The organism is Streptomyces bluensis (genome assembly GCF_014650715.1).
Taxonomy (GTDB): Bacteria; Actinomycetota; Actinomycetes; order Streptomycetales; family Streptomycetaceae; genus Streptomyces; species Streptomyces bluensis.
Map to the genome: position 1 here is coordinate 1 of NZ_BMVM01000013.1, position 114,409 is coordinate 114,409.

Below are 114,409 nucleotides of genomic sequence, written 5' to 3' on the forward strand. Positions count from 1 at the left end.
ACCAGCGCGAGGTCTTCCAGCGGGCCGGCATGTGGCTCACCGCCGGCGAGTGGGGCGGACCCAAGGACGGCGAGACCGTCCAGAAGCGCCTCATCCGCTACCGGACCGTGGGCGACATGTCCTGCACGGGCGCCGTCGACTCCGACGCGACCACGCTGGACGCCGTGATCGCCGAGATCGCCGCCTCCCGGCTCACCGAGCGGGGCGCGACCCGCGCCGACGACAAGCTGTCCGAGGCCGCGATGGAAGACCGCAAGCGCGAGGGGTACTTCTAGTCATGACCAGCACGATCAGCGCGATCGACCCGACCGGCCCGGTCGGTGCCACCATCGACACGCTGCGGTTCGCCACCGCCGGGTCGGTCGACGACGGCAAGTCCACCCTCGTCGGGCGGCTGCTGTACGACTCCAAGTCGGTCCTCGCCGACCAGTTGGAGGCCGTCGAGCACGCCTCCCGCAACCGCGGCCAGGACGCCCCGGACCTGGCCCTCCTCACCGACGGTCTGCGGGCCGAGCGGGAGCAGGGCATCACCATCGACGTGGCGTACCGCTACTTCGCCACGCCCCGCCGCCGGTTCATCCTCGCCGACACCCCCGGCCACGTGCAGTACACCCGCAACATGGTCACCGGCGCCTCCACCGCCGAACTCACAGTCATCCTCGTCGACGCCCGCAACGGCGTCGTCGAGCAGACCCGCCGCCACGCCGCCATCGCCGCACTCCTGCGCGTCCCCCACGTGGTCCTGGCCGTCAACAAGATGGACCTCGTCGGGTACGAGGAGCGGGAGTTCGACCGTATCGTCCAGGACTTCGCGGGTTACGCGGAGGAGCTGGGCCTGCCCGGCTTCACTCCGATCCCGGTGTCGGCGCTCGTGGGTGACAACGTGGTGGAACCGTCGGCGCACATGGACTGGTACGCGGGTCCGGCGCTGCTGGAGTTCCTGGAGAGCGTCCCGGTGGGCGCGGAGAGCGCCGACGCCCCGGCGCGCTTCCCCGTCCAGTATGTGATCCGGCACGACGACGTCAGGTACTACGCGGGCCAGTTGGTGTCCGGCTCGCTGCGGGTGGGCGACCGGGTGACGGTCCAGCCGTCGGGCGAGACCTCGGAGATCACCGGCATCGACGTGCTCGGCACCGAGGTGGAGACGGCGTACGCGCCGCAGTCCATCACCGTGCGCCTGGCCGACCAGCGGGACGTCTCGCGCGGCGACATGATCACAGCCGGCGCGGACGCGCCCACGCTGACGCAGGATGTGCGGGCCGCCGCCTGCCACCTGGCCGAACGGCCGCTGCGGGTCGGCGACCGGGTGCTGGTCCGGCACACCACACGGACCGTGAAGGCGATCGTGAAGGACCTGGGTGGCGCGACGGAGCTGTCCGCGAACGACCTGGGCCGGATCACCCTGCGCACGGCCGAGCCGCTGGCGCTGGACGACTACGCGGACGTACGCCGCACGGGCGCGTTCATCCTCGTCGACCCGGCGGACGGCGCGACGCTGACGGCGGGGATGGCCGACCTGTCGTAGGCCTCACCTCGCACCTTGGGTGCCCTCAACTCCCTAGTTGCAGCCGGGGTTTGGGGGCATCCGTACGTCCCGTCCGAGGTGGCCTGCTGCCGGCGCGGTAGGGCGCGGGCCAGCTCACCCCCGGCCCCTGGTAACCCTGCTCGGCGGCGGCGTGGAGGGTCCAGTTCGGGTCGTAGAGGTGGGGGCGTGCCAGGGCGCACAGGTCCGTACGCCCGGCGAGGATCAGGGAGTTGACGTCGTCCCAGGAGGAGATCGCGCCCACGGCGATCACCGGGACGCCCACCTCGTGGCGGATGCGGTCGGCGAACGGCGTCTGGTACGAGCGGCCGTACTCGGGGTGTTCGTCCGCGACCACCTGCCCGGTGGACACATCGACGGCGTCGGCGCCGTGCGCGGCGAAGGCCCGCGCGATCTCCACGGCGTCCTCGGCGGTCGTGCCGCCGTCGGCCCAGTCCGTCGCGGAGATACGGACGGTCATCGGCCGTTCCTCCGGCCACACCGACCGCACCGCGTCGAACACCTCCAGCGGGAAGCGGAGCCTGCGGTCGAGGGAGCCGCCGTAGCGGTCGGTGCGGCGGTTGGTCAGGGGCGAGAGGAAGCCCGACAGCAGGTAGCCGTGGGCGCAGTGGAGTTCGAGCAGATCGAATCCGCAGCGGGCGGCGCGCCCGGCAGCCGATGAGAACTCCTCACGGATGTCGGTGAGTTGGGCGCGCGTCAGCTCGCGCGGGGTCTGGTTCCGCGGTGTGTACGGGAGCGGGGAGGCGGCCACGAGGGGCCAGTTGCCCGCCTCCAGGGGCTCGTCGATGCCCTCCCACATCAGTTTGGTCGAGCCCTTGCGGCCGGAGTGGCCGAGCTGGACGCCGATGGCGGTGCCCGGTGCCTGGGCGTGCACGAACCGTACGACGCGGCGCCATGCCTCGGCCTGCCGGGGCGTCCACAGCCCGGCGCAGCCCGGAGTGATCCGCCCCCGCGGACTCACGCACACCATCTCCGTCATCAGCAGGCCCGCCCCGCCGAGGGCCCGCGCGCCGAGGTGGACGAGGTGGAAGTCACCGGGGACGCCGTCCACCGCCGAGTACATGTCCATGGGCGAGACGACGACGCGGTTGCGCAGGGTGAGGCCGCGCAGCCGGAACGGGGTGAACATGGGGGGTGTGCCGGGCGGGCAGCCGAACGCGCGCTCCACGTTCCCGGTGAAGCGGGGGTCGCGCAGCCGGAGGTTGTCGTGGGTGACGCGGCGGCTGCGGGTGAGGAGGTTGAAGGCGAACTGGCGGGAGGGCTGGTCGAGGTAGAGCCCGAGGTTCTCGAACCACTCCAGGCTGGCCCGCGCCGCGCGCTGGGTGGAGGCGACGACGGGGCGCCGTTCGGCCTCGTAGGCGGTGAGGGCGTCGGCCAGGGAGGGCTGTTCCTCCAGGCAGGCGGCGAGGGCGAGGGCGTCCTCGACGGCGAGCTTGGTGCCGGAGCCGATGGAGAAGTGCGCGGTGTGCGCGGCGTCGCCCAGCAGGACCAGGTTGCCGTGCGACCAGTGCTCGTTGACGACGGTGCGGAAGGTGGTCCACGTGGACTTGTTGGACCTGAGCGGCCGTCCGCCGAGCGCGTCCGCGAAGATCTTCGCGCAGCGCTCGACCGACTCCCGCTCGTCCGCGTCCGCGAACCCGGCCGCGCGCCACACCTCCTCGCGCATCTCGACGATGACGGTGGAGGCGTCGGCCTCGTACGGGTAGGCGTGGAGCTGCATCACGCCGTGCTCGGTCTCGGCGATCTCGAAGCGGAAGGAGTCGAAGGCGAAGTCGGCGGCGAGCCAGATGTAGCGGCAGCGGTGTTCGGTGACGGCGGGCCGGAAGGCTTCCGCGTACGCCTCGCGGGTGGCGCTGTGGACGCCGTCGGCGGCGATGACCAGGTCGTACGTCTCCGCGAGCCTGGCCGGACAGGGCGCCTCGGTGGTGAAGCGCAGGTCGACGCCGAGCGAGTGGCAGCGTTCGTGCAGGATCTCCAGGAGCCGCTTCCGGCCGAGGGCGGCGAAGCCGTGGCCGCCGGAGGTGTGCCGTATGCCCCGGTGAACGATGTCGATGTCGTCCCAGCGTACGAACTCGGCCCGCATCGCCTCGTGGACGGCCGGGTCGGCGTGCTCGATCCCGCCGAGCGTCTCGTCGGAGAGGACCACGCCGAAGCCGAAGGTGTCGTCGGGCGCGTTGCGCTCCCAGACGGTGATCTCGCGGGACGGGTCGAGGCGTTTCAGCAGTGCCGCCGCGTACAGACCTCCGGGACCGCCTCCGGTGACCGCGACCCTCATGCCGTCACCGCCCCCGCCACTTCGGCGGGCGCTTCTCGGTGAACGCGGCGTGGAACTCCGCGTAGTCCTCGCCGTGCATCAGCAGGGCCTGGGTCGAGGCGTCCAGTTCGACGGAGGCGGCGAGCGGCATGTCGAGTTCGGCGGTGAGCAGCGCCTTCGTCTGGGCGTAGGCGAGGGCCGGGCCCTCGGCCAGGCGGCGGGCCAGCGCGTGGGCGGCCTCGTCGGCGCGGCCCTCTTCGGTCAGCTCGCTGATCAGCCCGATCCGCTCGGCCTCGGGCGCCCGTACCGGCTCGCCGAGCATCAGCAGCCGGGTCGCGTGCCCGAGCCCGACGACGCGGGGCAGCAGATACGCGGCGCCCATGTCACCGCCGGACAGCCCCACGCGCGTGAACAGGAAGGCGAACCGGGCCGTGGGATCCGCCACCCGGAAGTCGGCGGCCAGCGCCAGCACGGCTCCGGCGCCCGCGGCCACCCCGTGCACGGCGGCGATCACCGGGAAGGGGCACTCCCGTAGGGCGCGTACGACCTGCCCGGTCATCCGGTTGAAGTCGAGGAGCCGGGCCGTGTCCATGGAGAGGGTCGCGCCGATGATCTCGTCGACGTCGCCGCCGGAGCAGAATCCGCGGCCCTGCCCGGCCAGTACCAGGGCGCGTACCGACCTCTCGCGGGACAGTTCGGCGAGCAGGTCGCGCAGGTCGGCGTAGGCGCCGAAGGTGAGCGCGTTGAGTTTCTCGGGGCGGGCGAGGGTGATCGTGGCGACGCCGTCGGCGACCGTGCACCGCAGATGGTGCCAGTCGGAGGTGCGGGCGACGGAGCCGGTGAAGGGACTCATGAGGGGCGGCCTCCTCCGACGGGAACGGGCCTACGCCTCGAAGTTATCACCGTTGCGTGACTGTCGTCACGATAGCGCGATACACACGGGACACCCGGGCGGTCACGAACGGGTACAGATCCTCCGTAACTCGGTCACGATTCCTCGACAGGCCGGTAACGGCGGGCGTACTCGGGCGCGCCGGGGCGTTGACGGGGGTAGGCCGCCCGGCAACGGGGCCGGCGGCCCCGTACGGCGCCCGCCGGGGGACGCTGCCGGAGCGCGCCGTAGCATGCAGCAAGTTGAAAGCAGGACTTCCTGCTCCATGAACGGACCCGCCTTGTACGAACGCCCTGCTCCCGCCTCGTGGCGCGTCGCGCTGCCGCACACCGTCGCGGCCGTGCCCGTCGCCCGGGCGCTCGTCCGCACGGCGCTGGCCGGGCTAGAACACACGGCCGACAGCGACACCGCGGAGCTGCTCACCGCGGAGCTGGTCGCGAACGCCGTGGAGCACGCGGCGGGGAACGGGCCGATAGAGCTGGTCGTGGAGCTGTTGCCGACCGGCTGCCGGGTCGAGGTCCACGACCCGGACCCGGCACCGCCGGGCGATCTCACCCACCCGCACCGCGCCGTGCCCGACCCCTGGCAGGAGCACGGGCGCGGACTGCTCCTCATCCGCACCCTCAGCTCGTCCTGCGGCCACCGCCCCACCGAGTCGGGCAAGGCGGTGTGGTTCCGCCTGCCGCTGACACCCCACCGGCGGCTGGTCTAGTACCCCGGCAGGCATGGGGACCGCGCTAGGCCCTGTCGGCAAACTCCCGCCTGCCGCCGCGAGGCCCGCCCTTCGGGCGGACGACGGGAGTGTGACGACAGGACCTAGCGGGCGAGTGTCGCCACGAGGACCGCCTTGATCGTGTGGAGGCGGTTCTCCGCCTCGTCGAAGACGACGGAGTGGGACGACTCGAAGACCTCGTCCGTGACCTCCAGGGACTCCAGGCCGTACGCCTCATGGATCTCGCGGCCGACCTTGGTGCCGAGGTCGTGGAAGGCGGGCAGGCAGTGGAGGAACCTGACGTCGGGGTTGCCGGTCGCGCGGAGCACGTCCATGGTCACGGCGTACGGGGCGAGCGCGCCGATCCGCTCGCTCCACACCTCCTTGGGCTCCCCCATGGACACCCACACGTCGGTCGCCACGAAGTCCGCCCCCAGCACGCCCTCGGCGATGTCCTCGGTGAGCGTGATGCGGGCGCCGCTCGCCTCGGCGAGCTTGCGGGCGTCGCGGACGACGTCCTCGGCGGGCCAGTAGGCCTCGGGCGCGACGATCCGGACGTCCATGCCGAGGAGCGCCCCGGTGACCAGGTAGGAGTTGCCCATGTTGAAGCGGGCGTCGCCGAGGTAGGCGAACGCGATCTCCGTCAGCGGCTTGTCGCAGTGCTCGACCATGGTCAGCACGTCGGCGAGCATCTGGGTGGGGTGCCAGTCGTCGGTGAGGCCGTTGTAGACGGGCACGCCCGCGTATGCGGCCAGCTCCTCCACGGCGGCCTGGCTGTCGCCGCGGAACTCGATGGCGTCGAACATCCGGCCGAGCACCCGGGCGGTGTCGCGCACGGACTCCTTGTGGCCGATCTGCGAGCCGGACGGGTCGAGGTACGTCGTCGACGCACCCTGGTCCGCGGCCGCGACCTCGAACGCGCACCGCGTACGCGTCGACGTCTTCTCAAAGATCAGCGCGATGTTCCGTCCCCTCAGGTACTGCACCTCGGTCCCGGCCTTCTTGGCCGCCTTGAGCTCGGCGGCCAGCTCGATCAGCCCACGGAACTCCACCTCGGTGAAGTCGAGCTCCTTGAGGAAGTGCCGCCCGGCGAGGGCGGTCGGGACGGTCGCCATGAGGGCTCCTGGGTACGGGGACTTGCTGCTGGACAGCGGACGGATCTGGAAGTCTATACGACAACCCACATTTCTATACAGAACCAGAGTGCGCCCTGCTCACACCGCCCCTCTCTCCACAGGACAGCTCATACACCGAGGCCCGCCCCGCCCCCGCCCCAGCTCGCTCCCGGGAATCTCGATCACCTCGATCCCCTGCTTCCGCAGATGTGTGTTCGTCGTCGCGTTCCGTTCGTACGCCACGACCACCCCCGGCTCCACCGCGAGGACATTGCACCCGTCGTCCCACTGTTCCCGCTCAGCCGCGTGCACATCCTGCGTCGCGGTCAGCACCCGGATCTCGCTCAGCCCGAGCGCCGCGGCGATCGCACGGTGCATGTGCTCCGGAGGATGGTCCGTGACCTTGAGTTCCTTGTCACCGACGCCCGGTTCGATGGTGTACGAGCGGAGCATGCCGAGCCCCGCGTACTGCGTGAAGACGTCACCGTCGACCATGGTCATCACGGTGTCGAGGTGCATGAGGGCGCGCCGCTTGGGCATGTCGAGCGCCACGATCGTCTCCGCCGAGCCCGCGGCGAACAGCTTGTGCGCGAGCATCTCGACGGCCTGGGGCGTCGTCCGCTCGCTCATACCGATGAGCACGGCACCGTTGCCGATGACAAGGACGTCCCCGCCCTCGATGGTGGACGGGTAGTCGGCCTGTCCCTCCGACCAGAGGTGGAACGTCTCGTCACGGAAGAGGGGGTGGTGCCGGTAGATCGCCTCGAAGTGCACGGTCTCGCGCTGGCGCGCGGGCCAGCGCATGGCGTTGATGGAGACCCCGTCGTAGATCCAGGCGGAGGTGTCGCGCGTGAAGAGGTGGTTGGGGAGCGGGCCGAGCAGGAAGTCGTCGAGGTCCATGACGTGGAAGCGCACGGAGGCCGGCTCCGCGTGCGCCTCCAGGAACTCCCGCTTGGTCATCCCGCCGACCAGGGCCTCGGCCAGCTCGGGCGTGGGCAGGGAGTCGAACGCGGCCCGCAGGTGGTCCGTGGCGAGCGGCCCGTACTCCTTCTCGTCGAAGACCCGGTCCAGGACGAGCGCCCGCGCCTCCGGGATCCCCAGGGCGTCGGTGAGCAGGTCGCCGAAGAGGTGGACGATGACCCCACGGTCACGGAGCACGTCCGCGAACCCGTCGTGCTCGGCACGCGCCCGGCGCACCCACAGGACGTCGTCGAAGAGGAGGGCGTCCTTGTTGCTCGGGGTGAGCCTTTTGAGCTCTAGGTCCGGCCGGTGCAGGATGACGCGGCGCAGCCGCCCGGCCTCGGAGTCGACATGGAATCCCATGTCTCCATCCTGACCATTCGGGCGAGTGTTCACCCGCCCGAATGGCCGGATCGCGCCGTTACGGCTCTCAACGACCACGGGGGCACCCCTCACAGCCGTGGGTCCACCGGCTCCGACTCCAGCGCCAGCACCCCGAACACCGCCTCGTGCACACGCCACAGCGGCTCGCCCTCCGCCAGCCGGTCCAGGGCCTCCAGGCCCAGCGCGTACTCACGGACGGCCAGGGACCGCTTGTGGCCCAGGAAGCGGTGGCGGAGACGGGCCAGGTTGTCGGGGCGGGTGTACTCGGGGCCGTAGATGATCCGCAGGTACTCGCGGCCACGGCACTTGATGCCCGGCTGGACGAGACGGCCCCGCGCGTCGCGCACCACCGCCCCGGCGGGCTTGACCACCATGCCCTCGCCCCCGCGCCCGGTCATCTCCAGCCACCAGTCGATCCCGGCCCGTACCGACTCCGCGTCACCCGTGTCCACGAAGAGACGCCGGGTCGTCTGCAGCAGGCCGCTGCCGTCGTGCTCGACGAGACGGTCGATCAGGGACAGCTGCTCGTCGTGGGGCAGGGCCGTGAGGCTGCGGCCCCGGACCGCGAGGATCTGGAAGGGCGCCAGGCGCACGCCCTCCAGGCCCTCGGTCGGCCAGCAGTAGCGCCGGTATGCCTCGGTGAACGCCGCCGCGTCCGCGGCCCGGTCCCGCTGCCTCGACAGCAGGTCGCCCACGTCCACACCCCGCGCCGCCGCACCCTCCAGCGCGGCCAGGGCACCCGGGAACGCCGCCCCGGAGGCGGCGCCGACCGCGGCGTACTGCGTCCGCAGCAACCCGGACGCCTTCAGCGACCACGGCATCAGTTCGGCGTCGAGCAGGAGCCAGTCCGTCTCCAGTTCGTCCCAGAGGCCGGCCTCGTCCGCGGACCGCCGCACCCGGGCGAGGACCTCCTCCGTCATCGCCTCGTCGTCGAAGAAGGGGCGCCCGGTGCGCGTGTACAGCGAGCCCGTGGGGCCGCCGGTCACACCGAAGCGCTCATCCGCGGCCGCCGCGTCCCGGCACACCAGCGCCACCGCCCGCGAACCCATGTGCTTCTCCTCGCACACGACCCGCGCGACCCCGTCCGCCGCGTACTGCGCGAAGGCCTCGGCCGGGTGCTCCAAGTAGCCCTCGATGCGGGAGGTGGCCGTGGGGGCCATCGTCGGGGGCAGGTATGGGAGCAGGCGCGGGTCCACGGCGAAACGGCTCATGACCTCCAGGGCCGCCGCCGCGTTCTCCTCGCGGACCGTGATCCGTCCCGCGTGACGGGTCTCCACGGTCCTGCGGCCGTGCACGTCCGCCAGGTCCAGCGGTCGTCCCTCGTGCCCGCCGGGCGCCTCGCTGGCGAGCGGCTTCGTGGGCTCGTACCAGACGCGTTCGGCCGGTACGTCGACGAGTTCCCGCTCCGGCCAGCGCAGTGCGGTGAGTTTGCCACCGAAGACGGCGCCCGTGTCGAGGCAGATGGTGTTGTTGAGCCAGGTGGCCTGCGGAACCGGTGTGTGGCCGTACACGACCGCGGCGCGGCCCCGGTAGTCCTCCGCCCACGGGTAGCGCACCGGCAGGCCGAACTCGTCGGTCTCACCGGTCGTGTCGCCGTACAGGGCGTGCGAGCGCACCCGGCCCGAGGTGCGGCCGTGGTACTTCTCGGGCAGGCCCGCGTGGCAGACGACGAGCCGGCCGCCGTCGAGGACGTAGTGGCTGACCAGGCCGTCGACGAACTCCCGTACCTGTGTGCGGAACGCGTCGTCCTCCCTCTCCAGCTGCTCGACGGTCTCGGCGAGTCCGTGGGTGTGCTGGACCTTGCGGCCCTTCAGCCAGCGGCCCAGCTTGTTCTCGTGGTTGCCGGGTACGCAGAGCGCGTCGCCCGACGCGACCATGGACATCACGCGCCGCAGGACACCCGGGGTGTCCGGGCCGCGGTCGACGAGGTCGCCGACGAAGACCGCGGTACGGCCGTCCGGATGCGCGCCGTCGACGTAGCCCAGCTTTCCCAGCAGCGCCTCCAGTTCGGACGAGCAGCCGTGGATGTCGCCGATGATGTCGAACGGGCCGGTGAGGTGGGTGAGGTCGTTGAAGCGCTTCTCCGTGACGACGGTCGCGTTCTCCACCGCCTCCACGCCCCGCAGGACGTGCACCTTGCGGAAGCCCTCGCGCTCCAGATGCCGCAGGGAGCGGCGGAGTTCGCGGGTGTGGCGCTGGATCACCCGGCGTGGCATGTCCGCCCGGTCGGTGCGGCCCGCGTTGCGCTCGGCGCACACCTCCTCGGGGACGTCGAGGACGATCGCGATGGGCAGGACGTCGTACTTCTTGGCGAGGTCGACGAGCTGACGGCGGCTCTCCTGCTGCACGCTCGTCGCGTCGACGACCGTGCGCCGGCCGGCCGCGAGCCGCTTGCCGGCGATGTAGTGGAGTACGTCGAACGCGTCCCGGCTGGCGCTCTGGTCGTTCTCGTCGTCGGCGACGAGGCCGCGGCAGAAGTCCGACGAGATCACCTCGGTCGGCTGGAAGTGCCTGCGGGCGAAGGTCGACTTGCCGGACCCGGACGCGCCGATCAGCACCACGAGAGAGAGGTCGGTGACGGGCAGGGTGCGCCCCTGCACGTCTTCGGTCCGCTCCTGGGTCTGTGTCATGCCGCTTTCGCCTCCTTCTCGTTCGTGGTCCTCGTCGTGGCTGTGTCCGTGGCCGTGTCCGTGGCTGTGTTCAGGGAGAACACGGCCATCTGGGTGGGTGGGCCCACCTCGGGGTCGTCGGGGCCGACGGGTACGAACTCCACGGCGTACCCGTGCCGTTCGGCCACCGCGTCCGCCCACCCCCGGAACTCGGCGCGCGTCCACTCGAAGCGGTGATCGCCGTGGCGGACGTGCCCGGCCGGGAGGCTCTCCCAGCGGACGTTGTACTCGACGTTCGGCGTGGTCACGAGCACGGTGCGGGGTCGTGCGGAGCCGAACACCGCGTATTCCAGGGCAGGCAGCCGCGGGGGGTCGAGGTGCTCGACGACCTCGCTGAGCACGGCGGCGTCGTATCCCCGCAGCCGCTTGTCGGTGTACGCGAGCGAGCCCTGGAAGAGCCTGACGCGCGAGGCCTGCCGCTCCCCCATGCGGTCCAGCTTCAGCCGGCGCGAGGCGATGGTGAGGGCGCGCACGGACACGTCGACGCCGACGATCTCGGTGAACCGCGGGTCCTTGAGCAGCGCCTGTACCAACTGGCCCTGTCCACAGCCGAGATCGAGCACGCGCGCGGCCCCGGCGGACCGCAGCGCCGCGATGATCGCGTCCCTGCGCTGCACGGCGAGCGGAGTCGGTTTCTCCTCCGTCTCGTGCTCCGCCTCGACCGCGTTGTCGATCTCCTCGACCTCGCTGTCGTCCGTCTCGGCCAGGCGTACGAGCTCCAGCCGCTCCATCGCCTGGCGCGTCAGCGACCAGCGGCGCGAGAGGTAGCGGCTGGTGATCAGCTTGTGCTCCGGGTGGCCGGGCAGCCAGCCCTCACCGGCCCGCAGCAGCTTGTCCACCTCGTCGGGCGCCACCCAGTAGTGCTTGGCGTCGTCGAGGACGGGGAGGAGGACGTACAGGTGACGGAGGGCCTCGGCCAGGGTCCGCTCCTCCGACTCCAGCACGAGGCGTACGTAGCGGGAGTCGCCCCACTCGGGGAACCCGGTGTCCAGCGGCACCGCGTCCACGGTCACCGTCCAGCCGAGCGGCTCGAAGAGCCCACGGACCAGGTCGGGTCCGCCCCGGGCGGGCAGCGCCGGTATCTCGATACGCAACGGGCGGACGGCGCCCGGGAGTTCGGGCCGGGCGCGGCAGGTGCCCTTCATCGCGCTGGAGAACACGCTACTCAGCGCGACGGCGAGCAGGGAGGAGGCCGCGTAGGGGCGGTCGTTCACGTACTGGGCCAGCGCCGCGTCGGGGGCGCCGCCCCGGCCCTTGCCCTTGCCGCGCCGGACCAGTGCCACGGCATCGACCTCCAGCAGCAGTGCGACCGTGCAGCGCTCGGCGCTCGCCTCGGGGTAGAGGACGTGGGCCGTGCCGTAGGAGGTGGAGAACGCCTGCGCGTTGTCGGGGTGCTTGTGCAGCAGGAAACCGAGATCGGTCGCCGGGCGCTCCGGTGTGCCGGTGGTGCTGATCGTCAGGAACACTGTGGTGACACCTCGAAATACCTTCTGAGCCGCGAATCGTCATCGTGCCCTGCGACGCCATGCACAACGGGTGCACATCTACGGAGGGTTGACAGATCTGGCCACGGGAGCGCCGCTTCTTCGGCGCGCCCGGACAACGTACAGCGAGCGACCACCGATGCTCTCAAGATTTTTTACTCACCCGCGCTCACTCGGCGGCGCCTCCGCCGGCCGTCCCGCGCGGGTGCGCGGGACGGCCGGCGTGGTCACGTGGTGGCGGGTGCCGGGCCGACCAGTTCCGTCAGGACGTCCTCCATCGTCACGAAGCCGAGGACCGCGCCGGTCTGGCCGGTGACCGCGGCGAGATGGCTGCCGTCGGCGCGCAGGGTGGTGAGGGTGTCGTCCAGCGGGGTGTCGATGCGGACCCGGGTGACCGGGTGGAACGCGCCGCGCGGGAACGGCTGGTCGCGTTCGGTGACGCCGAGGGTGTCCTTGATGTGCAGGTAGCCCATCAGGGTTCCGTCGGGGCCGGTGACGGGGAAGCGGGAGTAGCCCGCCTCGGCCGCGATCCGTTCCAGTTCGGCCGGGGTGACCGTGTGCCCGACGGTGCGCATCGTGCCGGCGGGGACGAGGATCTCGCCGACCGGGCGTGTGCCCAGTTCCAGCGCGTCCCGCAGCCGTTCGCCGTCGGCGGGTGACAGCAGTCCGGCCTCGCTGGAGTCCACGACCATGCGCGCCAGCTGGTCGTCGGTGAAGACCGCCTCGACCTCGTCCTTCGGCTCCACCCGCAGCAGCCTCAGCAGCGCGTTGGCGAAGGCGTTGATGCCGAACACGACCGGCCTGAGCGCCTGGGTGAGGGCGATCAGGGGCGGGCCGAGCAGCAGTGCGGTGGGCACGGGGGCGGCGAGGGCGATGTTCTTCGGGATCATCTCGCCGATCAGCATGTGCAGGTACGTCGCCGCGGTGAGCGCGATGACGAACGCGATCGGGTGCACCAGCCCGTCCGGGACACGGGCCGCCTCGAAGGCGGGCTCCAGCAGGTGCGCGATGGCCGGTTCGGCGACCGCGCCGAGCACCAGCGAGGAGACGGTGATGCCGAGCTGGGCGGTGGCCATGACCGCGGAGAGGTGTTCCAGGCCCCACAGGGTCATGCGGGCCCGTTTGTCGCCCTCCTTCGCCCGCGGCTCGATCTGGCTGCGCCGCACGGAGATCAGGGCGAACTCGCCGCCCACGAAGAACGCGTTCGTGAGCAGGGTCAGGGCACCGATGGCAAGCTGCAGAACGGTCATCGGGCCACCTCCGGCTGCCGCTCCCGGCTCTGCGGGGAAGCGGGTGCGGTGATCCGGACGCGGTCGGCCCGGTGGTGGTCGACGTCGAGGACGTCCAGCTGCCAGCCGTCGAGTTCGAGGACGTCGCCCTTGACGGGGATGCGTGCCAGACGGGTGGCGATCAGGCCGGCCACGGTCTCGTACGGACCCTCCGGTGCCGTGAGCCCTATCTCGGTGAGCTGGTCGATACGGACGGAGCCGTCGGCCTCCCAGACGCCTCGGCCGTCGCCCGTCGTGGGGGCGGGCAGCAGGTCGGGCACCTCGACGGGGTCGTGCTCGTCGCGCACCTCGCCGACGACCTCCTCGACGATGTCCTCCACGGTGGCCACGCCCGCCGTGCCGCCGTACTCGTCGATGACCACGGCCATCGTGCGGGTCGCCCGCAGCCGCTCCAGGAGCCGGTCGGCGGTCAGGCTGTCCGGGACCCGCAGCGGCTCCGTGGCCAGCTCGGTCACGGGTGTGAGCTGCCGTTTCCCGGGCGGCAGGGCGAGGACGTCGCGGATGTGGACGGAGCCGATGACCTCGTCCAGGCTGTCGCGGTAGACCGGGAAGCGGGACAGGCCGGTGGCGTACGCCAGGTTCGCCGCGTCAGCCGCCGTGGCGTGGGCTTCCAGCGCCCGGACGTCGACCCGCGGCGTCATCACGTTCTCGGCCGTGAGCTCACTGAGGTGCAGGGTGCGTACGAAGAGCTCGGCGGAGTCCGCTTCCAGCGCGCCCTCGGCGGCCGAGTGCCGGGCCAGCGCGACCAGTTCCTCGGGGCCGCGGGCGGAGGCCAGTTCCTCGGCGGGTTCCAGGCCGAAGCGGCGTACGAAACGGTTCGCGGTGTTGTTCAGGTGCCGGATGAACGGCCCGAAGGTCGCCGTGAAACCGCGCTGCGGGGCCGCGACCACCTTGGCGACGGCCAGCGGCCGGGAGATCGCCCAGTTCTTGGGCACCAGCTCACCCACCACCATCAGGACGACGGTGGAGAGGGCCACGCCCAGCACGGTGGCCACGGAGGAGGCGGCACCACCGAGGCCGGCCGCCTGGAGCGGGCCGCGCAGCAGCACCGCGAGCGACGGCTCGGCGAGCATACCGATCACCAGCGAGGTGACCGTGATGCCGAGTTGGGCGCCGGACAGCTGGACCGTCAGACGGCGTACGGCCTTCAGCGCGCCCTCGGCGCCGCGCTCACCGGCCTCCGCGGCGCGTTCCAGCTCACCGCGCTCGACGGTGGTCAGGGAGAACTCCGCGGCGACGAACACGGCGCAGGCCAGTGTGAGGAGAAGGGCCACCAGGAGCAGCAGGACCTCGGTCACCGCGCCACCCCCGTTCCCTCACTCACAGGCAGCGTGGGCTGCGGGCGGGGCATGCGGGGCATGGCACAGCTGGTACTGGGAGGCTCACCCATGGTGGGACCGTGGCTCCTTCGCGATTCGGCGGGTCGGGTCGACCCTGGGATGGGGAGAGTGTCGGCACTCTCCCCACATGGTAAAGGGAGAGCAAAGCACTGTGGGCAAGCCCGTGGCTGCCCCTGCAATGCGGCAGTTTTCGGACTTTTCCAAGTCGAGGTCCGGGACCTACCCGTCGGCGAGCCCGCCCACGCCTATGCTTCTACACGCTTGTAGCGAACGGCCGGACGCTTCCGGTTGTTCCCTGTGCCGCGACCTTTCCGGACCGTCTTTCCGCATGACCTTTCCGCACCACCCGTCCGGACCACGGCACACCCCGACAGGACAGACGCACGTAAGGAGTGGACGCCGCGATGGTGTTCAAACGGCTGCTCGGCTCGCTCGGCGTGGGCGGCCCCACGGTCGACACGGTCCTCAACCCCGGCGCGGCCCGGCCCGGCGGCGGGCTGACCGGCCAGGTCCACCTCAAGGGCGGTGACGCCGACTTCGACATCGAGCACATCACCCTGGAGCTGGTGGCGCGGGTCGAGGCCGAGCACGAGGACGGCGAGAGCGAGGGCGTCGTCACCTTCGAGCGCTTCACCGTCGCGGGTGGCTTCCGCCTCGCCGCGGGACAGCACCACAGCCTCCCGTTCACGGTGACGCTGCCGTGGGAGACCCCGATCACCGAGCTGTACGGCCAGCCCCTGGGCATCGTGCTCGGCGTCCGCACCGAACTGGCCGTGGCCGGCGCCAAGGACAAGGGGGACCTCGACCAGCTGGCCGTGGGCCCGCTGCCCGCCCAGGAAGCCGTCCTCGAAGCGCTCGGCCAGCTCGGCTTCGGCTTCAGGTCCGCCGACCTGGAGTACGGGCACATCGGCGGCACCGGCCAGCAACTGCCCTTCTACCAGGAGATCGAGCTCACCCCCTCCCCGCAGTACGCCCACCAGATCAACGAGATCGAGGTGACCTTCCTCGCCCACCCGGCCGGGATGGACATCGTCCTGGAGGCCGACAAACGAGGCGGCCTGTTCAGCCAGGGCCACGACGCGCTCACCCGTTTCACCGTCTCCCACGACACGGTCGCCCACCAGGACTGGAACACCCTGGTCGACGGCTGGATCCGCCGGCTCGTCGACCACCGGGCGTCGTACGCCTCCCACGCCCCGTACGGGCACCAGGACCCCTACGGGCACGGGCACGGCCAAGGCCACGGGCACGACGAGCACCACCACGACGGCCACCGCTCCGGCCCCGGCATGGGCACCGTCGTCGCCGCCGGTGCCGCCGGACTGGCCGTCGGTGTCGTCGGCGGCATGGTCGCCGCCGAAGTCGTCGACGAGGTCGGCGACTTCTTCGAAGGTGACGACGAGGACAGCTGACCGCGGGACCACCGGCACATCGGTGAAGGACTCGCACGCAGGGGGCGGAGAGACCCGGTTCTCCGCCCCCTGCTGGTAACTTCTACATCAATGTAGAAGATCGGGGCCGGGTCTGCACCGGCCCGGCCCCGGTCTGCACTCACCCCGAGACACGTAACGGAGCCGGCATGGCCCTGTGGGACCGCATCAAGGAATCCGCGTCGACAATGCAGACGCAGCTCATGGCGAAGAAGAACGACCTCAAGAGCGGCGCCTTCCGCGACGCCAGCATGGCCATGTGCGCCCTCGTCGCAGCCGCCGACGGCACCATCGACCCCGCCGAACGCCAACGCGTCGCCCAGCTCATCGCCACCAACGAAGTCCTCCAGAACTTCGACGCCATGGACCTGCGGCGCCGCTTCGAGGACAACCTCGACAAGCTCACCGCCGACTTCGACTTCGGCAAGGTCAGCGTCCTGCAGGAAATCGCCAAGGCCAAGAAGAAGCCCGCCGAAGCCCGCGCGGTCATCCAGATCGGCATCGTCATCGGCGGCGCCGACGGCGACTTCGACAAGACCGAACAAGCCATCGTCCGCGAGGCCTGCTTCACCCTCGACCTGCCGCCCCACGAATTCGACCTCTGACCACCTCACACATCCGTTCTCTGACCTCCCCACGACACTCGTGCCGGGCCGCCCACCACAACGGCCCGGCACCCATTCGGCGTGATGTCGGGGGTGACATCAGCCCATGTGGGCGGTATGCAATGCCTGTGTGGTGTGTCGTATGCGTGCGTATGTGCGTCAGGGGGAGTGGGCCGCGGCATGAGGGCGATCGTCGTGGGGGCGGGCATCGGGGGGCTGTCGGCGACACTGTGCCTGCGCCGCGCCGGCCATGAGGTCACCCTGGTCGAGCAGGCTCCGCGGTTCACCGAGATCGGGGCCGGGATCCAGCTCGCGCCCAACGCCACGCGCGTACTGCGCCGGCTGGACGTGCTCGACGCGGTCGCCGCACAGGCCACCCGTCCCTCTCACTGGGGCTTCCGCACCTGGTCCAACGGGGCCGAGATCTGCCGCTACACGCTGGGCCACGCGGCCGAGGACGCGTTCGGGGCGCCCTACCTACAGGTCCACCGGGCCGATCTGCACCATGCCCTGGCCTCCGCGGTGCCGCCCCGGTCGGTGCGTCTGGACACCACTGTCGTGGGCATCGACCAGGACGACGAGTCCGTCTGCGTGACGACGGCGCGCGGCGAGCGCCTGGGCGCGGACCTCGTCGTGGCCGCGGACGGGGTGCGGTCCGCGGCCCGCCAGTGGCTCTTCGGTGCGGAGGAGGCGGTCTTCTCGAAGACCGTCGCCTATCGGGCCCTGCTCCCGGCCGACGAGGTGGCCGATCTGGACCTGCCGGACTTCGCCATCTGGCTCGGACCGGGCCGGCACTTCGTCCACTACTGGGTGCGTCGCGGGGAACTGCTCAACATCGTGGCCGTGGTCGGCGCGGAGGCCGCGCAGGAGTCGTGGACCGCTCAGGCGGAGCCGGGAGAGCAGGTGCGCGAGTTCGGCGGGTGGGACTCGCGGGTGCTCAGACTCCTGGAACGCGCGGGCCGCGTGTTCCGCTACGGCATCTACACGCGCGCCCCGCTCGCACGGTGGAACATCGGACGGGTGACGCTCCTCGGCGACAGCGCCCACGCGATGGTGCCGTTCCAGGCCCAGGGCGCGGCGCAGGCGATGCTGGACGCGGCCGTGCTCGGCGACGTCCTCACCGGTGCGACGCCGGCCGGGGTGCCCGACGCGCTCGACCGGTACGTACGCCGGCGGCTCGCGACCGCCACGAGCATCCAGGCCAGTTCCGCGCGGGCGGGCCACGACTACCACCTGCCGGACGGGCCCGAGGCCCTGGCGCGGAACGCCCGCATGGCGGCCTACGCGGCCCAGCACGGCTTCCTCCCCCAAGCGACGGCCTGGGCCGACGACTGACACCCCGACGCGAGCGGGTCCGGACTGCGCGGCCCGGGAAGGAGCACGCCTGAGGCCATCGCGTCGGCCAAACGAGTCGGCCAGACCAGTCGGCCATACGAAGGGACAGTGACGTGCGAGCACGGGGCATCAACTACGACACCGGGTTCCTCCCCGGTCAGGACCTCTCCCGCAAGGCCTTCAGCGCTGAGACGGTGCGGCGGGACATGGCGGTGATCTCCGGAGATCTCCACTGTGATGCCGTCCGTGTGTCCGGGCGCGACCCCGAACGGCTGGGCATTGCCGCCCGGCACGCCGCGGACGCCGGACTGGAAGTCTGGTTCGCCCCTTTCCCCGTGGACCTTCCCCCCGACCGGTTGCCGCCGTTCTTCGCCGACTGCGCCCGCCGGGCCGAAGCCGTACGACAGTCCGGCGCCGACGTGGTGTACGTCGCCGGGTGCGAGATCACCGCCTTCTGCGGCGGCTTCATCCCGGGCGACACCTACGGCGACCGTCTGCGGGCCATGGCCACGGCCGACATGGAATGGTGGTCCTCTCTCGGCCCGGTGCAGGAGCGCTTCAACGACTTCCTCGCTCACGTCGCCACCACCGTCCGCACGCGTTTCGGCGGGCGGGTCACCTACGCCTCCGCTCCCTGGGAGTTCGTCGACTGGCGTCCTTTCGACGTCGTCGGCATCGACGCCTACCGGGCCGTCTACAACGCCGACGTCTTCCGGGACGAACTGCGCGGGCACTTCGCCCACGGCAAGCCCGTCGCGGTGACCGAGTACGGCACCTGCGCGTACCGGGGCGCCGGCGCACTCGGCGGCATGGCCTGGCAGGTGCCGAACGGCGCGATACCGGACGAGGAGGAGCAGGTGGGCTACTTCACCGAGCTGCTGGACATCTTCGAGGAGGAGGGAGTGGACACCGCGCTCTGGTTCACCTTCGCCGGTTACAGCAGGCCCGGCCCCCACGATCTCGGCTCCTACGGCGTGGTCCGCATGCTCGACGAGACCCGCTGGGAACCGAAGAAGGTGTTCCACACGATGGCGGCCAGGTACCGGCGCCGCTGAAGCGGTGGGCCCGGCCTCCCACCTGAGCGGGGCGTGCTGCGACACGCAGGCCCGGGGAACGTGCGGCGAAGGCTCCGGACACAGGCACGGTTTTCTGGGTACTCGCCGCTCACGGACCCTTCTGAGGAGATGACCAGGATGCTGATCATCGGAGTGATCCTCCTCGCGGCCACGGGCGCCTTCACCGGCCTGCTGATCGCCTACAACCTGTCCGGCGGCCCCGAGTACACCGTGTCGTTGTTCGGCCAGCACATCACCACCATGAACCCCCTCGCGATCTTCTGCTCGGGTCTGGCCCTGGCCCTCATCTTCTGTCTGGGCCTCGCCCTGGTGCTGGCAGGGAGCGGGGCGGCACACGCCCGGCACCGCAGACCGCGGGCGTCCAACGGGTCGTACGACACCACCCCCCTCCACGGGGAGGGAACCGGCGACGACCATGGTCGGTGATCCGGACGACGATGTGCAGGCACGGCGGCAGGGCGTCGCCGGTCACCGCGCGGTGCCGCACACCGCCGACATCCGCGTCGAGGCCTGGGGAGCGAGCCGGGAACGCTGTCTGGCGGAGGCTGTGCTGGGCATGGTCGAGTGCTTCGCCGACGTCTCCGCGGTGCGGCCCACAGCCGTGGAGCGCGTCCGGCTGGCCGAGGACAGCGACGACGAGCTGCTGGCCGCACTCCTGGACGAGGTCCTCTTCCGGCTGGAGGTGCGCGGCAGGGTGCCCGTGGATGTCGAGGTGGACACGGCCGACGACGCCGACGGCGGTCTCGACGTACGGCTGGCCGTCGCCGACCTGGCGGCGGTGGAGATCACCGGCGCCGCGCCGAAGGCCGTCTCGTGGCACGAACTGCGTATCGGGCCGGGCCCGTACGGCTGGTCGTGCGCGGTGACCATCGACGCCTGAGGCGCGTGCGCGCGGGCGCGCGGGCGACACAGGGACACCGGGTGAGTGCGGCTCTTCAGCCCTTGACCACGCCCAGCGGGACCAGCCGCGCCACCGTGCGGCACAGCCCGGCCCGTTCGCTGGCCGCCACCACCGCGCTCACGTCCTTGTACGCCTCCGGGGCCTCCTCGGACAGTCCTCGCCAGGACCGTGGCCGTACGGCGATGCCGTCCCGTTCCAGACGGGCCCCCAGTTCCCGGCCGACGACGGTGCGCGCGGCCCGGTGGCGGCTCCACACGCGGCCCGCGCCGTGGCAGGTGGAGAAGAAGGCGTCCCCGCCGGGCACGCCCGCGAGCACGTACGAGGCCGTGCCCATGGTGCCGGGGATCAGGACGGGCTGGCCGACCGCCCGCACGTCCTCGGGCAGGTCGGGATGTCCGGGCGGGAAGGCGCGGGTGGCGCCCTTGCGGTGCACGCACAGCCGGCGCCGTGTCCCGCCCACCGCATGGGTCTCGATCTTGGCGAGGTTGTGGGACACGTCGTACACCAGCGTCAGCCGGGCGCCCGCGGCGCGTTGGAAGACCCGGCGGGCCGCGTCGGACAGGAACTGGCGGTTCGCGCGCCCGTAGTTCGCGGCCGCGGCCATCGCGCCCAGGTACGCGCGCCCCTCCGGCGAGTCCACGGGGGTGCAGGCCAGCTGCCGGTCGGGCACGGTGATGCCGTACCGGGCCATGGCACGGTCCATCGCCCTGACGTGGTCGGTGCAGATCTGGTGGCCGAGGCCGCGCGAGCCGCAGTGGATCATCACGCACACCTGGTCCGGGGCCAGTCCGAACGCGGCGGCGGCCGTCTCGTCGTACACCTCGGCGACCCGCTGCACTTCCAGGAAGTGGTTGGCGGAGCCGAGACTGCCGACCTGCCGTATGCCCCGCTCCCGGGCCCGCTCGCCGACCCGGGTCACATCGGCGTCGGCGACCGCGCCGCCGTCCTCGCAGCGGGCCAGGTCACGGTCCTCGCCGTATCCCTCGGCGACGGCGTACCGGGAGCCGCCCTCAAGGAGGCGCTCCAGCTGCCCTTGGCCCGTCGGCCGCCACACGCCGCCGGGTCCCGCGCCGCGCGGGATCGCCCGGTCCAGGCCGTCCATGACCGCGGGCAGTGCGGACCGCAGCGCCCGCCGGTCGGTGTCGGCGACCAGCAGCCGCACCCCGCAGGAGATGTCGAATCCGACCCCGCCGGGCGAGACGACACCGCCCTCCTCCACGTCGGTCGCGGCCACACCGCCGATGGGGAAGCCGTAGCCCCAGTGGATGTCCGGCATGGCGTACGAGGCACCGACGATGCCCGGCAGGGTGGCCACGTTGACGACCTGCTTCAGCGATTGTTCGGCGTCGCCGAGCAGGTCCCGGGAGGCGAACACCACGCCGGGCACCCGCATCGGCCCCCGGCGTTCGATACGGAAGCGCCAGGGCCGCTCCTCGACCAGTTCCATCGCGACCTCCCACCGCACCGTCGCTCGCGTTGCCTCTGTTCCTGTCCGCTGTTCCTTTCCGCTGTTCCTGTCCGCGGTACCCGTGCCGGGTGCCGCCCTACCGGATCTGGGGCGGGCATGGGTGAATCGTCCCGGGGGCGCCTTACTGTGGGGACATGGGCGGCGACGTGGTGACGCTGTTCCTGTGCGGCGATGTGATGCTCGGGCGCGGCGTCGACCAGATCCTCGCGCACCCCGGTGATCCGGCACTGCGGGAGGACTACGTCGCGGACGCCCGGGGCTACGTCCGGCTCGCGGAGTCGGCGAGCGGCCCGATCCCCGCCCCGGTCGACCCCTCCTGGCCGTGGGGCGAGGCACTGCGGGTCCTGGAGGAGGCCGCCCCGGACGCCCGGATCGTGAACCTGGAGACGTCCGTGACACGGCGTGACGCGTTCGCGCACGGCAAGGCGGTCCACTACCGGATGCACCCGGCGAACCTGGCCGCGCTGACGGTGGCCCGGCCCGACGTGTGCGTCCTGGCCAACAACCACGTGCTGGACTTCGGCCGCCCGGGCCTGACCGAGACGCTCGACTCGCTGGCCCGCGCGGGCCTGCGCGTGGTGGGCGCCGGCCGGGACGCCGACGAGGCGTACGCGCCCGCGGCGGTGCCGGTCGCGGGCGGGGGCCGGGTGCTGGTGTTCGCCCTGGGGGCGCGGTGCAGCGGCATCCCACCGGACTGGGCGGCGACCGCGGAGACGTCCGGCGTCGCGTACGTCCCCGATCTGTCGGTGACCACGGCCGACGCGGTGGCCCGGCACGTACGGCAGGCGAAACGTCCGGGTGACATCGCGGTGGTGTCCGTGCACTGGGGCTCCAACTGGGGATACCGGATCTCCCGGGAACAGCTCCGCTTCGCGCACGCCCTGGTGGACGGCGGCGTCGACGTCGTCCACGGTCACTCCTCGCACCACCCGCGGCGCCTGGAGGTGTACCACGACCGGCTGATCCTGCACGGCTGCGGCGACTTCATCGACGACTACGAGGGCATCGGCGGGTACGAGGAGTACCGCGACGATCTCCGGCTCGTCCACCTGGTCTCGGTGGCCGCGGACACGGGGCGGCTCACCGGCCTGCGCATGGTGCCCCTTCGGGCCCGGCGGATGCGGCTGGAGCCCGCGCCGGACGAGGACCGCGCCTGGCTGCGGGCGACCCTCGACCGCATCAGCGACGGCGTCCGGATCACCCTGGCGTCGGACGGCACGCTCGCGCTGGCGCATCCCACGACCACGTCCGGCACAGGAGAAGGCCCCGGACAGGCGGGCGGCGGATGAACCTCCGGTTGCGGCTGACCCTGCTCGGCGTGGGCGCGATGAACTCGCCGCGGTTCGCGCCCGCGGGGCTGCTGCTGCGCTGCGCCCGGCAGCGCGTCGCCTTCGACGGCGGGCCGGGGGCGGAACCGCCGCCGGGGCGGCTGGCCGGCTGGCTGGTCACCGACGAGCAGGCGGAACTGCGGTCCGCGCTGCGCCGGAGCGCGAGCGCCCGGGGTGTCCGGATCCGGGCCGGTGACCTGGATCTGGGCACCGTCCGGGTGCGCCGCACCGTGCGGGTGCGCTGTCTGCCGGTGGAGCACACGTCGCATCCCGCGTACGGCTACCGCATCGAGGCGGGCGGGCAGGTCGTGGTGTGGGCGCCGGAGTTCTGGGAGTTCCCCGAATGGGCCGCGGGCGCGGACCTCATGTTCGCCGAGGCCGCCGCCTGGAACCGGCCGATACGGTTCCGGGGCGGCGTCGGGGGCCACGCGAGCGTGCACGACGTCGCCGACCGCGCCGTACGGCTCGGGGTGCGGCGGCTGGTGCTGGCCCATATCGGACGGCCCACGCTGCGGGCGATCGACGCCGGGGCACGGCCGCCGTTCGGTGAGTGGGGTGTCGAGGGCCGCACCTACTCCCTGGGCTTCACCGCACCTGATTCCTGAGCCCCGCCCCCGGGTCACCGGATCGCCACGGCCGGGGCGCCCGGCGTCGCCGTCGAACGCGGTGCGTTTCCGCAGGTGGGAGCCGGGCGGACCGGCCGGCGGAGCGGTACGCGGGCGGGGCGAGGCGGGCGTTCCCGCTCGCTCGTCGGGGCGAGTTGGGCCACGCTGAGATGCGGACGGAGACACGGACGGAGGAGCGGGCAGCCTCCCCCGACGGCCTCGACTCCACCGACCCGACCCCACCGACTCGACTCGACCGACTCGACCCGACTGCGCCGACTCGACTTCGCCGACTTGACTCCGATGCGACGGGAGCCCACCGGATGAACACTGCCCCACCGGAGCCACCCCCCGGCGCCCCGGGCACGCACGCCCGGCCGCGCATCGGCCTGCTCGGCTCGTACGGCGGCTTCAACATGGGCGACGAGTCCATCCTGACCTGCTTGCTGGGCTGTCTGCGCACCCAGCGCCCACAGGCCCGGCTCGTCGTCTTCAGCCGGAACGCCGCCCACACACGCGCCCACCACCACGATGCCGACGAGGTGGTCGACTGGGAGGGCGTCAGCCGCAACCACGTGCTGGACGCGCTGACCGGACTGGACCTGCTGGTGCTGGGCGGCGGCGGCATCCTCTTCGACGGCGAGGCCCGCCGCTATCTGCGGCTGGTGCGGGCGGCGCAGGAACACGGCGTGCGCACGTTCGCCTACGCCGTCGGTGCCGGCCCGCTGCGGGAGCCCGACGACCGGGAGGCGGTGCGCACCGTCCTCGCGGAGATGGACGACGTCGTGGTGCGGGACGAGGAGTCCCGGCTCGTCCTGGAGGAGGTCGGCGTCGAGCGGGAGATCGTCGTCACCGCGGATCCCGCGCTGCTGCTGGCATCGGAGACGTTCACCGACCAGATGATGAGCGACGAGGGCATGCCCGCCGGCGTCCGGCTGGTGGGGATGTCCGTGCGGGAGCCGGGCCGGGCGGCGGAGAACCTGGACGAGGGCGGCTACCACGCGCTGCTCGCCGACGTCGCCGACTTCCTCGTGCGGCGCCTGGACGCACACGTGGTGTTCCTGCCGATGGAGCGCCACGACGTGCGGCACGCCCACGCCGTGCTGTCCCATATGACGGCCCCCGACAAGGGGCGCATCCTGCACGGGACCTACAGTCCGGGACAGCTCCTCGGTTTCATGCGCCACCTGGACCTGGCCGTCGGCATGCGCCTGCACTTCGTGATCTTCGCCGCGCTGTCCGGGCTGCCGGTGCTGCCGCTGCCGTACTCCGGCAAGGTCTTCGACTTCGCGCGCCGGATCGGGGCGCCGGCCCTGGTGGGGGTGGCGCGGGAGCAGGCCGGGCTGCTGCTGGCGGAGGTGGACCGGCTCTGGGACGAGTATCCGCAGCGCCGTGCGGTACTGCAGTCCCGGGTGCGGGAGCTGCGCACGCTCGCCGAGGAGACCTGCATCCGGTGCGGGAACCTGCTCGACGACATCGAGGCGGCCGAGTACACGGAAGCGCGACAGTCGCCGCCCCAAGCGTCAGAGGTACGCCCGCTGAGCGCCTGACCTGCCCGGATGTGGACCGGACCCACCAGGGCCCAGCCCGCGGAGGACCCCGATGCCGATCCTGGAAGAGCCCCGAGACCCCCGTACTGTCACGCTGCCGCCGCGGCCCGCCCGGCACGGGGGCCGTACCGGCGTCCTGGTGGTGGGCGGCGGGCCCGCCGGGTGCGCCGCCGCGATCGCCGCGGCCGACGCGGGGGCCGACGTCGTGCTCGTCGAACGCCACGGGTTCCTCGGCGGCAACGCGACCGCGGCGCTGGTCATGCCGCTGATGTCGTTCCACAACGAGCACAAGCAGGCCGCGTTCACCGAGTCCGGGGACGTCACCCGGCTGCTGCCCACCGACCACGGCGAGGGCGAACCGGTCGTCGCGGGCGTCCTGTGGCGGCTCCTCGACCGGCTCACGGCGCGCGGCGGCTGCGTCCCGCCGTCCCTGAAGACCGGGTACACCGTGCCCTTCGACCCGGAGATCTTCAAGCTGGTCCTGCTCGACCTGATGGACGAGGCGGGTGTGCGGATGCTGTTCCACTCCTTCGCCTCGTCCGCGCTGCCCCTGGACGACGGCTGGCGGGTCGTCTTCGAGACCAAGTCCGGGCCGGTGGTGATCGACGCCGGGGTGGTGGTGGACGGCACGGGAGACGGTGATGTCGCGGCCGCCTGCGGGGCCCGGTACGAGATCGGCCGCCCGGAGGACGGGCTGGTGCAGCCGATGACGCTGATGTTCCGCGTCGCGCAGTTCCTGCCGGAGCGGTTCGCCGAGTACGTGCGCGAGCACCCCGACCAGTGGCGCGGCGTGCACGGGCTGTGGGACCTCGTGAAGGAGGCCACGGCGGACGGCGAGCTGCAACTCCCGCGCGAGGACATCCTGTTCTTCGCCACACCGCATCGGGCCGAGGTCAGCGTCAACAGCACCCGTATGACCAAGGTGCTCGGCATCAACGTGTGGGACCTCACCCGGGCCGAGTACACCGCCCGCCGGCAAATGGAACAGATCGACCACTTCCTGCGCACGCATGTGCCCGGCTTCGAGGACTCCTACGTCGTGCAGAGCGGCACCCACATCGGTGTCCGCGAGAGCCGCCGTATCGTCGGCGACTACCAGCTGACCGGTCACGACGTCCTGGCCGCCCGGTCCTTCCCGGACGTGATCGCCCACGGCGCCTACCCGGTCGACATCCACAACCCGGAGGGCACCGGCACCCTCCTCAGGCGCGTGCCGGCCGGCCGTTTCTACGACATCCCGTTGCGCTGCCTGCTGCCCCGGGGAGCCGACCGCCTGCTGGTGGCCGGCCGCTGCATCTCCGGTACGCACGTGGCGCACTCCTCGTACCGGGTGATGCCCATCGCCATGGCGACCGGCCAGGCGGCCGGAGCGTGCGCGGCGCTGTCCGTCCACGAGGGACGCGCGCCGCGGGACGTGCCCGCCTTTCTCGTCCAGCAGGAACTGCTGCGGCAGGGCGCCCAGCTGCACACCGGGATGCCGGTGCCCGACTGAGGGTGCGACTCACGCTCTCACTTCCGGCTAAGGGGCTCCGCCTTGCAGGGACTTCAGCCGCTCGACACACCACTGCCGGGCGGCGACGGCGACCTCTTCCAGCGCACCGGGTTCTTCGAACAGGTGGGTGGCCCCGGGCACGATGTGCAGCGAGTGGGGGCTGCGCAGCCGCCCGGCCGCCTCCTCGTTGAGCCGCAGCACCACCTCGTCGTCGCCGCCGACGATCAGCAGCACCGGTGCCCGTACGGCCTCCAGGGCGTCCTCGGCCAGATCGGGCCGGCCGCCCCGCGACACCACGGTCAGCACGCGGTCCGGGCGCTCGGCGGCGGCGACCAGGGCCGCGGCCGCGCCGGTGCTGGCACCGAAGAGGACGACCGGGAGCCCCTGGGTGTCGTGCTGCCTGTCCAGCCAGTCGATCGCGGCCACCAGACGGCGGCCCAGGAACGGGATGTCGAAGCGGTGCTCACCCGTCATGGCGTCGACGCGTTCCTCCCGCTCGTTGAGCAGATCCATCAGCAGGGTGCCCAGTCCGGTGGCCCGCAGCTCCGCGGCCACCATCCGGTTGCGCGGGCTGTGCCGGGAGCTGCCGCTGCCGTGCGCGAACAGCACCACCGCCCGGGCCCGCTCCGGCACGATCAGGTCGCCCGGGAGCGTCCCTCCGTCGGTGGGCACCAGAACCATCTCGGAGATCATCGGGATCCCTTCTTCCCAGGTCGGCCGAGCCCGCGGATCGATGTGTCCGGGTCCTCCCCACCGCGTACCCACGTCCCGCCCGTCGTCACAGCCCCGCGCCCCCGAGGCAGGGCCTTCGGCCTCTAGGCCCTGTCGTCAAACTCCCGCCTGCCCCGCGACGTCTGGCACGCACTCCCCCACTGCCTTAAGGGCGTGGGGGCACCCCCACGCCGCGTTGCCGGAAAGCCCTAGTAGCTCCTCCCCCACGCTCGGCTTCGCTCGCGCGGGGGCACCCCCATCGAGGACTTTCCGGCGCCTTGCGATCGCACGCACCAGACGCCGCGGGGCCCGCCCTCCGGGCGGACGACGGGAGTTTGACGACAGGGCCTAGAGGGTGCGGGGGCGCGGTGGGCGGGGCCTGGTTACGACAACTGCGATCGCACCTGCGCGGAGATCAGCTCCAGGTGGTCGAGGTCGTCGAGGTCGAGGACCTGGAGGTAGATCCGCTGGGAGCCGGCGGCCTGGTAGCGGCCGATCCTGTCGACGACCTCGGCCGGGGAACCGGCGAGCCCGTTGGCCTTGAGCTCGTCGACCTGGCGGCCGATCGCGGCGGCGCGGCGGGCGACTTCGGCGTCGTCCTTGCCGACGCAGACGACCAGCGCGTTCGAGTACACCAGGTCGTCGCCCCTGCGTCCGGCCTCCTCGGCCGCCGCGCGCACCCGCCCGAACTGCCGCTCGCTGTCCTCGATCGACGCGAACGGCATGTTGAACTCGTCGGCGTACTGCCCGGCGAGGCGGGGCGTACGGCTCGCACCGTGCCCGCCGATGAGCACCGGCACCTTGGCCTGTGCGGGCTTGGGCAGCGCGGGCGAGTCGGTCAACTGGTAGTAGGTGCCCTCGTAGCTGAAGGTCTTGCCGACCTCCGTCGCCCACAGCCCGGTGACGATGGCGAGCTGCTCCTCAAGACGGGCGAACTTCTCCTTCGGGAACGGGATGCCGTACGCCTTGTGTTCCTCCTCGAACCAGCCCGCGCCCAGGCCGAGTTCGACGCGTCCGCCCGACATCTGGTCGACCTGGGCGACCTGGATGGCGAGGACACCGGGCAGGCGGAAGGTCCCTGCGGTCATCAGGGTGCCGAGCCGGATGCGCTTGGTCTCGCGGGCGAGTCCGGCAAGGGTGATCCAGGCGTCGGTGGGCCCGGGCAGGCCGTCCACGGAGCCCATGCGGAGGTAATGGTCGGAGCGGAAGAACGCGTCGAAACCCAGATCCTCGGTGGCCTTGGCGACGCTGAGAAGGGTGTCGTAGGTCGCCCCCTGCTGGGGCTCGGTGAAGATTCGGAGATCCATGTTCCCCATCCTGCACGCTCGAACACGGGTCAACCCCACCGGTCCCCTCCGTACCCCGCCGTCCCGGTCGAGTGAAATCCCGTCAACCGGGCACCGGCGCGCGAGACCGCTCAGTGACCCGCCCGAGCGGTGATCGTTGGCGTGGGCGGAGCCGGACCCGCCCGGCACCCGTCGCCGGCGGCCGCTGCCGGGACGCCTGCTCAACGCACCCCCGCGCCGGGGGTTGAGGGCCCGAGGAGGCCTTGATGTCCCAGGAAGCCGTGCCGGAACAGGCCGTACCGGAACAGGCCGTGCCCGCACAGCCCAAAGGGCTGCTCCAGCAGATGGAGGAGCTGATGGCGGCCCTCAACGCCGACCTGTCCCAACTCGACGCGGACCTCTCCGGCCCTCGCCCCACCCGCTCGGACGGCCCCGACGCCGCCTGACTCCTCCTCCCGCGCCCGACCCTTCCCGCCTGCGACGCCCGGCTCACGACGGCCGGGCGTTTGCCGTGGGGCGAATCAGCTCGCCTCGCGGTCCGGGACCGCCTGGACCGCCTGGACCGTCTGCTCTCTGACCGCGAGGCGGCGCAGCATCTCCCGAACCCGGTCGCGGGACTCCTCGGCCGCGTCGATCGCCTCCATGCACTGCCAGTACGTCGTCTCGTCGTCGGCCGCGGAGGCTATACCGACGAGCGCTATGCCGACCTCGCCGAGGAGGCCGCCCAGGGTGACGAGGGCCTGGTGGGCGTCGCCCAACTCGGTGAGCTGGGAGGCGCGTAAGGCCCCCACGGACAGCTGCGGTGCGCCGAGGACCCCGCAGCCTCTGCCGGCCAGTTCGGTCAGCCCCAGTGCCTCACCCCGCAGTTCGGGTGGGCCCGCCACCGCCAGTCGGCTGCCGACCGCCTGGGCCAGGGCCTGTGCCTGCCACGCCTCCGTCATGATCTCCCGCTCCTCCTCGCTCCCCACCAGGGCACGCCTGCTCGCCAGGATGAGCCGCATCGCGTCCATGCGAACCGTCCCCGTCTGTCTTGACGCGCTTTTCGCACGTCCGCCCGAACTCCGTTGTCCACTACCCAGAGTGAAGGTATGTGGGACGAAAAGCCAGAGGAAGCCCGAAATCTGTGGACAATCAATTGGCCGTGGACAACTCGGCAACTCCGGAGAGTGACAAACGGATGGATGGAGTCCTATGGGGACCGGTTCCTCCCCTCACTCTCGGGCCCCGTCTCCCCGGGCCCCGGTCTCTCCCGGCGGCGGGAACCTCCGCTCGTTGCGGTCGATCTTCGCGTCCAGCGCGGCCAGCGCGTCGATGCCGAGCACCTCGCAGAGCTGGAGCAAGTACGCCAGCACGTCGGCGACTTCGTCGGTGACACGGTGGGCGGTGTCGGCGTCGTCCATCACGCGCGCCGACTCCTCGGGAGTCAGCCACTGGAAGATCTCCACGAGCTCGGACGCCTCGACACTGAGCGCGGCGACGAGGTTCTTCGGGGTGTGGTACTGCTGCCAGTCGCGGGCGGCCGCGAAGTCGGCGAGCCGTCGCTGGAGGCCCGCCACATCCAGTTCGTTCACGGGTGCAGGTCTATCACCCGGCCCCCCAGGGCCTGTCGTTCGGATCACCTCCTGCACGCGTCCAGGTCCACCACGGTCAGCCCGGCCACCCCCGCGGCCCACGACGCGTCGCTCACCGCCCCCACCAGCCGGATGTGTCCGCGCGCCCCCATGCGCACCGCGAGCCGGGCCAGCTCTCCCGCCTGCCGCGCGTCGAGAGCGTGGTCGAAACCGTCCGCGAGAACGGTCAGCGACTGGAGCGCCGCGGGAACCTCGCCCACCGGGTCGACTTCCAGGACCCCGGGTCCCGTCATCAGCACCAGGGCCAGCCCCAGGTACCTCAACTCCCCGTCGCCCAGCATCCCGAGCGGTGTCCGCACCCCGTCGCCCCGGTCCAGCAGCGCCCGTAGCCTCCCGCCGTCCAGCCGCTGCGCCAGCACGTCCGCGACCGGCCCCGCGCACCCGGCGTGGGCCGCCGCGACGAGCTGCGCGTGCCGCCGCCCGCACTCCGTGCGCGTACGCCACAGCACCTCGGCGAGGTTGCCGCAGTCGCGCAGCAGCCGTCCCGCGCCGAGCCGTACCGCGGCCCGCATGGGTTCCGGCCGGGGATCGCAGACGAACACGGACCGCAGGGCGACGACCGTCTGCTCGGCGGCGGCGAGCACCCGGCGCTGGCCCTCGGTCCTGCCGGCGACGCGCAGGGGCAGCAGAGCGGTGCCGAGCCGATCGTCGGGGAGCGGGCCCCGGGTGACCGGCGCCGAACCCGCCGTGTGCCAGGCCCCCTGGACGACGGGGCGGCTCGGGTCACGCAGGGCCGTCTCCAGCAGGATCCGCCCGTCGGACGTCAACCGCTCGCCCACGATGCGCAGTTCGGGCTCGGCCTGGACCGCGATATCGAGCCGTACGGGTCCCTCGGGGCCGTCGGCCGTGCAGCCGATGCGGAAGCCGCGCCGGCGCTGGGCGTCGGGCCGGGCCCGCTCGGGCACGCACGCGACCGGGTCGGGGAACACCTCCCCCAGCGCGGCCCCGCCACCCAGCCGGGCCAGCGCCTCGTACGCCCGCAGAGCGGTGGACTTGCCGCTGCCGCTGCTCCCGGCGAGGAGGGTCACCGGCCCCAGCGGGAACGCGGCGCTCCGGTGCCCGGCGAAGGCGGAGAGCCGTAGCTCGGTGACACCGGGCCGCTCCGAGCGCGTCCCCTCCCCCGTCGGCTGGGCGGATGACGGCTGCGCGGGCGATGGCTGAGGCTGCGTGATCACGCACGGACCGTAGTCACCCGCCGGGCGGAGGAACCGTTCCGCCATGGTGACCTTCCTACGATCGAGGGACCGCGCGCGATCCGCCGACGCCGCGTCACACCCCGGGGACCCCGGCCCCCTCCATGAGCCCCCGCACCTCGGTCCCCGGCGGCGTGAGAAGGAACACGTTCCGGTCGACCCGGTGCATCCCGCTCGCCAGGCCGAAGACGACACCCGTGCTGAAGTCCAGCACCCGCTTGGCGACCTCGGTCTCGGCGCCCGAGAGGTCGAGCAGCACCGGAATGCCCGCCATCAGCGTCTCCGCGACGTCGCGGGCGTCCGCGAACACGTTGACCCGCAGCACCACGAAGCGGCGCCGTGCCTCCGTGTCGGCGTCGGGTAGCGAGCGGTGGCCGACCGCCGACGGCCATGCGTCCCGGCCCCGCAACGGCACGACCTGGGCGAGCCCCTCCCACTGCTCGTCGGTGACATCGTGACTGTTCACCGGACCTCCCCCTGGCTCGCACTCAATGTCTGCACCAGTCAATTCTTACGCATGGTCACCCGTTCGGCCCAACAGTGACACGGACCGCTACGTCGCCAAGCGCACAACGGCCGGAATACGTCACTCCTCAGCCCTCATGCCGTCGCCGCCGCTCAGATCCACCCCTGCTGCCATGCGTGGTGGGCGGCGGCGTGGCGGGTGGGGGCGCCCAGCTTGGACATCGCGGCGGAGAGGTAGTTGCGGACCGTGCCCGGTGCCAGGTGGACCCGGGTGGCGATCTCGGCGACCGACGCCCCCGTACGGGCCGCGCGCAGGACCTCCAGTTCGCGGTCGCTCAGGGGGCAGTCGTCCTCGGTGAGCGCGGCGGCGGCGATGTCGGGGTCGACGTAACGGCGCCCGGCGGCGATGTCGCGAATGATGTCGGCCAGCCTCGCGGCGGGCGTCGTCTTGGGGACGAAGCCGCGTACGCCCGCGGACAGGGCGCGGCGCAGGACGGCGGGGCGGGCGTGCCGGGTGACCATGACGATCAGGGTGGGCAGTTGCGCGGCCCGGATCTCCTCGGCGGCGCGCAGCCCGTCCGTGGGCGGCATCTCCAGGTCGAGCACGGCGATGTCGGGGCTGTGCTCGCGGGCGAGCCGTACCGCGTCGGTGGAGGTGGACGCCTCGGCCACCACCGTGAGGTCGTCCTCCAGCGCCAGCAGTGCGGCCAGGGCGCTGCGCAGGAGATCCTCGTCGTCGGCGATCAGCAGCCGGATCACCGGGCCGCTCCGTTCGCCGAGGGGGTCGACGACGGCAGTACCGAGTCGGCCGGCAGCGTCGCCACCACCACGAAACGGTCGCCGTCCCGGTCCCACGTCAACTCGCCGCCGGCCGCGCGCAGTCGCTCTCGCAGGGCGGTCAGCCCGGTGCCCTCGGCGCCTGCGGGATACGCGTCGGCTCCGTCGTTGCTCACCCGCAGCCGTGCGAGACCCCCGGTGACGCGGTGGTCGACCTCGGCGTGCCGGGCGTGGCTGTGCCGGAGCACGTTGGTGACGGCCTCGCGCATCACCAGGCCCAGCAGATGGCGGGCGGGGTCGGGGAGGCCGGCGGTGGCGGCCGTGGGGTCGAGGACCATCCGGGCGTCGATGCCGGCCGCCGCCAGCACCCGGACCGCGCCCGCGATCTCGTCGTCCAGCGTCGTACGCCGGTATCCGTGCACCACGGCCCGTGTGTCGCGCAGGGCGTCCGCGGACAGCCGCCGCACCTCGCGCATCTCCGCGGCGGCCCGTGCCGGGGCCACCTCGGCGAGCCGGGCCGCCAACTCGCTCTTGAGGGCGATGACCTGGAGGTGGTGCCCCTGGATGTCGTGCAGGTCCGCGGCGAACCGCAGCCGTTCGTCCTTGACCGCCAGCTCCGCCTCCAGTCGCCGCGCCCGGTCCAGCCGCCCCGCGACATCCCACGCCCACAGAGGACCGAGCACCGTCCACACGGTGAACGCGACCAGTCCGGCGGGGAACAGCGCGGCGTACGCCAGTTCGCCGTCTCCCTCGGCCAGGCTCACGGCACCGCCCGGCAGGAGCGCGAGGAGCGTGGCGCCGCCGATCAGCCACCGTCTGGGGCGCACCGGGAGATATGTCGCGCCGATCGCCACCGTCACCGCGGGCGCGACCGCCCACACGCCGTGGGTGCGCCAGGCCAGCGGGAGCACGGCGAGTACGACCGTGGCCGCGCCCGCGGCCAACAGCCAGCCGAGGGGCGGGAGTTCAGGGCGGCCGTCGTCCGCGGCCCCGTGCGCGAGCCGTCCGCTGAGCAGTACCAGGCACGCCGCCGTCTCGGTCGCCAGTGCCGCGACGGCCAGGACGCGGGCCCAGGCGGGCAGGTCGCCGTCCACGATCCAGGAGCCGACCAGCGACACCAGTACGGCCCCCGCGGTGCCCGGGACGGCCCACCACGTGTAGCGCCGGAAACTCGTCAGTCCCGCCGCGCGTTCCCTCGCCCCGTCATGCACCTGGCCATTGTGGCAGCGGCCGGGCGGCCCGGCGGAGTGCCGTGCGAGCACTGCCCCGCATGACAGATGTCATGTGAGGACGTGACAACGCCACACGGGGACATGGGGATTCGGCACTACTGACGCCGACTCATCCCCCCGAGCCTGAAGGCGTGGGGGCCACCGCACGGAGATTCCTGACGGAGACACCCCACACATCCCCCAGAGATCCCCGTAAGCGAGAGGAGAGCGTCATGCAGGCACCGAGGAGCGCGGCCATGCGGACGCGGAACGGCACCCGGCACGGCTGGTGGCGCTTCGCCCGCCACTACGTGGAGATGGTCGTCGCGATGGCCGTGGGAATGCTGGTCGTGGGCGCCGCGATACGCGGCGTGCTGGCGCTCGCGGACGTGGAGTTCTCCGCGTCGCGCCACCCCGTACCGGCCTCCCTGGAGATGGCGTTCGCCATGTCGGCCGGCATGGCCGTCTGGATGCGGCGACGCGGACACGGCTGGCCGAGCGTCCTTGAGATGTGCGGCGCGATGTTCGTTCCCACGCTCGCCCTCCTGCCGTTGCTCCGGCTGGGCGTCGTCGCCCCGGACTCCATGATCGTCCTGGAGCACCTCGCGATGCTTCCGCTGATGCTGCTCGTGATGCTCCGCCGCCGTGGCGAGTACGGCGTCTGACCGGGACAGGAGACCCGCCATGCCCGAGGAAACCCCTAGGGTCCGGAAGGACCCTGGGCCCAGTCGTCGAACTCCCGCCTGCCGCGCGACGCCCGCGACGCAGTCGTCCACCGCGTCCCGCTCCGCTGCCGCACCCGACCACTGGTCCCGCGCCCTGCTGCACCGCTGGCCCACGGCGCTGGCCCTCGCGCTCATGATCGCCCTCTTCGGGAGCGGCTCGGGGGACCTGAACGACACGGTCACCGGCTACGGGGAGCTTCTGCCCCTGCTGCCACTGCTGTACGTGGTCGTCGGCCAGACCGGAAGACCCGGGGTGACCTGGCCGGCGCTGGGCGCGGGGACGGTCGCCGTGCTCGCTCTCCAGGCACAGGACGTGCTCTCGCCGTCGCACGTCCTGGTGGGCGTGGCGCTGGCCGTGTTGCTCTGGGGCACGGTGCGCGGGGCCCCGCACGGGCGGGCGACCCTGGGCATCCAGGCCGCGGGAACGCTCGCCTTCGGCGCCTTCGCCCTGGCCGGCCTGGCGGTGGATCCGGAGCTGGGCCGCCATCTGGTGGCGGCGGGCTGGTTCCTCCACGGTGTCTGGGACCTCGCCCATCTGCTGCTCGCCCGGCTGGGCGGCGTCGTGGCCCGTACGTTCGCCGAGTGGTGCGCCGTCGTGGACGTACTGGTCGCCGTGGAGTTGGTGTTCCTGCGGTAGCCCGCCGCGGAGGCAGGGTGGTCACAGGGAACGGCTCAGGAGCGACAGCAGCGCCGTCCAATGGCGTTCGGTCGCCTCGGCGTCGTGCACGGCGGTGTCGGCCTGGGTGTAACCGTGCGCGGCGCCGGTGTAGACCTCGGTGCGGTGGCGGACGCCCGCCTCGGTGAGCGCCTTGTCGAGCCGGTCGATCTGCTCGGGTGGCAGGGAGTGGTCCTGGTCGGCGTGGCCGAAGTAGAGCTCGGCGGTGATGCGGTCGGCCAGCAGGTGCGGGCTGTCGGGTGCGTCGGTCGCCAGGCCTCCCCCGTGGAAGCAGGCCGCGGCGGCCACCCTCTCCGGGTAGGCCCCGGCGGTGCGCAGGGCCAGGCGGGCGCCCATGCAGTATCCGGTGATACCGACCGGGCCGTCGGTGGCCTCCGGGCGGTCCGCCAGCCAGTCGAGGTAGGCACCGGCGTCACGCGTGGCCAACTCCGGTGTGAGCGAGCGCAGGACCGGGGTGATCTGCTCCCAGAGGTTCGGGCGTTCCCGGGGGTCGATGAAGTCGGGCAGGTCGAACACGGGTGCCGGGCGGTGACGGTAGAACACGTTGGGCACGAGGACGGTGTAGCCGGCTCCGGCGAGGCGGTCGGCCATCTTCTTCAGGTGGGGCCGCAGTCCGAAGGCGTCCATGTAGAACAGCACCGCCGGGTGCGGGGAGTTGTCGTCGGGGAAGGCCAGGTAGGCGTCGGCCGTGCCGTCCGGGGTGGGGATGTCAACGGAGGTTCCGCGCACGGTGGTCATGGGTGCTTGCCCTCTCTTCCCTTGGACTGGTCGGGGTCCATGGGCGGACCCTAGTCCCTGGACGTGCGTCCCGCTGAGACGCTGAGGTGCCGCCGCCGGTCGGCGAGCCATTGACTTGCACTTAGCCGAATGCCTCAATGTAAACATTGAGACAACCGCTCATCCGCACCGCCCGGCAGCGTCCGGCCGCACCACACGAGTCCCCCAGGAAGGCAGTGCCATGACCGTTCTCGGCTCCCCGATCCCCCGGTTCCACCTGGCCATGCCGGTCGACGACCTGGCCGCCGCCCGCCGTTTCTACGGCGAGGTGCTGGGCCTGGAGCAGGGCCGCAGCGCGGACACCTGGGTCGACTGGAACCTGCACGGCCACCAGTTCGTCACCCACCTCGCGCCCGAGCGCGCCCACCGCGTTCACAACCCCGTCGACGGCCACGACGTCCCTGTGCCGCACTTCGGGCTGATCCTGACGATCCCCGCGTTCCACGAACTCGCCGAGCGACTGCGCGCGGCCGGAGTCGAGTTCGTCATCGAGCCCTATGTGCGCTTCGAGGGTCAGAAGGGCGAGCAGTGGACGATGTTCCTCCTCGACCCGGCCGGCAACGCCCTGGAGTTCAAGGCGTTCGTCGACGACTCCCAGGTCTTCGCCGCATGAGGGCGGTTTTCCCGAAGGGAACACAGGCACGCCCGATCCGCCCAGCGCCTCGGGTGGCAGTCGCCGGACGGGGACGGATCAGGCGTGCTCGCTGTGATGCTCGCTGTTCCGTTACGCCGCCTGCGGGTGCAGGAGGCGGGCCAGCAGGTCGTCCAGGGTGACCATGCCGGTGAGCCGGCCACCGTCGTCGCGCACCACGGCGAGGGACGCACGGCGCTGGCGCAGTTGCTCGATGGCATGGCCGACGGTGTCCCGCGCGGCCAGCTCCGGCACCGGCCGGGCGATGTCCCGCGCGGTCGCGGCGCGGCCTCGGCCCCGGCTCCGGGCGATCAGGACGTCACGGGCGTGGACCGAGCCCACGACCAGTGGGCCATCGCGTACCAGCAGGCGGCTGCGGTCGTACTCGGCCGCCGTGGCGAGGATGGTGTCGAGTCCGGCCTCCGCCGGTACCGAGATGATCTCGGCGGCCGGGATCTGGAGGTCACCCACCGGGGTCTGGGGCTCGGTGAGTGAGTTGGTGATCAGTTCGGAGTCGTCCTTGCTGATCAGGCCCAGACGTTCGGACTCCTCGACGAGATGGGTGAGCTGCTCGCGGTTGTGGACGGAGGTGAGCTCGTCGCGTGGGGTGACCCGGCACAGCCGGACCAGGCCGTTGCTCACCTTGTTGAGGACCCAGATCAGTGGGCGGACGGCCGCGACCACCCCACGGAAAGGCGGGGAGAGCAGCATCGCGGACCGCTCGGGGTGCGCGATGGCCCATGACTTCGGCGCCATCTCCCCGACCACCATGTGCAGGAACACCACCACGATCATGGCCAGGGCGAACGCGACACCGTAGCTGAGCGCGCTCGGCAGTCCCAGCTGGTGCAGCAGCGGGTCGAGTTCGTGGGAGATCGCGGGCTTGGACACCGAACCCAGGCCAAGGGTGCAGACCGTGATGCCGAGCTGGGCACCGGCCAGCATCAGCGACAGCTCGCGCATGCCGGCCAGGGCCGCCCTGGCGCCGCGCTGCCCCTCGGCCGCGGCCTTCTCCATACGGTGCCGCTTGGCCGCGACCAGCGCGAACTCGGCCGCGACGAAGAACCCGCTGCCGATCAGCAGCAGCACGGTGACGAAGAGCGCCATCGGGAAACTCATGCCTGCTCCTCCTCACGTTCCCTCACGGCCACCCGCTCCAGACGCACCCGCTCGGGCACGTGCCGGTCGAGGGTGCGCACGTCGATCACGGCACTTGCTCCGTCGGGCAGCTCCACGGTGAGCCGGTCGCCGACGGCCGGGAAACGGCCGAGCCGGTCCACGATCAGGCCGGCCACGGTGTCGTAGTCCTCCTCCTCGGGCAGTGCGATGCCGGTGACCTCGGCCACCTCGTCCAGGCGGCGTCCGGCGTCCACCAGCCAGCCACTGCCCTTGCCACTGCCACAGTCGCTGCCGCTGGCGCTGCCGTCCGGGACGGCGATCTCGGTGACGGTGTCGCTCTCGTCGGCGATGTCGCCGACCAGTTCCTCCGCGATGTCCTCGTACGTGACGATGCCCGCGACGCCGCCGTGCTCGTCGAGGACGACGGCGAACTCGTCGTCCCGCTCCCGCATCCGGTCCACCGCGTCCGGCAGCGGCAGCGTGTCGGGGAGCAGCAGTGGGCGGCGGGCGATCGCACCCGCCGTGGTGCCGGCGAAACCGTCGGCGGGCAGGCGCATCAGCTCGCGGACGCCCAGTACGCCGCTGACGTCGTCCGGATGGTCGCCGAGCACGGGGTAGTTGGAGTGGCCGTGCCGGGCGATCAGGTCGACCGCCTCGGCGGCGGAGGCGTCCTTGCGGACGAAGACGGCGTCGGCGCGCGGCACCATCACCTCGTCCAGCGTGCGGTCGGAGAACTCCAGCGCGTGGTCGAGCAGCTCGGCGGTGTCCTGGGGCAGCTGGCCCTGCTGGCGGGACTCGCCGATCAGGTGTCCGAGCTCCTCCAGGGAGGCGCCGTGATGCAGTTCCTCGACCGGCTCGATGCCGATCCTGCGCAGCAGTTTGTTGGCCGCGCCGTCGAAGACGTGGACGACCGCGCCGACGACCTTCAGATACGCCAGCGTCGAGGCGGCCAGTGACTTGGCCAGCCGCTCCGGTACCGCGAGGGCGAGGTTCTTCGGGGCCAGCTCGCCGAGCACCATCTGCACGAAGGTGGCCAGTACGAAGGCCAGCACGACGGAGATGCCGGAGACGGCACCGGCAGGGACCCCGATCCCGGTGAGGACCGGGTTGAGCAGCGCCGACACCGAGGGCTCGGCGATGAAACCGACGACCAGACCGGTGACGGTGATGCCGAGCTGGGCGCCGGACAGCATGAACGACAGCCGCTCCAGCACCTTCAGGGCGCGGGCGGCCCTCTTGTCGCCCGCTTCGGCCTCCCGCGCGAGGGCGAGGCGGTCGGCGGAGACATAGGCGAATTCCTGGGCGACGAAGTATCCGGTGCCGGCCGTCAGGACGAGCACGGCCAGCAGGCCCAGAGCGGCACTCATCGAACACCACCCCGCCACGTGCCATGGTCAGGAAAAGCCCGGCGGGGTGGTCGGGGACTGTGCCCCGAGGGGTCCGTCGTTCTGGCGGACAAAGGTGCGCTCCTTGCCGTCGGTCTGTTTCAGGACAACGCGCGTGTCGTCATGCACGTTCCCACGGCAGTCCTGTGCGAGCGCCGTGCGGTGCGCCCAGGACCGGACCGCCCGTCGCGGGGGCGCGCTCGGAGCGGTCCGGCCGGCACGTGGCGGCCGGCGCCGGGCCAGGCCGGGGAGCCGGCGACGGAGGGTGGGCACACCTCACCCCGGCGCAACCTCCCCGTGATTCTACACTCATGTAGAAATCCTTCCGCGGAGGGGTGCGGAGGGGCGGCGACACACACCGAGCGCCGTGCGGTGCGCCCAGGACCGGAACGCCCGTCGCGGGGGCGCGACGCCGTCCTCCACACCCGCCGCGACCAAGATCCAGACGGGCTGCTCGGGCGGCATGACGGCTATCGCGGCAAGGTGACCTTCGAGAACCGCCGTATCGACGGGGGCGCCATCCAGGGGGCGGATCCTGCTACGCCTCTCGCCGCACCTGAGGGAACCCTCGGCCGACGCCTACGCGACCGCGGTCGGCGCCTCCGCGCTCCTCAGGTCGACGGCTGATCCGGACTCCGGGGCCGTATGAGCCGGCCTGGGTCCGGCTGTCCCCGGCTCACAGCGGCGTGGCGGCGTAGAGGATGAAGAACATGGTCACGGCGGAGTTCGCGGACGACATCGCGGACACGGCCGTACCCGCCGCCGCACCCCACGCCGCCAGCCCCACCGAGGTGAACACCGAGGGCCAGCTCCGCACCGCGGGAGCCGGTCCGAGGAGGGCCGCCACCCGGCGCGGCACCGGCCCCGGCATGGCGAAGCCCGCGAGCGAGGACACCGGAGTGCCGCGGGAGACCAGGGCCGCCTTGCCGATCGCCTGGGCCACGGTCCGGCGGCTGCCGACGGCCTGGGCCGCGATCTCGTCCGCCCACCGCTCCGCCGTGTACGACACGGCCGTCCGCAGCGGACGCAGGAACGGGTTGGCGCGGGCGGCGAGCTGGACGGCGAGTAGGAAGCGGTGGTGCCGGGCGGCCAGGTGCGCCCGTTCGTGGGAGAACAGCGCCCGCCGCTCAGCCGGTTCCAGGCAGTCCAGCAGGGCGGTGGTCACCACCACACGGCCCCGGCGGCCTCCGGGCAGGGCGTACGCGTAGGGCACGTCGTCCGGGAGCACGGCCACCTCCGTGCCCGGCAGCCCGGCCAGCGCCCGGTGAGCACGGCGACGGACCCGGCCGTGCCGCCACAGCGCCCGCGCAGAGGCCACGAGCACCGCGCACAACGCGGGGATCGCCGCCTTGCCGACCACCTCGTCGTACGGCACCGCCGCGCGCACCTCGGGGTCAGACCAGCCGTCCGGCAGCGGGTTGCCGGGCAACTGGGCGGTGCCGACCACCATCACGAGCCCCAGGCACACCGTGCTGCACGTCGCCATCACTCCGGCCACCGCGGTCAGCAGACGCGTCGCGGTCCTCGGATGCAGATGCTGCTCGGCCAGCCGCGCGATCGGCCACGCCGTCAACGGCAGTACCAGCGGCAGAAAGACGAAGACCCCCATGAGGCGTCAGTCTTCCCCCTGGCCACGCGAATGACCCAGCAGTCCGCGCAGCAGCCGTTCGTCGTCCGGCCCCAGTCCCGTCACGAAGCTCGCCAGCACCGCCTCGCGGTCGCTCTCGCCGTCGAGCACCTTGCGCATCTTGTGTGCGGCGAGTCCGGCCTGGTCGGAGGCCGGGGTCCATACGAAGGACCGGCCGACGCGTTCCCGGGTGACCGCCCCCTTGGCCAGCAGCCGGGTCAGGATCGTGATCACCGTCGTATAGGCCAGATCGCCGCCCAGACGCTCCTGCACCCAGCCCGCCGTCGCCGGCCCCTCCGCCTCACGCAGCGCCGACAGGACCAGCGCCTCCAGCTCACCCTGTCCCCGCCGGGAACGCTGCCGGTGCTCCGTCACGCCCTGTCTCCCTTCCGCCGCCGCCGGTTTCCCGACCGGACATCGTATAGACGCCCGGAACCATTCAACGCCACCCGACGAAGACCCCGTCAGCCGCCACCCGACCACCGACCCACGTGCGGCACGCCGACCCCCGCGCGACCGTGCCCTCTACCGCTTCCTCTACAGTGCTGTAGATTCTAAATCAGGGTCCGGGGCGCGGGCCCCGACTGCACAGAACACGAAGGAGTACGCCGTGGGAGTTTCCCTGTCCAAGGGCGGCAACGTCTCGCTCAGCAAGGAGGCGCCCGGCCTGACCGCCGTCCTGGTCGGCCTCGGCTGGGACGTGCGCACCACCACCGGCACCGACTACGACCTCGACGCCTCCGCGCTGCTGCTCGACGCCTCCGGCAAGGTGCTCTCCGACCAGCACTTCATCTTCTACAACAACCTCAGGAGCCCGGACGGTTCGGTCGAGCACACCGGCGACAACCTCACCGGCGAGGGCGAGGGCGACGACGAGTCCGTCAAGGTGAACCTCGCCGCCGTGCCCGCCGAGGTCGACCGGATCGTCTTCCCGGTCTCCATCCACGACGCCGAGAACCGCGGCCAGAGCTTCGGCCAGGTCCGCAACGCCTTCATCCGCGTCGTCAACCAGGCCGGCGGCACCGAGATCGCCCGCTACGACCTGTCCGAGGACGCCTCCACCGAGACCGCGATGGTCTTCGGCGAGCTCTACCGGAACGGCGCCGACTGGAAGTTCCGCGCCGTCGGACAGGGCTACGCCTCCGGACTGGCCGGCATCGCCGCCGACTTCGGCGTCAACGTCTGACGCCGGACCGCTCACGCCGCCGGGCCGTCACGCCGACGGCGGCCCGGCGGCGTGCACCCGGCACGACCCGCCCCCACCGAAGCCCGACCGGTGCGACCGCCGACCGACCAACCAGGAGACCTCGTGGCCCCAGGGCGTGTTTCGAAAGTCCCGCCTGCCGCCCGACGCCCGGCACGAGGCCCGCACCGCCTCCGCCCCGAGGACCGAGCGGACTTCGAAGCCCTGCTGCACCTGGCGCTCAGCACCCAGGACATCCGCAGCGCCCTGCTCGCCGACCCCAGCGGCCAGGCATCCGGGCGCCTGCGTGCCCAGGCGCTCGACGCGGCCGACGAGATCACGGCGGCGGCCGGAGAGGCGTACGGCGCCTATCTCGCCGTACGCGCGGCAGCCCGGGACACCACGCCCCGCCCGACGCCCCACGGCACCCTGCTGCCCGCCCTCGCCGTGCTCACGCCGCTCGTGGCGGCCACCTCCGCCGCGGTGCTGCTGCTCCTCGGGCATGTCTTCCGGCTCGCGCACGTCTCCGGTCCGTTGCCCGGCTCGCTCGTCACCGCGGGCTGGGTGCTGGCGCTCGTCGCGGCCGTGAGCGCCCTCGTCGCCCTCGCCGCGCTGGTGAGCACGGGCATACGCCGACGTGGGGGCCCGCCGTCCGACGCGCGCCTGGAGCAGGCCCGTCTGGCCTGGCACCAGGCGCTGCTCGGCCAAGGGCTGCTGCCCCATCTGCGCCGCTGCGTCAAAGAGGACCCGTTCCTCCACGCCGCGCCACCGGCATAGCCGCCCCTGGTCAGCCACACTGGTCAACCACACCGGTCAGCCGGCCCACGGACCCCGACGGCACGCAGGCCACGAACGACCACGCACCCCCACACCCATCGCCTCACCGCACCCGCTGCACACACGCAAGGAGACACCCCCCATGTCGGTCAACCTGAACAAGGGCCAGCAGATCAGCCTGAGCAAGTCCGACGGCACCGCCCTGACCTCCGTCCGCATGGGCCTGGGATGGAAGGCCGCCCCCCGCAAGGGCTTCCTCGCCAAGCTCACCGGAGGCGGCGACATCGACCTGGACGCCTCCGCCGTGCTCATCGCAGGCGGACAGCCGACCGATGTCGTCTTCTTCCAGCACCTGGTCAGCGACGACGGTTCGGTCCGGCACACCGGCGACAACCTCACCGGCGGGGCCGGCGCCGGAGGCGACGACGAGTCGATCCTCGTCGACCTGGCCCGCGTCCCCGCACACGTCGACCAGATCGTCTTCACCGTCAACTCCTTCACCGGCCAGACCTTCGCCGAGGTGCAGAACGCCTTCTGCCGCCTGGTCGACGAGACCACCGGAACGGAGCTCGCCCGCTACACCCTCACCGGAGGCGGCAGCCACACCGCCCAGATCATGGCCAAGGTCCACCGCACCGGCGGCGGCTGGCAGATGAAGGCCATCGGCGAACCCGCCACCGGCCGCACCTTCCAGGACCTGCTCCCGGCCATCGCACCCCACCTGTAAGCGCCGCGAGCGCCGCGCCGAGCAGCAGAGGCGGCGCCCTCCACCACGGTTCACAGACCGAGACGGCGTTACCGCCGCCCCGGACACCCGATACGCTCGCGCCATGCCCGGCCCGGGCCAAGGAGAAGACAGGACCAGCATGTTCGGACTGAGCGAACTCGCCATCATCCTCATCGTCGTCATACTCGTCCTCGGCGCCAAGAAGCTCCCCGACCTGGCCCGTTCAGCCGGGAAGTCGGCGCGCATCCTCAAGGCCGAGGCGCGGGCGATGAAGGAGGAGCAGGCCGCGCACGAGCAGACCACGCACGCGGATCAGGCGGACCGGACAGCGCCCCGCGTCCTCCAGGGCGAGATCATCCCGCCGGGAAGCAGCGCCACCACCGACACCGGCCAGTCCGCCGCGCCCCGCACCCCTGCGCAGGGCACCGAGCACTCACGGCCACAGGCCTGACCCCCCTTCACGGCGGGTCATGACAGGCGGTGTCCGATCCCGCGTGGAGCGGTGTCACGCCGGGCGTGATCGTCCTTCGCGACCGGGATCCTGGGGCACATGGTCCTCCGGTTCCGCGTCGGCCGGTTCGGTCAGGAAGGCCCCAGGCAGCCAGTGGGCCGCGGCGCACACGCACACCCCGAGCCAGCCGGCGGCGAACAACCAGCCGCCGATGACATCGGTGAACCAGTGCACACCGAGGTAGACACGGGTCAGCCCGACCATCACGCCCCAGCAGCCGACGGCGACGCGCAGGGCCGTGCCGCCACGCGGCGCGCGCAGGGTGAGCGCGACGATGAGCAGACCGGCCGTCAGCGCCGCCGTGGTGCTGTGCCCCGAGGGGAACGCCCAGCCGCTCGCGTGCGCCGTCCAGGCCTCCTGCGGCGGGCGCGGCCGGTGCACGAGCTCCATCACTCCGTACCGCAGGGCCTGCCCGGCGCCCAGGCAGGCGAGGCAGAACGCCACGGCGATCAGCCGTTGCCGCACGGTGCGCCCGGCCAGGGCACCGGCCAGCGCGACGAGGACGTACGGAACGGCGCCCGTGCCGGTGGCGGTCACGCCACGTGCCAGGGCCAGCATCGTCTCGGGACGGTGGCCGACGGCCCAGGTGAGCAGGCCGGGGTCGGGCCAGAGGGGCTGGCCGGCGCCGGCCACGACGGTCATGGCCAGCACCGCGAACGCCGTCCATGCGCCAAGGCCGGTGCTGCCGGCCAACTCGGCGACGTCCCTGCGGTTCACGAGGCCGGCAGGAGCGGACGCAGCGGGGTGGCGGTCATGAGGCGGACCAGCGTCCGCGCCCGTCTGCGCACCAGGACCATCAGACCGAGGGCAACGCATCCGCCCACGGCCATCCCGGTCGCCACATCGTGCGGATAGTGCACGCCGACCCACACCCTGGAGGCCGCCATCGCGACCGCGGCCACGACCGCCATGGCGCCCAGTTGGCGCGAGACGAACAGCAGCGCCACGGCCGCCGCCACGGCGATCGCCGCGTGGTTGCTGGGGAACGACCAGTCGCCGGGTGCCGGACACGCCTCCAGCGTCCGCACCCGCAGGCTCCGGCAGGGCCGGTCCTCGCGCACCACCAGCTTCAGCAGGGCGTCCACGCCGTACGCCGCGACCACGGCCAACGGAACCGCCAGCGCCGTCACCGCCGCCACGGCACCCGCACGCCGGGCCCGCCACCACCCCAGCACCATGAGCAGGGCGAACACCACAAGCCCGTACGAGGACCACGCCGCCACGGCGGCATCCAGCCAGCCGGGCGAACGCCGCGCCAGGTCCAGCACGTCCCGGTAGACGGAACCGTCGATCGACGCCCCGTCGAACGCGAGGATCATCCGCGGGCCTCCTTCCACCGGGCACCGAGCGGGTTCATCGCCCGAGGCGACGATGGGGCCACGAGTGTGGTCATCGGCGTGAGTCCCTTCCTTGCGGATGGCCGGCTACACGGCACCTGGCCGACTACAACCCTGTACACGGTCTACGGCTGGCCGCGCTGCGGGCTGCCGGTACACCGCTCACCCGGGCCCAGATTCACCCGGACGACCGTGACCACGATCTTTCCGGCTGCACGAGAAGGGCACCCCTGGAGTGAGAGCGGCAGGGCCGCGGCCACGCTTGGCGGCCCATGGATGACCCGCACGGCCGAGCAGTACGCCGTCGAGTTCCAGAAGGCGAAGGCGGCCGGAAGTCGCGGTGCAGCGGGACGAGGTGCTGGCCGACCTCCAGGCGGAGGAACCCCCGTGCCGGCGGCTGAAGACGCTGTTGGCAAGCCCTACCAGACGCGAGTCTGCCCCTGACACATGGCCAGGGGCAGACTCAACGACTCGCCAGGCGAGCCCTGACCGACGGCGAAGCCGACAAACGCGGTCCAGGCCGCGGCATCGATCGCAACGCCACGGCGGGACAGGTCCTTGGAGTCGCGTACGTGGACGAGGTGAGGTCGGACGGCGACCTCGATGCACTCCCCACCCGAACCTGTGCTGTAACTGCTCTTGAACCAAGCCGACGCAGGCACAGCAGCGGTGGACTTCTCGGCGTTCATCGTTGCGCGTCGAGGTCACCGACACCGCACCGAACGCGTACCGCTACTCACGTCCCACGAGCCACCCTGGGACGAGGAGTCGGGCCGAGACCTGCTCATCGTGGCGCGGCTGGCGTCGCGTGGGGCGGTGGCGCCTCGCGTCAACGGGCCCGGCAAGAACGTGGCAGAGCTGTGGCTGCCCGGAGAGACACGCGTACCGCCTCCGATCGGCCGCTTTCCCGCCAACGCCTGACGGGTTTTCGGAAACGCGCCCACCTGTTGTCAGTGGCGCCCGCTAACCTCAGCCGCTCATGCCTCTGTCAGAAGCACGGCAGACCAAGGGGAAGCGTTGTGACCACCATGCCCGAGCACCGGACCGGGTACCGGATCTCGATCGTCGACGAGGACCCGTTGCGCGCACGTAAGGAAGCGCGCGAGCTGCTCGCCGAGGTCGCCGCTGTCGACCCGGGGGCCGCGTTGGACGTTCCCCGGCGGGGCGTGGCGGTCGGCGCCACGGACAAGGGCGGGCTGTCAGCCGACACCATCGGGGTGGTGATCAGCGCCGGTTCACTGGTCGCCGCCGGGGTGCAGCTATGGCTGGCACGCATACCGCAGCGGACGATCATCGTGAAGCGACCGGACGGCGCCACCCTGCACATCACCGGGAAGCAAGCCCGCGAGGACGACGACCGGATCGGACGGTTCCTCGCGGGCGGCGGTGAGGCGCCTCGCCACACGGACGACGACGGCCACGGCGAAACACCCACGGCGGGCTGAGCGCGCATGACCGACAACGACCGGTTCGCCATGCTCGTCGGCGTGTCCACGTACGACAGCGACGCGTACCACGACCTGCCGCCCGTGCGCGCCGACCTGCACTACATGCGGGCGGTGCTGCAGAACACCGAGATCGGCATGTACAACGACTGCGCGATGGTCCCCGAACCGACGCGCGCGGAGATGCTGCATGCCATCGAGACGTTCCTTGAGGCGCGGCAGCCCAGCGAGACCGCCCTGCTGTACTTCAGCGGGCACGGGGAGTTCTGCGAAGACGACAACCAGCTGTACTTCCTGACGCGCGACTCCACCCCCGACGATCTGCCGGGGACGGCGGTCCCGGCGGAGTTCCTGGAGCGGATGCTCCAGTCGTGCCGGGCGTCCTCGAAGCTGGTGCTGCTTGACTGCTGCTCCAGCGGTTCCGTCGTACAGGGATGGACCGCGAAGGGCCCCGCGGAGGAACCCGCACGGCCCGCGCCGAGCACCCTGCTGCGGCCGACCGGCGTGTACTTCATCACCGCCTCCGACGCCCTCCAGTCCGCCTCCGCGATGGCGCCACCCGGGTCGGGCCTCGGCACGTCCCGGTTCACCGGGGAGATCGTGGAGGGGCTGCGCAACGGGCGGATCAAGGGCGGCGGCTGGATCACACCGGACGACCTCTTCGACTACCTGACCGCGCAGATGACACGCGACGGTGTGCCGGAGGAGCAGCGTCCCACCAAGTCAACGATCAGGGCTACCAGGAGCCTTCCCTTCGCCCGGTCGGTGGCGCGCCCGGTGCACATCCCGGCGCTGCCCCGCGATGCGGCCGAGGCCGCCCGGCGCTCCCCCGCCCTGTTGAAGGCCCGGGAACTGGCCGCGCTGGACGCGCGGGACGGCGTCGACTGGCAGCGGCTGTTGCGGTACTACGCGCACTGCCTCACCGCGCAGGCGGCGGCCGGCATGCGGCCCGACCGTGACAGCGGGCGCGACACGAAGTACTTCCTGCTGGGCCAGGGCGAGGAGACCATCCAGTCGGGCCGGGGCTCCACCTTTCCCGCTCCCGGGAAGCTGCCGAGGTCGCAGGGCAGGTCAGCCGGTGCGGACGGAGGTGACGCGGGGGCGCAGCAGGAGTACTGGTACGGCTATCCGGCGATCACGCTGCCCGTGCGGGACGGCGGGGCCCGGGGGCGTCGTACGGCGGTGGAGGTGGCGCCGCTGCTCATCCAGCAGATGGAACTGGCTCCGGACGAGGAGGGCCGCGACGTGCTCCGGCCCAGTGGTGTGCCGTCGCTGCACACCGGTGTCGTCTCGGAACTGCTGGACGCGGGCGACGCGGCTGACCTCGTCGCACGCTGGCAGCCGTCCTGGCAGGAGGGCAACGACGCGCAGATGCTGCTCGCCGTACGGGAGTTGCTGGAGGAGCTGGGGCTGCCGGAGCTGGAGCCGCTCGACCCGTCCGCGCTCAGCGAGCGGACGGTGATGCAGGCGCTGCGACCCGGCGCGCACAACGCGGCCGTGCTGCTGGTGCCTTCGGGTGTGGAGGCCATCGCCACCCAGGCCCTCGTGGACAACCTGCTCCAGATGTCGACATGGACCGGGCAGATCCCTGGCACCGCCCTGGACGCGCTGCTGAGCGGCGGTGAGGGCCGTGCACGAGGCGCGTCCGCCGCCATGGTGGCTCCAGGGCCGTGCAACGAGAGCCAGGAACTGGTGATCTCCTCGGCGATGACGCGGCCCCTGACGGTGGCGACCGGGCCGCCCGGGACGGGCAAGAGCGAGGTCGTCACGGCCGTCGTCACCACCTGTGTCGCCGCCGGGCAGTCCGTGCTGGTCGCCTCGACGAACAACGAGGCCGTGAACGTCGTCGCCGAACGCTGCGACGACATCGCGCCGGGCCTGCTGATGCGCACGGGCAACGCCGAGGCGCTGGAACGGGAGGCGGCGAAGCTGGAGCGGCTGCTCGGCGAGCCCGCCGAGGCTCCGCGGCGCGGGTCGGCCACTGTGGGCGGGCAGTTGCGCAGTACCCGCGAGACAGCCGACGGTCAGCGCGCTGAGGCCGCGCGCTGGGTCGGTGAGGAAGGGCGGCTGCTGGAGCTGCTCCGGGAACGGGAGGAGCGGGCGGCGGCGCTGGAGCTGCCGCTGCCGCTCCTGGAAGGGGTCTGGGCGGCCGACGAGGACGGCGTGGCCGCTCTGGAGCGCTGGGAGGACAGGGCTCGAAAGGTGGCCGACGCCCGGTGGTGGCTGCTCAGCCGGTGGCGTCGGGGGCGGGCGCTGGCCGAGCTGGTCTCGGCTGGGGCCGATGCCCCGTACAGGGACGACCGGCCGGACCGGCCGTCGTGGCCGAAGTGGGCGACCTCTCGGCCGGTGCCACCCGGGCTGCTGGAGTCGCTGGCGGACGCGGTGGCCGTGGAGCGGGAGGTGCGGGAGCTCGTGCCCCGGCACGTGGGCTGGGACGAGGAAGAGCTGAAGCAGTCGCGGCTTGCGACCGCCGGCTCGCTGTCCGAACTGTCGGCAGAGCTGTCCCGGGCAGTGTCCGCCGAGGCGCTGACAAGGGCACGCGGCCTCATGGGGCAGCGGCTCCAGGCGCTGCGCGGCCGCTCGGGCTACCAGCGGAGCCAGAAGAACCTAATGGCGCACATCAAGGGGTGGGCCATCAGCACCCACTCGGTGCGGCAGCTGGAACTCACCCCGAAACTGTTCGACCTCGTCGTCATCGACGAGGCGAGCCAGTGTTCCATCCCCTCGGTCCTGCCGCTGCTGTTCCGGGCGCGCCGGGCGCTGATCATCGGCGACCCGATGCAGCTGGGGCACATCCCCGGCGTGTCACCGCAGCAGGAACAGCAGGCGCGGGTCAGGGCCGGGCTGAGCGCGGCACAACTGGAGGACCACCGGCTCACGTACCACGTGTACTCCTCGTACCACGCCGCCGAGCAGCATGGCGATTCCGCACTGCTCCTCGACGAGCACTACCGCTGCCACCCGCGGATCGCCGACGTCGTCAACGGCTATTGCTATGCGGGCCAGTTGCAGGTACTCACCGACGTACGGCGGCAGATGCCGGCGGTCGACCCTATGGGGGCGACCGATCCTGCGCCCGTGCTGGGCTGGGTCGATGTACAGCACGGCGACTCGGCACGGGGCGGCGACGGAAGGTCCTGGCGGAACGCGGCGGAGGCGGAGGCCGTACGGCGAGTGGTGGACGAACTGCTGGAGCGGCTGCCGCAGGAAGCGACCGTGGGGGTGGTCACGCCATTCCGGGCGCAGAAGGAGGCACTGGCGCGGTTGTGGCGCGACGACGACCGTGTCCGGGTCGGCACGGTGCACGCCTTCCAGGGCGGTCAGCGCGACGTGATGGTGCTGAGCCCGGTGGCCACGCACAACACCCCGCCGAGGACGACCCACTGGGTCGCGAGCCAGGTCAACCTGTGGAACGTGGCGGTGACCCGGGCCAAGTCGCAGCTGATCACCGTGGGCGGTCACGCGTTCTGGCAAGGGCAGAGCGGTCTGCCGACCCTGCTGGCGGGACGCTCGGTGCCGCTGGGGGCGGAGACGGGTGAGGACGGCGGGCCGATGGCGACGGCCGCCTCGGTGACCGGGTTCCGCGAGGAGCTCGCCGACCGGCTCCAGCAGTACCTCGCCGAGCGCGGGATCACCGACCTGGAACGGGCGGCGGTGATCGGCGGACACCCGGTGGACCTGCTGTTCACCGAGGCCGGGGAGAACACGGCGGTGTTGATCGACCCCGGCCCGCCACCCCACGGCGACCCGGCACGGCACCTGCGGCTGACCCACGCGCGGGGCGACTTGCTGACCGGGCTGCCGTCCGGGGGCTACGGCGCGAAGGCGTGCCCGGTGGGCCGGACGGTGCGCGTTCCGGCGTGGCGAATCATGGCGGGCGAGGAGGTGCTGGCGCCGCTGTTCGACTGAGCCGGGCAGGGGCAGGGCTCCGCCATGTGGGCCGGGGCCGGGCCGGTTCAGGTACTGGGCAGGGACCGGACCACATACGTCATGTGCTGCGCGCTGCCTGCCCAGAGCCACTGGGTGTGGTTGCCGGAGCCTTCGCCGTCCGTCATTGGTCCGTCGGCGCAGTCGCGCAGCCAGGTCTCTCCGGCGCTCGCGGTCGCTCCCCGGAAGTCGGGCAGATCACGGATCCGGCGCGCGGCGACCCGGATGCTCGCCGTACGGTCGGGTCCCGCGTTCAGCATCTTGCACAGCACGAACGAGCGGTCGGTGGTGTAGCGGAGTACGCCCCAGGGCGGCCCTCCGCCACCCGGCTCCGTGGCTAGGGCCCCAGGAGCCTGCACCCCGTAGTCGCCGTATCCGAGCCGTGAAAGGGGTCCCCTGCGGGCCGCGCGAATCTCGTGCCACATGTCCCAGTCGGCGCGGGGCTCGTCGTGCGGGTCCCCCAACTGCAGCATGTCATCCGTGACTTGGGGGAACGCCCCACCGAGTACGGCGACAGTCCGCCAGTTGTCGGTCAGGGCTACCAGCGCGTCCAGGGCACGCAGCGCCTCCTTTCCCGCATCGGGGCGGCCGGGCAGGACGCTGCCCAGGTCCAGCAGCAGATCAACGGGCACGTCCCGATCGACTCGGGCCAGCAGTCCGGCAACGGCCTCGGCGGTGTCGCCGTCCCACTCCCCCGGCATGCGGACGCGGACACCGACTCCACAGCCGCAGCGGCGGGCAGCCTCCACCGCGGCCGTCTGCTGGGCCTCGCTCCGCTCCGGCCCGGTCACCGGGCGCAGCAAACGGGAGAGCGTGGTGTACTCGCCCAGAATCTTGGCGAGCGCCGACATCTGCGCGGTCTCGGCGAACGGGGCGTCCATCCAGCCCGGATGACGCCGGTGCGCGCCCCTCACCCGGCGCAGTTCCTTCTGCCAGTGGGCCTTCTCCAGCTCCGCCGGAGCCATCCCGGGAGAGGGCGGGAGGTTCCAGAGGGGCGCGATCGCCGCCTGGATGTCGGGCCGGAGACGTTCATAGGCCATTCGGGCATGCTGCCGGACGGGCAGAACGGGAACGTAGAGCGGTTCGGACATCGCGGCTCCCCCTCGGCAGTGCCCGCGCGCTTTCCCTTCCCGTCAGGGTCCGCGGACATCAGGGCAGGTGAAAAGAGAGCCTTTTAGGCCCGAATGGCCGAAGTATGCAAGGACCTGGTGGCGGTGTGACGCACGTTGCACTCTTCGTGGTGCTCGGCGGTCGGACGCGCCAGGGGGACGGCTCACATGGGCAACTGAGCGGCACTCAGCGGCCTGTCTCGGGGCCGTCCGCTGTGCGCCGAGCAGTTCGATGACCGGGCCGTCGCCGCCCGGCTGTTCCGCGATGGACGCGAGGGCGGATAGCGAAATGGCCGTGGGAGTGTCGTGCTGGCCGTCATCCCGTGGCGCTGGCTGCGCGTGGGCCATATCGGCGCGATGTACCGTCCGCTCTCGCGAGAGCAACGAAGTCATGACCGGACTCAGGGGCGTCTCCTGATCGTCTGGCCTTCTGATGCTCCGTGCGCCGCAACCGCGCAGTGGCAACCACCTTGTGACAACCCTCCCTCACAAGGTTGCCGAACAGCACTCCTCATCCGCGCACTGCTGCGCGAATCCGCAGGTGAGACGCGCAACGGAAGCATGCTGAAGGTTCCACGCGGTGCACTGCAGGAAACTGGTCGAGCACCTCCGCCGGAACCGGGACAGCTCGAAGGAAACGCAGGTCAAGGCTGCTTTGAAGTGGGCTCCAGAATCGCCACGCACTCCACATGATGCGTCATGGGAAACAAATCGAACGCCCGCAACGTCCGCACCCGGTACCCGCCCTCCCGGAAGTACGCCAGATCCCGTGCCAGCGCGGCCGGGTCGCAGGCCACGTAGGCGATCCGCCGCGCCCCCAGCGACGACAGGTGCTCGACCGTCTTCCGGCCCGCACCGGCCCGCGGCGGGTCCAGGACGATGAGGTCGACCTCGGTGATGCCCGTGCGCGGGAGGACCGACTCGACCTTGCCCTGTTCGATGCGGACGCGGTCGAACGCGGCGAGGTTGTGCCGGGCGTCCTCCACCGCGCGCTTGCCGGACTCGATGCCGAGGACCGCGCCCGTGTCGCCGAGCCGGTCCGCGAGGGCGCCCGCGAAGAGGCCGGCCCCGCAGTACAGGTCCAGCGCCATCTCGCCCTTGCGGGGGAGAAGTCCCTGCATCACCGCGGTGACCAGGGTGTCGGCCGCCTTCGGGTGGACCTGCCAGAAGCCGCCGCTGCCGACCCGGTACGTACGGCCGTCCGCGCGTTCGCGTACGAAGGGGCGGCCGTGGACGCGGTGGACGCCACCGTCTTTGTCCTCGACTCGCATCACCGACACCGGCTTGTCCAGCTCCACGAGGGGCAACCGCGCTCCCGGCCGCGGCGTGAGGATCACCTGGCGGTCCTGCGAACCCGTCGCCGTGATCGCCTCGATGGACGCCATGCCCGTCCAGTCGCGCTTCTCGATGCCCAGCTCGGTCACTCCGGGGGCCGCGATCATGCAGTGGTCGATCGGCTCGACCTCGTGCGAGCGGTGGCGGCGCAGACCGGCCCGGCCGTCGGGATCCACCGCGTACTGCACCCGTGTGCGCCACGCCGGGACCTCGCCCGCCGGAAGCTTGTCGCCCTCAGCCGGCACCACCGTGCCGTCCCAGCCCGCCTCCTCCGGTGTGAGGCCCGCGAGACGCCGCAGCTGCTCGGCGACGACCTCGCCCTTGAGTCGCCGCTGGGCGCCCGGCTTGGCGTGCTGCCAGTCGCAGCCCCCGCAGCGGCCCGGCCCGGCGTAGGGGCAGGGGGCCTCGATGCGGTCCTTGGACGCCGACAGCACCTCCACCGCGTCGGCACGCAGGAAACGCGCCCCTTCCTCGCCCTCCGTCACCCGCGCGACGACCCGCTCACCGGGCAGTGCGTGCCGGACGAAGAGGACCTGGCCCGTGGACGTACGGGCGATGCAGTGGCCGCCGTGGGCGACGGGGCCGATCTCGACCTCGTACTCCTCCCCCACCAGCGATTTCTTCTCTTCTGCCTGCATGGCGGGGTGACTCCAAGACATAAAAGGGCGAGCGGCCGGACAACAGCCCACCAGTCTACGTGGGTGTCACCCGGCCGTTCACCACAAGCCCGTCGGTCAGCTCGTGCGGGTCAGCTCTTCGCGCTGGGTGCCTTGGGCTCCCTGGGCCGTTCCGCGACGCCCCGGCGCACCGCACCCGGCGCGTGCCACTCCTGCCGCTTGCGCGCCCGCTTCCGCGCCGCCTCGGAGGACTCCAGCTGGTACGGCACCGAGGTGACCATCACGCCCGGGGTGAACAGCAGTCTGCCCTTCAGCCGCAGGGCGCTCTGGTTGTGCAGCAGGTGCTCGTACCAGTGGCCGACCACGTACTCGGGGATGATCACGGACACCACGTCGCGCGGGGACTCCTTGCGCAACCCCTTCACGTACTCGATGACCGGGCGCGTGATCTCGCGGTACGGCGAGTCCAGAATCTTCAGCGGTACGTCGATACCGCGCCGGTGCCACTCCTCCTGGAGCGCCTTGGTCTCGGCCGCGTCGACATTGACGCTGAGCGCCTCCAGGGTGTGCGAGCGCAGCAGCTTGGCGTAGGCGAGGGCACGCAGCGTCGGACGGTGGATCTTCGATATCAGCACCACCGAGTGGACGCGGGACGGGCGTACGGCGTCGTCGCTCGGGCCCTCCGGTGCCGCGATCTCGTCGGCGACCCGGTCGTAGTGCTTACGGATCGCCGTCATCGTCGCGTAGAAGATCACCATGCCGACCAGTGCCACCCACGCGCCGTGCGTGAACTTGGTGACCAGGACGACGACCAGCACCAGGCCCGTGAAGAACGCGCCGAAGGTGTTGATGGCGCGGGAGCGGATCATGTGCCGACGCCTGGCCGGGTCCCTCTCCGTCCTCAGGTGACGGTTCCAGTGGCGGACCATGCCGGTCTGGCTGAGTGTGAAGGAGACGAACACGCCCACGATGTACAGCTGGATGAGGCGCGTGGAGTCGGCTCCGTAGATCCACACGAGCAGTCCGGCCGCGCCCGCGAGCAGCACGATGCCGTTGGAGAACGCGAGCCGGTCGCCGCGGGTGTGGAGCTGGCGCGGCAGGTAGCGGTCCTGGGCGAGGATCGAGCCGAGCAGCGGGAAGCCGTTGTACGCGGTGTTGGCGGCCAGGAACAGCACGAGGGCGGTGGCGGCGGCGAGCAGGACGAAGAAGAACGTGCCGTCGCCGAAGACGGCGGCCGCGACCTGGGAGATCACCGGGTTCTGGACGTAGCCGTCACCGACCGGGACGCCGTTCTCCAGCAGGTCGTGCGCGGGGTTCTCGGCCATGCGGACGTTGGTCGCCATGGCCAGGCCGATGATGCCGCAGAACATGGTGACGGCGAGCAGGCCCATCATCGCCAGGGTGGTGGCCGCGTTCTTGGACTTGGGCTTGCGGAAGGCGGGCACGCCGTTGGAGATCGCCTCGACGCCGGTGAGCGCGGCACAGCCGGAGGAGAACGCGCGCAGCAGCAGGAAGACCAGCGCGAAGCCGGCGAGCCCCTGGTGCTCGGCCTTGATCTCGAAGCCGGCGGTGGGCGCCTCCATCGTCTCGCCGAGGACCAGAGCGCGGAAGGCGCCCCAGCCGATCATGAGGAAGACGCCCGCGACGAACACGTACGTCGGGATCGCGAAGAGCTTCCCGGACTCCTTCACCCCGCGCAGGTTCATCAGCGTCAGCAGCACGATGATGCCGACGGCGGACAGCACCTTGTGCTCGACGACGAAGGGGATCGCGGAGCCGAGGTTCTCGACGCCGGAGGAGATGGAGACGGCGACGGTGAGGACGTAGTCGACGAGCAGTGCGCTGGCGACGGTGAGCCCGGCCTTCGGGCCGAGGTTGGTGTTCGCCACCTCGTAGTCGCCGCCGCCGCTGGGGTACGCGTGCACGTTCTGCCGGTACGACGCCACCACGGTGAACATCAGTACGACGACCGCGGCGGCGATCCAGGGGCTGAAGTGGTACGCCGACACGCCCGCGATGGAGAGGACCAGCAGCACCTCGCCCGGCGCGTACGCCACGGAGGAGAGCGGGTCGGAAGCGAAGACGGGGAGTGCGATGCGCTTGGGCAGGAGGGTTTCCCCCAGCCGGTCACTGCGCAGTGCGCGCCCGATCAGGATCCGTTTGGGCACGTCGGTCAGTTTGGACACGCAGAGGATCGTAAGCGGTCCGGGTACGGGGAGCCCAGTCTCCCCCACCCACGACCGGCCATCGGGCGGCGGTGCGTCCCGCCGTCTGCTCTCCGGGTGAATCGGGGTGAGGCGGGGTGAGGCGGGCTGCGGATTCCGTTACGGACGTCGTCCCCCTGGCTATATGACCACTCCGCCTCCCACCCGCCCTGGAGCCTTCATGACGCATGCCGCGGACCTCATCGGCGCCGTCGCCGAACTCATCGGCGCCGCCGCCGCACTCGTCGGTCTCGGTGTCCTGACCCTCGTCAGCGTCCGCAGCATCAGCCGCCGCTGAGGCGCGCCGAGCGAGTGCTCTGTGAGGCCCGGCCGCGTCGTATGTGGTCCATGAGGCGCCTTGCCTCACGACGGGCGGACAATAGAGCTCTTGCGTTCGGCTCGTGGGTTCGGCTCGGGGGTTCGGCTCGGGGGTTCGGCTTCTGTATCCGCTTGTGTGTTCGGCTTGTGTGTTCGGCTTGCGGGAGCGACGTTGGCCGGATCGCCACGGGGACCCCGGGCCCGTCATCGGCCCGTGCGGTCGGGCAGATACGTTGGACACAGGCATCCCGCAGGCGGCGCCCCGGGCCCCGGCCGGGGCAACGGCCGGAAATGACCGGCATCATGTTGCCTGGCGGCCCGCAAGCCGGCCGCATGTGTCGCCCGCCGAGCCGAGAGAAGGACATGAGCAAGACATGGACACGGGCCAGACGGCCTGTGGAAAGCGTGGTGTAGGCCGTGCACATTGTCATCATGGGCTGCGGACGAGTGGGCTCCGCTCTCGCCCAGACCCTGGAGCAACAGGGGCACACGGTCGCGGTGGTCGACCAGGACCCCACCGCCTTCCGCCGGCTGGGCTCCGGGTTCGGCGGCCGTCGTGTCACCGGCGTCGGCTTCGACCAGGACACCCTGCGCGAGGCGGGCATCGAGGAGGCGGGCGCCTTCGCCGCCGTCTCCAGCGGTGACAACTCGAACATCATCGCCGCGCGCGTGGCCCGGGAGATGTTCGGCATCGAGAACGTGGCGGCCCGTATCTACGACCCGCGCCGCGCCGAGGTCTACCAGCGGCTGGGCATTCCGACGGTTGCCACGGTCCGCTGGACCGCCGACCAGATGCTGCGCCGGCTGCTGCCCTCCGGGGCCGAGCCGCTGTGGCGCGATCCCACCGGTGGGGTACAGCTCGCCGAGGTGCACGCCTCGACGGCCTGGGTGGGCCACAAGATCAGCAAGTTGCAGGAGGAGACCGGCGTCCGCGTCGCCTTCCTCACCCGGCTGGGCGAGGCGATCCTGCCCACCTCGCAGACGGTGCTCCAGGAGGGCGACCTGGTGCACGTCATGATGCGCACGGACGATGTCGAGAAGGTCGAGGCGTCCTTCGCCGAGGGCCCCGATGAGGAGGGCGGTCACTGATGAGGGTCGCCATTGCCGGAGCCGGCGCGGTCGGCCGCTCGATCGCGGGCGAACTGCTGGAGAACGGCCACGAGGTCCTTCTCGTCGACAAGGCGCCGACCGCCATCTCGGTCGAGCGCGTCCCCCAGGCGGAGTGGTTGCTGGCCGACGCCTGCGAGATCACGTCGCTGGACGAGGCCGCGCTCCAGCGGTGCAACGTGGTCATCGCGGCGACCGGCGACGACAAGGTGAACCTCGTCGTCTCGCTGCTGGCCAAGACCGAGTACGGCGTCCCGCGCGTCGTGGCCCGCGTCAACAACCCCAAGAACGAGTGGCTGTTCAACGAGGCCTGGGGCGTGGACGTGGCCGTCTCGACCCCCCGCCTGATGTCGGCCCTCGTGGAGGAGGCGGTCAGCGTCGGCGACCTGGTCCGCCTGCTCCGCTTCAGCCACGGCGACGCCAACCTCGTCGAGCTCACCCTCCCCCCGGAGTCGGCCCTGGCCGGCACGCAGGTCGGCGAGGTCGCGTGGCCCGAGGACACCTCCCTGGTGACCATCATCCGCGGCACCCGCGTCCTCACCCCGACTCCGGACGACTCCCTGGAGGCGGGCGACGAACTGCTGTTCGTGGCCGCCCAGGCGCGGGAGGAACAGCTGGAGGACCTGCTGTCGGTACGGCGCCAGGACGCCACGGGCTGACTGCCGCTCGTACGTCGTCTGTATGTGGATGGGGGCGCCCGGAGATCTCCGGGCGCCCCCATCCACATACAGACGGACTCCACATGCAGGCGGAGGTGTCACATCTCCCGGCGGTGACGGCCCGCGCCCGCTTCGTCCTGCTCGCGTTCCGCGGCCCGGCGCTCCTCCTCCGCGCGTTCCTCCGCCTCCATCTCGGCGAAGACGTCGATGGGGGCCGGGGCCTTCGCCAGGAAGATCCACGTCAGCCATACCGCCAGCAGGAACGGCGGGATCTTCAACGCGACCAGCACCCAGCCGAGCTGGGTCGTGTCCGCCCACCAGTAGAGCGGGAACAGAATCGCGCACTTGCCGAGCAGGATCAGCCCCCAGGCGTAACTCGCCTTCGTGTACGCCTTCTTGCGGCCGGGGTTGCGGGTGCGCCAGGAGAGGTTCTCCTTGAAGACCGGGCCGAGGATCAGACCGAGCAGCGGTACGCCCGCGAGCGTCGTGATGATGTACGCGAGGGCGAGGCCCAGCGTGTAGAGCATGCCCGGCAGGTAGAAGTCCTTCGCGTTGCCGGTCATCATCGCGAAGACCACACCGAAGGCGACACCGAAGACACCGCTGAAGGCGTGCTTCATGGTGTCCCTCATCACCAGACGGACCACGACGAGCAGCAGCGAGACGACGAGGGCCGCGATGGCGGACGAGTGCAGGTCCTTGTTGATCGTGTAGATCGTGACGAAGAGAAGGCCGGGCAGGACCGTCTCGACCATGCCCCGGACGCCACCGAACGCCTCGAACAGCGCGGCCTCCGTCACCGCCCTCGAATCATCCTGGGCGTCTTCGGTCGGCTTGTCGAGCGACGTCACCGGCTACTCCCGTCCGAGCGGTCTCAGTTCGTACTTCGGATTGAACAGCACTCTACGGCCCCGGCTCATCGAGATCCGGCCGGATGCGATCAGCTTGCGCCCCGGTTCTATCCCGACGATGGAGCGCCTGCCGAGCCACACCACGTCCAGGGCTGCCGAACCGTCGAACAGCTCGGCCTCCAGCGCCGGGACTCCGGCCCGCGGGCGCAGCGTGACCGTGCGCAAGGTACCAGTAACCGTCACTATCTGCCGGTCGTGACAGTCGCAGATGCGCGTACAGCCCGCCGTGTCGGCGTCCTCGCGCAGCTCCTCGGACTCCAGGTCCTCCTGGGACGAGGACAGCCGGTCGAGCATGCGCCGGAAACGGCCCGCCGGCTTGTCGGAACGAGGGGCAGCACTCATAACGGAAAGCCTACCGGGGGCCACCGACACGGCATGAGCCCCTGTACGGCCCGTACGCCTACCTCTCGAACCGGTACCCCATGCCCGGCTCCGTGACGAAGTGCTTCGGATGCGACGGGTCCGCCTCCAGTTTCCGCCGGAGCTGGGCCATGTAGACCCGGAGGTAGTTCGTCTCCGTGCCGTACGACGGGCCCCACACCTCCTGGAGGAGCTGCTTCTGGCTGACCAGGCGGCCGGTGTTGCGGACGAGGACCTCCAGCAGATGCCATTCCGTGGGGGTGAGGCGGACGTCCCTGCCGCCCTTGTTGACCTTCTTCGCGACCAGGTCGACGGTGAACTCGCCGGTGTCCACGATCACGTCGTCCCCGCCGCCGCCGACGGGTTCGGCGCGGCGGACGGCGGCGCGGAGGCGGGCGAGGAGCTCGTCCATGCCGAAGGGCTTGGTCACGTAGTCGTCGGCGCCCGCGTCGAGCGCCTCGACCTTCTCGTCGGAGGAGTGGCGGGCGGACAGGACCAGGATCGGCACACGGGTCCAGCCGCGCAGCCCCTTGATCACCTCGACGCCGTCCATGTCGGGCAGACCGAGGTCCAGGACGACGACGTCGGGGTGGCGTGCGGCGGCGAGCCGCAGCGCGGTGGCACCGTCGTGGGCCGCGTCGACCTCGTACCTGCGTGCCTTCAGGTTGATCACGAGGGCACGCACGATCTGCGGCTCGTCGTCGACCACGAGCACCCTCGTGGCGGTCTGGGGGGTCCCCTCGGGGCTCATGAGACCTGCCTTTCCGGTTCTGCGAGTCGGGCGGGGGCCTGAGGGGCTTCCACAGCCCGGAGGGTGAGCACCATGGTGAGTCCGCCGCCGGGGGTGTCCTCGGCGTTCAGTGTGCCCTCCATCGCCTCGGCGAAGCCGCGGGCCACGGCGAGGCCCAGGCCCACGCCCGCGCCGCGCGGGGCGTCGCCATGGCGCTGGAAGGGCTCGAAGATGCGGTCCTTGGCGTCGTCGGGGACACCTGGGCCGCGGTCGACGACGCGGAGCTCCACGCGGTCCGCGAGCGCGCTCGCGGCCACCAGGACGCGTGCTCCGGGCGGGCTGTACTTGACGGCGTTCTCGACGATGTTGGCGACCGCCCGCTCCAGCAGTCCCGCGTCCACGGCGACCATGGGCAGGGTCTCGGGCACGTCCAGCTCCACGCTGTCCTCGGGCACCCCGCCGAGTGCCCACGGCACCACCTCGTCGAGGTCGATCTCCCGGATCAGCGGGGTGACGGTGCCGGTCTGCAGGCGTGACATGTCCAGGAGGTTGCCCACGAGGTGGTCGAGCCGGTCGGCGCCCTCCTCGATGCCTTCGAGCAACTCGGCCTGATCCTCCTCCGACCAGGCGACGTCGTCGGAGCGCAGGGAGGACACGGCGGCCTTGATGGCGGCGAGCGGCGTGCGCAGGTCGTGGCTGACGGCGGCCAGCAGCGCGGTGCGGATGCGGTTGCCCTCGGCGAGCGCGCGGGCCTGCTCGGCCTCGTGCCGGAGCCGCTGACGGTCCAGTACGACGGCGGCCTGCGCGGCGAAGGCGGCGAGCACCCGGCGGTCGGAGGCGGGCAGGACGCGCCCGGACAGCGCGAGCGCCATATGGTCGCCGACCGGCATGTCCACATCCGCCTCGTCCGGGCGCCCGACCGGCCGCCCACCGCCCACACGGCCCGCACAGGTCCACGGCGCCACGTCGCTCTCCCGTTCCAGGAGGGCCACCGACTCCATGCCGAAGGTCTCCCGGACCCGTTCCAGGAGTTCCTCCAGCCTGGTCTCGCCGCGCAGCACGCTGCCCGCGAGGAACGAGAGGATCTCGGACTCGGCGCGCAGCCGGGCCGCCTGATGGGTGCGTCGGGCCGCGAGGTCGACCACGGAGGCGACCGACACGGCGACGCCGACGAAGATCGCGAGGGCGACGATGTTCCTGGGGTCGGCGATGGTCAGCCGGTGCAGCGGCGGCGTGTAGTAGTAGTTCAGCAGCAGCGAGCCGAACGCCGCCGCGGCGAGGGCCGGGTACAGGCCGCCGACGAGCGCGGCGGCCACGGTCACCGCCAGGAACAGCAGCATGTCGTTGGCGAGGCCGAGGTCGACGGTGTTGAGCAGCAGCGCGAGGACGACCGGGCCGATGACTCCGGTCAGCCAGCCCGTGATGACCCGGGCCCGGCCCAGGCGCGCGCCCCGGGCGACGGGCAGCCCGCGTCCCTTGCCGGCCTCGGCGTGCGTGATCAGGTGGACGTCCAGGTCCGGTCCGGAGTCCCGGGCGACCGTCGCGCCGACCCCCGGCCCGAAGACGTACTGCCAGCTCTTGCGCCGCGACACGCCCAGCACGATCTGGGTGGCGTTCACCCCGCGTGCGAAGTCCAGCAGCGCCGCCGGGATGTCGTCGCCGACCACGTGGTGGAAGGTGCCGCCCAGGTCCTCCACCAGCGTGCGCTGCACGGCGAGTTCCTTGGGCGAGGCGGAGGTCAGCCCGTCGCTGCGGGCGATGTAGACGGCCATCACCTCACCCCCGGCCCCCTTCTCCGCCAGCCGCGCGGCCCGGCGGATCAGCGTCCGCCCCTCCGGCCCTCCGGTCAGGCCGACCAGGATCCGTTCCCGCGAGCCCCAGATCGCCGACACCCGGTGTTCGCTGCGGTACTCGGTCAGGTACTCGTCGACCCGGTCGGCCACCCACAGCAGCGCCAGTTCCCGCAGGGCGGTGAGGTTGCCCGGCCGGAAGTAGTTGGAGAGGGCCGCGTCGACCTTGTCGGGCTTGTAGATGTTGCCGTGCGCCATACGGCGGCGCAGTGCCTGCGGCGACATGTCGACCAGCTCGATCTGGTCCGCACGCCGCACCACCTCGTCGGGGAGGGTCTCCCGTTGCCGTACCCCCGTTATCGACTCGACGACGTCACCGAGCGACTCCAGATGCTGGATGTTCACGGTCGATATCACATCGATGCCCGCGGCGAGCAGTTCCTCGACGTCCTGCCAGCGCTTGTCGTTGCGGGAGCCCGGCACGTTGGTGTGGGCGAGCTCGTCCACCAGGGCGACGGCCGGGGCGCGCCGGAGCACGGCGTCCACGTCCATCTCGGTGAACACGGCGTCGCGGTAGGCCAGCTCCCGGCGGGGGACCTGTTCCAGGCCGTGGAGCATCACCTCGGTGCGCGGCCGGTCGTGGTGCTCCACGAAGCCCACCACGCAGTCGGTGCCCCGCTCCACGCGGCGGTGCGCCTCCGAGAGCATGGCGTACGTCTTGCCGACGCCCGGTGCCGCACCGAGATAGATCCGAAGCTTGCCTCGTCCCATGGCCTCATTGTCTTCCCGTCACAGCTGTGCACGCAGCGTCGACCTTACGGCCAACAATCACGACAAAGGGGGCGAGGGGGGTGGGCCGTGATCGGTCTTTGACGGAACTCTGACGCGGCGAGGACCGACCAATCGAGCAGGGGCCCGGCGAGCGGTCAGTGCTCCACGATCTCCCCGTCCCGCAGTTCCAGGACGCGGTCGGCGAGATCGAGAAGCGTCGCGTCATGCGTGGCGACCAGCGCGGTGACCCGCTCACCGCGGACGACGGCGCGCAGCAGCTCCATGACGGCATGGCCGGTCTCGGCGTCGAGCTGACCGGTGGGTTCGTCGGCGATGAGGAGCGAGGGGTTGTTGGCGAGCGCGCGGGCGATGGCCACGCGCTGCTGCTGGCCGCCGGAGAGCTCGCCGGGCCGCTGGTCGGCGTGGTCGGCGAGGCCCACGAGCGAGAGCAGCAGCTGGACGCGTTCCTCGCGCTCGCCGGGCTCCGTCCGGCGCAGCCGCAGGGGCACGCCCACGTTCTCGGCGGCCGTGAGGATGGGGATCAACCCGAAGGACTGGAACACGAAGCCGACGCGGTCCCGGCGCAGCTCCAGCAGCCCCTCCTCACCCAGCCCGGACAGATCGAGCCCGTCGACGGTGATCCGCCCCTCGTCCGGCTCGTCGAGCCCGCCGACGAGATTCAGCAGGGTGGTCTTCCCCGACCCGGAACGGCCCTTGAGGGCCACGAGCTCACCGCGCGGCACATCGAAGGAGACGCCGCGCAGCGCGTGCACGGCGGCCGCGCCTCTGCCGTACGAGCGGTGCACGTTCTCGACACGCACCATCGTGTCCCCCATGGCCCCTCGTCCTCCCCCGTCGGCCGGACGCCCAGTATGGTCACCGGGTGCCCGGCTGATCAATGGTTCGACGCGCCCCGAGGCCCCGCTTGCGAGCCGCCCCGAGTGCCGAGGGCCTCATGAGGTGCCAAGAAGTCCGGACATGACCATGGGCCGCACCCGTCTGGGTACGGCCCATGCGGTGCCGTGCGTGCGTACGGCTAGCGGACCTCGGTGATCTCCGGTCCGCGCTGCAGCTGCCCCATGCCGCCGGCGAAGCGGGAGCCCTGCTCCTCCTGCTGGACGCCTTCGGGGACCATCTGCGCGTCGTTCGGCAGCTTCAGGACGATCGGGTCGCGGGGGGCCATCGGGCCCTCACCGCGGACGACGACCGTGTCCCGGAAGATCTGCTCCAGCAGCCCCGCGGTCCCCGGCTCCACCGCGCCGCGGCCGGAGATCACACCCCGCAGGAACCAGCGCGGCCCGTCCACACCGATGAACCGTACGACCTGGAAGCCGCCCGTCCCGTCCGGCAGCTGCACCGGCACCTGGGCCCGCAGCTCCCAGCCCAGCGGCCCCTCGACCTCGTCGATGACGCCGCCCTGCTGTGTGATGCCGGTGGCGATCTCCTCGCGCACCTCGCCCCAGATGCCCTCGCGCTTGGGCGCGGCGAAGGCCTGCAACTGCACGGCGCTGTCGCGCAGCACGACGGTCGCCGCGACGATCGCGTCACCCGCGACCTCGACCCGCAGCTCCATGCCGTCGACCCCGGGCACGAAGAGTCCGCCCAGGTCGACGCGGCCCTCGCCGGGCTCACGCACCTCGGCGCTGTCCCAGGGTCCCTCGGGGCGCGGCGCGGGCTCCAGCCGTACGCGCTCACGCTCGCCTTCTTCGTCCGCCTCGGTGTCGACGCTGTCGACGACCTGCTCGGCCTCGCCGGCCGCGTCCTCGGCGGCACCCTTCTTCTTGCGACGTCCGAACACGTCACTGTCCTTCCCGGTCGGATACGACCGAAGCGTATCGATTCCCACCCGTTCTGCCGCCCACGGCGGCATGACCGCCAGTGGACCCGAAGCCCCCGTCGGCCCGCGCCGAGTCGGGAAGCTCCGCCACCTCCTGGAAGCGCACCTTCTCGACCTGCTGGACGACCAGTTGGGCAATCCGGTCGAAGCGCTCGAACCGCACCGGCTCGTGCGGGTCGAGATTCACCACGATCACCTTGATCTCCCCACGGTACCCGGCATCAACCGTCCCCGGGGCATTCACGAGGGCGACACCACAGCGGGCTGCGAGACCGGAACGCGGGTGCACGAAGGCCGCGTACCCCTCCGGGAGGGCGATCGACACCCCGGTGGGCAGAACCACTCGCTCCCCCGGCGCCAGTTCACGGGCCTCGGTGGTGCGCAGATCCGCGCCCGCGTCCCCCGGGTGCGCGTATTCCGGAAGGGGAACCTCCGGGTCGACGCGACGGATCAGCACGTTCACGGGCGCCCGGCTCACGGGTTCACCTCGAAGGCGCGGGCACGCCGGACCTGGTCCGGGTCGTCCATGGCGGCCCGGATCTCCTCCGGGCGGCCGTTGTCGATGAAGTGGTCGACCTTCACCTCGACGAAGAGCGCGTCGGCGCGGACGGCGACGGGGCCGTCGGGGCCCCCGATACGTCCGGTGGCGGTCGAGTAGATCTTCCGTCCGGCCACGGCGGTCACCCGGGCCTCCAGATGCAGCACGGTGCCGACGGGCACGGGCCGCACGAAGTCCGTCTCAAGCCGCCCGGTCACGGCGATGGTGCGCAGCAGCCAGTTGAGCGAGCCCAGGGTCTCGTCGAGCGCGGTCGCCAGGACACCGCCGTGGGCGAGGCCCGGGGCACCCTGATGGGCGGGCTGCACGGTGAACTCGGCCGTCAGCGAAACGCCCTCACCGGCCCTGGCCTCCAGGAGCAGCCCGTGCGGCTGCTCGTCCCCGCATCCGAAGCACTGGCCGTAGTGCGCCCCGAGCAGCTCGCCGGGGGCGGGCGCCGCGGGGTGCCGCACGGGCGCCAGGGCGTCGGCCGGCGGCTTCAGGGTTGAGGAACTACCACTCACAGCCGCAGACCTTACCCGCCCGCCCGTCTCCCACCACCGCCCTACCGGACAGCGCTCCACACAGCGCCACGGCCCTACCGGACGGTCCTCCGCGCGGCCCGCCCCGATTCCTGCACAAGTCAGGCACCGTGCCAAGCTTGTCGCCATGCAGCCTTCCTCGTCGCCGTACGAAGAACGTCTCACCGCGCCCCGCTCCTGGTGGCTGATGTGCGCGCTGGTCGGCGTGGCCATGGCCCTGGTCCTGCTGCCCTTCGGCACGCTCCCGCTGCTGGGCGGGCTGGTCGGGGGCACGGCGGTCTCGGCGGTCGTGGCCAGCTCGTACGGCTCGGTCCGCATCCGCGTCGTCGGCGGCGCGCTGATCGCGGGCGAGGCGAAGATCCCGGTGAGCGCACTCGGCGACGCCGAGGTCCTGGACCCGGAGGAGGCCCGTTCCTGGCGCACGCACAAGGCCGACCCGCGCGCCTTCATGCTCCTGCGCGCCTACATCCCCACGGCCCTGCGCATCCCGGTCACCGACCCGGCGGACCCCACGCCCTACGTGTACCTCTCGACACGGGAGCCCGAACGCCTGTCAGCGGCCCTGGAAACGGCTCGGACCACGGTGTAGGTCCCGAGTACGCCTGGATCCGTACGCCCGCCGTAGCGGCCCGGCTGCCCGGCACGGCAGCCGGCGTCAGCGGCCCAGCTCCGTCGGGATCTCTCCCACCCGCAGCGGATCCGCCGGCTTCTCCAGCGGCGGCAGCTCGGGCAGCGCGTCCCAGGGGACCTGGAGTCTGCGGAGGTCCTTGCGGATGCGCTCGGCGAGATGCTTGGTGTCGCGGCGGTTCATGACCGCTCCGACAGCCGCCCCCACCATGAACGGCATCAGGTTCGGCAGATTGCGCACCATGCGCTTCATGATCTGCTGGCGCAGCTCCCGCTTCATCTGGCTGCCCAGCGCGGCGTTGAACGTCGACGGCTTGACCACGTCGATCCCCCGCTCCCCGGTCCAGGAACTCAGGTAGGCGGTACTGCGCTGCTTCAGGTTCCCCGGCGGCCGTACCCCGTACACCTCGTACAGCTCGGCGATCAGTTTCAGCTCGATCGCGGCGACTCCGGTGATCTCGGCGGCCAGTTCCGTGGGCATCGCGGGCGGCACCGGCAGCATCGCGGCGGCCCCGATTCCGGCGCCCACCGTCGACGAGGCGTTGGCCGCGCCGGCCACGAGTCTGTCCGCGATCTCCTCGGGCCCCAGGCCCGGGAACTGCCTGCGCAGGGTCGCGAGGTCCCGCACGGGAATCCGCGGAGCCATGTCGACGATGCGGTCGGCGAGGTGCGCCAGGGCGGCTCTGGCGCGGTTGCCGCCCTTGCGGGCGCCTTCGATGCCTTGCCAGAGTGCGTCCCTGACGACCTCCGCGCGACGCCGGGCGACCGGCGCCGAAGAGTCCACGGGGACCGGAAGGCCCGGCCGCGCGTCCGTGGTGTTCGCGTCCTGGGCGCCCCCCGGCGCCGCGCCAGACGTACGTTCGAGCGAGGCTCCTGGTTCGGTGGAGCCCCGCCCATCGTCACGCACGCCGTGAGAGCCGTCGTACGGCTCTTCGTCCGCCTCCTTGCGGAAGCGGCGCTTCCAGGGAGGGGTCGAGCCAGTCACGGCCGACCCCGCCTCAGTCGCAGTCGCGGCAGATCGGCTGGCCGTTCTTCTCGCGGGCCAGCTGACTGCGGTGATGCACCAGGAAGCAGCTCATGCAGGTGAACTCGTCCTGCTGCTTGGGCAGCACCCGGACGGCCAGCTCCTCGTTCGAGAGGTCGGCGCCGGGCAGTTCCAGGCCTTCGGCGGCCTCGAACTCGTCGACGTCCACCGACGAGGTCGACTTGTCGTTCCGCCGCGCCTTGAGTTCTTCCAGGCTGTCCGAATCGACGTCGTCATCGGTCTTGCGTGGGGTGTCGTAATCCGTTGCCATGTCGCTCTCCCCCTCTGGGTGTCTACGGTGTCTCCAGCGCACGTAACGCGTGAGAGGCCGGACTTGTGCCCGACCCGAGGCGGAGATTTTGCCTCACATCAAGGTCTGTTACTCAATCGACACCCAACCGGACCCCTCAAGAGTGATCGGCTTGGATGGCGAACGGGACCGTACACGGTCCATGGGCCGCACTTCAAAGGCGTCTCACCGTGTACTTCCCGTGATCAAGATGGTCGAAAACCCGGATTTTCCCGGCTTTCCGTCAACCACATGATCACGGAGAGTGGATGGCCGGAAATTCGCCCCTGTGATCGATCACACACGATCTTCACTCTTGTGCACGGGGAAAATTCCGCCCAAAGCGAACACGGTCGTTGTGTCGGCGGCATGATGTCAGATCACCACGGTCTCCCGCATCTCAGGTCGGCCGGATCTCGCGCCCTTCTGGACCCCGCGGCCGACTGCCTTTCAGGTCGGCAGAGTGACCCGCATCACGAGCCCCCCTCCCTCGCGCGGACGGGCGGCGATGTGGCCGCCGTGCGCACGAGCCACGGACCGGGCGATCGACAGGCCGAGGCCCACGCCCTTGTCGCTCCCCGTGCGCTCGGTGCGCAGCCGCCGGAACGGCTCGAAGAGGTTGTCGATCTCGTACGCGGGAACCATCGGCCCGGTGTTCGTGACGACCAGAACCGCCTGGCCGTGCTGGAGCTCGGTCGTCACCTCGACCCACCCATGGTCCGGCACGTTGTACCGGACGGCGTTCTGGACGAGGTTCAGGGCGATCCGCTCCAGCAGGACGCCGTTGCCCTGGACCACCGCCGGGGCGCGCTCGCCGCGGATCTCCACGCCCTTGGCCTCCGCCTCGGCGTGCACCTGGTCGACGGCCTGCGAGGCGACCTCCGCCAGGTCCACGGGCTTGCGCTCGATGATCTGGTTGTCACTGCGGGCGAGCAGCAGCAGGCCCTCGACGAGTTGCTCGCTGCGTTCGTTGGTGGCCAGCAGGGTCTTGCCGAGCTGTTGCAGTTCCACTGGGGCGTTCGGATCGGACAGGTGCACCTCTAGGAGAGTGCGGTTGATCGCGAGCGGGGTTCTCAGCTCGTGCGAGGCGTTCCCGACGAACCGTTGCTGGGCCGTGAAGGCCCGTTCCAGGCGCTCCAGCATGTCGTCGAGGGTGTCCGCCAGCTCCTTCAGTTCATCGTCCGGGCCGTCCAGCTCGATCCGCCGGGACAGGTCCGAACCGGCCACCGCGCGGGCGGTGCGGGTGATCCGGCCGAGCGGTGTGAGCACCCGGCCCGCCATCGCGTAGCCGAAGGCGAACGCGATCACGGCGAGTCCCAGCAGGGCCAGCAGGGAGCGGCTGAGCAGGCCGTCCAGGGCGTGCTGCTTCAGGGCGTCGTTGCACGCCTTGAGAGCGGCGTTGCGGGCGTCGTCGGTGGTCGCGTTGTTCAGTTCCGGGCAGGTGTCGCTGCGGATTTGGACGCCGCTGCCGTAGATCTTGAACGACTGGCCGCTGCCCTCGTGGATGGCCTGGGCCGCCAGCAGGTAGATGATCGACAGCAGCAGGATCCCGGCGATCAGGAACATGCCGCCGTACAGCAGCGTGAGCCTTATCCGGATGGTCGGGCGCAGCCAGGGGAACGGCGGCTCGGGCTTCCTCGGGTCCCAGGTGGGCTTCGGGGGCGCCTTGGGCGGTGCGGGTGTCGCGGCCATCGGGATCAGATCCGGTAACCGGAGCCGGGCACGGTGACGATCACCGGGGGCTCGCCGAGTTTGCGGCGCAGGGTCATCACGGTGACGCGCACGACGTTGGTGAAGGGGTCCGTGTTCTCGTCCCAGGCCTTCTCCAGGAGCTGCTCGGCGGAGACGACGGCGCCCTCACTGCGCATCAGCACCTCCAGGACGGCGAACTCCTTGGGGGCGAGCTGGATCTCCCTGCCGTCGCGGAAGACCTCGCGGCGGTTGGGGTCGAGCTTGATGCCGGCGCGCTCCAGCACGGGTGGCAGCGGCACGCTCGTGCGGCGCCCCAGGGCGCGCACGCGTGCGGTGAGCTCGCTGAAGGCGAACGGCTTGGGGAGATAGTCGTCGGCGCCTATCTCCAGGCCCTCGACGCGGTCGCTGACGTCGCCGGACGCGGTGAGCATCAGCACGCGCGTGGGCATGCCGAGCTCGACGATCTTGCGGCATACGTCGTCGCCGTGCACGAGGGGAAGGTCGCGGTCGAGGACGACCACGTCGTAGTCGTTGACGCCGATGCGCTCCAGGGCGGCCGCACCGTCGTACACGACGTCGACGGCCATGGCCTCCCGGCGCAGTCCGGTGGCCACCGCATCGGCGAGCAGCTGCTCGTCCTCGACGACGAGTACGCGCACGTCGCTTGTCCTTCCTCTGTCCACCCGCGTGGCGCATCCTCGGCGCACGTGGGCAGGGTCTTCGTGGGTGTGTGACCTCCATCCTGCCCTTTTCGGCCATAAGTCGGCGGTAAGTCAGAGTGCGGGGGGCCGCGCGGGAGGGGCCGGGAGTCCGGCAAACGAGAAATTCTCTCCGGTTGAGGTTTCCCCGGAACGGTGTGGGGGGAGGACGGCTTTACACCCCGCGATCACACTCTGCTTGTGCCGCACCACCATGCGGTACGTCGCGATCCGCTTTCCGCAGGGCGGGCGTGGGTGTCCGGCACCGTCGCCGCCCAGCACGGGCAGCGCTGGGCATCCACAGGAGACGTGATCGCCCCTTCCGAACGGCACACCCCCGTGCCACCGACCCACGACCCAGGACGAGGGGGCGCAGCATGGACGCATTCACCGCAGGACTTTTGCAGCGCATAAGGGCAACCGAGTCCGACCTGACGCGGGCTCGCGAGACGGGCGACGACTTCCTCGTGGAGGTCGAGCAGGGCGAGCTCGACGACCTGCACCGTCTCGCCGCCGAACACGGTGTGGAGGTCAGCGCGTCACGCGTCTGACCGCCTCGTCCGAGCGGGGCCCCGGCATCGATCCAGTGCCGGGGCCCCGTTCGGCGTTGTACGGGGTGCCGGCCGGCGTCGCCGGCCGTGCCGCGTGCGCCGTCAGTCGTGCCACGCCCCCAGCGCCTCCAGGCGGGCCTGAAGGGGCTCGAACAGACCGGGTGGAGCCACGACGGTCAGGCCGGTCGAGAGGGGCTCTCCGGGGCGGCCGCCGGTCAGGGCGCCCGCCTCCCGGGCGATGAGGTCGCCCGCCGCGTAGTCCCAGGGGTTCAGACCGCGCTCATAGAAGCCGTCCAGGCGGCCCACCGCCACGTCGCACAAGTCGATCGCGGCCGAGCCCCCGCGCCGGATGTCGCGCACCTGGGGGAGCAGCTCGCGGAGCACCTCGGCCTGCCTGGCCCGGCGGTCGGCCAGATAGCCGAACCCGGTGCCCACGAGGGCCAGCTCCAGGGCGGCGGGGGGCCGCACGCGCGCGGGGCGGTCGTTCACGTACGCCCCCTCCCCCAGGACCGCCCGGAAGGTCTCGCCGCGCAGCGGGGCGTGGACCACGCCGACAACCGTCTCGCCGTGCAGCCGGGCCGCGATGGACACCGCCCAGCTGGGCAGGCCGTACAGGTAGTTGACGGTGCCGTCGAGCGGGTCGATCACCCACTGGACGCCGCTGCTGCCCTCGACGCTGGCGCCCTCCTCGCCGAGCACGCCGTCGTCCGGCCTGCGCTCGGCGAGCAGGCCGGTGATCAGCTTCTCGGAGGCGATGTCCATCTCGGTGACGACGTCGACGGCGCTGGACTTGGTGGCGGCCACGCCGAGGTCCTCGGGCCGGCCGTCACGGAGAAAGGCACCCGCGCGGGTGGCCGCGTCGAGCGCGATCTGGAGAAGTTCGGCCCGGAGGGGTCCCTGCTGCTCTGATGTGTCGGTCACGACGCTCCTCACGCGTACGGGCTGTCGGCGCCCGCCGCGGCGGGACGGGCGGCGCGGGCCGGGCAGCAGCCCACGGGGCACAGGTGGTGGCTCGGGCCGAGCGCCCCGAGAGCACACGGGGTCACGTTCTCGCCCCGTTCGGTCGCGGCGCGCTCCAGGACCAGGTCCCGGACCCCGGCGGCGAACCTCGGGTCCGCGCCCACGGTGGCCGAGCGGCGCACGGGCAGGCCCAGTTCCTCGGCCTTGGCCGTGGCCTCCGTGTCGAGGTCGTACAGGACCTCCATGTGGTCCGAGACGAACCCGATGGGTGCCATCACGACGGCCGGCACCCCGGCGCCGTGCAGCTCCTCCAGGTGGTCGCAGATGTCGGGCTCAAGCCACGGGATGTGCGGTGCCCCGGAACGGGACTGGTAGACGAGCTGCCAGGGGTGGTCGGCACCGGTCCGCTCGCGCACGGCGTCGGCGATCAGCCGGGCGGTGTCCAGGTGCTCCGCGACGTACGCGCCGCCGTCCCCGTGCTCCTCGACCGGTCCTGAGGTGTCGGCGGCCGCGGTCGGGATGGAGTGCGTGGTGAAGGCGATGTGGGCGCCGTCCCGTACGTCCTCCGGGAGGTCGGCGAGGGATTCCACGAGGCCGTCGATCATGGGTTCGAGGAAGCCCGGGTGGTTGAAGTAGTGCCGCAGCTTGTCGACCTTCGGCGGCTCCAGGCCCTCCGCCTCCAGGGCGGCGAGCGCGTCCGCGAGGTTCTCGCGGTACTGGCGGCAGCCCGAGTACGACGCGTACGCGCTCGTGGTGAGGACGAGGACGCGGCGGCGGCCGTCGGCGGCCATCTCGCGCAGGGTGTCCGTCAGGTACGGCGCCCAGTTGCGGTTGCCCCAGTAGACCGGCAGGTCCAGGCCGTGCTCGGCGAAGTCCTTGCGGAGGGCGTCGAGCAGCGCTCTGTTCTGGTCGTTGATGGGACTGACCCCGCCGAACAGGAAGTAGTGCTGCCCCACCTCCTTGAGCCGCTCCCTGGGGATGCCGCGTCCCCGTGTCACGTTCTCCAGGAAGGGGACCACGTCGTCCGGGCCCTCGGGCCCTCCGAACGAGAGGAGCAGCAGGGCGTCGTAGGGGGTGGCGTCGCGTGGGTCGGGCATGTCTACGATCCTGCCATCCAGCAGTGACAGCGGAGTTCCCGGCCCATGTTCGGGCCGCACTGTCCGGGTGCGTGAGGGACCCGCCCTACCCGTAAGCTGTGTCAGCTGTTTTCGCGCCTTACCGGATCGTCAGGTTCCCCCGACCCGGCCCCACGGCAGAATCCCCGGAGACCCACGTGCCCAGCCCCTACCGCGCCCTGTTCGCCGCCCCAGGCACCAAGGGCTTCACCGCCGCGGGTCTGCTCGGCCGTATGCCGCTGGCGATGATGGGCATCGGCGTGGTGACGATGGTCTCCCAGCTCACCGGCCGGTACGGGCTCGCGGGCGCCCTGTCGGCGACCATCGCCCTGTCTGCCGCCGTGGCCGGCCCGCAGGTCTCCCGCCTGGTGGACCAGTACGGGCAGCGCCGGGTGCTGCGCCCGGCGACCCTCCTCACGCTGGCCGCGGCGGCCGGGCTGCTGTTCGCCGCGCACCACGGCTGGCCGGACTGGGTGCTGTACGTCTGCTCGGCGGGCGTCGGCTGCACCCCCAGCATCGGCGCGATGACCCGCGCGCGCTGGGCGGCCCTCTACCGGGGCACCCCGCACCTGCACACCGCGTACTCCTTCGAGTCCGTGGTGGACGAGGTCTGCTTCGTCTTCGGGCCGATCATCTCCATCGGGCTGTCCACGGCCTGGTTCCCGGAGGCCGGGCCGCTGCTCGCCGCCTGTTTCCTCGCGGTCGGCGTCTTCTGGCTGACGGCCCAGCGTGCCACCGAGCCGGCGCCGCACCCGCGCGAGCGCCACGGCGGCGGTGGACGGTCGGCGCTGCGCTCGCCCGGCCTTCAGGTCCTGGTGGGCACCTTCGTGGCGACCGGGGCGATCTTCGGGGCCGTCGACGTGGTCACCGTGGCCTTCGCCGACGAGCGGGGCCACAAGGCCGCCGCGAGTGTCGTCCTCGCCGTGTACGCGGCCGGATCCTGCCTCGCGGGGATCGTCTTCGGCCTGCTGCGCTTCGCGGGAGCCCCGGAACGCCGGTGGCTGCTGGGCGTGTGCGGCATGGCCGTGAGTATGATCCCCCTCCTACTGGTCGGGAACCTGCCGTTTCTGGCCGTGGCGCTCTTCGTCGCGGGCCTGTCCATCGCACCGACGATGATCACGACGATGTCCCTCATCGAAGAGCACGTACCACGCGCGCAACTGACCGAGGGCATGACCTGGGTGAGCACCGGGCTGGCGGTCGGGGTCGCGCTCGGCTCCTCCGTGTCCGGCTGGGTGATCGACGCCGCCGGTGCGGACGCCGGGTACGGGGTTCCGGCGGTGTCCGGTGCCGTCGCGGTCACGGTCGGTTTCCTCGGGTACCGCCGGCTGCGCAGGCCGGCTGCGCAGCGGGGAGGAGCCCATGAGCAGCACAGCGAGCGGCACGACGAGCACGAGCAGCGGAACATGGCGTAACTGGGCCGGGAACGTCACCGCCCGACCGGTATGTGAGGTCACACCCGCCTCCGTGGAGGAACTGTCCGCGGCCGTACGGAAGGCCGCCGAGGACGGTCTGAGGGTGAAGGCCGTCGGCACCGGGCACTCCTTCACGGCGGCCGCCGCGACCGACGGTGTGCTGATCCGCCCTCAACTGCTGACCGGGATACGCGGGATCGATCGCGAGGCCATGACGGTCACCGTCGAGGCGGGCACCCCGCTGAAGCGTCTCAATGTGGCTCTCGCGCGCGAGGGACTGTCGCTCACGAACATGGGCGACATCATGGAGCAGACGGTGTCGGGCGCGACCAGTACCGGCACCCACGGCACGGGCCGTGAGTCGGGCTCGATCGCCGCGCAGATCAGGGGAATTGAGCTGGTGACCGCCGACGGCTCGGTCCTCACCTGCTCCGAGAAGGACAATCCGGAGGTCTTCGCGGCGGCCCGCATAGGCATCGGCGCCCTGGGGATCGTCACCGCGGTCACGTTGGCCGTGGAGCCCCTCTTCCTGCTCACGGCGCGCGAGGAGCCGATGGCCTTCGACAGGGTCCTCGCCGAGTTCGACGAACTCTGGGCCGAGAACGAGCACTTCGAGTTCTACTGGTTCCCGCACACCGGCAACACCAACACCAAGCGGAACAACCGCAGCGCGGGCCCCGAGAAGCCCGTCCCCCCGCTGAGCGGCTGGTTCGAGGACGAGTTCCTCTCCAACGGCGTCTTCCAGGTGGCCAACTGGGTCGGCCGCGCCGTCCCCGCCACGGTCCCCACGATCGCCCGGATCTCCAGCCGTGCCCTGTCCGCACGCACGTACACCGACATTCCCTACAAGGTCTTCACGTCTCCGCGCCGGGTGCGCTTCGTGGAGATGGAGTACGCCGTGCCGCGTGCGGCACTGGTGGACACCCTGCGGGAGTTGAAGGCGATGGTCGACCGCTCTCCCCTGCGCGTCAGCTTCCCCGTGGAGGTCCGCACGGCCCCGGCCGACGACATCACGCTCTCCACGGCGTCCGGCCGCGACAGCGCGTACGTCGCCGTCCACATGTTCAGGGGCACGCCCTACCGGGCGTACTTCACCGCGGCAGAGCGGATCTTCACGGCGCACGAGGGGCGCCCGCACTGGGGCAAGGTGCACACGCGCGACGCCGAGTACTTCTCCCGTGTCTATCCCCGCTTCGGCGAGTTCACCGCGCTCCGTGACCGGCTGGACCCCGATCGCCGCTTCCAGAACGACTACCTGCGGAGGGTGTTGGGCTCGTAGCCGCCCCTCGCCGTGCGGCCGCGCGAGAGCGGAACGCATGAGCGAGGGGATTTACCCCGTTTCCATCGGTTTCATACGGTGCATCCGTGCTCCATCGCCACGAAAACGGCACTTCGGTCGACCAACTCCCACCCCTTGCGAGAAGTTGGGCGGCGCGCCGATCCACGCAAGTGGCCCGAATGGAGTACTGTTGCGAGCCCTGGGTCCGGACTCCCGCCAGGGTGTCCGGGGCCTTCGAGGACCGCCGGGAGGGGGATCGTTGCACAGGGTGATGAGATTCGTCACTTAGCGTTGCGAAATGGTAACCGTGCCATAACGGCGGCCCAGGGCCAACGCGCGACACGCCGGGCAACTCGGCAAGGTTGTGGCAGGCTGCACCCGGGCAGGCCACACTCGACTAGCGGAAGCAGCGACGCACGTGACGTCGGCAGGCACCACCCGGGAGGTCCCCATGCCCGAACTGCGTGTCGTGGCCGTCTCCAATGACGGCACACGGCTGGTGCTGAAGGCTGCCGACGCAACGGAGTACACACTCCCGATCGACGAACGGCTCCGCGCCGCCGTGCGCGGCGACCGACCACGCCTCGGCCAGATCGAGATCGAGGTGGAGAGCCATCTCCGCCCCCGTGACATCCAGGCCCGTATACGCGCCGGCGCGTCGGCCGAGGAGGTCGCGCAGCTCGCCGGCATCCCCGTCGACCGCGTACGCCGCTTCGAGGGTCCCGTGCTCGCCGAGCGCGCCTTCATGGCCGAGCGGGCCCGCAAGACTCCGGTCCGGCGCCCCGGTGAGAACGCGGCCGGCCCCCAACTCGGCGAGGCCGTCCAGGAGCGGCTGCTCCTGCGCGGCGCCGAGAAGGACACGGTCCAGTGGGACTCCTGGCGCCGCGACGACGGCACCTGGGAGGTGCTGCTCGTCTACCGGGTCGCGGGTGAGCCGCACTCGGCGAGCTGGACGTACGACCCGCCCCGGCGGCTCGTCCAGGCCGTCGACGACGAGGCGCGCTCGCTGATCGGTGAGTCCGACGACCTCGGGGCGGCCGAGCCGAGCTTCCCGTTCGTGCCGCGGATCGCCCGGCTGCCACGGGACCGTCCCCTGGACCGCCCGGCGGAACGCCCCCTCCTGCCCTCCCAGGCGTCCGAACCGCCCGAGGAGAGCACGGACGAACGCGACTCGCTCACCAGCATCCTGGAGGCCGTGCCCAGCTACCGGGGCGACCTGGTGGTGCCCGAACGGCCCGCGGAGACGCAGGAGGAGCCCGTGTCGGAGCCCGAGGCGGAGGAGCCACCGGCTCCCGCGGCCTCGGCCGGTTCCGCTTACGCGGACGTACTCATGCCGCGCTCGGTTGCCAGCCATCGCGAGCGCCTCGTCGGTGCCACCGATCGCCAGGCCGAGGCGGACGGCGTCCGTCCGGGCCGACGCGCGGCGGTGCCGAGCTGGGACGAGATCGTGTTCGGTACACGGCGGAAGAAGCAGGACTAGGAACGGGACCAGAAGCAGGACCAGAGGGACGGACCAGAAGAACCAGGGCCAGAAGAACCAGGGCCAGAAGAACCAGGGCCAGAAGAACCAGGGCCAGGAGAAGCAGGATCAGTCGACTGGTCACAGGTACGTCCGTGGGGCCCGCATCGTTCAGACGCGGGCCCCATGTCGTGCCGGGCCGCAGCGGGATCCGGCGGATGTCACCGGGCTCCCGCGCAGGTCACTGGGGGTCCGGGCCCGTCGCCACCGGGCGGTTGCCGTCCTGGCTCCACTCCGACCACGAGCCGACGTACAGGGCGGCCGGGATGCCGGCGACGGCCAGCGCGAGGACCTCGTGGGCGCCCGAGACACCCGACCCGCAGTAGACACCGACCTCCGAGGTGCCGGACGCGCCCAGAGCCCTGAAGCGGTCGGCGAGTTCGGCTGCGGGCAGGAAGCGACCGGATTCGGCCACATTCTCCGTGGTGGGTGCCGAGACCGCGCCCGGAATGTGCCCGGCTACGGGATCGATGGGCTCGACGTCACCGCGGTACCGCTCGGGCGCCCGCGCGTCGAGGAGCAGCCCGGTGCGGGCGAGCGCGGCGGCACCATCGGCGTCCAGCAGCGGCAGGGCACCCGGAGCCGGGGCGAAGGTCCCCTGAACCGGTGCGGGGACCTCCGATGTCAACGGACCGTCCCAGGCCTCAAGGCCGCCGTCGAGGACGCGTACCGACGGGTGTCCGGTGAAGCGCAACAGCCACCACGCGCGCGCGGCGGCCCAGCCGAGCCCGCCGTCGTACACCACGACGTCGCGGTCCGCCGAGACCCCGGCCGCCCGCATCGCGGCACCGAAGGCCTCCGTGTCCGGCAGCGGATGCCGGCCGCGGGCGCCCGCGGGACCCGCGAGTTCGGCATCCAGGTCGACGAAGACGGCGCCCGGGATGTGCGCCTTGTCGTACTCGGGTCGCAGGTTCGGACCGCCCAGCTGCCAGCGGACGTCGAGGAGGACCGGCGGAGTCGCGCCCGCGAGCTCACTGGCGAGTTCGGCTGCGGAGATGATGGCTTTCATACGTCCCATCCTTGCGCACGGGGTGGCCCTGTCGTCCAGGTCGGGCTACTCTGCTCCGCCGGACAGGCCCGATCACAAGGCGTACGGGATCGGGCACATGCTGTGCATCCGCAGGACCCACGTGGCACGGGCGCGCCAACGGGACGTGCACGCGCGTGAGGGCGGTAGGCGCGTACGGTGAGCGGCGGCGACACGGCCGCCGCGAGGGGCCGAGGAGAGAGTGACGAATGACCGAGGCACGGGGTTCGGCCGGCCTGGACGGTGAGGCGTACCCGCCCGGCACACCATGCTGGGTGAGTCTGATGGTGCACGGGATGGCCGCCACCCAGGACTTCTACGGGGCACTGTTCGGCTGGGAGTTCCGGCCGGGACCGCAGCAACTGGGCCCGTACGTCAGGGCCCTGCTCGACGGACACGAGGTGGCCGGGATCGGTCAGCTGCCGTCCGACCGTCATCTGCCCATCGCGTGGACGCCCTATCTCGCCTCGGCCGACGCCGACCTGACCGCCGAGAGGGTGCGGCACTGCGGCGGCACGGTGGGCGTGGGCCCCCTGGACGCCGCCGACGCGGGCCGCATGGCCATCGCCTCGGACTCCTCGGGGGCCGTCTTCGGGATCTGGCAGGCCGCGGCCCACCTCGGCACCGCCGTCACGGGCGTCCCCGGCACGCCCGCCTGGAACGAGCTCTTCACCCGCGACACGGCTGGCGCCGCCAAGTTCTACGAGACCGTCTTCGGCTACCAGGAGGAGCCGCTCGCCTCCGCCGACGTCGACTACGTGACCCTCCGCGTCGAGGGCCGGCCGGTCGCCGGCATCCGCGGCGTCGGCAGGGGCCTCCCCCGTGACCGGGGCGCCCACTGGCTGACCTCCTTCGAGGTCGCCGACACCGACGAGGCGGTCACCCGCGTCACCGGACTCGGGGGCCACCTCCTCAAGCCCGCCCGGGACACGCCCCACGGCCGCGTGGCCACGGTCGTGGACCCGGAGGGCGCGGTGTTCTCCGTGGTTCACACGGAGGGCCGCTCGCATCGCTGAGCCGGGGCTCGGCTCAATGGCTGTGCCGCCGGTCCCTCCTGGCTGGGTACCGGCCCCGGCTCGCCGTACCCGCACGTCGGCCAGGAGGGGATCGACACATCGGTGTGCGGACTCCGCCGCCGGTCTCGTGCTGTACTTCCTCGGCGCGTACGGTGCCCAGTGACCCGGCGCGTTCGAACCTCGTGGAGGCTTTGATGCAGATCGCCTCGTTGCCGTACCTCGACGAGCACGCGACGGTCATCCCCTCGGAGACCGACGACGTCTGGCGCGGTCTTTCCGAGACACTGGACCGTTCTTTCTCGCGCCCTGGCGTCGCCGTCTACACGAGGCTGGTGGGATGCGCCGACTGCGCGGCGTCCGGCCCGCGGCCCCTTGCCGAAGGCTCGACGTTTCCCGGGTGGCGGGTGGTCTCCGCGGTCCCGGGACGAGAACTTGTCCTCCAGGGGTGCCATCGTTTCTCGTCCTACGCCCTGATCTTCCGCATCGAACACCTCGGTCCGGGGCGGTCACGGCTGCGTGCCGAAAGCCGGGCCGCCTTTCCCGGCCTGGCCGGCGGCCTCTACCGACGGCTCGTCGTGGGAACGGGCGGGCACGTGGTCGGCATGCGGCGCCTCCTTTCGACGATCCGCCGCCGATCTGTGTAGCGCACCTGCCCGGGTCGGCCCGGATGGTCCCCTATACCTGCGACTCCGCGAGCAATCGCAGTGCGTGTTCCTTCAGTTGGGCACTGGCCTGCGCGGCGTCACCGGAGTCGAAGGGAGGCTGAGGATCGTACTCGACGGCGAGTTGGATGGCCTTGGCCGTGTCCTCCCCCGCGATCAGGGACGCGAGGTACAGGGCCATGTCCACACCGGCCGACACCCCGGCCGCGGTGATGATCTTCCCTGAGCGTACGTAGCGCTGCGGCAGGTACGTCACGTCGAACGTGGACCGGAGGTACTCGGCGGAAGCCCAGTAAGTGGTCGCCTGCCGTCCGTCCAGCAGCCCTGCCGCGGCAAGGATGATGCTCCCGGTGCACACCGAGGTCGTCCAGCGGCTGTGCCGGTGGACATGGCGGATCCAGCTCAGGAGGGCCTCGTTGTTCATCGCCCCGATGGTGCCGCGGTTGCCCCCACCGGGCACGAGCAGGACGTCGAGGCGGTCGACCTCGCTGATCGACCGTTCAGCGACCACGGCCACGTCTCCGGTGTCCGTGCGGACGGCACCGCGTCTCTCGGCGATCATCGTCACGGTCGCGTCCGGCAGGCGGGACAGAACCTCCGCCGGGCCGGTGGGGTCCAGCAGGCTGTAGCCGTCGTACAGCAGGATGCCGATGGCAGGGCCCTTGCCACCGCCCGTGGGGACGGCATGCGCGGCTTCGGTCCGGGCCGCGGTCGTGGCGGCGAGCGCGGCGGTGGCCGCGGTGCCGCGCAGTACGTTTCTGCGTGTCGTCGAATGGCTCATGGGCCGGGAGTCTGCTGCTTCGGCGCGACGCGCGGGGCCGGTGTGTCCGGCATCCTGCGCATCCTGTCCCCCGTGACCCCGTAGTGGTCCAGGAACGCCTGCCGCAGCGTCTCCGCCGACCCGAACCCGCAGCGACGGGCGACGGCGACCATGGACAGTCCGCTGGACCGCACCAGGTGCGCCGCCGCCTCAGTACGGGCCCGGCGCACGGCCCGTGCCGGGGTCGTGCCCAGGTGCGCGGTGAAGAGGCGGGTCAGGTGCCGGGTGCTGATGCCGGCGCGGGCCGCCAGGGCCGCGGGCGTGAGGTCCTCGGCCAGATGGCCGGCGATGTGGCCCATCAGGTCCCGGACCAACCGGTCCTCCGGCGGCGGGGCGGCCAGGAACAGGGAGATCTGGGCCTGGTCGGCCGGGCGGTGCAGATGGGTGACGAGTTCCCGGGCCACGGCGCGGGCCAGCGTCGGGCCGTGGTCGTCCTCTATCAGGGCCAGCGTCAGGTCGAGCGCGCTGGTGACACCGGCCGAGGTGTACACATGGCCGTCGCGGATGTAGAGCGGACTCACGTCGACGGCGACGGCGGGGTGACGCTCGGCCAGTCGTTCCCCCCACCCCCAGTGGGTCGTGACCCGCCTGTGGTCCAGCAGACCGGCGGCGGCCAGCACATGGGCGCCGGTGCAGACGGAGGCCACGCGTCGGCTGCACCCGGCCAGGCGGCGGACATGGCCGAGCAGGCGCTCATCCGCCGCCGCGGTCACGCAGCCGATGCCGCCCACGACGATCAGCGTGTCCAGACGCCCCGTGACCGCCTCCAGCCGCTGCCCCGCTCCCACCGGAATCCCCGCGGAACTACGGGCGGCCCGACGGCCCAGCGTGCCCAGCTCGATGGAGTAGGACGGCTTCGCGCCGTACCGGTTGGCGATGTCCAGTGCGCCGCTGGGACAGGCGATGTCGAGGATCTGCGCGTCGTCGTAGGCCACGATGAGAACGCGGCGCCTGGTCTCCATGTCCTCCCCCTGCGACCCCGGTCATGTGCGCAGGCACATGCGGCTCACCCTGATGTGTGCTCCGTCAGGTGCCTCCACGTCCGCACCAGTTGGCTGAACTCCTTGACCTGGACGAGCACGTGGTCGCGGGCTGCGTTCTCCGCGGTCTCGGCGTCGCCGCCCGCGATGGCGTCGGCGATCTCACGGTGCTCGGCCAGGGAGCGCCGCATGCGGTCCGGGACGCGCAGTTGCAGCCGCCGGTAGGGCTGCAGGGCTCGCTTGAGGGCATGGGCCTGCTGCCGCAGGTATGCGTTGCCGCAGGAGTCGTAGACGATGCCGTGGAAACACGCGTTGGCGTAGTAGTAGCGGTCGGCGTCGCCGGCCATCGCGTGTTTCTCGCATTCCAGCAGGGCGCGTTGGAGGTCGTCCAGCGGCTCCCGCTCGATACGGCGGGCGGAGAGCCGTGCTGCCATCCCTTCGAGCTCGGCCATGACCTCAAAGCGTTCGGCGAGCTCGGAGATGCTCAGCTCGGTGACGAATGTGCCCCGTTTGGGGCGGATCTGCACCAGCCCGGAGCGTTCCAGTGCCTGGAGAGCTTCACGGATCGGTGTGCGAGAGCACCCGAACTCCTTCTCCAGCCGCGCCGGGTCCAGGCGTTCACCGGGCCGGTAGCGGCCGTCGACGACGGCGTTCTCAAGTGCGTCCCGTACGCGCTGGGATTCCGGGACTCGCCGAGTCATGTACACCTCCGCGTTTGAGGATATCCGACCGTGCAAGGAGGTGGCGCATCTCACAGCCGCGCTGTTATATACATCAGAACGCTTGATGCATACGAAACGAGTCTGAAACACAGGGCATGGGAAGGAGCGGAGATGGGACCTCATGACGGCTGGCTGCTGACCGACCTGTTCCGGGCTCTCGGACGACAGCGTGGCCGCGATCCGGTGGCCGACGCCGAAGAACCGCAGGGCTCCCCGCTGGACCAGCTGCTCGCCGCCTGCGAAGTCCTGATGAGCGACGTGGGCGAAGCCTCGATGCGCGCGGTCGCGGCTCGGGCCCTCAGCGCCTACGACGAGCTCGACAACGCCGGCAAGCTCGCCTTCTTCACCCACATCACCACGACCTACGGCGTCGACGCCGATCAGGTCCGCGCCGCCTTCCACCAGTGGGAGCACGCCAGGAACGCCGGGTTCCAGGGCGAGGAGGAGCTGGTCCGGCTCTTCGACGTGGTGGAGCCGACCCGCCAGCAGCTGCTCCGCCGGATGAACCACGCACCCGACGCCACGCTCGCCCTGGTCGGGATGCGCGCGGACCTGCGTCGACTGATGCGCCACCACCCGCAGCTGCGGCCCCTCGACCACGACTTCCACCACCTGCTCACCTCCTGGTTCAACCGCGGCTTCCTCCGCATGGAGGAGGTCACTTGGGATGCGCCGGAGGAGCTTCACCACCATCTGCTGCATTACGAGAAGGTCCACCCGATGGCGGGCAGGGCCGAGCTGCGCCGCCGACTGCAGCCCGAGGACCGGCGTGTCTACGCCTTCTTCCACCCGGCCACCGGGGACGTGCCGCTGATCTTCGTGGAGGTCGCCCTGGTGCGCTCCATGCCGAGCAGCATCGCGCCGCTGCTGGAGCGCGGCCCGGCGCTGAGCCCGTCGGACGCGGACACGGCGGCGCTGTACTCGATCAACAACGCCCTGGACGGGCTGGCCGGAGTCTCCTTCGGCAGCTTCCTCATCAAGCAGGTCATCGAGCAGGTCGGGGAGCAACTGCCGCACCTGGAGCAGTTCGTCACTCTTTCGCCCATCCCCGGATTCCGGCGCTGGCTCACCGAGCAGGCCGAACGGGAGGCGCAGGACGAACAGGCTGCCGATCTGCGGCTCCTCGCCCGGGAGCTGAACACCGTGGAAGGGCCGGCGGACCTCGGCGCGGAGGACGTCGAGCGGATCCGTTCCCGGCTCTTGCCCGCGCTGACCCGGTACATCGCGGTCGAGCGGCGCGACGACGGGCGTCCCCTCGACCCGGTCGCCCGCTTCCACCTGGGCAACGGGGCCACCGCATGGCGGCTGAACTGGCCGGCGAACAGCTCACCGGAGGCCTGGCGGCAGTCCTACGGCGCGATGATCAACTACCGCTACGAGCCGGAGAAGCTGGAGCGCCAGCACGAGGACTTCGTGCGCCGCCGCACCGTCGCGCTCGGCGGGCCACTGCGGGACGCCTTCCCGAACGCCCCGGCGTCCTACCCCCACGACGCGTCCACCACCCCGGACCACGAGAGAGGAACACCCCCGATGGCGCCCTTCACGACCATCTACCGGTCCTTCGCCGAGCAGGCGGAGCGGCAGCCGGACAAGGCACTGTTCGAACTGCCCAACGGGCAGAGCATCACCTACCGCGAGACGGCGCAGACCGCGCGGCGGATCGCCGCCCGTCTCGTCGCCGACGGCGTCACCCCCGGTGACCGGGTCGCGATGCAGGTGGAGAAGTCTCCCGAGGCCGTGGCGCTGTATCTGGCGACCCTGCAGATCGGCGGCGTCCTGCTGCCGCTCAACACCGCTTATACGGGTGCGGAGATGGAGTACTTCATCGGCGACGCCCAGCCTCGCGTGCTCGTCTGCTCTCCTGATCGCCGGGCCGACCACGCCCACCGCGAAGGGGACGGACTGGTCGTCGAGACCCTCGGCGTCCTGGGCGACGGCACCCTCCTCGACGGCGACGACCACCACAAGGAGGTGTACGACGCCTCCGCCGATGACCCGGCGTCGATCCTCTACACCTCCGGCACCACCGGGCGTTCCAAGGGCGCGGTACTCACCCACGGCAACCTCGCCTCCAACTGCCGTACGCTGCTGGAAGCCTGGCAGTACACCGCCGACGACCGGCTGATCCACGCCCTGCCGATCTTCCACATCCACGGCCTCTTCGTCGCGGTCAACATGACCCTGACGGCAGGCGCCTCCCTGCACTTCCTGCCCAGGTTCGACGCCGAGACGATCATCGATCTGCTGCCCCGGGCCACGGTGCTCATGGGCGTGCCCACCTTCTACACCCGGCTGCTCAAGAACGACCGGCTCACCCCGGAGTCCTGCGCCTCGATGAGGCTGTTCGTCTCCGGCTCGGCGCCGTTGCTCGCGAGCGACCACGAGGCCTTCGAAGCCCGTACCGGCCACGCCATCCTGGAGCGCTACGGGATGACGGAAACCGGCATGAACACCACCAACCCCTACGACGGCGGCCCGCGCAAACCCGGCACCGTCGGCACACCGCTCCCCGGCATCGAGATCCGGGTGGTGGACCGTGAGACCGGTGAGGCGCTGCCCGACGGCGAGGTCGGCATCATCGAGGTCCGCGGCCCCAACGTCTTCGCGGGCTACTGGCAGATGCCCGAGAAGACCGCTTCCGAGTTCCGTGAGGACGGCTTCTTCGTCACCGGCGACCTCGGCCGCATCGACGAGGACGGCTACCTGAGCATCGTCGGCCGGGACAAGGACCTCGTGATCTCCGGGGGCTACAACATCTACCCCAAGGAGATCGAGGACCTGCTCAACGCCCACCCCCAGGTGCTGGAATCCGCGGTGATCGGCGTCCCCCACCCGGACTTCGGGGAGACGGTGATGGCCGTCGTCGTCCCGGCGCCGGGCCGGCAGCCCGAAGGCGGGGAGGTGCTGGACTTCATCGCCGACGACCTCGCCCGGTTCAAGCACCCGCGCGCGGTGCGCGTCGTCGAGACCCTGCCCCGCAACGTCATGGGGAAGGTGCAGAAGGCCGAACTCCGCAAGCGCTACGCCGATCTGTTCACCGACGTGGACGCCTGATCCAGGACCAGGCCGCCCCCAACGGGACCGGTCGGCCTCACCCCCTCTCAGCCAGGAGAAGACGATGATCCTCTACGGAGTGGCAGCGCTGGCGCTGTGCCTGCTCACGGGCACGCTCGTCGGCGAACTGCTCGGCGAAGCCATGGGCGTCGACGCCAATGTCGGCGGAGTCGGTTTCGCCATGATCATGCTCGTGCTCATCACCGACCGGCTCCGCCGGAAGGGAAAGTTCCCCGAGCCCACGGAACAGGGCGTGCTCTTCTGGAGCGCGATGTACATCCCGATCGTCATCGCCATGGCTTCCACCCAGAACGTGGTCAAGGCGATTTCCGGCGGCCCCATGGCGATCCTCGCGGGCCTCGGCGCACTCGCCGCGGGGGGTGCCCTGGTTCCCGTGCTGACGCGCATCGGCACACCGGCGGAGCCGCTGCCCCCACTGACCGGAAACCACGAAGAGAAGCAGGAGGTCTGAGATGGATCTGATCGTCTCCGTCTTCGAGAGCAACGGCCTGCTCGTCGCCTTCGCCGTGATCGGCGGACTGATGCTGGTCTCCGGGTGGCTGTCCAGGACGCTGACCCGCGGCCGGCTACAGGGCTCCGCCATTGCCATCATCCTCGGCCTGGTACTGGCCTACTGCGGCGGTCTGGCGACCGGCGGCGACGCCGGACTGGCCGACTTCGCCGTCCTCTCCGGCCTGGGCCTGATGGGAGGTGCGATGCTGCGGGACTTCGCGATCGTCTCCACCGCCTACGGCGTCGACCTTCAGGAGATCAAGCGCGCCGGGCTGATGGGCGGGCTGTCGATCATATTGGGCGTGGTGGTGTCGTTCGTGATCGGGTCCTGCGTCGCAGCGGCCTTCGGCTATACCGATGCCGCGTCGATGGCGACCATCGGCGCCGGCGCGGCCACCTACATCGTCGGGCCGGTGACCGGCACAGCGGTGGGCGCAAGCTCGGATGTGATCGCGCTGTCCGTGGCCGCCGGCCTGGTCAAAGCCGTGGTGGTGATGGTGGGGACGCCGCTGATCGCCCCGCTCATCGGCCTGAACAATCCGAAGTCCGCGATGGCCTTCGGCGGCCTGATGGGCACGACCTCGGGTGTGGCCGGCGGGCTGGCGGCCACCGACAAGCGTCTGGTGCCCTATGGCGCCATGACGGCCACCTTCTACACGGGCGTCGGCTGCCTGCTCGGCCCGTCGCTGCTGTATGTGACGCTACGGGCGATCGTCGGTGGGTGAGGGCGGTCGTCGGTGGGTGAGGGCGGTCGTCGGTCGGTGAGGGCGGTCGTCGGTCGGTGAGAAGGGATGCACCATCGGCGGGGCCGACCTGCCCGAGGCCCCGCACAGGTCAGCCCGACGTGACCGGCAGCACGTCGGGGGACAGCGCGGCCGCGCGCGCCGTCGCGCTCGTCATCCGTTTGCGGTGATGGCGACGGCACAGCACCTCGTACCCGACGATCCCCGCACCCACGTCCCCCACCACGACCTGCTCGCCCTCGACGACCATCTCGCCGCCCACCGTGCGTGCGTTGTGGGTGGCCCGTGCCCCGCACCAGCACATCGCCTCGACCTGGAGCGTCTCCACCCGGTCCGCCAGCTCGATCAGCCGCTGCGAACCAGGGAAGAGCCTGGTCCGGAAGTCCGTGGTGATGCCGAAGGCGAACACGTCGAGGTCCAGATCGTCCACGATCCGGGCCAGTTGGTCGATCTGCTCCGTCACCAGGAACTGGGCCTCGTCCACGACGATGTAGTCGACCTTGCCGCCCCGCGACAGGCGCTCCACCACGAACCCGTAGAGATCCAGCTCGGGTGTGGCCTCCACCGCCTCGGTCACCAGCCCGAGGCGCGAGGACAGCTTGCCCTCCCCCGCGCGGTCGTCCCGCGTGAAGATCACGCTCTGCAGACCACGAGCCGAACGGTTGTGCGCGATCTGAAGCGCCAGAGTCGACTTCCCACAGTCCATCGTTCCGGAGAAGAACACCAGCTCGGGCATGGGAAGGCGAGGACCTTTCAGAAGGGTTCGGGGCAGGACGGGGCGCCCGGCACGGACGCCGCGCTGCGGACGGCAGGCTTCAGGTGCGTACTTCCGACAGCAGACTTCAGGTGCGTACTTCCAGGAGCGGGACCAGTTGTTCCACGGGCGTCATCGAGCCGTGGTTGCCGACCATCTCCGACTCCTTCGGTTCCCGTTCGGACGCGATGATCAGGACGTCGTCGCGGGCCGCCGCCACGACGTCACCGATGCGCGCGTACACGCGTTCGTCCACCGTGGGGCCGAACCAGCCCGCCGCGATGGCCTCGTCGCGGGACGCCACCCAGAACTGCTCGCCCAGCACCTCGCGCCAGCAGGTCAGGACGTCCGCCTCGGCCCCCGGCACCGCGTACACATGGCGGGCCCGCCCCTCGCCGCCCAACAGGGCGACCCCGGCGCGCAGTTCCCAGTCCTCGTCGAAGTCGATGCGGTGCTGCTCGTCGAACGGGATGTCGATCATGCCGTGGTCGGCGGTGACGTACAGGGCGGTACGCGGCGGGAGTTGCTCCGCGAGGCGCTGGACCAGCCGGTCGACGTACATCAACTGCCCGCGCCAGGCGTCGGAGTCGATGCCGAAGCGGTGGCCCTTGCCGTCGACCTCGGCGTAGTAGGTGTACACCAGCGAGCGATCCCCGGCGGCCAGTTGCTCGGCCGCCAGGTCCATGCGCTCCTCGCCGGAGAGCCGTCCGTGGAAGGTGCCGCCGCTGAGCGCGACCTGGGTGAGCGGGGTGGTCTCGAAGGCCGGCGAGGAGACCTGGGCGGTGTGGACGCCCGCCTCGGCGGCCAGCTGGAACACCGTGGGATACGGCTGCCACGCCCGCGGTGCGGTCCAGGGGGTCCAGCGGAGCTGGTTCATCAGCTCGTCGGTCTCGGGATCGCGGACCGTGTAACCGGGCAGCCCGTGCGCGCCCGGCGGCAGGCCCGTACCGACGGACGCGAGGGAGGTCGCGGTGGTCGCCGGATAGCCCGCGGTGATCGGGCGGCCGGTGCCGCCCCGCGACGACGCGAGCAGCGAGGTCATGAAGGGGGCCTCGTCCGGGTGCTCCCTCAGCTGCTGCCAGCCCAGCCCGTCGATCAGGAAGACGCAGTTCCGGTCGGCCGCGGTCAGTTCCGTCATGGCGGCGGTCGTGCCGGGGACCTCCATGCCCGCCGCGAGGGTCGGCAGGAGATCGGCCAGCGAGCCGGTGCCGTACTCGGGCACGGGAGCCGAGCCCACATCGAGGGATTCCCGCTCGTCCCAGTGAGGGGCGTGCGGGGCGGGCACCGAGCGCCCTGGGTCAGGGGCGGTGGGCGGGGACGCGTGGGACATCAGCGGGCGGTGTCCGCGGTCGCCTCGGAGAGGGACTGCGCGAAGGCGAGGGCCTGGCGCACCGTCTCCGGGCCGTCCCCGGCCTCGCTGACCCGCAGGCTGAGGTCGTCCGCCGTCGAGTTGCCCGTGTAGCCGTGGTCCGCCTCGCAGTTGGGGTCGCCGCAGGCCGCGGGCTCCAGGTCGATACGGGAGACGGCGCCCCAGCCGATGGTCAGGACGACCTCGCGGGGCAGTGTGCCCGGCGTGTACGACTCCGGGTTGGCGACCACCCGGCTGACGACGACCGACGAGATCCGGCCGAGCTTCACGGACTCGGTGGACGTCGTGGCGTACGGCGTCGGGGACGTGCTGTCCGAGGCCTGCTCGTCGGTGTGGCTCACGATGAAGCGGTTGCCGGTGAGGACGAGCACCGTGACATGCCGCCGCACCTCGTTGGCGTCGAACGTCGTCTCCTGATGGACCAGGTACGACCGTACGGCGTCGCCGCCGACAGCGGCCTCCACCGCCTCGGCCACGAGGGCCGGGTAGTAGCCGCTGCGCTCGATCGCCGCCCGCAGCCCCTGAGTCGTCGTACTGGTCTTGGCCATGACGTCCATCCTACGGGGGCCCACTGACTGCGGGGGACCGCTCGGCCACGACTGCCGTGGACCGATCAGCGCACGGAACGGATCAGTACACCGGAAGCGTACGGGGGCCGAGGTCGTCGCGGGCGGGCGGGCGCGCGAGCCGTACGGTGGCGCCGAGGACGCTCAGGCCGTACGGAGCGACGACGACCGGCTCCAGGGAGACCGCGACGACCTCCGGATGGTCGTCGACCAGTCGGGACACCCGCAGGAGCAGCTCTTCGAGGGCGGCGACATCGACCGGTGCCGAGCCGCGCCAGCCGAAGAGGAGCGGCGCCGTCCGGATCGACCGGACCAGGGAGGCCGCGTCCCGGTCGGTGACCGGAATCAGTCGGTGCGCGGTGTCGCTGAGCAGTTGTGAGGCGGCCCCCGCGAGCCCGAAGGAGACCACCGCTCCGGCCGCCGGGTCGATCACGGCCCGTACGACCGTGTCGACGCCGCGTGGGGCCATGCCCTGCACGACGGGCCGCAGCTCCTCGGGGGTCCCGAAGAGGCCGGTCAACTCCGCGTACGCCCGGCGAAGTTGCTCCTCGTCCGTCAGGTCGAGCCGTACGCCTCCCAGGTCGGCGCGGTGCCGCAGGTGCGGGGCGGTGGCCTTCAGGGCCACGGGGTAGCCGAGGTCGCGCGCCGCCGCGGCGGCCTCGTCCGGTGTGGGCGCGGGCCGGGCCTCGCGCACCGGGATGCCGTACCGGGCGAGGAGCGCGCACGTCTGGCCGGTGCCGAGCGTGAGCCCCTCCCCGCGCGCGAGGAGCGTGTCGATCTGCTCGGCGGCGCCCTTCTCGTCGATGTCCTCGTACTCGGGCACCTTCCCGGGGTCCGCGGCGTCGCGGCGCCACTGGGCGTACCGCACGGTTTCGGCGAGGGCCCGTACGGCGCGCTCGGCGGCCGGGTAGGCGGGGATGAGCCGGGCGCCCTCCGGGGGCGGGGAGTCCTCCACGCGCGTGCGTGCCGGCCGCTGGTCGGGCAGCGGTACGGCGTGGGGTGCCGTGCCGGCGGCCCGGGAGAGGGCGTCCGCGAGTCCGCCGAGCTCCACGTGGACCACGAGGACCGGCTTGGCCGGGGCGGCGGCCGCCGCCGAGCGGAGCGCCTCGGCGAGCGCCTCGTCCGCGGCGGATGTCTCGCCCACCGCCGGTATGGCCGTCACGACCACGGCGTCGCACGTGTCGTCCGCCAGGGCCCGCGCCAGGGCCGTGTGGAAGTCCTCCGCCGAGGCCCCGGTCGTGAGGTCCAGCGGCGCCAGCGGGCTGAGCCCCTCGGTGAGGCACGCGTCGTACGTCAGCAGGCCGAGCGACTCCGAGTTGCCGAGGATCGCCACGCGCGGGCCGGCGGGCAGGGGCTGGCGGGCCAGCAGCAGGCCCGTGTCGACGAGCTCGGTGATCGTGTCCACGCGGATCACGCCGGCCTGTCGCAGCAGGTCGGAGACGGTGGCGTGCGGCAGCCGGGTGGCGCGTACGGCATGTCCCTGGGGTGAGACCCCGCCGTGGCGCGCGCCCTGCACCACGACCAGCGGCTTGACCGTGGCCGTGCGGCGCGCGAGGCGCGTGAACTTGCGCGGGTTGCCGATGGACTCCAGGTACATGAGGGCGACGTCGGTGTCCGGGTCGTCGTACCAGTACTGGAGCACGTCGTTGCCGGAGACGTCCGCGCGGTTGCCCGAGGACACGAAGGTGGACACGCCCGTGACGCCGGTGACTCCTCCGCCGCGCCGGTGGAGCCGGGACAGCAGGGCGATGCCGATGGCACCGGACTGGGCGAAGAGGCCGATCCGTCCGGGGCGTGGCATCTCGGGGGCGAGGGAGGCGTTGAGCCTGACGCCGGGCGAGGTGTTGATGATCCCGAAGGCGTTGGGCCCGATGATGCGCATGCCGTACGTCCGGGCCTGGCGCACCAGTGCGCGCTGGCGCTCGCGCCCTTGCGGTCCGCTCTCGGCGTACCCGGCGGAGAGGACCACGAGGCCCTGCACACCGTGCTCGCCGCACTCGGCGACGACCTCGGGGACGTGCTCGGCCGGGACGGCGACGACCGCGAGGTCGACGGGCTCGGCGATCTCACGGATGGAGCGGTACGCCGGGACTCCGTCCAGCTCCTTGTCCTGAACGGCCCTGTTCACGGCGTACAGGCGCCCGGTGAAGCCCGCGTCCCTCAGGCCCGCGAGCACGCCCCGGCCCACGCCGCCGGGTGTGCGTCCCGCGCCGATGACGGCGACCGAGCCGGGCGCGAGCAGCCGCTGCACGGACCGGGCCTCGGCGCGCTGCTCCCGCGCGCGCTGCACGGCGAGGGAGCGGTCGGTGGGCTCCAGGTCGAGCTCCAGGCGGACGACGCCGTCCTCGAAGCTGCGCTGCTGCTGGTACCCGGCGTCCGTGAACACCTTGATCATCTTGGTGTTGGCGGGGAGCACCTCGGCGGCGAAGCGGCGGATGCCGCGCTCGCGGGCGACGGCCGCGATGTGTTCGAGGAGGGCGGACGCGACGCCCCGGCCCTGGTGGGCGTCCTGCACGAGGAAGGCGACCTCGGCCTCGTCGGCCGGCGCGGACGCGGGCATGCCGTCGGTGTTGATGCGGTCATAGCGTACGGTGGCGATGAACTCGCCGCCGACCGTGGCCGCGAGTCCCACCCGGTCCACAAAGTCGTGGTGCGTGAAGCGGTGGACGTCCTTGGCGGACAGGCGAGGGTACGGCGCGAAGAAGCGGTAGTACTTCGACTCGTCGGAGACCTGCTCGTAGAAGCTGACCAGGCGCTCGGCGTCATCAACGGTGATGGGCCTGATGCGCGCGGTGCCGCCGTCGCGCAGCACCACGTCGGCCTCCCAGTGGGCGGGGTACTCGCGCCGGTCCGACGAGGTCTGCATGAGCCCCAGAGTAAGACGCGCGTACGACAGCGACGTGAGGCGGTCTCGCGCACGAACGCGGCGCGGGGCAGTCTGGGGACACACACCACCCGGATCGTGGTCAGGCCGTGGGCCCGATCCGGACCCGCTTCACGAAGCGGGAGAGCGGTCCGGGCCATCCGGTCCGGACCGATCGAGACACCTGACGAGACACCTGAAGGGCAGCAACACATGGCTGAGCGCCGCGTCAACATCGGCTGGGCCGAGGGCCTCCACGCCCGCCCCGCCTCCCTCTTCGTCCGGGCCGCCACGGCCTCCGGTATCCCCGTGACGATCGCCAAGGCCGACGGCACCCCCGTCAACGCGGCCTCCATGCTGGCGGTGCTGGGTCTGGGCGCCAAGGGCGGCGAGGAGATCGTGCTCGCTTCCGAGGCCGAGGGCGCGGACGCCGCGCTCGACCGCCTGGCGAGGCTGGTCGCCGAGGGGCTCGAAGAGCTTCCCGAGACCGTCTGAGTGACGCGGCGATAGGCCCGAAAGGCCACCCGCGCACACATTGAAGGGCTCGCCCGAATTACCGGGCGGGCCCTTCGCATTTCCTCTTCGCGGGCAGCAGAAATAATCCCCTGCGAATTCGACCTTCTTTGTATACGGCCATTGTGTTAATCCCGCAGGCTCGTGATGTTTACGGGATGTTGCGAAGTCCTCACACGCTCGGTGCGGTCGGCCCGTCCGGGAAAACGCAGCCGGTGCGCGGCCGTCGCGCGTTCGGTGTGCAGCGCCGTGATCGTGCGGGCCCGCTCGCTGTCGCCGCGCGCGACGGCGTCGACGATGCCGCCGTGCTCGGCCCAGGACTCGACGGGACCGGCGGGCGCCTCCACCGCGTACATCCAGGCGATCTTGTGGCGCAGCTGGGCGAGGGTCGAGGTCAGCGCGGGGCTGCCGGAGGCCTGGGCGAGCGTCTCGTGGAACCAGCCGCCGAGTGAGCGCAGGTCATCGCTGTTGCCCCGCCTGGCCCGCTCCTGCCCCAGCCTGACCAGGCCCCGCAGCACCTTGAGGTGCGCCTCGGTACGGCGCTGGGCGGCGCGCGCTGCGCCCAGCGGCTCCAGCAGCATGCGCATCTCCAGCAGGTCGGCGGCCTCCTGCTCGGTGGGCTCCGCGACACACGCGCCCGCGTGCCGGCGGGTGACCACGAAGCCCTCGGCCTCCAGCGTGCGCAGCGCCTCACGGACGGGGACGCGGCTGACGCCGTACCGGCGGGCGAGGAGTTCCTCGGTGAGCCGGCTGCCGCGCTCGTAGACACCCGCGACGATGTCATCACGAATCGCCGTGCATACCGAGTGTGCCGGAATACGCATGACCCGACCTCCGCCTTAATCCCCGTGAAACGCCTTTGATTGACGTGTGTTCAAGCGACTCTATTGCAGTCGGCCGGAATTTCCGATGCCGGGCCGGAATCCAGGGATATTTTTTGGACAGGAGGTACGTCACAAACGGCGAAGGCCCCGGCTCGGTGAGCCGGGGCCTCGCGCGCTGTGGGCCGGGTCTCGCGCGGTGGCCTGGTGGGTCAGACGTTCACGCCGTGCGAGCGCAGGTACGCGACGGGGTCGATGTCCGAGCCGTACTCGGCCGTCGTGCGGGCCTCGAAGTGCAGGTGCGGGCCCGTGACGTTGCCGGTCGCCCCGGACAGGCCGATCCGCTGGCCGGGAGTGACCGTCTGGCCGACGGAGACCCCGATGGACGACAGGTGCCCGTACTGCGTGTACGTGCCGTCGTGCATCTTGATGACGATGTTGTTGCCGTAGGCGCCGCCCCAGCCCGCCTCGACGACGGTGCCGGAGCCGACGGCGTGGACGGCCGTGCCGGAGGAGGCGTGGAAGTCGATGCCGGTGTGGCTGCCGGAGGACCAGGCGGCGCCGCCGGACTGGTAGCCGGTCGAGACGTAGGAGCCGCTGACCGGGGCGACGAAGGTGTTGAGGCGCTTGCGTTCGGCCTCACGGGCGGCGCGCTCCTTGGCCGCGCGCTCCTTCTTGGCCGCCTTCTCGGCCGCCTCCTTGGCGCGCTGCTTCGCGAGGGCCTCGGCCTTCTTCTGCGCGGCGGCCTGCTGCTGGGCGGCGGCCTGGGCGTCGATCTGTTCGGCCACCGCGTCGCCGATCTCGATGGCCTGGGTGAGCCCGGTCTGCCCGGCGGAGGTGTCCGCGGCGAAGGCGGGGGCGGCCAGCGTGCCGATGACGCCCGAGGTGGTGAGCGCGGCGGCGCCCACGGCCTTCGTGGTCGCGCGCTTCATCCGGCCGGCGCGGCGGTGCTTCCCGGTGGCGCAGGTGAACGCCATGAAGTGGCTGGTCCTTTCCTTCCCTCTCGCCTACCGGGTTAGCTGACGGGTTCGGAGCAGGAAGGTCTCCTACGGTCCCCCTTCACCAGGTGAAGGGCGTCCGATTCACCCCAGGGACTGCGGTTGGGTCCCCGGCTCCCCTGGCTCGCGCCGTTCGGGGACTCGGCGATGACTGTCCGGTGCCGCGGGCGCGGCGCACTGCTGACGAACAGCCGAACAGACGCTAAGCGGGCCCTCTTTGAAATCACAAACGAAGCCGGGGTTTTGTAGCGCACACCACAGGGCAGACAGGAAACCTCTCCCGCAAATACGGACATCCGGGGCCCCGGTGACGAAAGAGTCACCGGGGCCCCGGATGCGGGCGGGCCCGGACGGGCCGCCGCGGGCGGTCTACTCGGCGCGTACGACGGAGACTGCGCCGATGCCGAGGGCCCTGACGGGCTCCTCGATCTGCGCGGCGTCACCGACGAGGACGGTCACGAGGCGGTCCACCGGGAAGGCGTTCACCACGGCCGCGGTGGCCTCGACGGTGCCGGTCGCGGCGAGCTGCCGGTACAGCGTCGCCTGGTAGTCGTCCGGCAGGTGCTGCTCGACCTGGTCGGCGAGGGTGCTCGCGACGGCGGCGGCCGTCTCGTACTTGAGCGGGGCGACCCCGACGAGGTTCTGCACGGCGACATCACGCTCGGCGTCGTCGAGGCCCTCGGCGGCGAGGGTGCGCAGCACGGTCCACAGGTCGTCGAGGGCCGGGCCCGTGTTCGGCGTGTCGACGGAGCCGCTGATGGCGAGCATCGCGGCGCCCGAAGCCCCTCCGGGGACAGCAGGTGCCGCGGAGCGCAGCACCTGGGCGAACGCCCGCACACCGTAGGTGTAGCCCTTCTCCTCGCGCAGGACGCGGTCCAGGCGGGAGGTGAGGGTGCCGCCGAGGCAGTACGTGCCGAGCACCTGGGCCGGCCACACACGGTCGTGGCGGTCGGCGCCGACGCGGCCGATGAGCAGCTGCGTCTGGACGGCTCCGGGGCGGTCCACGATGACGACACGGCCGGTGTCGTCGGCGGTCACCGCCGGCACGGGGCGCGGCTGGGCCGGGGAGCCGGTCCAGGCGCCCAGGGTGTCGCCGAGCAGCGCGTCCAGGTCGACTCCGGTGAGGTCGCCGACGACGACCGCGGTGGCCGTGGCGGGGCGGACGTGCTTCTCGTAGAAGGCGCGCACGGCCGCCGCGTCGATGCTCTCGACCGTCTCCTCGGTGCCCTGGCGCGGGCGCGACATGCGCGAGGTCGCCGGGAACAGCTCCTTGGAGAGCTCCTTCGCGGCACGGCGGGCCGGGTTGGCGGTCTCGTGCGGGATCTCGTCGAGCCGGTTGCGCACCAGCCGCTCGACCTCGCTGTCCTCGAACGCGGGGGCCCTCAGGGCGTCGGCGAGCAGACCGAGCGCCTTGGGGAGCCGTGAGACGGGGACTTCGAGGCTGAGGCGTACGCCGGGGTGGTCGGCGTGCGAGTCGAGGGTGGCTCCGCAGCGCTCCAGCTCGGCGGCGAACTCCTCCGCGGAGTGCTTGTCGGTGCCCTCGGAGAAGGCACGGGCCATGATCGTGGCGACGCCGTCGAGGCCCACGGGCTCGGCGTCCAGGGGGGCGTCGAGAAGCACCTCGACGGCGACGACGCGCTGGCCGGGGCGGTGGCAGCGCAGCACGGTCAGCCCGTTGTCGAGGGTCGCGCGCTCGGGCGCCGGGAACGCCCAGGGCCTGGCCTCGCCGGCCTGGGGCTGCGGGTGGAAGTCCATGGTCGCGAGCTCGGTCACTTGGCCGACTCCTCGTTCTCGTCGGTCACCGCGGCTTCGGCGGTCTCGTCGGCGTCCTCGGCGTCCCCGCTGCCGGCCGCGATCGGCTCGTAGACGAGCACCGCGCGGTTGTCGGGCCGCAGCCGGGCCTGCGCGACGGCCTGCACCTCCTCGGCGGTCACGTCGAGCACGCGCTGGACGGCCGTCAGGGCGAGCTGCGGGTCGCCGAACAGCACGGCGTACCGGCACAGTTCGTCGGCGCGGCCGGCGACCGTGCCGAGCCGGTCCAGCCATTCGCGCTCCAACTGGGCCTGGGCGCGCTCCATTTCCTCCGCCGTGGGGCCCTCGGCGGCGAACCGGGCGAGCTCCTCGTCGACGGCGGCCTCGATCACCGGGACCTCGACATCGCCGGAGGTCTTCACGTCGAGCCACCCCAGGGAGGGCGCTCCGGCCAGCCGCAGCAGGCCGAACCCGGCTGCCACCGCCGTACGGTCGCGCCGTACGAGCCGGTTGTAGAGGCGGGACGACTCACCGCCGCCGAGGACCGTCAGCGCCAGGTCGGCCGCGTCGGCCTCGCGCGTGCCGTCCTCCGGGAGCCGGTAGGCGGCCATCAACGCGCGCGCGGGGACCTCTTCCTCCACGACCTCCCGCAGCTGCTCGCCGATGGTCTCCGGCAGCGAACCGTCCCGCGGGGCGGGCTTGCCGTCGTGGCCGGGGATGGAGCCGAAGTACTTCTCGATCCAGGCGAGCGTCTGCTCCGGGTCGATGTCGCCGACCACGGAGAGCACCGCGTTGTTGGGCGCGTAGTAGGTGCGGAAGAACGCGCGCGCGTCCTCCAGCGTGGCCGCGTCCAGGTCGGCCATCGAACCGATCGGGGTGTGGTGGTAGGGGTGGCCGTCCGGGTAGGCGAGGGCGGTCAGCTTCTCGAAGGCGGTGCCGTAGGGCACGTTGTCGTAGCGCTGGCGGCGCTCGTTCTTGACGACGTCCCGCTGGTTCTCCATGGACTCGTCGTCCAGCGCCGTCAGCAGCGAACCCATGCGGTCGGCCTCCAGCCAGAGGGCGAGCTCCAGCTGGTGGGCGGGCATGGTCTCGAAGTAGTTGGTGCGCTCGAAGCTCGTCGTACCGTTCAGCGAGCCGCCCGCGCCCTGGACCAGCTCGAAGTGGCCGTTGCCCTGCACCTGGGCCGAGCCCTGGAACATCAGGTGCTCGAAGAGGTGGGCGAGACCGGTGCGGCCCTTGACCTCGTGACGGGAGCCGACGTCGTACCAGAGGCACACCGCCGCGACCGGGGTCAGGTGGTCCTCGGAGAGCACCACGCGCAGCCCATTGGCCAGGCGGTGCTCGGTCGCTGTCAGGCCCCCGGTGCCTGCCTCGGCTGTGGCCGTGTGACCCATGGGCATGTACGTCCCTTCATCGCGGAAGCTGTCGCGGAAGTTGTCGCGGAAAACCGCGTCTTTCTGCCGGTCCTGCCACTGTATGCAAGCGTGCGGACGGCTGGCGAAGTTCCCGGTTCCCGTACGCCCAGAGCGAGACTCCCGGACAGGAGAGCGGGGACTGGCGCAGGCCGGGGTCCGGCCCGCCGCACGCCGGGGAGAAATCGGGTCCGTGGCCGCCGCCCGTCCGCTCCCAGGACGGCTCCGGGACCGCCGCACCGCGGGCGGGCTCGGGCCCGTGACGGGCGCCGCCGACGCCGGGAACAGCGGGAAGATCCTCTCGCGCCTGGGCGGGGCGCCCTCCTTCGGGCGCACTCGAAGCCGGGGAAGAGTACGGACCGGCGCGCCGCGGCGGGCCACCTGGTGCGGCACCATGGCCGTGTACGGGCCCGGGGGAGCTGGAACGGCGCCATGTTGACGTGAGCGCCTGGCGACGCCTCCCCGCCGTCCCGACGTACGTCCCTTTCATCCGCCCCGACGTGCACTCCGGGCGTTCCGGCGCCGTGTTGAGAGGGACGGAGAGGCGCCCCTGTGGAAGGGGCGTGGTCCGGGTTGTCAGTGCGTCGGGCCACAATGGACCGCGTCAGATCCCGTTCATGCCCCGGCAAGACTGTGAAGGAGCCGCAGCAGCGATGGCCCGCCGCAGCACGAAGACTCCGCCCGACGACGCGTACGAGGAGAAGATCCTCGACATCGACGTCGTCGACGAGATGCAGGGCTCCTTCCTGGAGTACGCGTACTCGGTCATCTACTCCCGAGCCCTGCCGGACGCCCGCGACGGCCTCAAGCCGGTGCACCGCCGGATCGTCTACCAGATGAGCGAGATGGGCCTGCGTCCCGACCGCGGCTACGTGAAGTGCGCCCGCGTCGTGGGCGAGGTCATGGGCAAGTTGCACCCGCACGGCGACGCGTCGATCTACGACGCCCTGGTGCGCCTGGCCCAGCCCTTCTCCATGCGCGTGCCGCTGGTCGACGGCCACGGCAACTTCGGCTCCCTGGGCAATGACGACCCGCCGGCCGCCATGCGGTACACGGAGTGCCGGATGGCCGACGCGACCAGCCTGATGACCGAGTCCATCGACGAGAACACGGTGGATTTCGCGCCCAATTACGACGGCCAGGAGCAGGAGCCGGTGGCGCTGCCCGCCGCGTTCCCGAACCTGCTGGTGAACGGCGCGTCGGGCATCGCCGTCGGCATGGCCACGAACATGCCCCCGCACAACCTGGGCGAGGTCATCGCGGCGGCCCGACACCTGATCCGCCACCCGAACGCGGACCTCGACACGCTGATGAAGCACGTGCCGGGCCCCGACCTGCCCACGGGCGGCCGGATCGTCGGCCTCTCCGGGATCAGGGACGCGTACGAGACGGGCCGCGGCACCTTCAGGATCCGCGCCACGGTGTCCGTGGAGAGCGTGACCGCACGGCGCAAGGGCCTGGTCGTCACCGAGCTGCCCTTCAGCGTCGGTCCCGAGAAGGTGATCGCCAAGATCAAGGACCTGGTCGGCTCGAAGAAGCTGCAGGGCATCGCCGACGTCAAGGACCTCACCGACCGCCAGCACGGGCTGCGCCTGGTCATCGAGATCAAGAACGGCTTCGTGCCGGAGGCGGTCCTGGAGCAGCTCTACAAGCTGACGCCGATGGAGGAGAGCTTCGGCATCAACAACGTGGCGCTGGTCGACGGCCAGCCGCTCACGCTGGGCCTGAAGGAGCTCCTGGAGGTCTACCTCGACCACCGCTTCAACGTGGTACGGCGGCGCTCCGAGTTCCGCCGCGGCAAGAGGCGCGACCGGCTCCATCTGGTCGAGGGCCTGCTCACGGCGCTGGTGGACATCGACGAGGTGATCCGTCTGATCCGCTCCAGCGAGAACTCGGCGGAGGCGAAGCAGCGTCTGATGGAGCGCTTCTCGCTGAGCGACGTGCAGACCCAGTACATCCTGGACACGCCGCTGCGCCGGCTGACCAAGTTCGACCGTATCGAGCTGGAGTCGGAGCGGGACAGGCTGAATGCGGAGATCGCGGAGCTGACCCGCATCCTGGAGTCGGACGCGGAGCTGCGCAAGCTGGTGTCGGGCGAACTGGCCGCGGTGGCCAAGAAGTTCGGCACCTCCCGTCGCACGGTGCTCCTTGAGTCCTCCGGCACCCCCGCGCCCACGGTCCCGCTCCAGGTGGAGGACGCCCCGTGCCGCGTCCTGCTCTCCTCGACGGGCCTGCTGGCGCGTACGGTGAACAGCGAGCCCTTCGCGGCGGACGAGGACGGGCGGCGGACCAAGCACGATGTGATCGTCTCCGCCGTCCCGGGGACGGCCCGGGGCGAGGTGGGCGTCGTGACGTCGTCGGGCCGCCTGCTGCGGCTGAACGTCATCGACCTCCCCCAGCTCCCGGAGACGGCGTCGGCGCCGAACCTCTCGGGCGGCGCACCGCTGTCGGAGTTCCTCTCCCTGGAGGACGACGAGACGGTGGTGTGCCTGACGACGCTCGACGAGTCCTCGCCGGGCCTGGCACTCGGCACCGAGCAGGGCGTCGTCAAGCGTGTGGTCCCCGACTACCCGGCCAACAAGGAGGAGTTGGAGGTCATCACGCTCAAGGAGGGCGACCGGATCGTGGGCGCCGTCGAGCTGCGCACGGGCGAGGAGGACCTGGTCTTCATCACGGACGACGCCCAGTTGCTGCGCTATCAGGCCGCGCAGGTCCGACCGCAGGGCCGTCCGGCGGGCGGTATGGCGGGCATCAAGCTCGCCGAGGGCGCGAAGGTCATCTCGTTCACGGCCGTGGACCCGGCGGCGGACGCGATCGTCTTCACCGTGGCGGGCTCGCGGGGCACCCTGGACGACTCGGTCCAGACGACCGCCAAGCTGACCCCGTTCGACCAGTATCCGCGCAAGGGCCGCGCCACCGGCGGTGTGCGCTGCCAGCGGTTCCTGAAGGGCGAGGACTGTCTGTCCCTGGCCTGGGCGGGCCCGACCCCGGCACGTGCCGCCCAGAAGAACGGCACCCCGGTCGAGCTGCCCGAGACCGACCCGCGCCGCGACGGTTCGGGTGTGTCGCTCCAGAAGACGGTGGCGGTCGTCGCGGGACCGGTCTGACCCGCCGGACGGACCGCGCTAAGCGTCGGCGTCGGAGCCCGGCTCGTCGGGGTCCTGGACCTCGTCAAGGCCCTGGACCTCATCAGGATCCTGAACCTCATCGGGGTCCTGTACGTACCGCAGGACGCCCCACATGCTCTGCTCGTCGGCGTGTGGGGCGCCGTCCTCGCAGCCCTGAAGCTCCTTGCCGAGGGTCGTGGTGTCGATGCCGGAACCGATGAGGACGAGCTGTGTGCGGCGGGGCTCGCCGGGCGCCCAGGGCTCGGGATAGAACCGCAGGAACCGTCCCACGGCGTGCACCGCGTACCGGTTGTCCCGGTCGTGGGGACCGAAGTCGACGTACCCCTTGATGCGGTAGAGCCCGTCGGGCCGGCTGTCGAGGAACTCCATCAACCGGCGCGGGCCGAGGGGTACTTCGGAGGCGAAGGCGAGCGACTCATAGGCGGTGTGCAGATGCCCGCAGTGCTCACCGTGCCTGTGCTCGCCGTCCCCCTGGCCCGCACCGCTTCCGTCTGACTCCCCCTCCTCCTGCCGGTGGAGGTCGTCGAAGGACAGTTGCCCGACCCGCTCCTCGCTCGGCCTGCGGTCGAAGAGGAACTCCGGGTCGATGCGGCCGTACGTGGCGGGCACGACGGCGGCACGGTCGCTGAGGGAACGAACGAGCCCCAGAACCCGCTCACGCTCGCCGTCCGCGGCCCGGTCGAGCTTGTTGACGACGACGAGGTCGGCGAGCGAGAGGTGCCGGTCGATCTCGGGGTGCTTCTTTCGGGTCGCGTCGAACTCGGCGGCGTCGACGACCTCGACGAGCCCGCCGTACACGACCCGGGGGTTCTCGCTGGCGAGCACCATGCGCACGAGCTCCTGCGGTTCCGCGAGCCCGCTGGCCTCGATGACGATGACGTCGATCCGGGCGGAGGGGCGGGAGAGCCGCTCAAGGTACAGATCGAGCTCGCTGACGTCGACGGCACAGCACAGGCAGCCGTTGCCGAGGGAGACGGTGGAGTCTCCGAGCGCCCCGGCCACGGCCATCGCGTCGATCTCGATGGCACCGAAGTCGTTCACGATGGCCCCGATACGGCTGCCCCCGCTCCGGTGGAGCAGGTGATTGAGCAACGTGGTCTTGCCCGAGCCGAGGAACCCGGCGAGGACGACGACCGGGATCTGTGACCGCCCCGGCACCAGCATCTGCCGGGGATCCGAACTCGACGACATGTCCGACTGGCCGGCCCCGCTCGACTGCCTCAACGCACGCCCCTTCTCCTGCCACATGAATGTCGCCCCAGGATACGAGCGTGAAGGCGCGCGGCCGCGTCCCTCCTTGTGCCCCCCGTCGCCCCCGTCGCCCCCCGTCCGCCCTCCGGAAGCCACCGAGGGCCAAGTCAGGTTAGGCTCACCTCTGTGAGTACGTGCACGACCGCGTCGCGGAACCTCGACGAGCCCCTCGCGGGGACCTCGACCACCGCGAGGACCTGGCTGCTGCTGGAACAGCCCGGCCCCTGGGGTGCCAAGGCGCTCACCACGAGCCACCTGGACCCGGCCGTCGGCCGCGCCCTGGAAGCCGCCACGGAGAACACCGGTGTGCGCGTCGCGCTCATCCGCCGCCCCGGCCGCCACGCGGACTGCCACGATTCCCGCGAACGCCATGTGTACGCGGCCCACACCGTCCCCGGAAACATGTGGCTGCACAGCACCACGACCACCGACCCGGAGCAGGTACTCGACCTCGACTTCACCGCTCTCGGCATGGGGGACCATCACACGTTCGACGCCGTCCTTCAGGGTCGCCCCCACACAGGCGACCCGCTGGCACTCGTCTGCACCAACGGCAAGCGCGACCGCTGCTGCGCCCTCCTCGGCCGGCCGCTCGCCGCCGAACTGGCCTCCTCCGGTGTGGACGGTGTCTGGGAGGTCACGCACCTGGGCGGTCACCGCTTCTCACCCACACTGCTGGTCCTGCCGTCCGGCTACGCATACGGCCGCGCCGAGGCCCACCACGTCAAGGGCGTCCTCCAGGCCGCGCGGGAGGGCCGCGTCGTCACCGAGGGGTGCCGCGGAAGCTCCGCCTGGGAGCGGCCCGGGCAGGCGGCGGAGCTGGCCGTGCGCACGACGACGGGCGAGGACAGGGCGGGCACCCTCACCGTCGTCACCACGAACGGCGCGGCACCGCACTGGGAGGTGACGGTCGCCCACGCCGACGGCCGCCAGTGGCAGGTGACCGTCGCCCAGAGCGCCTCGCTGCCGCCCCGCCCGGAGAGCTGCGGCTCACCCCTGGGCTCTCCCGCCCGGATGGACGTGGTCTCCGTCCGGGAACTGTCGGCCACACCGCTGGCGAGCTGAACCTGCGTCGAGCCGAGGTGGGGGCCCCTCCGCTCCTTCCGTACCGTGCCAGGAGATCCACACCACACCTCTTCGGCCCGGCTCACCGCGCCACGTACCTTCATGGGTATGAGCCCCACTCCCCCCGCCCGCCGCCTGCGTCTCGGTCTGCCGCGGCGGGTGTTCTCACAGGTGCTGCTGATGCAGGTGGCGATCGCCGCCGGCGTCGCCGTGCTCGTGACCGGGCTGTTCCTCGCGCCGCTCAGCCAGCAACTGGACGACCAGGCGATGCGCCGCGCCCTCGCGATCGCGCAGACCACCGCCGCCCTGCCGCAGCTCGCCGAGGACCTGACGTCGACCAGGGCGTCCGTCGACGGCCCCGTGCAGGCGGAGGCCGAGCGGATCCGCAAGGCCAGCGGAGCCGAGTACGTGGTCGTGATGAACATGGACGGCATCCGCTGGTCCCACCCGGACCCGAAACAGATCGGCAGTGTCGTCTCGACGGATCCACGGCAGGCCCTGGCCGGTCAGGAGATCATGCAGATCGACAACGGCACGCTGGGCCGCTCGGCCCGTGGAAAGGTGCCGCTGCGCGACTCCGCCGGGAAGATCGTCGGCGCGGTCTCGGTCGGCATCGAGTACAACAGCGTGCGGGCCCGGCTGATCCACGCCATCCCGGGGCTCCTCGCCTACGCCGGCGCCGCCCTCGCCATCGGGTCGCTGGTCGCGTACCTGATCTCCCGGAGGGTGCAGCGGCAGACCCGGGACCTGGCCTTCTCGGACATCTCCTCGCTGCTCGTGGAGCGCGAGGCGATGCTGCACGGCATCCGGGAGGGCGTCGTCGCCCTGGACCGGAGCGGCCGCGTCCGCCTGCTCAACGACGAGGCTCAGCGCCTGCTCGGCATCGGTGAGGAGGCCGTCGGCCGCTCCCTCGACGAGGCGCTCGGTGAGGGCCGTACGACCGACGTCCTGGCCGGCCGGGTGACCGGCACCGACCTGCTCACCGTCCGGGGCCAGCGCGTCCTGGTCGCCAACCGGATGCCCACCGACGACGGGGGCGCCGTCGCCACTCTGCGGGACCGTACCGAGGTGGAGCAGCTCGGCCGCGAACTCGACTCCACACGCGGCCTGATCGACGCCCTGCGCGCGCAGGACCACGAGCACGCCAACCGCATGCACACCCTGCTCGGGCTGCTCGAACTGGAGATGTACGACGACGCCGTGGAGTTCGTCGGCGAGGTGGTCGGCGACCACAGGGCGACCGCCGAGCAGGTCACGGAGAAGATCCACGATCCGCTGCTCGCCGCGGTGCTCGTCGGCAAGGCCGCCGTGGCCGCCGAGCGTGGCGTGACCCTCTCGCTGGCCGAGCGGACCCTGCTGCCGGACCGGCTGATCGACCCCAGGGGGCTGGTCACGATGGTGGGGAACCTGGTCGACAACGCCCTCGACGCCGTGGCCGGCACTCCACACGCGCGCGTGGAGGTCGAACTGCGTGCCGAGGGGCGCACGGCGGTCCTCAGGGTGCGCGACACCGGACCGGGCGTTCCGGTGGAACAGCGGGAGCTGGTCTTCGCGGACGGGTGGTCCACCAAGAAGCCGCCCGCCCACGGCAAGCGGGGCATCGGGCTCTCCCTGGTGCGCCGGCTCGCCGAGCGGCAGGGCGGCAGCGCCCGCGTCACGGAGGCGGACGGCGGGGGCGCGGAGTTCGTCGTCGTCCTGCCGGAGGCCCTGGCGGATCCGGGACTGGCGGCTCAGACGCCCGCGCACCCGCTCCTGGTGCCCGGCAGTCGGACCGACTCGGGCGACCCGCTAACGTCGGGCCGCACCGGGGAACGGGATGCCGTGCTGGAGCCCGAGGCCGCCGCAGCCACCGAGGAGGAGTCGTCATGATCGAGGTCCTGGTCGTGGACGACGACATCCGGGTCGCGAAGGTCAACGCCGCCTACGTGGAGAAGGTGCCCGGCTTCCATGTCACGGGTGAGGCGCACAGCGCGGTGGAGGCGCTGCGGCAGCTGGAGACACTGCCCCGGGTGGACCTCGTCCTCATGGACCACTATCTGCCGGACCGAACGGGCCTGGAGGTCGTCCAGGAGATGCGGCGGCGCGGCCTCCAGGCCGATGTGATCATGGTGACGGCGGCCCGCGACGTCTCGACCGTCCAGGCGGCGATGCGGCAGGGGGCCCTGCAGTACCTGGTCAAGCCGTTCGCGTTCGGGGGCCTGCGCACCAAGCTGGAGGCGTACGCGGAGCTCCGCCGCACCCTCGACGGCGGCGGCGAGGCCGAACAGGCCGAGGTGGACCGGATCTTCGGCGCCCTCTCCGCGAGCGGGGCGCCCGACCTCCCCAAGGGGCACTCCGCCACGACCACGGAACTCGTACGCCGCGCCCTGATGTCCGCCGACGGCCCGCTGTCGGCCCAGGAGATCGCCGAACAGACCGGCCTGAGCCGCCAGACCGCCCAGCGTTACCTGAAGCTCCTGGAGCGTACGGGACGGGCCACGCTGAGCCTCAAGTACGGCGAGGCGGGCCGCCCGGAGCACCGTTACGTATGGGCGACCCGCGCCTGAGCATCCCTCGGTCTCCGCGTACGCGGCTGGCGGAGGGTGCGGGGAAGGCGGGGCTTCCCCGCACGCTCCGGCGCGGCGCTACGCGTCGATGCGTGACCGGTCCAACGTCGCCGCCGAACTGGAGATGAACTCCTTGCGCGGGGCGACGTCGTTGCCCATCAGGAGATCGAAGACCTGCTCGGCGGCCTCCAGGTCGGAGAGGTTGATCCGGCGCAGGGTGCGGTGACGCGGGTCCATCGTGGTCTCGGCCAGCTGGTCGGCGTCCATCTCACCGAGGCCCTTGTAGCGCTGGATCGAGTCCTTGTAGCGCTGACCCTTGCTCTGGAACTCCATGAGCTTGTCGCGCAGTTCGCGGTCCGAGTACGTGTACACGTACTTGTCCTGGCCCCTCTTGGGCTGGACCAGCTCGATGCGGTGCAGCGGCGGCACCGCGGCGAAGACCCGGCCCGCCTCGACCATGGGCCGCATGTAGCGGTGGAACAGCGTCAGGAGCAGGGTCCGGATGTGGGAGCCGTCCACGTCGGCGTCGGTCATCATGATGATCTTGCCGTAGCGCGCCGTGTCGATGTCGAAGGTCCGGCCGGAGCCGGCTCCTATGACCTGGATGATCGCACCGCACTCGGCGTTCTTGAGCATGTCCGTCACGGACGACTTCTGGACGTTGAGGATCTTGCCGCGGATCGGCAGCAGCGCCTGGAACTCGGAGTTCCGGGCGAGCTTGGCGGTGCCCAGCGCCGAGTCGCCCTCGACGATGAAGAGTTCGCTGCGCTCCACGTCGTCACTGCGGCAGTCGGCGAGCTTGGCGGGCAGCGAGGAGGACTCCAGAGCGGTCTTCCGGCGCTGCGCGTCCTTGTGCTGGCGGGCCGCGATACGCGTCCGGGCGGCGGCGACCGCCTTCTCCATGACCACCCGGGCCTGGGCGGCCGCGTCGCGCTTGGTGGAGGTCAGGAACGCCTTGAGTTCCTTGGAGACCACGTTGTTCACGATCCGGCGGGCCGCCGACGTGCCGAGGACCTCCTTGGTCTGGCCCTCGAACTGCGGCTCGGCGAGTCGGACGGTGACGACCGCGGTGAGGCCCTCCAGGGCGTCGTCCTTGACGATGTCGTCCTCGGCGACGCGCAGCAGCTTCTTGGCGCGCAGCACCTCGTTCATCGTCTCTTTGACGGCCTGCTCGAAACCGGCCACGTGGGTGCCGCCCTTGGGGGTGGCGATGATGTTGACGAACGACCTGAGGGTCGCGTCGTAACCGGTCCCCCAGCGCAGCGCGACATCGACGCCGAGTTCGCGGGTGACCTCGGTGGGTGTCATCTGGCCGTGGTCGTCGAGGACGGGAACCGTCTCCTTGAAGGTGCCCTGTCCGGAGAAACGGAGGACGTCGCAGACCGGCTTGTCGGTGGCCAGGTACTCGCAGAACTCGCTGATGCCTCCGTCGAAGCGGAAGGACTCCTCGCCCTTGCTGCCGCCCTCGCCCAGGCCGTACTCGTCGCGAACGACGATGGTCAGGCCGGGCACCAGGAACGCGGTCTGGCGGGCACGCTGGTGCAGCGTCTCCAGGGAGAGCTTGGCGTCCTTGAGGAAGATCTGGCGGTCGGCCCAGTACCGCACACGTGTGCCGGTCCGCGTCTTGGGGATCTTCTTCGCCTTGCGCAGGCCCCCCTTGGCCTCGAACTTGGCGTCCGGTCCCGTCGCCGCGAAGCCGCCGGCCACGCCGCGCCGGAAGCTGATGGCATGGGTGTGGCCACTGCGGTCGACCTCGACGTCCAGTCGCGACGAGAGCGCGTTCACCACGGAGGCGCCCACGCCGTGCAGGCCGCCCGAGGCCGCGTAGGAGCCGCCGCCGAACTTGCCTCCCGCGTGCAGCTTGGTCATGACGACCTCGACTCCGGAGAGGCCCGTCTTGGGCTCCACGTCCACGGGGATGCCGCGGCCGTTGTCCCGCACCTCCACGGAGGCGTCGTCGTGGAGGATCACCTCGATGTGGTCGCAGTAGCCCCCGAGGGCCTCGTCCACCGAGTTGTCGATGATCTCCCACAGGCAGTGCATCAGACCGCGGCTGTCGGTCGACCCGATGTACATGCCCGGGCGCTTGCGTACGGCTTCAAGCCCTTCGAGGACGAGCAGGTGCCGCGCGGTGTAGTTGGAACCATCCCGGTCTGCTCCGGTCAGCAGCGCTGTGGACGGCACGGACGTCTCGGCGGTCACGCGGTTCGCTCCTCGCTGAATTTCAGATGGGGTCCTTTGGGGTAAGGACGCGGCTTCGGTCGCCGTTCAGAGGGTACCGAGGCCTGGTAGAGCCGATGTAACGCCACCCTCGTCTGAACTCAGACTAGTCCAGACTCGTACGAGCGTTCGATCCCTCGATGGAGTGAAGTACATATCACGTTCCCTTCGAGGCATGAACCATTTAGGCTCCGGGCACGTCCTCATGAACAACCGGCAACCCAGCCGGGAGGACAGGACAACCGACAGACAGCGCGAAATCCGTACGACACGAAGACACGCACTACGGCTCATTCGCCGCCAACCGGCAGCAGACAGCCGGCCCGGAAAGATTTTTCGAGGAAAAGCCGCGAGCGGGAACGTTTTCGGCCTGGTTGGATGTTGACCCTGGTACGACAGCTCGTCGAGCTAGAGAAGAGGCGACGTGACTACTGTTCTGACCCCCGCGAGCCCGCTGACGGCCGCTGACCGATGCGACCGTTGCGGCGCACAGGCCTACCTGCGCGTCGTTCTGCTGAGCGGTGGCGAACTACTCTTCTGCGCTCACCACGGTCGCAAGTTCGAGCCGGAGCTCAAGAAGATCGCCGCTGAGATACAGGACGAGACGGAGCGGCTGACGTCCGCTCCGGCAAGCGCCGGCGATGAGGAACGCTGACACCTCGCATCCACGACGAGCCAGCGCCGGCGGCAGGCCGGCGACACGGGCGGCCACCCCGCTCACAAGGGGTGGCCGCCCCTACGCGTACCCTCAGCGCCCCCAGCCCAGCGTCCGGAGGATCTCCGAGACCCGGGTGTAGACCCCGGGATTCCCCCGCAGACCGCACCCGGTCCCCCATGACACCAGCCCGATGAGCTTGCCCTGGGCGACCAGCGGGCCGCCGCTGTCGCCCTGGCAGGCGTCGCGTCCGCCCGCGAGTTCCCCGGCACACACCATGGAGCCGGCCCTGTACGTTCCGTCCCTGCTCCCTGAGTACGCCTCCTCGCAGACCGCGTCGGGCAGCACTTTCACGCGTGCGGCACGCAGGCTGCGGGCGTAGTCGCCGGCGCCTGTGGTGTCCCCCCAGCCGTAGACCACGGCGCCCGTGTCCGGCCGGTATGCGGAGTCGCCCGCCGCCGCCATCCGGATGACCGCGCTCTCGGGGAGCGGCGAGGCGAGGGAGAGAACGGCGAAGTCCCCGGCGTTCGTATTGCTGTCATAGTTCGGGTTGACCCAAGCCGCTCGTACGGGGATCTCCTTGCCCTCGGCCGAGAGAAGGTCACCCCGGCCCTCGATCACCTTGAGGTCACGCACCTTTTCCGGCGGCGCCCCCAGCACCGCCCCGCTCAGACAGTGGGCCGCGGTCAGCACAGTCGAGCGGCCCACCGCCACACCGCCGCAAAACTGCCCTGCACGCGTACCCCCGAACCGGTCACGGCTGGACAGCGCCACCGTCCAGGGGCTCTCCGATATCTCGACCGGATAGCCGCCGATGACGACGTCGGCTGCCGCCGGAGTTGCTGGTGATGCCAGGGGTATCGCGCCCACTGCGGCGGCGAGGGCCGATACCCGGGCAACGGATCGTCGCATGCGAACTCCTCACTCTGGGACATTCACTGCACACCCAGGGTGATTCACCGGGCGGCTGCCCGCATGCGCGCACAAGCCGAAGGCCCGGCCTCCACAGTGGAGACCGGGCCTTCACAGGCGTACGAGCGAGGCTCTAGTCCAGGTAGTCGCGCAGCACCTGCGAGCGCGACGGGTGACGCAGCTTCGACATCGTCTTGGACTCGATCTGGCGGATCCGCTCGCGCGTGACGCCGTACACCTTGCCGATCTCGTCGAGGGTCTTCGGCTGACCGTCGGTGAGACCGAAGCGCATGGAGACGACGCCCGCCTCGCGCTCGGACAGAGTGTCGAGGACAGAGTGCAGCTGCTCCTGCAGGAGTGTGAAGCTGACCGCGTCGGCCGGGACGACGGCCTCGGAGTCCTCGATGAGGTCACCGAACTCGCTGTCGCCGTCCTCACCGAGCGGGGTGTGCAGCGAGATCGGCTCGCGGCCGTACTTCTGGACCTCGATGACCTTCTCCGGGGTCATGTCGAGCTCCTTGGCCAGCTCCTCCGGGGTGGGCTCGCGGCCCAGGTCCTGGAGCATCTGGCGCTGAACGCGCGCGAGCTTGTTGATGACCTCGACCATGTGCACCGGGATACGGATGGTGCGGGCCTGGTCGGCCATGGCGCGGGTGATCGCCTGACGGATCCACCAGGTGGCGTACGTGGAGAACTTGTAGCCCTTGGTGTAGTCGAACTTCTCGACCGCACGGATCAGACCGAGGTTGCCCTCCTGGATGAGGTCCAGGAAGAGCATGCCGCGGCCGGTGTACCGCTTGGCCAGGGAGACCACCAGACGGAGGTTGGCCTCCAGGAGGTGGTTCTTGGCGCGGCGGCCGTCCTCGGCGATGATCTCCAGCTCGCGCTTGAGCTTGGGGGCGAGCTTGTCGGCGCCTGCCAGCTTGTCCTCGGCGAACAGACCGGCCTCGATGCGCTTGGCGAGCTCGACCTCCTGCTCGGCGTTGAGCAGCGGGACCTTGCCGATCTGCTTGAGGTAGTCCTTGACCGGGTCGGCGGTGGCGCCGGCCGCGGCGACCTGCTGCGCGGGCGCGTCGTCCTCGTCCTCGTCGGAGAGCACGAAACCGGCGCTCTCGGTGCCCTCGGGCTCGTCGCCGCCCTTGCCGGGTGCCGGGGTCTCCTCAAGCGCCTCGTCGTCGAGAAGCTCGGCGTCGTCCTTCTTGGCGCTGGTCTTCTTGGCCACCGTCTTCTTGACGGCGGTCTTCTTGGCGACGGTTTTCTTGGCGGTCGCCTTCTTGGCGGCGGCCTTCTTCGCGGGCGCGGCGCCCTCGGTGGGATCGTCGGCGGACGGCACGGCCGGAGCGGCGGGGGCGGTGGCCTTCTTCGTGGTCACCGTCTTCGCCGCCACGGTCTTGGTGGCGGTGCGCTTGGCCGGACTCTTCGCTGCGACGCTCTTTCGGGTGCGCTTGGGCTCTGCGGCACTGACCATCAGCGTCACACCCTCTTCCTCAAGGATCTGGTTGAGGCTGCGCAGTACGTTCTTCCACTGAGTGGCCGGAATCTGGTCAGCTTCGAAGGCTCGACGCACGTCGTCGCCGGCGATCTGCCCCTCAGCCTTTCCCCGCTCAATGAGCGCCATGACAGAGACGGACTCGGCGATCTCCGGCGGGAGCGTACGGGATGTGCTGGCCGACACGAACAACCTCTCGGAACGTTGGAAAACGGCTTCCGGCCCCGTCCACTACGGACAGGAACCGACGACCGCCGACTTGGGGATGGGCCGACGGCGCAGGCGGGGGCCGGGAAGTTGCACAGCGCCATGAGCGGCGTCCGTATTCCCTCCTCGGCTGTCACCTCTTAGGTCATCGCGCTGCTCCGAAGAGCGTTACGCCCAATCCGCGTGGCCCGAGTCACACCTCGTAAGCATGCAAATGCATCCAGATGCGGCCAGAGTCAGTCATGGCTGACAGTGACCGACTCCGACCCGGTGGTCCCTCACCTCTCTCCGCCGGACCCCGCCGGTCCTCAGGGGAGCCGGCGGGGTCCGGCGGAGAGACGGGTTCACCGGCCGGGCGGTACCCGGACAGGGCATGCTCCCGCGACCGCGCCGCTGTCGGTGGCCGATCAGTGCTCGCGCGGGGAGGGCACGACGCGTTCCACCTCCGGGTGGACGGTGAGCAGTTGGCGCATGGCCACCTCGGCCGCCGCGCCGTCGCCGGCCGCGAGGGCTTCGACGATCCGGACGTGATGGCCGAGCGAGGCCTCGTTGGGGCGGTCGCAGCCGGTGGCCGGGCCTCCGGAGACCTGGAGGGCGGCGGAGACGATGCCGGACAGGTGCTCCAGCATCCGATTGCCGGCGAGCTGGATGAGCATCGAGTGGAACTCGGCGTCGGCGCGCGCGAAGGTCAGCGAGTCGCCTTGCCCCATGGCATGCCCCATGATCTCGACCATGTCGCCGAGCCGCTGCTGGACCTCCTCGCGTCCGTGCCCGGCGGCCAGACGGGCGGCGAGCGGTTCGATCGTCCAGCGCAGCTCGCTCAGCTCGCGCCGCTGGTCGTCGCGCTGCGGCCCGAAGGCCCGCCACTCGATGATGTCCGGGTCGAGCAGGTTCCAGTCGCTGACGGGACGCACCCGCGTGCCGACGTTGGGGCGGGCACTGACCAGCCCCTTCGCCTCCAGGACGCGGAGCGACTCACGGACGACGGTGCGGGAGACCTCGAATCGCTGGCCGATCTCCTCGGGCACGAGCGGCCGGTCCGCGCCGAGGTCACCGGAGACGATCATCTGACCCAGCTGCTGGACGAGTTGGCCGTGCAGGCCGCGTCCGCGGCTGCCCGCGGCACGTCGGCCCACACGCCCCAGTTCGGGATCGGCGCTCTCCCAGGTGGGGGCGCCGACGCGCTCGGCACCGGGAGTCTCGGCGTAGGAGTAGCGGTCGAGTCCACCCGGTCCGGCCAGGCCGGAGTCTGCGGAGCGGGCGGCGGTCATCATGGTGTGCGCAAGGGTACTCACGCATCCTTTGTCGGCGCCCTCCTCAACTCCCTTGAGGTCTTTGGTGAAAAGCACACGAAAGGGTGATCGCTCACCCCGTCGCAATTGACGCCTTATCGGAAAGAAACGGGCGGCCTTCGAGGAGTTGCGCGCACAGCGGGATCGGGCGGATGCGGACCCTGATCAGGAGAGGCCCTTCTGCCTCATCGGACCCTGCTCCGCAGGGTCGTGAGCAGATACGCGCCGAGCAGCGCGGTCAGCGACAACAGCAGTGCGCCGCCCACGGGTTGGGCGATCATCCGGGCCACCAGGGTCAGCCAGCGCTCCCCGCCGAAGGGCCACCGCATCAGCGGCAGCTCGTGCAGTCGCGCCGAGAAACCGGCCGCCGCCCGCACGGTCATCCCCTCCAGGACCTTGTGCACGAGGGGCACGACGAGGACCGGCACGGCGAGCACCGCGGCCAGTCCCGCGGTGGTGGACCGGAAGATGCCGGCAGCCAGTACCCCGGCCCAGGAGCACCCCACGACGAGGCCGGTCCAACTGGCGCTCAGCGGAAGCCAGTCGGCGGGCACGTCGGCGAGCTCGGGTCCGTAGACGAGGTAGAGCACTTCGAGGTCGCAGCCCACCGTGAGGAAGGCGAGCATCAGCGCGGTGCCCGCGGCGACGAGGAGTTTCGCGGCGAGCAGCCCCAGTCGGCGGGGGACGGTGCCGCGGTCCGCGGCCAGGGCGGGATGGCGGAACTCGTCACCGAAGGCGATCGCGCCGAGAAAGCCCGCTCCCAGCGCGGCGGGCGGCAGCGGCAGCTCCTGCGGCCACGCGGCCAGCAGGCGCGACTGCGGGGCATGGCCGAGGCCCGCGAGGATCACGGAGACGACGGCGGAGGTGATCAGTACGGCGGCCACGGTGAAGAAGCCGGTGTCGACTCCGGTGGCCCTGCGCAGTTCGTAGAGGAGCGGGCGCAGGGGGCTCGGGGCCGGGCGGACGTCGACGGGGGGAGGGAGCGCCGGGAGGCCGTCCGGTTCCAGCGGCCTGGCCGTGTGCGAGGGCGCGGCCTCGCCGTGCTCGTCGTCAGCGGTCGTGCCGGCCTCGCCCGTGACCGCCGCACCGGCCCCGTCGGCGGCGTGTGGCGGCCCCATGTCCCCGATCTCATCGGCGAGTTGATGTACGAGGATGCCGTGCCGGAACGCGGTCTCCCCGACGTCGGCGCAGGTACTGCCGTACACGGAGAGCCGGTTGCCGTCCTCGCGCACGACCTCGACGGAACGCCGCGTGGTCCGGGCTTCCTTGGTGAGCAGGGCGCCCAGGCGGACGGCGTGCGGGCTGCGGACGACGACGCGGGGACGGAGCCGGGTGCGGGCGAAGTGGGCCGCCTCCTGGTCGGCGACGAGCCGTCCCTCCTCCAGCGTGACGACCCGGTCGGCGGTCTGTGCCGCCTCCTTGGGGTCGCGCGTCGTGAACAGCACGGTGCCGCCCTGGAGCGCGTGGGCACGCAGGATCCCGTGCAGCCAGCGGCTTTCACGGACGGACAGCCCGGCGGCGGGATCGTCGAGCACGAGGGTGTGCGGGTCGGCCAGCAGCGCACAGGCCAGTCCCAGACGGCGGTCCATGCCGCGCGAGAGGGTCCCCAGGCGTTCGTCGCGCAGACTGACGAGGCCCACGACGTCGAGGATGTCGTCGGCACGCTGCACGGGCACGCCGGCGGCGGCACACAGCATGCGCAGGTGACCGCGGACCGTGCGCGACGGGTGGCCGGGCACGTCGCCGAGGAGGGCACCCACCTCGCGCGAGGGGTGGGGGATGCGGTGCAGGGGACGGCCCCTGAAGTAGGTGATGCCGCGGCCCTGTTGCAGTGCGAGCATGAGCCGCACCGCCGTCGTCTTGCCCGCGCCCGGTGGGCCGAGGAGCACGGTGACACAGCCGGAGAGAGCCTCGAAGGAGACGTTGTCGACGGCGAGGGGAAGCTCCTTGCGAGGGGTGCTGGTCAGTCCGATGGCCTGGATCACCCACAGCAAGATAGCGCGTTATGTCCGGTTTTCTGTGGTGTCAGACCTCGGGGCGCAGCATCGGCGGGTTGAGGAGCGTGGCACCACCCGCACGGAACAGCTGAGCCGGGCGGCCTCCCTGGCGCGTGGTCGTGCCCCCGGTGGGCACCAGGAAGCCGGGGGTGCCGGTCACCTTGCGATGGAAGTTGCGCGGGTCGAGAGCCACTCCCCACACGGCCTCGTAGACGCGGCGCAGCTCGCCCACGGTGAACTCGGGTGGGCAGAAGGCGGTGGCCAGCGAGGAGTACTCGATCTTGGAGCGTGCCCGCTCGACGCCGTCCGCGAGGATCTGCGCGTGATCGAAGGCGAGTGGCGCCACCGGCTCGCCGTCACGGGCGTAACCGCCCTGCTGCAGCAGCTCCTCGACGGGTGCCCATCGCGCGATGTTGGCGTCGCCTCCCGCCCTGGGTGCGGGCAGGTCGGGAGCGAGTGCGAGGTGGGCGACGCTGACGACCCTCATCCTCGGGTCACGCTTGGGGTCGCCGTAC

At 71.4% G+C, this 114,409-nt stretch carries 100 protein-coding genes, 2 pseudogenes and 1 riboswitch (1 of these 103 cut by a window edge); of the genes and pseudogenes, 41 read left to right on the plus strand and 61 right to left on the minus strand.

What is annotated here, in order from left to right:
* Positions 1-275: pseudogene (locus tag IE262_RS27510) on the plus strand (sulfate adenylyltransferase subunit CysD); the annotation flags it as partial.
* Between the two features lie 2 nt (positions 276-277).
* On the plus strand, positions 278-1,525 hold the full coding sequence (locus tag IE262_RS27515; protein ID WP_189877475.1) for a sulfate adenylyltransferase subunit 1: 1,248 nt from the start codon (positions 278-280) through the stop codon (positions 1,523-1,525).
* Positions 1,526-1,550: 25 nt separating this feature from the next.
* Here the strand turns inward: IE262_RS27515 and IE262_RS27520 are convergent, their stop codons facing one another.
* Together IE262_RS27520 and IE262_RS27525 are read right to left on the minus strand one after the other, a co-directional pair.
* Positions 1,551-3,818, minus strand: a complete 2,268-nt coding sequence (locus tag IE262_RS27520) for a bifunctional salicylyl-CoA 5-hydroxylase/oxidoreductase (RefSeq protein WP_189877477.1) — start codon at positions 3,816-3,818, stop codon at positions 1,551-1,553.
* Between the two features lie 4 nt (positions 3,819-3,822).
* On the minus strand, positions 3,823-4,650 hold the full coding sequence (locus IE262_RS27525) for an enoyl-CoA hydratase family protein (protein ID WP_134040640.1): 828 nt from the start codon (positions 4,648-4,650) through the stop codon (positions 3,823-3,825).
* A 304-nt stretch (positions 4,651-4,954) separates the two neighbouring features.
* Between IE262_RS27525 and IE262_RS27530 the strand changes: the two genes are divergently transcribed.
* Positions 4,955-5,401: an ATP-binding protein gene (locus IE262_RS27530; protein WP_134040639.1), complete on the plus strand. Its 447-nt coding sequence runs from the start codon at positions 4,955-4,957 to the stop codon at positions 5,399-5,401.
* A gap of 104 nt (positions 5,402-5,505) precedes the next feature.
* On the opposite strand, the gene argF is transcribed toward IE262_RS27530, so the two are convergent.
* The 6 genes from argF to IE262_RS27560 all read right to left on the minus strand — a co-directional run bounded on the left by argF (position 5,506) and on the right by IE262_RS27560 (position 14,600).
* On the minus strand, positions 5,506-6,516 hold the full coding sequence (gene argF, locus IE262_RS27535; protein WP_189877479.1) for an ornithine carbamoyltransferase: 1,011 nt from the start codon (positions 6,514-6,516) through the stop codon (positions 5,506-5,508).
* Between the two features lie 99 nt (positions 6,517-6,615).
* On the minus strand, positions 6,616-7,839 hold the full coding sequence (locus IE262_RS27540) for an arginine deiminase (protein WP_189877481.1): 1,224 nt from the start codon (positions 7,837-7,839) through the stop codon (positions 6,616-6,618).
* Positions 7,840-7,928: 89 nt separating this feature from the next.
* Positions 7,929-10,490, minus strand: a complete 2,562-nt coding sequence (locus tag IE262_RS27545) for a polynucleotide kinase-phosphatase (protein WP_189877483.1) — start codon at positions 10,488-10,490, stop codon at positions 7,929-7,931.
* Positions 10,487-11,995, minus strand: coding sequence for a 3' terminal RNA ribose 2'-O-methyltransferase Hen1 (locus IE262_RS27550; protein WP_189877485.1), 1,509 nt, complete (start codon positions 11,993-11,995; stop codon positions 10,487-10,489). The genes IE262_RS27545 and IE262_RS27550 overlap by 4 nt, the downstream gene beginning before the upstream one ends.
* Positions 11,996-12,240: 245 nt before the next feature.
* Complete coding sequence (locus IE262_RS27555; protein ID WP_134040634.1) at positions 12,241-13,263, minus strand: hemolysin family protein; 1,023 nt, start codon at positions 13,261-13,263, stop codon at positions 12,241-12,243.
* Positions 13,260-14,600: a hemolysin family protein gene (locus tag IE262_RS27560; RefSeq protein ID WP_189877487.1), complete on the minus strand. Its 1,341-nt coding sequence runs from the start codon at positions 14,598-14,600 to the stop codon at positions 13,260-13,262. Before IE262_RS27560 ends, IE262_RS27555 begins: the two co-directional genes overlap by 4 nt.
* A 446-nt stretch (positions 14,601-15,046) precedes the next feature.
* Here IE262_RS27560 and IE262_RS27565 point away from each other — a divergent pair, with 446 nt between their 5' ends.
* The 6 genes from IE262_RS27565 (at position 15,047) to IE262_RS27590 (ending at position 19,968) form a co-directional block, all read left to right on the plus strand.
* Positions 15,047-16,054: a sporulation protein gene (locus IE262_RS27565; protein ID WP_189877488.1), complete on the plus strand. Its 1,008-nt coding sequence runs from the start codon at positions 15,047-15,049 to the stop codon at positions 16,052-16,054.
* A gap of 167 nt (positions 16,055-16,221) precedes the next feature.
* Positions 16,222-16,677 carry a tellurite resistance TerB family protein gene (locus tag IE262_RS27570; RefSeq protein WP_134040631.1) on the plus strand — a complete coding sequence of 152 codons (456 nt, stop codon included), beginning with the start codon at positions 16,222-16,224 and terminating at the stop codon, positions 16,675-16,677.
* A 180-nt stretch (positions 16,678-16,857) separates the two neighbouring features.
* A complete protein-coding gene (locus tag IE262_RS27575) occupies positions 16,858-18,012 on the plus strand; it encodes an FAD-dependent monooxygenase (protein WP_189877489.1) in 1,155 nt (384 codons plus the stop codon).
* Positions 18,013-18,125: 113 nt separating this feature from the next.
* On the plus strand, positions 18,126-19,067 hold the full coding sequence (locus tag IE262_RS27580) for a glycoside hydrolase family 113 protein (RefSeq protein WP_189877490.1): 942 nt from the start codon (positions 18,126-18,128) through the stop codon (positions 19,065-19,067).
* A 138-nt stretch (positions 19,068-19,205) separates the two neighbouring features.
* Complete coding sequence (locus IE262_RS27585) at positions 19,206-19,514, plus strand: hypothetical protein (protein ID WP_229877529.1); 309 nt, start codon at positions 19,206-19,208, stop codon at positions 19,512-19,514.
* Positions 19,504-19,968, plus strand: a complete 465-nt coding sequence (locus IE262_RS27590) for an archease (RefSeq protein WP_189877491.1) — start codon at positions 19,504-19,506, stop codon at positions 19,966-19,968. The genes IE262_RS27585 and IE262_RS27590 overlap by 11 nt, the downstream gene beginning before the upstream one ends.
* 55 nt (positions 19,969-20,023) lie before the next feature.
* Here the strand turns inward: IE262_RS27590 and IE262_RS27595 are convergent, their stop codons facing one another.
* Positions 20,024-21,436 (minus strand): RtcB family protein, encoded by a 1,413-nt coding sequence (locus tag IE262_RS27595; RefSeq protein ID WP_189877492.1) that lies wholly within the window; start codon positions 21,434-21,436, stop codon positions 20,024-20,026.
* Positions 21,437-21,591: 155 nt separating this feature from the next.
* On the opposite strand from IE262_RS27595, the gene IE262_RS27600 reads away from it, so the two are divergent.
* The 4 genes from IE262_RS27600 to IE262_RS27615 all read left to right on the plus strand — a co-directional run bounded on the left by IE262_RS27600 (position 21,592) and on the right by IE262_RS27615 (position 26,432).
* On the plus strand, positions 21,592-22,746 hold the full coding sequence (locus IE262_RS27600; RefSeq protein WP_189877494.1) for a CapA family protein: 1,155 nt from the start codon (positions 21,592-21,594) through the stop codon (positions 22,744-22,746).
* Positions 22,743-23,390 carry an MBL fold metallo-hydrolase gene (locus IE262_RS27605; RefSeq protein WP_134040625.1) on the plus strand — a complete coding sequence of 216 codons (648 nt, stop codon included), beginning with the start codon at positions 22,743-22,745 and terminating at the stop codon, positions 23,388-23,390. The genes IE262_RS27600 and IE262_RS27605 overlap by 4 nt, the downstream gene beginning before the upstream one ends.
* A gap of 323 nt (positions 23,391-23,713) precedes the next feature.
* Positions 23,714-24,940 (plus strand): polysaccharide pyruvyl transferase family protein, encoded by a 1,227-nt coding sequence (locus tag IE262_RS27610; protein WP_189877496.1) that lies wholly within the window; start codon positions 23,714-23,716, stop codon positions 24,938-24,940.
* 52 nt (positions 24,941-24,992) lie between these two features.
* Positions 24,993-26,432: an FAD-dependent oxidoreductase gene (locus IE262_RS27615; RefSeq protein WP_189877498.1), complete on the plus strand. Its 1,440-nt coding sequence runs from the start codon at positions 24,993-24,995 to the stop codon at positions 26,430-26,432.
* Positions 26,433-26,459: 27 nt separating this feature from the next.
* Here IE262_RS27615 and IE262_RS27620 read toward each other — a convergent pair whose 3' ends face one another.
* Together IE262_RS27620 and IE262_RS27625 are read right to left on the minus strand one after the other, a co-directional pair.
* Positions 26,460-27,125 carry a dienelactone hydrolase family protein gene (locus IE262_RS27620; RefSeq protein ID WP_189877500.1) on the minus strand — a complete coding sequence of 222 codons (666 nt, stop codon included), beginning with the start codon at positions 27,123-27,125 and terminating at the stop codon, positions 26,460-26,462.
* 401 nt (positions 27,126-27,526) lie between these two features.
* Positions 27,527-28,450: an LLM class F420-dependent oxidoreductase gene (locus IE262_RS27625; protein ID WP_134040621.1), complete on the minus strand. Its 924-nt coding sequence runs from the start codon at positions 28,448-28,450 to the stop codon at positions 27,527-27,529.
* A 245-nt stretch (positions 28,451-28,695) separates the two neighbouring features.
* On the opposite strand from IE262_RS27625, the gene IE262_RS27630 reads away from it, so the two are divergent.
* Positions 28,696-28,875 carry a hypothetical protein gene (locus IE262_RS27630; protein WP_134040620.1) on the plus strand — a complete coding sequence of 60 codons (180 nt, stop codon included), beginning with the start codon at positions 28,696-28,698 and terminating at the stop codon, positions 28,873-28,875.
* Between the two features lie 75 nt (positions 28,876-28,950).
* On the opposite strand, the gene IE262_RS27635 is transcribed toward IE262_RS27630, so the two are convergent.
* The 6 genes from IE262_RS27635 to IE262_RS27660 all read right to left on the minus strand — a co-directional run bounded on the left by IE262_RS27635 (position 28,951) and on the right by IE262_RS27660 (position 33,706).
* On the minus strand, positions 28,951-29,439 hold the full coding sequence (locus tag IE262_RS27635) for a DUF6099 family protein (RefSeq protein WP_134040619.1): 489 nt from the start codon (positions 29,437-29,439) through the stop codon (positions 28,951-28,953).
* 201 nt (positions 29,440-29,640) lie between these two features.
* Complete coding sequence (locus IE262_RS27640) at positions 29,641-30,000, minus strand: nucleotide pyrophosphohydrolase (protein WP_189877502.1); 360 nt, start codon at positions 29,998-30,000, stop codon at positions 29,641-29,643.
* A 44-nt stretch (positions 30,001-30,044) separates the two neighbouring features.
* Complete coding sequence (locus IE262_RS27645) at positions 30,045-31,280, minus strand: AAA family ATPase (RefSeq protein ID WP_373305154.1); 1,236 nt, start codon at positions 31,278-31,280, stop codon at positions 30,045-30,047.
* 49 nt (positions 31,281-31,329) lie between these two features.
* Positions 31,330-31,719 carry a cell division protein SepF gene (locus tag IE262_RS27650; RefSeq protein WP_189877506.1) on the minus strand — a complete coding sequence of 130 codons (390 nt, stop codon included), beginning with the start codon at positions 31,717-31,719 and terminating at the stop codon, positions 31,330-31,332.
* 152 nt (positions 31,720-31,871) lie between these two features.
* On the minus strand, positions 31,872-32,477 hold the full coding sequence (locus tag IE262_RS27655; RefSeq protein WP_189877508.1) for a response regulator transcription factor: 606 nt from the start codon (positions 32,475-32,477) through the stop codon (positions 31,872-31,874).
* A complete protein-coding gene (locus tag IE262_RS27660; RefSeq protein ID WP_189877511.1) occupies positions 32,474-33,706 on the minus strand; it encodes a sensor histidine kinase in 1,233 nt (410 codons plus the stop codon). The genes IE262_RS27655 and IE262_RS27660 overlap by 4 nt, the downstream gene beginning before the upstream one ends.
* Before the next feature lie 233 nt (positions 33,707-33,939).
* Here IE262_RS27660 and IE262_RS27665 point away from each other — a divergent pair, with 233 nt between their 5' ends.
* Together IE262_RS27665 and IE262_RS27670 are read left to right on the plus strand one after the other, a co-directional pair.
* On the plus strand, positions 33,940-34,371 hold the full coding sequence (locus IE262_RS27665; protein ID WP_189877513.1) for a hypothetical protein: 432 nt from the start codon (positions 33,940-33,942) through the stop codon (positions 34,369-34,371).
* Positions 34,372-34,390: 19 nt separating this feature from the next.
* The gene (locus tag IE262_RS27670) at positions 34,391-35,068 is read left to right on the plus strand and encodes a hypothetical protein (protein ID WP_229877530.1); all 678 of its coding nucleotides are present in this window, start codon (positions 34,391-34,393) and stop codon (positions 35,066-35,068) included.
* Between the two features lie 21 nt (positions 35,069-35,089).
* Here IE262_RS27670 and IE262_RS27675 read toward each other — a convergent pair whose 3' ends face one another.
* Positions 35,090-35,845: a dienelactone hydrolase family protein gene (locus tag IE262_RS27675; RefSeq protein WP_189877515.1), complete on the minus strand. Its 756-nt coding sequence runs from the start codon at positions 35,843-35,845 to the stop codon at positions 35,090-35,092.
* A 220-nt stretch (positions 35,846-36,065) separates the two neighbouring features.
* Here IE262_RS27675 and IE262_RS27680 point away from each other — a divergent pair, with 220 nt between their 5' ends.
* Positions 36,066-36,497, plus strand: a complete 432-nt coding sequence (locus tag IE262_RS27680; protein ID WP_134040611.1) for a VOC family protein — start codon at positions 36,066-36,068, stop codon at positions 36,495-36,497.
* Positions 36,498-36,608: 111 nt separating this feature from the next.
* Here IE262_RS27680 and IE262_RS27685 read toward each other — a convergent pair whose 3' ends face one another.
* The 4 genes from IE262_RS27685 to IE262_RS27700 form a co-directional block, all read right to left on the minus strand.
* Positions 36,609-37,634: a hemolysin family protein gene (locus IE262_RS27685; protein ID WP_189877517.1), complete on the minus strand. Its 1,026-nt coding sequence runs from the start codon at positions 37,632-37,634 to the stop codon at positions 36,609-36,611.
* On the minus strand, positions 37,631-39,001 hold the full coding sequence (locus IE262_RS27690; protein ID WP_189877520.1) for a hemolysin family protein: 1,371 nt from the start codon (positions 38,999-39,001) through the stop codon (positions 37,631-37,633). The genes IE262_RS27685 and IE262_RS27690 overlap by 4 nt, the downstream gene beginning before the upstream one ends.
* A 694-nt stretch (positions 39,002-39,695) precedes the next feature.
* A complete protein-coding gene (locus tag IE262_RS27695) occupies positions 39,696-40,628 on the minus strand; it encodes a M56 family metallopeptidase (RefSeq protein WP_189877522.1) in 933 nt (310 codons plus the stop codon).
* 6 nt (positions 40,629-40,634) lie between these two features.
* Positions 40,635-41,021 carry a BlaI/MecI/CopY family transcriptional regulator gene (locus tag IE262_RS27700; protein ID WP_189877524.1) on the minus strand — a complete coding sequence of 129 codons (387 nt, stop codon included), beginning with the start codon at positions 41,019-41,021 and terminating at the stop codon, positions 40,635-40,637.
* Positions 41,022-41,256: 235 nt separating this feature from the next.
* Between IE262_RS27700 and IE262_RS27705 the strand changes: the two genes are divergently transcribed.
* The 4 genes from IE262_RS27705 (at position 41,257) to tatA (ending at position 43,784) form a co-directional block, all read left to right on the plus strand.
* Positions 41,257-41,832 carry a TerD family protein gene (locus IE262_RS27705; RefSeq protein WP_134040606.1) on the plus strand — a complete coding sequence of 192 codons (576 nt, stop codon included), beginning with the start codon at positions 41,257-41,259 and terminating at the stop codon, positions 41,830-41,832.
* Positions 41,833-41,955: 123 nt separating this feature from the next.
* Entirely contained in the window at positions 41,956-42,606 is a 651-nt protein-coding gene (locus tag IE262_RS27710) for a hypothetical protein (protein WP_229877531.1), read from the plus strand.
* Between the two features lie 142 nt (positions 42,607-42,748).
* Positions 42,749-43,333 (plus strand): TerD family protein, encoded by a 585-nt coding sequence (locus tag IE262_RS27715; RefSeq protein WP_134040605.1) that lies wholly within the window; start codon positions 42,749-42,751, stop codon positions 43,331-43,333.
* 139 nt (positions 43,334-43,472) lie between these two features.
* Entirely contained in the window at positions 43,473-43,784 is a 312-nt protein-coding gene (tatA, locus tag IE262_RS27720; protein ID WP_189877525.1) for a Sec-independent protein translocase subunit TatA, read from the plus strand.
* Between the two features lie 54 nt (positions 43,785-43,838).
* On the opposite strand, the gene IE262_RS27725 is transcribed toward tatA, so the two are convergent.
* The 3 genes and pseudogenes from IE262_RS27725 to IE262_RS27735 form a co-directional block, all read right to left on the minus strand.
* The gene (locus IE262_RS27725; protein ID WP_189877527.1) at positions 43,839-44,561 is read right to left on the minus strand and encodes a phosphatase PAP2 family protein; all 723 of its coding nucleotides are present in this window, start codon (positions 44,559-44,561) and stop codon (positions 43,839-43,841) included.
* Entirely contained in the window at positions 44,558-45,163 is a 606-nt protein-coding gene (locus tag IE262_RS27730) for a phosphatase PAP2 family protein (RefSeq protein WP_189877529.1), read from the minus strand. The genes IE262_RS27725 and IE262_RS27730 overlap by 4 nt, the downstream gene beginning before the upstream one ends.
* A 512-nt stretch (positions 45,164-45,675) precedes the next feature.
* Positions 45,676-45,870: pseudogene (locus IE262_RS27735) on the minus strand (DUF397 domain-containing protein); the annotation flags it as partial.
* Between the two features lie 339 nt (positions 45,871-46,209).
* Between IE262_RS27735 and IE262_RS27740 the strand changes: the two are divergent.
* Positions 46,210-46,626, plus strand: coding sequence for an effector-associated constant component EACC1 (locus IE262_RS27740; protein WP_189877697.1), 417 nt, complete (start codon positions 46,210-46,212; stop codon positions 46,624-46,626).
* A 6-nt stretch (positions 46,627-46,632) separates the two neighbouring features.
* Complete coding sequence (locus IE262_RS27745) at positions 46,633-50,535, plus strand: caspase, EACC1-associated type (RefSeq protein WP_189877534.1); 3,903 nt, start codon at positions 46,633-46,635, stop codon at positions 50,533-50,535.
* Between the two features lie 47 nt (positions 50,536-50,582).
* Here the strand turns inward: IE262_RS27745 and IE262_RS27750 are convergent, their stop codons facing one another.
* The 3 genes from IE262_RS27750 to IE262_RS27760 all read right to left on the minus strand — a co-directional run bounded on the left by IE262_RS27750 (position 50,583) and on the right by IE262_RS27760 (position 55,800).
* A complete protein-coding gene (locus IE262_RS27750; protein WP_189877536.1) occupies positions 50,583-51,644 on the minus strand; it encodes a beta family protein in 1,062 nt (353 codons plus the stop codon).
* 662 nt (positions 51,645-52,306) lie between these two features.
* Positions 52,307-53,635 carry a class I SAM-dependent RNA methyltransferase gene (locus tag IE262_RS27755; RefSeq protein ID WP_189877538.1) on the minus strand — a complete coding sequence of 443 codons (1,329 nt, stop codon included), beginning with the start codon at positions 53,633-53,635 and terminating at the stop codon, positions 52,307-52,309.
* Between the two features lie 110 nt (positions 53,636-53,745).
* On the minus strand, positions 53,746-55,800 hold the full coding sequence (locus IE262_RS27760) for an APC family permease (protein WP_189877539.1): 2,055 nt from the start codon (positions 55,798-55,800) through the stop codon (positions 53,746-53,748).
* Positions 55,801-56,553: 753 nt separating this feature from the next.
* On the opposite strand from IE262_RS27760, the gene IE262_RS27765 reads away from it, so the two are divergent.
* A complete protein-coding gene (locus IE262_RS27765; protein ID WP_131563533.1) occupies positions 56,554-57,225 on the plus strand; it encodes a potassium channel family protein in 672 nt (223 codons plus the stop codon).
* Positions 57,225-57,902, plus strand: a complete 678-nt coding sequence (locus tag IE262_RS27770; RefSeq protein WP_134040591.1) for a potassium channel family protein — start codon at positions 57,225-57,227, stop codon at positions 57,900-57,902. Before IE262_RS27765 ends, IE262_RS27770 begins: the two co-directional genes overlap by 1 nt.
* A 98-nt stretch (positions 57,903-58,000) precedes the next feature.
* On the opposite strand, the gene IE262_RS27775 is transcribed toward IE262_RS27770, so the two are convergent.
* The 8 genes from IE262_RS27775 to IE262_RS27810 all read right to left on the minus strand — a co-directional run bounded on the left by IE262_RS27775 (position 58,001) and on the right by IE262_RS27810 (position 65,360).
* Positions 58,001-58,753 (minus strand): DUF3159 domain-containing protein, encoded by a 753-nt coding sequence (locus IE262_RS27775; protein ID WP_189877541.1) that lies wholly within the window; start codon positions 58,751-58,753, stop codon positions 58,001-58,003.
* Between the two features lie 3 nt (positions 58,754-58,756).
* Positions 58,757-59,155 (minus strand): OB-fold nucleic acid binding domain-containing protein, encoded by a 399-nt coding sequence (locus IE262_RS27780; protein ID WP_131563530.1) that lies wholly within the window; start codon positions 59,153-59,155, stop codon positions 58,757-58,759.
* Between the two features lie 58 nt (positions 59,156-59,213).
* A complete protein-coding gene (locus tag IE262_RS27785) occupies positions 59,214-59,924 on the minus strand; it encodes a response regulator (RefSeq protein ID WP_134040589.1) in 711 nt (236 codons plus the stop codon).
* Complete coding sequence (locus IE262_RS27790; protein ID WP_134040588.1) at positions 59,921-62,464, minus strand: ATP-binding protein; 2,544 nt, start codon at positions 62,462-62,464, stop codon at positions 59,921-59,923. The genes IE262_RS27785 and IE262_RS27790 overlap by 4 nt, the downstream gene beginning before the upstream one ends.
* Positions 62,465-62,619: 155 nt before the next feature.
* Positions 62,620-63,300 (minus strand): ABC transporter ATP-binding protein, encoded by a 681-nt coding sequence (locus IE262_RS27795; RefSeq protein WP_134040587.1) that lies wholly within the window; start codon positions 63,298-63,300, stop codon positions 62,620-62,622.
* Positions 63,301-63,500: 200 nt separating this feature from the next.
* Complete coding sequence (locus IE262_RS27800; protein WP_134040586.1) at positions 63,501-64,262, minus strand: DUF3710 domain-containing protein; 762 nt, start codon at positions 64,260-64,262, stop codon at positions 63,501-63,503.
* 1 nt (position 64,263) lies between these two features.
* A complete protein-coding gene (gene dut, locus IE262_RS27805) occupies positions 64,264-64,779 on the minus strand; it encodes a dUTP diphosphatase (RefSeq protein ID WP_189877544.1) in 516 nt (171 codons plus the stop codon).
* On the minus strand, positions 64,776-65,360 hold the full coding sequence (locus tag IE262_RS27810) for a PaaI family thioesterase (protein ID WP_134040584.1): 585 nt from the start codon (positions 65,358-65,360) through the stop codon (positions 64,776-64,778). Before IE262_RS27810 ends, dut begins: the two co-directional genes overlap by 4 nt.
* Before the next feature lie 145 nt (positions 65,361-65,505).
* Between IE262_RS27810 and IE262_RS27815 the strand changes: the two genes are divergently transcribed.
* On the plus strand, positions 65,506-65,967 hold the full coding sequence (locus IE262_RS27815) for a DUF3093 domain-containing protein (RefSeq protein ID WP_189877546.1): 462 nt from the start codon (positions 65,506-65,508) through the stop codon (positions 65,965-65,967).
* Positions 65,968-66,033: 66 nt separating this feature from the next.
* On the opposite strand, the gene IE262_RS27820 is transcribed toward IE262_RS27815, so the two are convergent.
* From IE262_RS27820 to IE262_RS27835, 4 genes are all read right to left on the minus strand, one after another.
* A complete protein-coding gene (locus IE262_RS27820) occupies positions 66,034-66,990 on the minus strand; it encodes a hypothetical protein (RefSeq protein ID WP_189877547.1) in 957 nt (318 codons plus the stop codon).
* A 13-nt stretch (positions 66,991-67,003) separates the two neighbouring features.
* Complete coding sequence (locus tag IE262_RS27825) at positions 67,004-67,300, minus strand: DUF4193 domain-containing protein (RefSeq protein WP_003997302.1); 297 nt, start codon at positions 67,298-67,300, stop codon at positions 67,004-67,006.
* 468 nt (positions 67,301-67,768) lie between these two features.
* Positions 67,769-69,010 (minus strand): sensor histidine kinase, encoded by a 1,242-nt coding sequence (locus tag IE262_RS27830; protein ID WP_189877549.1) that lies wholly within the window; start codon positions 69,008-69,010, stop codon positions 67,769-67,771.
* A gap of 5 nt (positions 69,011-69,015) precedes the next feature.
* A complete protein-coding gene (locus tag IE262_RS27835; RefSeq protein ID WP_131563521.1) occupies positions 69,016-69,669 on the minus strand; it encodes a response regulator transcription factor in 654 nt (217 codons plus the stop codon).
* A gap of 416 nt (positions 69,670-70,085) precedes the next feature.
* On the opposite strand from IE262_RS27835, the gene IE262_RS27840 reads away from it, so the two are divergent.
* Positions 70,086-70,259, plus strand: coding sequence for a hypothetical protein (locus tag IE262_RS27840; RefSeq protein ID WP_166681761.1), 174 nt, complete (start codon positions 70,086-70,088; stop codon positions 70,257-70,259).
* A 102-nt stretch (positions 70,260-70,361) separates the two neighbouring features.
* On the opposite strand, the gene IE262_RS27845 is transcribed toward IE262_RS27840, so the two are convergent.
* Both IE262_RS27845 and IE262_RS27850 read right to left on the minus strand, forming a co-directional pair.
* Positions 70,362-71,180 (minus strand): inositol monophosphatase family protein, encoded by an 819-nt coding sequence (locus tag IE262_RS27845; protein ID WP_134040580.1) that lies wholly within the window; start codon positions 71,178-71,180, stop codon positions 70,362-70,364.
* An 8-nt stretch (positions 71,181-71,188) separates the two neighbouring features.
* The gene (locus tag IE262_RS27850) at positions 71,189-72,316 is read right to left on the minus strand and encodes a ferrochelatase (protein WP_189877551.1); all 1,128 of its coding nucleotides are present in this window, start codon (positions 72,314-72,316) and stop codon (positions 71,189-71,191) included.
* Positions 72,317-72,492: 176 nt separating this feature from the next.
* Between IE262_RS27850 and IE262_RS27855 the strand changes: the two genes are divergently transcribed.
* From IE262_RS27855 to sepH, 3 genes are all read left to right on the plus strand, one after another.
* Positions 72,493-73,749: an MFS transporter gene (locus tag IE262_RS27855; RefSeq protein WP_134040578.1), complete on the plus strand. Its 1,257-nt coding sequence runs from the start codon at positions 72,493-72,495 to the stop codon at positions 73,747-73,749.
* On the plus strand, positions 73,697-75,028 hold the full coding sequence (locus IE262_RS27860) for a D-arabinono-1,4-lactone oxidase (RefSeq protein WP_189877553.1): 1,332 nt from the start codon (positions 73,697-73,699) through the stop codon (positions 75,026-75,028). Before IE262_RS27855 ends, IE262_RS27860 begins: the two co-directional genes overlap by 53 nt.
* Positions 75,029-75,479: 451 nt before the next feature.
* Positions 75,480-76,508, plus strand: a complete 1,029-nt coding sequence (gene sepH, locus IE262_RS27865) for a septation protein SepH (protein ID WP_189877555.1) — start codon at positions 75,480-75,482, stop codon at positions 76,506-76,508.
* Between the two features lie 220 nt (positions 76,509-76,728).
* Here sepH and IE262_RS27870 read toward each other — a convergent pair whose 3' ends face one another.
* The gene (locus IE262_RS27870) at positions 76,729-77,556 is read right to left on the minus strand and encodes a sulfurtransferase (RefSeq protein WP_189877557.1); all 828 of its coding nucleotides are present in this window, start codon (positions 77,554-77,556) and stop codon (positions 76,729-76,731) included.
* A gap of 227 nt (positions 77,557-77,783) precedes the next feature.
* Between IE262_RS27870 and IE262_RS27875 the strand changes: the two genes are divergently transcribed.
* Together IE262_RS27875 and IE262_RS27880 are read left to right on the plus strand one after the other, a co-directional pair.
* Positions 77,784-78,590, plus strand: coding sequence for a VOC family protein (locus IE262_RS27875; protein ID WP_189877559.1), 807 nt, complete (start codon positions 77,784-77,786; stop codon positions 78,588-78,590).
* A gap of 194 nt (positions 78,591-78,784) precedes the next feature.
* On the plus strand, positions 78,785-79,234 hold the full coding sequence (locus IE262_RS27880) for a hypothetical protein (RefSeq protein WP_189877561.1): 450 nt from the start codon (positions 78,785-78,787) through the stop codon (positions 79,232-79,234).
* A 31-nt stretch (positions 79,235-79,265) separates the two neighbouring features.
* Here the strand turns inward: IE262_RS27880 and IE262_RS27885 are convergent, their stop codons facing one another.
* From IE262_RS27885 to IE262_RS27895, 3 genes are read right to left on the minus strand one after another with little or no spacing between them, the layout of a single operon-like run.
* Positions 79,266-80,033 (minus strand): DJ-1/PfpI family protein, encoded by a 768-nt coding sequence (locus tag IE262_RS27885; RefSeq protein ID WP_134040571.1) that lies wholly within the window; start codon positions 80,031-80,033, stop codon positions 79,266-79,268.
* Positions 80,030-81,034 carry a GlxA family transcriptional regulator gene (locus IE262_RS27890; protein WP_189877564.1) on the minus strand — a complete coding sequence of 335 codons (1,005 nt, stop codon included), beginning with the start codon at positions 81,032-81,034 and terminating at the stop codon, positions 80,030-80,032. Before IE262_RS27890 ends, IE262_RS27885 begins: the two co-directional genes overlap by 4 nt.
* A 44-nt stretch (positions 81,035-81,078) precedes the next feature.
* Positions 81,079-81,753 carry a GntR family transcriptional regulator gene (locus IE262_RS27895; protein WP_189877566.1) on the minus strand — a complete coding sequence of 225 codons (675 nt, stop codon included), beginning with the start codon at positions 81,751-81,753 and terminating at the stop codon, positions 81,079-81,081.
* 132 nt (positions 81,754-81,885) lie between these two features.
* Between IE262_RS27895 and IE262_RS27900 the strand changes: the two genes are divergently transcribed.
* The 3 genes from IE262_RS27900 (at position 81,886) to madM (ending at position 86,066) form a co-directional block, all read left to right on the plus strand.
* Positions 81,886-84,828: an AMP-binding protein gene (locus IE262_RS27900; RefSeq protein WP_189877568.1), complete on the plus strand. Its 2,943-nt coding sequence runs from the start codon at positions 81,886-81,888 to the stop codon at positions 84,826-84,828.
* 64 nt (positions 84,829-84,892) lie between these two features.
* Complete coding sequence (gene madL, locus IE262_RS27905; protein WP_134040567.1) at positions 84,893-85,300, plus strand: malonate transporter subunit MadL; 408 nt, start codon at positions 84,893-84,895, stop codon at positions 85,298-85,300.
* A 1-nt stretch (position 85,301) separates the two neighbouring features.
* The gene (madM, locus tag IE262_RS27910; protein ID WP_134040566.1) at positions 85,302-86,066 is read left to right on the plus strand and encodes a malonate transporter subunit MadM; all 765 of its coding nucleotides are present in this window, start codon (positions 85,302-85,304) and stop codon (positions 86,064-86,066) included.
* A gap of 109 nt (positions 86,067-86,175) precedes the next feature.
* Here madM and IE262_RS27915 read toward each other — a convergent pair whose 3' ends face one another.
* From IE262_RS27915 to IE262_RS27930, 4 genes are all read right to left on the minus strand, one after another.
* A complete protein-coding gene (locus tag IE262_RS27915; RefSeq protein ID WP_134040565.1) occupies positions 86,176-86,820 on the minus strand; it encodes a thymidine kinase in 645 nt (214 codons plus the stop codon).
* 106 nt (positions 86,821-86,926) lie between these two features.
* A complete protein-coding gene (locus IE262_RS27920; protein WP_189877570.1) occupies positions 86,927-88,168 on the minus strand; it encodes an alkaline phosphatase family protein in 1,242 nt (413 codons plus the stop codon).
* Positions 88,168-88,764, minus strand: a complete 597-nt coding sequence (locus IE262_RS27925) for a DUF5998 family protein (RefSeq protein ID WP_134040564.1) — start codon at positions 88,762-88,764, stop codon at positions 88,168-88,170. The genes IE262_RS27920 and IE262_RS27925 overlap by 1 nt, the downstream gene beginning before the upstream one ends.
* 73 nt (positions 88,765-88,837) lie before the next feature.
* Positions 88,838-91,639, minus strand: a complete 2,802-nt coding sequence (locus tag IE262_RS27930; RefSeq protein WP_189877572.1) for a bifunctional acetate--CoA ligase family protein/GNAT family N-acetyltransferase — start codon at positions 91,637-91,639, stop codon at positions 88,838-88,840.
* 210 nt (positions 91,640-91,849) lie between these two features.
* Between IE262_RS27930 and IE262_RS27935 the strand changes: the two genes are divergently transcribed.
* Positions 91,850-92,131: an HPr family phosphocarrier protein gene (locus IE262_RS27935; RefSeq protein ID WP_189877574.1), complete on the plus strand. Its 282-nt coding sequence runs from the start codon at positions 91,850-91,852 to the stop codon at positions 92,129-92,131.
* Positions 92,132-92,277: 146 nt separating this feature from the next.
* On the opposite strand, the gene IE262_RS27940 is transcribed toward IE262_RS27935, so the two are convergent.
* The 4 genes from IE262_RS27940 to IE262_RS27955 all read right to left on the minus strand — a co-directional run bounded on the left by IE262_RS27940 (position 92,278) and on the right by IE262_RS27955 (position 97,120).
* Entirely contained in the window at positions 92,278-92,973 is a 696-nt protein-coding gene (locus IE262_RS27940; RefSeq protein ID WP_134040561.1) for a GntR family transcriptional regulator, read from the minus strand.
* A 209-nt stretch (positions 92,974-93,182) separates the two neighbouring features.
* Positions 93,183-93,947, minus strand: coding sequence for a M23 family metallopeptidase (locus IE262_RS27945; protein ID WP_189877576.1), 765 nt, complete (start codon positions 93,945-93,947; stop codon positions 93,183-93,185).
* A 12-nt stretch (positions 93,948-93,959) separates the two neighbouring features.
* Positions 93,960-94,125, minus strand: a riboswitch (cyclic di-AMP (ydaO/yuaA leader).
* A gap of 212 nt (positions 94,126-94,337) precedes the next feature.
* Entirely contained in the window at positions 94,338-95,741 is a 1,404-nt protein-coding gene (locus tag IE262_RS27950; protein ID WP_189877578.1) for a M16 family metallopeptidase, read from the minus strand.
* Positions 95,738-97,120 carry a M16 family metallopeptidase gene (locus IE262_RS27955; RefSeq protein ID WP_189877580.1) on the minus strand — a complete coding sequence of 461 codons (1,383 nt, stop codon included), beginning with the start codon at positions 97,118-97,120 and terminating at the stop codon, positions 95,738-95,740. The genes IE262_RS27950 and IE262_RS27955 overlap by 4 nt, the downstream gene beginning before the upstream one ends.
* Before the next feature lie 665 nt (positions 97,121-97,785).
* Between IE262_RS27955 and IE262_RS27960 the strand changes: the two genes are divergently transcribed.
* Entirely contained in the window at positions 97,786-100,239 is a 2,454-nt protein-coding gene (locus IE262_RS27960) for a DNA gyrase/topoisomerase IV subunit A (protein WP_189877582.1), read from the plus strand.
* Between the two features lie 18 nt (positions 100,240-100,257).
* Here the strand turns inward: IE262_RS27960 and IE262_RS27965 are convergent, their stop codons facing one another.
* Positions 100,258-101,424, minus strand: coding sequence for a CobW family GTP-binding protein (locus IE262_RS27965; protein ID WP_189877699.1), 1,167 nt, complete (start codon positions 101,422-101,424; stop codon positions 100,258-100,260).
* Between the two features lie 213 nt (positions 101,425-101,637).
* Here IE262_RS27965 and IE262_RS27970 point away from each other — a divergent pair, with 213 nt between their 5' ends.
* From IE262_RS27970 to IE262_RS27980, 3 genes are all read left to right on the plus strand, one after another.
* A complete protein-coding gene (locus IE262_RS27970; RefSeq protein ID WP_189877585.1) occupies positions 101,638-102,576 on the plus strand; it encodes a ferredoxin family protein in 939 nt (312 codons plus the stop codon).
* A gap of 108 nt (positions 102,577-102,684) precedes the next feature.
* A complete protein-coding gene (locus tag IE262_RS27975; RefSeq protein WP_189877586.1) occupies positions 102,685-104,445 on the plus strand; it encodes an ATP-binding protein in 1,761 nt (586 codons plus the stop codon).
* Positions 104,442-105,122, plus strand: a complete 681-nt coding sequence (locus tag IE262_RS27980) for a response regulator (RefSeq protein ID WP_189877588.1) — start codon at positions 104,442-104,444, stop codon at positions 105,120-105,122. The genes IE262_RS27975 and IE262_RS27980 overlap by 4 nt, the downstream gene beginning before the upstream one ends.
* Before the next feature lie 78 nt (positions 105,123-105,200).
* On the opposite strand, the gene IE262_RS27985 is transcribed toward IE262_RS27980, so the two are convergent.
* Positions 105,201-107,324 carry a DNA gyrase/topoisomerase IV subunit B gene (locus tag IE262_RS27985; RefSeq protein WP_134040553.1) on the minus strand — a complete coding sequence of 708 codons (2,124 nt, stop codon included), beginning with the start codon at positions 107,322-107,324 and terminating at the stop codon, positions 105,201-105,203.
* A gap of 442 nt (positions 107,325-107,766) precedes the next feature.
* Between IE262_RS27985 and IE262_RS27990 the strand changes: the two genes are divergently transcribed.
* Positions 107,767-107,997: a DUF7455 domain-containing protein gene (locus IE262_RS27990; RefSeq protein ID WP_134040552.1), complete on the plus strand. Its 231-nt coding sequence runs from the start codon at positions 107,767-107,769 to the stop codon at positions 107,995-107,997.
* Between the two features lie 93 nt (positions 107,998-108,090).
* On the opposite strand, the gene IE262_RS27995 is transcribed toward IE262_RS27990, so the two are convergent.
* From IE262_RS27995 to IE262_RS28020, 5 genes are all read right to left on the minus strand, one after another.
* Positions 108,091-108,909 carry a S1 family peptidase gene (locus IE262_RS27995; protein WP_134040551.1) on the minus strand — a complete coding sequence of 273 codons (819 nt, stop codon included), beginning with the start codon at positions 108,907-108,909 and terminating at the stop codon, positions 108,091-108,093.
* A gap of 133 nt (positions 108,910-109,042) precedes the next feature.
* Positions 109,043-110,584 (minus strand): RNA polymerase sigma factor, encoded by a 1,542-nt coding sequence (locus IE262_RS28000; RefSeq protein WP_134040550.1) that lies wholly within the window; start codon positions 110,582-110,584, stop codon positions 109,043-109,045.
* A gap of 428 nt (positions 110,585-111,012) precedes the next feature.
* Positions 111,013-111,900 carry a FadR/GntR family transcriptional regulator gene (locus tag IE262_RS28010; protein WP_189877592.1) on the minus strand — a complete coding sequence of 296 codons (888 nt, stop codon included), beginning with the start codon at positions 111,898-111,900 and terminating at the stop codon, positions 111,013-111,015.
* Between the two features lie 182 nt (positions 111,901-112,082).
* A complete protein-coding gene (locus tag IE262_RS28015) occupies positions 112,083-113,882 on the minus strand; it encodes an ABC transporter ATP-binding protein (RefSeq protein ID WP_189877594.1) in 1,800 nt (599 codons plus the stop codon).
* Between the two features lie 40 nt (positions 113,883-113,922).
* Positions 113,923-114,409: the 3' portion of an NUDIX hydrolase gene (locus IE262_RS28020; RefSeq protein WP_189877596.1), read on the minus strand. 272 nt of this gene lie beyond the right edge of the window; only the last 487 of its 759 coding nucleotides appear in the window; the start codon falls outside the window, past its right edge — the gene reads right to left on this strand; the stop codon is at positions 113,923-113,925.

Coding starts and splice junctions, on each gene's coding strand:
- IE262_RS27515 (WP_189877475.1), top strand. CDS start 278: ATGACCAGCACGATCAGCGCGATCGACCCGACCGGCCCGGTCGGTGCC.
- IE262_RS27520 (WP_189877477.1), bottom strand. CDS start 3,818: ATGAGGGTCGCGGTCACCGGAGGCGGTCCCGGAGGTCTGTACGCGGCG.
- IE262_RS27525 (WP_134040640.1), bottom strand. CDS start 4,650: ATGAGTCCCTTCACCGGCTCCGTCGCCCGCACCTCCGACTGGCACCAT.
- IE262_RS27530 (WP_134040639.1), top strand. CDS start 4,955: ATGAACGGACCCGCCTTGTACGAACGCCCTGCTCCCGCCTCGTGGCGC.
- argF (WP_189877479.1), bottom strand. CDS start 6,516: ATGGCGACCGTCCCGACCGCCCTCGCCGGGCGGCACTTCCTCAAGGAG.
- IE262_RS27540 (WP_189877481.1), bottom strand. CDS start 7,839: ATGGGATTCCATGTCGACTCCGAGGCCGGGCGGCTGCGCCGCGTCATC.
- IE262_RS27545 (WP_189877483.1), bottom strand. CDS start 10,490: ATGACACAGACCCAGGAGCGGACCGAAGACGTGCAGGGGCGCACCCTG.
- IE262_RS27555 (WP_134040634.1), bottom strand. CDS start 13,263: ATGACCGTTCTGCAGCTTGCCATCGGTGCCCTGACCCTGCTCACGAAC.
- IE262_RS27565 (WP_189877488.1), top strand. CDS start 15,047: ATGGTGTTCAAACGGCTGCTCGGCTCGCTCGGCGTGGGCGGCCCCACG.
- IE262_RS27570 (WP_134040631.1), top strand. CDS start 16,222: ATGGCCCTGTGGGACCGCATCAAGGAATCCGCGTCGACAATGCAGACG.
- IE262_RS27575 (WP_189877489.1), top strand. CDS start 16,858: ATGAGGGCGATCGTCGTGGGGGCGGGCATCGGGGGGCTGTCGGCGACA.
- IE262_RS27585 (WP_229877529.1), top strand. CDS start 19,206: ATGCTGATCATCGGAGTGATCCTCCTCGCGGCCACGGGCGCCTTCACC.
- IE262_RS27590 (WP_189877491.1), top strand. CDS start 19,504: ATGGTCGGTGATCCGGACGACGATGTGCAGGCACGGCGGCAGGGCGTC.
- IE262_RS27595 (WP_189877492.1), bottom strand. CDS start 21,436: ATGGAACTGGTCGAGGAGCGGCCCTGGCGCTTCCGTATCGAACGCCGG.
- IE262_RS27600 (WP_189877494.1), top strand. CDS start 21,592: ATGGGCGGCGACGTGGTGACGCTGTTCCTGTGCGGCGATGTGATGCTC.
- IE262_RS27605 (WP_134040625.1), top strand. CDS start 22,743: ATGAACCTCCGGTTGCGGCTGACCCTGCTCGGCGTGGGCGCGATGAAC.
- IE262_RS27610 (WP_189877496.1), top strand. CDS start 23,714: ATGAACACTGCCCCACCGGAGCCACCCCCCGGCGCCCCGGGCACGCAC.
- IE262_RS27615 (WP_189877498.1), top strand. CDS start 24,993: ATGCCGATCCTGGAAGAGCCCCGAGACCCCCGTACTGTCACGCTGCCG.
- IE262_RS27620 (WP_189877500.1), bottom strand. CDS start 27,125: ATGATCTCCGAGATGGTTCTGGTGCCCACCGACGGAGGGACGCTCCCG.
- IE262_RS27625 (WP_134040621.1), bottom strand. CDS start 28,450: ATGGATCTCCGAATCTTCACCGAGCCCCAGCAGGGGGCGACCTACGAC.
- IE262_RS27630 (WP_134040620.1), top strand. CDS start 28,696: ATGTCCCAGGAAGCCGTGCCGGAACAGGCCGTACCGGAACAGGCCGTG.
- IE262_RS27635 (WP_134040619.1), bottom strand. CDS start 29,439: ATGGACGCGATGCGGCTCATCCTGGCGAGCAGGCGTGCCCTGGTGGGG.
- IE262_RS27645 (WP_373305154.1), bottom strand. CDS start 31,280: ATGGCGGAACGGTTCCTCCGCCCGGCGGGTGACTACGGTCCGTGCGTG.
- IE262_RS27665 (WP_189877513.1), top strand. CDS start 33,940: ATGCAGGCACCGAGGAGCGCGGCCATGCGGACGCGGAACGGCACCCGG.
- IE262_RS27670 (WP_229877530.1), top strand. CDS start 34,391: ATGCCCGAGGAAACCCCTAGGGTCCGGAAGGACCCTGGGCCCAGTCGT.
- IE262_RS27675 (WP_189877515.1), bottom strand. CDS start 35,845: ATGACCACCGTGCGCGGAACCTCCGTTGACATCCCCACCCCGGACGGC.
- IE262_RS27680 (WP_134040611.1), top strand. CDS start 36,066: ATGACCGTTCTCGGCTCCCCGATCCCCCGGTTCCACCTGGCCATGCCG.
- IE262_RS27685 (WP_189877517.1), bottom strand. CDS start 37,634: ATGAGTTTCCCGATGGCGCTCTTCGTCACCGTGCTGCTGCTGATCGGC.
- IE262_RS27690 (WP_189877520.1), bottom strand. CDS start 39,001: ATGAGTGCCGCTCTGGGCCTGCTGGCCGTGCTCGTCCTGACGGCCGGC.
- IE262_RS27695 (WP_189877522.1), bottom strand. CDS start 40,628: ATGGGGGTCTTCGTCTTTCTGCCGCTGGTACTGCCGTTGACGGCGTGG.
- IE262_RS27715 (WP_134040605.1), top strand. CDS start 42,749: ATGTCGGTCAACCTGAACAAGGGCCAGCAGATCAGCCTGAGCAAGTCC.
- tatA (WP_189877525.1), top strand. CDS start 43,473: ATGTTCGGACTGAGCGAACTCGCCATCATCCTCATCGTCGTCATACTC.
- IE262_RS27730 (WP_189877529.1), bottom strand. CDS start 45,163: ATGATCCTCGCGTTCGACGGGGCGTCGATCGACGGTTCCGTCTACCGG.
- IE262_RS27740 (WP_189877697.1), top strand. CDS start 46,210: ATGCCCGAGCACCGGACCGGGTACCGGATCTCGATCGTCGACGAGGAC.
- IE262_RS27745 (WP_189877534.1), top strand. CDS start 46,633: ATGACCGACAACGACCGGTTCGCCATGCTCGTCGGCGTGTCCACGTAC.
- IE262_RS27750 (WP_189877536.1), bottom strand. CDS start 51,644: ATGTCCGAACCGCTCTACGTTCCCGTTCTGCCCGTCCGGCAGCATGCC.
- IE262_RS27755 (WP_189877538.1), bottom strand. CDS start 53,635: ATGCAGGCAGAAGAGAAGAAATCGCTGGTGGGGGAGGAGTACGAGGTC.
- IE262_RS27770 (WP_134040591.1), top strand. CDS start 57,225: ATGAGGGTCGCCATTGCCGGAGCCGGCGCGGTCGGCCGCTCGATCGCG.
- IE262_RS27780 (WP_131563530.1), bottom strand. CDS start 59,155: ATGAGTGCTGCCCCTCGTTCCGACAAGCCGGCGGGCCGTTTCCGGCGC.
- IE262_RS27785 (WP_134040589.1), bottom strand. CDS start 59,924: ATGAGCCCCGAGGGGACCCCCCAGACCGCCACGAGGGTGCTCGTGGTC.
- IE262_RS27790 (WP_134040588.1), bottom strand. CDS start 62,464: ATGGGACGAGGCAAGCTTCGGATCTATCTCGGTGCGGCACCGGGCGTC.
- IE262_RS27795 (WP_134040587.1), bottom strand. CDS start 63,300: ATGGGGGACACGATGGTGCGTGTCGAGAACGTGCACCGCTCGTACGGC.
- IE262_RS27815 (WP_189877546.1), top strand. CDS start 65,506: ATGCAGCCTTCCTCGTCGCCGTACGAAGAACGTCTCACCGCGCCCCGC.
- IE262_RS27825 (WP_003997302.1), bottom strand. CDS start 67,300: ATGGCAACGGATTACGACACCCCACGCAAGACCGATGACGACGTCGAT.
- IE262_RS27830 (WP_189877549.1), bottom strand. CDS start 69,010: ATGGCCGCGACACCCGCACCGCCCAAGGCGCCCCCGAAGCCCACCTGG.
- IE262_RS27840 (WP_166681761.1), top strand. CDS start 70,086: ATGGACGCATTCACCGCAGGACTTTTGCAGCGCATAAGGGCAACCGAG.
- IE262_RS27850 (WP_189877551.1), bottom strand. CDS start 72,316: ATGCCCGACCCACGCGACGCCACCCCCTACGACGCCCTGCTGCTCCTC.
- IE262_RS27860 (WP_189877553.1), top strand. CDS start 73,697: ATGAGCAGCACAGCGAGCGGCACGACGAGCACGAGCAGCGGAACATGG.
- sepH (WP_189877555.1), top strand. CDS start 75,480: ATGCCCGAACTGCGTGTCGTGGCCGTCTCCAATGACGGCACACGGCTG.
- IE262_RS27870 (WP_189877557.1), bottom strand. CDS start 77,556: ATGAAAGCCATCATCTCCGCAGCCGAACTCGCCAGTGAGCTCGCGGGC.
- IE262_RS27875 (WP_189877559.1), top strand. CDS start 77,784: ATGACCGAGGCACGGGGTTCGGCCGGCCTGGACGGTGAGGCGTACCCG.
- IE262_RS27880 (WP_189877561.1), top strand. CDS start 78,785: ATGCAGATCGCCTCGTTGCCGTACCTCGACGAGCACGCGACGGTCATC.
- IE262_RS27885 (WP_134040571.1), bottom strand. CDS start 80,033: ATGAGCCATTCGACGACACGCAGAAACGTACTGCGCGGCACCGCGGCC.
- IE262_RS27890 (WP_189877564.1), bottom strand. CDS start 81,034: ATGGAGACCAGGCGCCGCGTTCTCATCGTGGCCTACGACGACGCGCAG.
- IE262_RS27895 (WP_189877566.1), bottom strand. CDS start 81,753: ATGACTCGGCGAGTCCCGGAATCCCAGCGCGTACGGGACGCACTTGAG.
- IE262_RS27900 (WP_189877568.1), top strand. CDS start 81,886: ATGGGACCTCATGACGGCTGGCTGCTGACCGACCTGTTCCGGGCTCTC.
- madL (WP_134040567.1), top strand. CDS start 84,893: ATGATCCTCTACGGAGTGGCAGCGCTGGCGCTGTGCCTGCTCACGGGC.
- madM (WP_134040566.1), top strand. CDS start 85,302: ATGGATCTGATCGTCTCCGTCTTCGAGAGCAACGGCCTGCTCGTCGCC.
- IE262_RS27915 (WP_134040565.1), bottom strand. CDS start 86,820: ATGCCCGAGCTGGTGTTCTTCTCCGGAACGATGGACTGTGGGAAGTCG.
- IE262_RS27920 (WP_189877570.1), bottom strand. CDS start 88,168: ATGTCCCACGCGTCCCCGCCCACCGCCCCTGACCCAGGGCGCTCGGTG.
- IE262_RS27925 (WP_134040564.1), bottom strand. CDS start 88,764: ATGGACGTCATGGCCAAGACCAGTACGACGACTCAGGGGCTGCGGGCG.
- IE262_RS27930 (WP_189877572.1), bottom strand. CDS start 91,639: ATGCAGACCTCGTCGGACCGGCGCGAGTACCCCGCCCACTGGGAGGCC.
- IE262_RS27935 (WP_189877574.1), top strand. CDS start 91,850: ATGGCTGAGCGCCGCGTCAACATCGGCTGGGCCGAGGGCCTCCACGCC.
- IE262_RS27940 (WP_134040561.1), bottom strand. CDS start 92,973: ATGCGTATTCCGGCACACTCGGTATGCACGGCGATTCGTGATGACATC.
- IE262_RS27945 (WP_189877576.1), bottom strand. CDS start 93,947: ATGGCGTTCACCTGCGCCACCGGGAAGCACCGCCGCGCCGGCCGGATG.
- IE262_RS27955 (WP_189877580.1), bottom strand. CDS start 97,120: ATGCCCATGGGTCACACGGCCACAGCCGAGGCAGGCACCGGGGGCCTG.
- IE262_RS27960 (WP_189877582.1), top strand. CDS start 97,786: ATGGCCCGCCGCAGCACGAAGACTCCGCCCGACGACGCGTACGAGGAG.
- IE262_RS27965 (WP_189877699.1), bottom strand. CDS start 101,424: ATGCTGGTGCCGGGGCGGTCACAGATCCCGGTCGTCGTCCTCGCCGGG.
- IE262_RS27975 (WP_189877586.1), top strand. CDS start 102,685: ATGAGCCCCACTCCCCCCGCCCGCCGCCTGCGTCTCGGTCTGCCGCGG.
- IE262_RS27980 (WP_189877588.1), top strand. CDS start 104,442: ATGATCGAGGTCCTGGTCGTGGACGACGACATCCGGGTCGCGAAGGTC.
- IE262_RS27995 (WP_134040551.1), bottom strand. CDS start 108,909: ATGCGACGATCCGTTGCCCGGGTATCGGCCCTCGCCGCCGCAGTGGGC.